The organism is Sphingobium fontiphilum, from assembly GCF_014196635.1.
In the GTDB taxonomy this organism is placed as follows: Bacteria; Pseudomonadota; Alphaproteobacteria; order Sphingomonadales; family Sphingomonadaceae; genus Sphingobium; species Sphingobium fontiphilum.
Map to the genome: position 1 here is coordinate 1 of NZ_JACIEB010000003.1, position 114008 is coordinate 114008.

Annotated in this window: 105 protein-coding genes, 2 tRNA genes and 1 pseudogene (1 of these 108 running past the window's edge); 55 read left to right on the forward strand and 53 right to left on the reverse strand. The window is 64.4% G+C overall.

Annotation, left to right across the window (positions count from 1 at the left end; translation table 11 throughout):
* Positions 1-199 precede the first annotated feature (199 nt).
* The 5 genes from GGR44_RS07020 to glmU form a co-directional block, all read right to left on the reverse strand.
* Positions 200-631 carry a hypothetical protein gene (locus tag GGR44_RS07020; RefSeq protein WP_183954885.1) on the reverse strand — a complete coding sequence of 144 codons (432 nt, stop codon included), beginning with the start codon at positions 629-631 and terminating at the stop codon, positions 200-202.
* Between the two features lie 17 nt (positions 632-648).
* Positions 649-990 (reverse strand): endonuclease toxin domain-containing protein, encoded by a 342-nt coding sequence (locus GGR44_RS07025; protein ID WP_343052317.1) that lies wholly within the window; start codon positions 988-990, stop codon positions 649-651.
* Positions 991-1047: 57 nt separating this feature from the next.
* Positions 1048-1362 (reverse strand): hypothetical protein, encoded by a 315-nt coding sequence (locus GGR44_RS07030; RefSeq protein WP_183954887.1) that lies wholly within the window; start codon positions 1360-1362, stop codon positions 1048-1050.
* 291 nt (positions 1363-1653) lie between these two features.
* On the reverse strand, positions 1654-3477 hold the full coding sequence (gene glmS, locus GGR44_RS07035) for a glutamine--fructose-6-phosphate transaminase (isomerizing) (protein ID WP_183954888.1): 1824 nt from the start codon (positions 3475-3477) through the stop codon (positions 1654-1656).
* 247 nt (positions 3478-3724) lie between these two features.
* Positions 3725-5020 (reverse strand): bifunctional UDP-N-acetylglucosamine diphosphorylase/glucosamine-1-phosphate N-acetyltransferase GlmU, encoded by a 1296-nt coding sequence (gene glmU, locus GGR44_RS07040; protein ID WP_246344441.1) that lies wholly within the window; start codon positions 5018-5020, stop codon positions 3725-3727.
* A 164-nt stretch (positions 5021-5184) separates the two neighbouring features.
* On the opposite strand from glmU, the gene GGR44_RS07045 reads away from it, so the two are divergent.
* Entirely contained in the window at positions 5185-5853 is a 669-nt protein-coding gene (locus GGR44_RS07045; RefSeq protein ID WP_183954890.1) for an HAD family hydrolase, read from the forward strand.
* Positions 5850-6611, forward strand: a complete 762-nt coding sequence (locus tag GGR44_RS07050; RefSeq protein ID WP_183954891.1) for an enoyl-CoA hydratase/isomerase family protein — start codon at positions 5850-5852, stop codon at positions 6609-6611. The genes GGR44_RS07045 and GGR44_RS07050 overlap by 4 nt, the downstream gene beginning before the upstream one ends.
* Here GGR44_RS07050 and GGR44_RS07055 read toward each other — a convergent pair.
* The gene (locus GGR44_RS07055; protein ID WP_183954892.1) at positions 6608-8386 is read right to left on the reverse strand and encodes an ABC-F family ATP-binding cassette domain-containing protein; all 1779 of its coding nucleotides are present in this window, start codon (positions 8384-8386) and stop codon (positions 6608-6610) included. The two genes, GGR44_RS07050 and GGR44_RS07055, sit on opposite strands and share 4 nt — an antisense overlap.
* Before the next feature lie 130 nt (positions 8387-8516).
* Here GGR44_RS07055 and GGR44_RS07060 point away from each other — a divergent pair, with 130 nt between their 5' ends.
* Positions 8517-9254 carry an SIMPL domain-containing protein gene (locus GGR44_RS07060; protein ID WP_183954893.1) on the forward strand — a complete coding sequence of 246 codons (738 nt, stop codon included), beginning with the start codon at positions 8517-8519 and terminating at the stop codon, positions 9252-9254.
* Between the two features lie 195 nt (positions 9255-9449).
* On the opposite strand, the gene GGR44_RS07065 is transcribed toward GGR44_RS07060, so the two are convergent.
* A tRNA-Gln gene (locus tag GGR44_RS07065) sits at positions 9450-9524 on the reverse strand.
* Between the two features lie 142 nt (positions 9525-9666).
* Here GGR44_RS07065 and GGR44_RS07070 point away from each other — a divergent pair.
* Together GGR44_RS07070 and GGR44_RS07075 are read left to right on the forward strand one after the other, a co-directional pair.
* Positions 9667-10188, forward strand: a complete 522-nt coding sequence (locus GGR44_RS07070; protein WP_183954894.1) for a MarR family winged helix-turn-helix transcriptional regulator — start codon at positions 9667-9669, stop codon at positions 10186-10188.
* A 76-nt stretch (positions 10189-10264) separates the two neighbouring features.
* On the forward strand, positions 10265-10567 hold the full coding sequence (locus GGR44_RS07075; protein ID WP_183954895.1) for a hypothetical protein: 303 nt from the start codon (positions 10265-10267) through the stop codon (positions 10565-10567).
* Between the two features lie 7 nt (positions 10568-10574).
* Here GGR44_RS07075 and GGR44_RS07080 read toward each other — a convergent pair whose 3' ends face one another.
* The 8 genes from GGR44_RS07080 to GGR44_RS07115 all read right to left on the reverse strand — a co-directional run bounded on the left by GGR44_RS07080 (position 10575) and on the right by GGR44_RS07115 (position 19956).
* Positions 10575-11396: a pyrroline-5-carboxylate reductase family protein gene (locus GGR44_RS07080; protein ID WP_183954896.1), complete on the reverse strand. Its 822-nt coding sequence runs from the start codon at positions 11394-11396 to the stop codon at positions 10575-10577.
* 4 nt (positions 11397-11400) lie between these two features.
* Positions 11401-11907: a type III secretion system chaperone family protein gene (locus tag GGR44_RS07085; RefSeq protein WP_183954897.1), complete on the reverse strand. Its 507-nt coding sequence runs from the start codon at positions 11905-11907 to the stop codon at positions 11401-11403.
* Positions 11908-11998: 91 nt separating this feature from the next.
* Entirely contained in the window at positions 11999-12301 is a 303-nt protein-coding gene (locus GGR44_RS07090; protein ID WP_183954898.1) for an accessory factor UbiK family protein, read from the reverse strand.
* Between the two features lie 48 nt (positions 12302-12349).
* Complete coding sequence (locus GGR44_RS07095; protein WP_183954899.1) at positions 12350-12898, reverse strand: TspO/MBR family protein; 549 nt, start codon at positions 12896-12898, stop codon at positions 12350-12352.
* A 25-nt stretch (positions 12899-12923) separates the two neighbouring features.
* Positions 12924-16028 carry an efflux RND transporter permease subunit gene (locus tag GGR44_RS07100; RefSeq protein WP_183954900.1) on the reverse strand — a complete coding sequence of 1035 codons (3105 nt, stop codon included), beginning with the start codon at positions 16026-16028 and terminating at the stop codon, positions 12924-12926.
* Between the two features lie 12 nt (positions 16029-16040).
* On the reverse strand, positions 16041-17090 hold the full coding sequence (locus GGR44_RS07105; protein WP_183954901.1) for an efflux RND transporter periplasmic adaptor subunit: 1050 nt from the start codon (positions 17088-17090) through the stop codon (positions 16041-16043).
* An 86-nt stretch (positions 17091-17176) separates the two neighbouring features.
* Entirely contained in the window at positions 17177-17917 is a 741-nt protein-coding gene (locus tag GGR44_RS07110) for a TlyA family RNA methyltransferase (protein ID WP_183954902.1), read from the reverse strand.
* Complete coding sequence (locus GGR44_RS07115; protein ID WP_183954903.1) at positions 17917-19956, reverse strand: protein-disulfide reductase DsbD family protein; 2040 nt, start codon at positions 19954-19956, stop codon at positions 17917-17919. Before GGR44_RS07115 ends, GGR44_RS07110 begins: the two co-directional genes overlap by 1 nt.
* Before the next feature lie 91 nt (positions 19957-20047).
* Here GGR44_RS07115 and GGR44_RS07120 point away from each other — a divergent pair, with 91 nt between their 5' ends.
* Positions 20048-21694, forward strand: a complete 1647-nt coding sequence (locus GGR44_RS07120; RefSeq protein ID WP_183954904.1) for an alkaline phosphatase family protein — start codon at positions 20048-20050, stop codon at positions 21692-21694.
* Positions 21695-21697: 3 nt separating this feature from the next.
* Here the strand turns inward: GGR44_RS07120 and GGR44_RS07125 are convergent, their stop codons facing one another.
* Together GGR44_RS07125 and GGR44_RS07130 are read right to left on the reverse strand one after the other, a co-directional pair.
* Positions 21698-23014, reverse strand: coding sequence for an ATP-binding protein (locus tag GGR44_RS07125; protein WP_183954905.1), 1317 nt, complete (start codon positions 23012-23014; stop codon positions 21698-21700).
* Positions 23014-23724 carry a response regulator gene (locus tag GGR44_RS07130; protein WP_183954906.1) on the reverse strand — a complete coding sequence of 237 codons (711 nt, stop codon included), beginning with the start codon at positions 23722-23724 and terminating at the stop codon, positions 23014-23016. The genes GGR44_RS07125 and GGR44_RS07130 overlap by 1 nt, the downstream gene beginning before the upstream one ends.
* Before the next feature lie 184 nt (positions 23725-23908).
* On the opposite strand from GGR44_RS07130, the gene GGR44_RS07135 reads away from it, so the two are divergent.
* Positions 23909-25312 carry an OprO/OprP family phosphate-selective porin gene (locus GGR44_RS07135; RefSeq protein ID WP_246344364.1) on the forward strand — a complete coding sequence of 468 codons (1404 nt, stop codon included), beginning with the start codon at positions 23909-23911 and terminating at the stop codon, positions 25310-25312.
* Positions 25313-25366: 54 nt separating this feature from the next.
* Here the strand turns inward: GGR44_RS07135 and GGR44_RS07140 are convergent, their stop codons facing one another.
* The 10 genes from GGR44_RS07140 to GGR44_RS07185 form a co-directional block, all read right to left on the reverse strand.
* Complete coding sequence (locus tag GGR44_RS07140) at positions 25367-26212, reverse strand: TorF family putative porin (protein ID WP_183954907.1); 846 nt, start codon at positions 26210-26212, stop codon at positions 25367-25369.
* A gap of 323 nt (positions 26213-26535) precedes the next feature.
* Entirely contained in the window at positions 26536-28032 is a 1497-nt protein-coding gene (locus tag GGR44_RS07145; protein ID WP_183954908.1) for a SulP family inorganic anion transporter, read from the reverse strand.
* 3 nt (positions 28033-28035) lie between these two features.
* Positions 28036-28734, reverse strand: a complete 699-nt coding sequence (locus tag GGR44_RS07150; protein WP_183954909.1) for a carbonic anhydrase — start codon at positions 28732-28734, stop codon at positions 28036-28038.
* 130 nt (positions 28735-28864) lie between these two features.
* Positions 28865-29575, reverse strand: coding sequence for a response regulator transcription factor (locus GGR44_RS07155; protein WP_183954910.1), 711 nt, complete (start codon positions 29573-29575; stop codon positions 28865-28867).
* Positions 29572-30012 carry a hypothetical protein gene (locus GGR44_RS07160; protein ID WP_183954911.1) on the reverse strand — a complete coding sequence of 147 codons (441 nt, stop codon included), beginning with the start codon at positions 30010-30012 and terminating at the stop codon, positions 29572-29574. The genes GGR44_RS07155 and GGR44_RS07160 overlap by 4 nt, the downstream gene beginning before the upstream one ends.
* A 166-nt stretch (positions 30013-30178) precedes the next feature.
* A complete protein-coding gene (locus GGR44_RS07165) occupies positions 30179-30706 on the reverse strand; it encodes a hypothetical protein (protein WP_221214309.1) in 528 nt (175 codons plus the stop codon).
* A gap of 142 nt (positions 30707-30848) precedes the next feature.
* Positions 30849-31568: a CHAP domain-containing protein gene (locus tag GGR44_RS07170; RefSeq protein ID WP_183954912.1), complete on the reverse strand. Its 720-nt coding sequence runs from the start codon at positions 31566-31568 to the stop codon at positions 30849-30851.
* Between the two features lie 102 nt (positions 31569-31670).
* Positions 31671-32189, reverse strand: coding sequence for a CHAP domain-containing protein (locus GGR44_RS07175; protein WP_183955249.1), 519 nt, complete (start codon positions 32187-32189; stop codon positions 31671-31673).
* Positions 32190-32290: 101 nt separating this feature from the next.
* Positions 32291-33355: a DNA replication/repair protein RecF gene (gene recF, locus GGR44_RS07180; protein WP_183954913.1), complete on the reverse strand. Its 1065-nt coding sequence runs from the start codon at positions 33353-33355 to the stop codon at positions 32291-32293.
* 64 nt (positions 33356-33419) lie between these two features.
* Positions 33420-33926, reverse strand: coding sequence for a hypothetical protein (locus tag GGR44_RS07185; protein ID WP_183954914.1), 507 nt, complete (start codon positions 33924-33926; stop codon positions 33420-33422).
* A gap of 29 nt (positions 33927-33955) precedes the next feature.
* On the opposite strand from GGR44_RS07185, the gene GGR44_RS07190 reads away from it, so the two are divergent.
* On the forward strand, positions 33956-34354 hold the full coding sequence (locus GGR44_RS07190; protein WP_183954915.1) for a VOC family protein: 399 nt from the start codon (positions 33956-33958) through the stop codon (positions 34352-34354).
* 62 nt (positions 34355-34416) lie between these two features.
* Positions 34417-34893, forward strand: a complete 477-nt coding sequence (locus GGR44_RS07195) for a peroxiredoxin (RefSeq protein WP_183955250.1) — start codon at positions 34417-34419, stop codon at positions 34891-34893.
* 3 nt (positions 34894-34896) lie between these two features.
* Here the strand turns inward: GGR44_RS07195 and GGR44_RS07200 are convergent, their stop codons facing one another.
* Positions 34897-35808 carry a dienelactone hydrolase family protein gene (locus tag GGR44_RS07200; RefSeq protein WP_183954916.1) on the reverse strand — a complete coding sequence of 304 codons (912 nt, stop codon included), beginning with the start codon at positions 35806-35808 and terminating at the stop codon, positions 34897-34899.
* Positions 35809-35876: 68 nt separating this feature from the next.
* The gene (locus tag GGR44_RS07205; protein WP_183954917.1) at positions 35877-36266 is read right to left on the reverse strand and encodes a gamma-glutamylcyclotransferase family protein; all 390 of its coding nucleotides are present in this window, start codon (positions 36264-36266) and stop codon (positions 35877-35879) included.
* 336 nt (positions 36267-36602) lie between these two features.
* On the opposite strand from GGR44_RS07205, the gene GGR44_RS07210 reads away from it, so the two are divergent.
* Positions 36603-36788: a PspC domain-containing protein gene (locus tag GGR44_RS07210; RefSeq protein WP_183955251.1), complete on the forward strand. Its 186-nt coding sequence runs from the start codon at positions 36603-36605 to the stop codon at positions 36786-36788.
* A gap of 355 nt (positions 36789-37143) precedes the next feature.
* Here the strand turns inward: GGR44_RS07210 and GGR44_RS07215 are convergent, their stop codons facing one another.
* A complete protein-coding gene (locus GGR44_RS07215) occupies positions 37144-37881 on the reverse strand; it encodes a DUF72 domain-containing protein (protein ID WP_183954918.1) in 738 nt (245 codons plus the stop codon).
* Positions 37882-38023: 142 nt separating this feature from the next.
* On the opposite strand from GGR44_RS07215, the gene GGR44_RS07220 reads away from it, so the two are divergent.
* A complete protein-coding gene (locus GGR44_RS07220) occupies positions 38024-38257 on the forward strand; it encodes a DUF2061 domain-containing protein (RefSeq protein WP_183954919.1) in 234 nt (77 codons plus the stop codon).
* A gap of 7 nt (positions 38258-38264) precedes the next feature.
* On the opposite strand, the gene GGR44_RS07225 is transcribed toward GGR44_RS07220, so the two are convergent.
* Positions 38265-38936, reverse strand: coding sequence for a peptidylprolyl isomerase (locus GGR44_RS07225; RefSeq protein WP_183954920.1), 672 nt, complete (start codon positions 38934-38936; stop codon positions 38265-38267).
* 142 nt (positions 38937-39078) lie between these two features.
* Between GGR44_RS07225 and GGR44_RS07230 the strand changes: the two genes are divergently transcribed.
* From GGR44_RS07230 to GGR44_RS07255, 6 genes are all read left to right on the forward strand, one after another.
* Complete coding sequence (locus tag GGR44_RS07230) at positions 39079-39537, forward strand: 3'-5' exoribonuclease (RefSeq protein WP_183954921.1); 459 nt, start codon at positions 39079-39081, stop codon at positions 39535-39537.
* Between the two features lie 80 nt (positions 39538-39617).
* Complete coding sequence (locus GGR44_RS07235; RefSeq protein ID WP_183954922.1) at positions 39618-41138, forward strand: fumarate hydratase; 1521 nt, start codon at positions 39618-39620, stop codon at positions 41136-41138.
* The gene (locus GGR44_RS07240) at positions 41135-41665 is read left to right on the forward strand and encodes a hypothetical protein (protein WP_183954923.1); all 531 of its coding nucleotides are present in this window, start codon (positions 41135-41137) and stop codon (positions 41663-41665) included. The genes GGR44_RS07235 and GGR44_RS07240 overlap by 4 nt, the downstream gene beginning before the upstream one ends.
* Positions 41666-41726: 61 nt before the next feature.
* Positions 41727-42785, forward strand: coding sequence for a DUF3667 domain-containing protein (locus tag GGR44_RS07245; protein ID WP_183954924.1), 1059 nt, complete (start codon positions 41727-41729; stop codon positions 42783-42785).
* 91 nt (positions 42786-42876) lie between these two features.
* The gene (locus GGR44_RS07250) at positions 42877-44238 is read left to right on the forward strand and encodes a methyl-accepting chemotaxis protein (RefSeq protein WP_183955252.1); all 1362 of its coding nucleotides are present in this window, start codon (positions 42877-42879) and stop codon (positions 44236-44238) included.
* Between the two features lie 100 nt (positions 44239-44338).
* Entirely contained in the window at positions 44339-45556 is a 1218-nt protein-coding gene (locus GGR44_RS07255) for an MBL fold metallo-hydrolase (protein WP_183954925.1), read from the forward strand.
* Here the strand turns inward: GGR44_RS07255 and GGR44_RS07260 are convergent, their stop codons facing one another.
* Complete coding sequence (locus GGR44_RS07260; protein WP_343052307.1) at positions 45557-47329, reverse strand: sensor domain-containing diguanylate cyclase; 1773 nt, start codon at positions 47327-47329, stop codon at positions 45557-45559.
* A 167-nt stretch (positions 47330-47496) separates the two neighbouring features.
* Positions 47497-48063 (reverse strand): DUF3617 domain-containing protein, encoded by a 567-nt coding sequence (locus GGR44_RS07265; RefSeq protein WP_246344368.1) that lies wholly within the window; start codon positions 48061-48063, stop codon positions 47497-47499.
* A 141-nt stretch (positions 48064-48204) separates the two neighbouring features.
* Here GGR44_RS07265 and GGR44_RS07270 point away from each other — a divergent pair, with 141 nt between their 5' ends.
* The 5 genes from GGR44_RS07270 to GGR44_RS07290 all read left to right on the forward strand — a co-directional run bounded on the left by GGR44_RS07270 (position 48205) and on the right by GGR44_RS07290 (position 52533).
* A complete protein-coding gene (locus GGR44_RS07270; protein WP_183954927.1) occupies positions 48205-49191 on the forward strand; it encodes a DNA/RNA non-specific endonuclease in 987 nt (328 codons plus the stop codon).
* A complete protein-coding gene (locus GGR44_RS07275) occupies positions 49178-49606 on the forward strand; it encodes a hypothetical protein (protein WP_183954928.1) in 429 nt (142 codons plus the stop codon). Before GGR44_RS07270 ends, GGR44_RS07275 begins: the two co-directional genes overlap by 14 nt.
* Positions 49607-49656: 50 nt before the next feature.
* Positions 49657-51840: an excinuclease ABC subunit UvrB gene (gene uvrB / locus GGR44_RS07280; protein WP_183954929.1), complete on the forward strand. Its 2184-nt coding sequence runs from the start codon at positions 49657-49659 to the stop codon at positions 51838-51840.
* 116 nt (positions 51841-51956) lie between these two features.
* Positions 51957-52241 carry a type II toxin-antitoxin system RelE/ParE family toxin gene (locus GGR44_RS07285; RefSeq protein ID WP_183954930.1) on the forward strand — a complete coding sequence of 95 codons (285 nt, stop codon included), beginning with the start codon at positions 51957-51959 and terminating at the stop codon, positions 52239-52241.
* Entirely contained in the window at positions 52213-52533 is a 321-nt protein-coding gene (locus GGR44_RS07290) for a HigA family addiction module antitoxin (protein WP_183954931.1), read from the forward strand. The genes GGR44_RS07285 and GGR44_RS07290 overlap by 29 nt, the downstream gene beginning before the upstream one ends.
* A gap of 7 nt (positions 52534-52540) precedes the next feature.
* On the opposite strand, the gene GGR44_RS07295 is transcribed toward GGR44_RS07290, so the two are convergent.
* Together GGR44_RS07295 and GGR44_RS07300 are read right to left on the reverse strand one after the other, a co-directional pair.
* Positions 52541-52864, reverse strand: coding sequence for a hypothetical protein (locus tag GGR44_RS07295; protein WP_183954932.1), 324 nt, complete (start codon positions 52862-52864; stop codon positions 52541-52543).
* Positions 52865-52877: 13 nt separating this feature from the next.
* On the reverse strand, positions 52878-53018 hold the full coding sequence (locus GGR44_RS07300) for a hypothetical protein (protein WP_183954933.1): 141 nt from the start codon (positions 53016-53018) through the stop codon (positions 52878-52880).
* A 32-nt stretch (positions 53019-53050) separates the two neighbouring features.
* On the opposite strand from GGR44_RS07300, the gene GGR44_RS07305 reads away from it, so the two are divergent.
* Complete coding sequence (locus GGR44_RS07305; RefSeq protein WP_183954934.1) at positions 53051-53815, forward strand: class I SAM-dependent methyltransferase; 765 nt, start codon at positions 53051-53053, stop codon at positions 53813-53815.
* 3 nt (positions 53816-53818) lie between these two features.
* Here the strand turns inward: GGR44_RS07305 and GGR44_RS07310 are convergent, their stop codons facing one another.
* Together GGR44_RS07310 and pip are read right to left on the reverse strand one after the other, a co-directional pair.
* Positions 53819-54229 carry an SPFH domain-containing protein gene (locus GGR44_RS07310; protein ID WP_183954935.1) on the reverse strand — a complete coding sequence of 137 codons (411 nt, stop codon included), beginning with the start codon at positions 54227-54229 and terminating at the stop codon, positions 53819-53821.
* A gap of 14 nt (positions 54230-54243) precedes the next feature.
* A pseudogene (pip, locus tag GGR44_RS07315) lies at positions 54244-55203 on the reverse strand (prolyl aminopeptidase).
* A gap of 137 nt (positions 55204-55340) precedes the next feature.
* Between pip and GGR44_RS07320 the strand changes: the two are divergent.
* Positions 55341-55757, forward strand: coding sequence for a response regulator (locus GGR44_RS07320; protein WP_183954936.1), 417 nt, complete (start codon positions 55341-55343; stop codon positions 55755-55757).
* Positions 55758-55893: 136 nt separating this feature from the next.
* On the opposite strand, the gene GGR44_RS07325 is transcribed toward GGR44_RS07320, so the two are convergent.
* Positions 55894-58461 carry an EAL domain-containing protein gene (locus GGR44_RS07325; protein ID WP_246344370.1) on the reverse strand — a complete coding sequence of 856 codons (2568 nt, stop codon included), beginning with the start codon at positions 58459-58461 and terminating at the stop codon, positions 55894-55896.
* Positions 58462-58659: 198 nt separating this feature from the next.
* Here GGR44_RS07325 and GGR44_RS07330 point away from each other — a divergent pair, with 198 nt between their 5' ends.
* Positions 58660-59964 (forward strand): FAD-dependent oxidoreductase, encoded by a 1305-nt coding sequence (locus GGR44_RS07330; protein WP_183954938.1) that lies wholly within the window; start codon positions 58660-58662, stop codon positions 59962-59964.
* 94 nt (positions 59965-60058) lie between these two features.
* On the opposite strand, the gene rpoC is transcribed toward GGR44_RS07330, so the two are convergent.
* Positions 60059-64312 (reverse strand): DNA-directed RNA polymerase subunit beta', encoded by a 4254-nt coding sequence (rpoC, locus tag GGR44_RS07335; protein ID WP_183954939.1) that lies wholly within the window; start codon positions 64310-64312, stop codon positions 60059-60061.
* Positions 64313-64472: 160 nt separating this feature from the next.
* Positions 64473-68639: a DNA-directed RNA polymerase subunit beta gene (rpoB, locus tag GGR44_RS07340; RefSeq protein ID WP_183954940.1), complete on the reverse strand. Its 4167-nt coding sequence runs from the start codon at positions 68637-68639 to the stop codon at positions 64473-64475.
* A 367-nt stretch (positions 68640-69006) separates the two neighbouring features.
* Between rpoB and GGR44_RS07345 the strand changes: the two genes are divergently transcribed.
* The 8 genes from GGR44_RS07345 (at position 69007) to GGR44_RS07380 (ending at position 77722) form a co-directional block, all read left to right on the forward strand.
* Entirely contained in the window at positions 69007-70620 is a 1614-nt protein-coding gene (locus GGR44_RS07345) for an alpha-glucosidase (protein WP_183954941.1), read from the forward strand.
* The gene (locus tag GGR44_RS07350; protein ID WP_183954942.1) at positions 70617-71531 is read left to right on the forward strand and encodes an oxidoreductase; all 915 of its coding nucleotides are present in this window, start codon (positions 70617-70619) and stop codon (positions 71529-71531) included. The genes GGR44_RS07345 and GGR44_RS07350 overlap by 4 nt, the downstream gene beginning before the upstream one ends.
* A gap of 83 nt (positions 71532-71614) precedes the next feature.
* On the forward strand, positions 71615-72025 hold the full coding sequence (locus GGR44_RS07355) for a MerR family transcriptional regulator (RefSeq protein WP_183954943.1): 411 nt from the start codon (positions 71615-71617) through the stop codon (positions 72023-72025).
* Positions 72026-72071: 46 nt separating this feature from the next.
* The gene (locus GGR44_RS07360) at positions 72072-73874 is read left to right on the forward strand and encodes an acyl-CoA dehydrogenase C-terminal domain-containing protein (RefSeq protein WP_183954944.1); all 1803 of its coding nucleotides are present in this window, start codon (positions 72072-72074) and stop codon (positions 73872-73874) included.
* A gap of 128 nt (positions 73875-74002) precedes the next feature.
* A complete protein-coding gene (locus GGR44_RS07365; RefSeq protein ID WP_183954945.1) occupies positions 74003-75301 on the forward strand; it encodes an MFS transporter in 1299 nt (432 codons plus the stop codon).
* Positions 75298-76215 carry a cysteine synthase A gene (gene cysK / locus GGR44_RS07370; protein WP_183954946.1) on the forward strand — a complete coding sequence of 306 codons (918 nt, stop codon included), beginning with the start codon at positions 75298-75300 and terminating at the stop codon, positions 76213-76215. Before GGR44_RS07365 ends, cysK begins: the two co-directional genes overlap by 4 nt.
* A gap of 9 nt (positions 76216-76224) precedes the next feature.
* Positions 76225-77529 (forward strand): cell wall hydrolase, encoded by a 1305-nt coding sequence (locus GGR44_RS07375; RefSeq protein WP_183954947.1) that lies wholly within the window; start codon positions 76225-76227, stop codon positions 77527-77529.
* A gap of 119 nt (positions 77530-77648) precedes the next feature.
* A tRNA-Gln gene (locus tag GGR44_RS07380) sits at positions 77649-77722 on the forward strand.
* A 111-nt stretch (positions 77723-77833) separates the two neighbouring features.
* Here GGR44_RS07380 and GGR44_RS16840 read toward each other — a convergent pair.
* Positions 77834-82837 carry a beta strand repeat-containing protein gene (locus GGR44_RS16840; protein WP_183954948.1) on the reverse strand — a complete coding sequence of 1668 codons (5004 nt, stop codon included), beginning with the start codon at positions 82835-82837 and terminating at the stop codon, positions 77834-77836.
* A gap of 141 nt (positions 82838-82978) precedes the next feature.
* Between GGR44_RS16840 and GGR44_RS07390 the strand changes: the two genes are divergently transcribed.
* The 3 genes from GGR44_RS07390 to GGR44_RS07400 all read left to right on the forward strand — a co-directional run bounded on the left by GGR44_RS07390 (position 82979) and on the right by GGR44_RS07400 (position 85229).
* Positions 82979-83401, forward strand: a complete 423-nt coding sequence (locus GGR44_RS07390) for a lysozyme inhibitor LprI family protein (RefSeq protein ID WP_183954949.1) — start codon at positions 82979-82981, stop codon at positions 83399-83401.
* Positions 83402-83446: 45 nt separating this feature from the next.
* Positions 83447-84487, forward strand: coding sequence for a S66 peptidase family protein (locus GGR44_RS07395; RefSeq protein ID WP_183954950.1), 1041 nt, complete (start codon positions 83447-83449; stop codon positions 84485-84487).
* Positions 84488-84560: 73 nt separating this feature from the next.
* Positions 84561-85229: a glutathione S-transferase family protein gene (locus GGR44_RS07400; RefSeq protein WP_183954951.1), complete on the forward strand. Its 669-nt coding sequence runs from the start codon at positions 84561-84563 to the stop codon at positions 85227-85229.
* Between the two features lie 4 nt (positions 85230-85233).
* Here GGR44_RS07400 and GGR44_RS07405 read toward each other — a convergent pair whose 3' ends face one another.
* From GGR44_RS07405 to GGR44_RS07420, 4 genes are all read right to left on the reverse strand, one after another.
* Positions 85234-85587, reverse strand: a complete 354-nt coding sequence (locus GGR44_RS07405; RefSeq protein WP_183954952.1) for a YciI family protein — start codon at positions 85585-85587, stop codon at positions 85234-85236.
* 137 nt (positions 85588-85724) lie between these two features.
* Positions 85725-86147: a nucleoside-diphosphate kinase gene (gene ndk / locus GGR44_RS07410; protein ID WP_183954953.1), complete on the reverse strand. Its 423-nt coding sequence runs from the start codon at positions 86145-86147 to the stop codon at positions 85725-85727.
* 86 nt (positions 86148-86233) lie between these two features.
* Positions 86234-86671, reverse strand: a complete 438-nt coding sequence (locus tag GGR44_RS07415; RefSeq protein ID WP_183954954.1) for a DNA polymerase III subunit chi — start codon at positions 86669-86671, stop codon at positions 86234-86236.
* Positions 86671-88119 carry a leucyl aminopeptidase gene (locus tag GGR44_RS07420; protein ID WP_183954955.1) on the reverse strand — a complete coding sequence of 483 codons (1449 nt, stop codon included), beginning with the start codon at positions 88117-88119 and terminating at the stop codon, positions 86671-86673. Before GGR44_RS07420 ends, GGR44_RS07415 begins: the two co-directional genes overlap by 1 nt.
* A gap of 230 nt (positions 88120-88349) precedes the next feature.
* Here GGR44_RS07420 and GGR44_RS07425 point away from each other — a divergent pair, with 230 nt between their 5' ends.
* From GGR44_RS07425 to rsmA, 4 genes are all read left to right on the forward strand, one after another.
* Entirely contained in the window at positions 88350-90545 is a 2196-nt protein-coding gene (locus tag GGR44_RS07425; protein ID WP_183954956.1) for an LPS-assembly protein LptD, read from the forward strand.
* 134 nt (positions 90546-90679) lie between these two features.
* Positions 90680-91996 carry a peptidylprolyl isomerase gene (locus GGR44_RS07430; RefSeq protein ID WP_246344373.1) on the forward strand — a complete coding sequence of 439 codons (1317 nt, stop codon included), beginning with the start codon at positions 90680-90682 and terminating at the stop codon, positions 91994-91996.
* Positions 91974-92993: a 4-hydroxythreonine-4-phosphate dehydrogenase PdxA gene (gene pdxA, locus GGR44_RS07435; protein WP_183954958.1), complete on the forward strand. Its 1020-nt coding sequence runs from the start codon at positions 91974-91976 to the stop codon at positions 92991-92993. The genes GGR44_RS07430 and pdxA overlap by 23 nt, the downstream gene beginning before the upstream one ends.
* A complete protein-coding gene (gene rsmA, locus GGR44_RS07440; protein ID WP_183954959.1) occupies positions 92983-93849 on the forward strand; it encodes a 16S rRNA (adenine(1518)-N(6)/adenine(1519)-N(6))-dimethyltransferase RsmA in 867 nt (288 codons plus the stop codon). The genes pdxA and rsmA overlap by 11 nt, the downstream gene beginning before the upstream one ends.
* Here the strand turns inward: rsmA and GGR44_RS07445 are convergent.
* The 3 genes from GGR44_RS07445 to dnaN all read right to left on the reverse strand — a co-directional run bounded on the left by GGR44_RS07445 (position 93840) and on the right by dnaN (position 97332).
* A complete protein-coding gene (locus tag GGR44_RS07445; protein ID WP_425511309.1) occupies positions 93840-95486 on the reverse strand; it encodes a flotillin family protein in 1647 nt (548 codons plus the stop codon). The two genes, rsmA and GGR44_RS07445, sit on opposite strands and share 10 nt — an antisense overlap.
* A gap of 44 nt (positions 95487-95530) precedes the next feature.
* The gene (locus GGR44_RS07450; protein ID WP_183955254.1) at positions 95531-96130 is read right to left on the reverse strand and encodes a YqiJ family protein; all 600 of its coding nucleotides are present in this window, start codon (positions 96128-96130) and stop codon (positions 95531-95533) included.
* An 89-nt stretch (positions 96131-96219) separates the two neighbouring features.
* Positions 96220-97332 carry a DNA polymerase III subunit beta gene (dnaN, locus tag GGR44_RS07455; protein ID WP_183954961.1) on the reverse strand — a complete coding sequence of 371 codons (1113 nt, stop codon included), beginning with the start codon at positions 97330-97332 and terminating at the stop codon, positions 96220-96222.
* Between the two features lie 164 nt (positions 97333-97496).
* On the opposite strand from dnaN, the gene GGR44_RS07460 reads away from it, so the two are divergent.
* The 3 genes from GGR44_RS07460 to GGR44_RS07470 all read left to right on the forward strand — a co-directional run bounded on the left by GGR44_RS07460 (position 97497) and on the right by GGR44_RS07470 (position 99941).
* On the forward strand, positions 97497-97979 hold the full coding sequence (locus GGR44_RS07460) for a hypothetical protein (RefSeq protein ID WP_183954962.1): 483 nt from the start codon (positions 97497-97499) through the stop codon (positions 97977-97979).
* Positions 97980-98022: 43 nt separating this feature from the next.
* Positions 98023-99282, forward strand: coding sequence for a dual-specificity RNA methyltransferase RlmN (gene rlmN / locus GGR44_RS07465; protein WP_183954963.1), 1260 nt, complete (start codon positions 98023-98025; stop codon positions 99280-99282).
* Positions 99283-99506: 224 nt separating this feature from the next.
* On the forward strand, positions 99507-99941 hold the full coding sequence (locus tag GGR44_RS07470; protein WP_183954964.1) for a hypothetical protein: 435 nt from the start codon (positions 99507-99509) through the stop codon (positions 99939-99941).
* Positions 99942-100005: 64 nt separating this feature from the next.
* On the opposite strand, the gene GGR44_RS07475 is transcribed toward GGR44_RS07470, so the two are convergent.
* Together GGR44_RS07475 and GGR44_RS07480 are read right to left on the reverse strand one after the other, a co-directional pair.
* The gene (locus GGR44_RS07475; RefSeq protein ID WP_183954965.1) at positions 100006-100548 is read right to left on the reverse strand and encodes an outer membrane protein; all 543 of its coding nucleotides are present in this window, start codon (positions 100546-100548) and stop codon (positions 100006-100008) included.
* A 298-nt stretch (positions 100549-100846) separates the two neighbouring features.
* A complete protein-coding gene (locus tag GGR44_RS07480) occupies positions 100847-101413 on the reverse strand; it encodes an outer membrane protein (protein ID WP_183954966.1) in 567 nt (188 codons plus the stop codon).
* 253 nt (positions 101414-101666) lie between these two features.
* Between GGR44_RS07480 and GGR44_RS07485 the strand changes: the two genes are divergently transcribed.
* The 7 genes from GGR44_RS07485 (at position 101667) to GGR44_RS07515 (ending at position 106473) form a co-directional block, all read left to right on the forward strand.
* Entirely contained in the window at positions 101667-102386 is a 720-nt protein-coding gene (locus tag GGR44_RS07485; protein WP_183955255.1) for a cytochrome b/b6 domain-containing protein, read from the forward strand.
* Positions 102383-103135: a molybdopterin-binding protein gene (locus GGR44_RS07490; RefSeq protein ID WP_183954967.1), complete on the forward strand. Its 753-nt coding sequence runs from the start codon at positions 102383-102385 to the stop codon at positions 103133-103135. Before GGR44_RS07485 ends, GGR44_RS07490 begins: the two co-directional genes overlap by 4 nt.
* A 31-nt stretch (positions 103136-103166) precedes the next feature.
* On the forward strand, positions 103167-104417 hold the full coding sequence (locus GGR44_RS07495; protein ID WP_183954968.1) for an SAM-dependent methyltransferase: 1251 nt from the start codon (positions 103167-103169) through the stop codon (positions 104415-104417).
* Positions 104418-104518: 101 nt separating this feature from the next.
* Complete coding sequence (locus GGR44_RS07500) at positions 104519-104821, forward strand: hypothetical protein (RefSeq protein WP_183954969.1); 303 nt, start codon at positions 104519-104521, stop codon at positions 104819-104821.
* A 75-nt stretch (positions 104822-104896) separates the two neighbouring features.
* Positions 104897-105319, forward strand: coding sequence for a DUF350 domain-containing protein (locus tag GGR44_RS07505; RefSeq protein ID WP_183954970.1), 423 nt, complete (start codon positions 104897-104899; stop codon positions 105317-105319).
* Between the two features lie 4 nt (positions 105320-105323).
* Complete coding sequence (locus GGR44_RS07510) at positions 105324-106148, forward strand: S1 family peptidase (RefSeq protein WP_183954971.1); 825 nt, start codon at positions 105324-105326, stop codon at positions 106146-106148.
* 55 nt (positions 106149-106203) lie between these two features.
* A complete protein-coding gene (locus tag GGR44_RS07515) occupies positions 106204-106473 on the forward strand; it encodes a DUF3297 family protein (RefSeq protein WP_183954972.1) in 270 nt (89 codons plus the stop codon).
* 18 nt (positions 106474-106491) lie between these two features.
* Here GGR44_RS07515 and GGR44_RS07520 read toward each other — a convergent pair whose 3' ends face one another.
* From GGR44_RS07520 to ypfJ, 3 genes are all read right to left on the reverse strand, one after another.
* Positions 106492-106812 (reverse strand): phosphoribosyl-ATP diphosphatase, encoded by a 321-nt coding sequence (locus tag GGR44_RS07520; protein WP_183954973.1) that lies wholly within the window; start codon positions 106810-106812, stop codon positions 106492-106494.
* Between the two features lie 60 nt (positions 106813-106872).
* Positions 106873-107637 (reverse strand): imidazole glycerol phosphate synthase subunit HisF, encoded by a 765-nt coding sequence (gene hisF / locus GGR44_RS07525; protein ID WP_183954974.1) that lies wholly within the window; start codon positions 107635-107637, stop codon positions 106873-106875.
* A gap of 82 nt (positions 107638-107719) precedes the next feature.
* Positions 107720-108604: a KPN_02809 family neutral zinc metallopeptidase gene (gene ypfJ / locus GGR44_RS07530; protein WP_183954975.1), complete on the reverse strand. Its 885-nt coding sequence runs from the start codon at positions 108602-108604 to the stop codon at positions 107720-107722.
* Positions 108605-108734: 130 nt separating this feature from the next.
* On the opposite strand from ypfJ, the gene GGR44_RS07535 reads away from it, so the two are divergent.
* The 5 genes from GGR44_RS07535 to GGR44_RS07555 form a co-directional block, all read left to right on the forward strand.
* Complete coding sequence (locus GGR44_RS07535; protein WP_183954976.1) at positions 108735-109916, forward strand: DUF3734 domain-containing protein; 1182 nt, start codon at positions 108735-108737, stop codon at positions 109914-109916.
* Positions 109913-110707 carry a 3-hydroxybutyrate dehydrogenase gene (locus GGR44_RS07540; RefSeq protein ID WP_183954977.1) on the forward strand — a complete coding sequence of 265 codons (795 nt, stop codon included), beginning with the start codon at positions 109913-109915 and terminating at the stop codon, positions 110705-110707. Before GGR44_RS07535 ends, GGR44_RS07540 begins: the two co-directional genes overlap by 4 nt.
* 69 nt (positions 110708-110776) lie before the next feature.
* Positions 110777-112189 carry a sensor domain-containing diguanylate cyclase gene (locus GGR44_RS07545; RefSeq protein WP_246344447.1) on the forward strand — a complete coding sequence of 471 codons (1413 nt, stop codon included), beginning with the start codon at positions 110777-110779 and terminating at the stop codon, positions 112187-112189.
* Between the two features lie 78 nt (positions 112190-112267).
* Positions 112268-113602, forward strand: coding sequence for an amidohydrolase (locus GGR44_RS07550; RefSeq protein ID WP_183954979.1), 1335 nt, complete (start codon positions 112268-112270; stop codon positions 113600-113602).
* 268 nt (positions 113603-113870) lie between these two features.
* Positions 113871-114008: the start of an eCIS core domain-containing protein gene (locus GGR44_RS07555; RefSeq protein ID WP_183954980.1), read on the forward strand. It continues 804 nt past the right edge of the window; only the first 138 of its 942 coding nucleotides appear in the window; the start codon lies at positions 113871-113873; the stop codon falls past the right edge of the window.

A 114008-nucleotide genomic window follows, 5' to 3' on the forward strand; every position in this document is an offset into this window, starting at 1 on the left:
ATGGTGCTCCCTTGGTGGATCGTGACAATCACACCGTGGAGGATCGGGCCAATCCGAATCAAACCCTCAACAGAGCGCCGTCCACACCATCACCGTAATTCCTCGTAATTCCAGACAACAACTTAGCAGTGGGTAGGAGCCACTGCTTTTATCTTGCTTTTCACCTTTTCCCTTCCTCGTCCGCAAAATCCGCGCTCCATCACTCTGCCATCGCAAGCGCCGCAACCGCCGCAGAGCCCAAAGCCTCATCAGAGCCAAGGGCGGCTTCCATCTTGTTGGGCAGCGGAGCGAACCCGTCATCGACACCCTCATTTCGCGTCGGGATCAGCGTCACGGCCGCATCATCGGTCGTCTCGACCTCTACGCATTTGGCCGAGTTCACGAACGTGCCGAACGATTTGACACCCGCAAGATCAAGCACCGGATCGAACAGATTGGTGAACGACCTCGGGTGTGGAACGCCCTCGCGTGACGCTGCCAGACATTCCCTAACCGCGCGACCAACTTCGCCCTTGTCTTCCTTTTCGACCGCCAGAACCGGGGGATTAATTACCCAGACTCCAGCGGTCGTTTTTGACGAGCTGTGCACGTACAGCTTGCCCTTACGCTCGTAGATCGTCGCAGCTTTCATTGGTCAGGCTCGCCTCATTATGGGAAGGGTATGACATTCACGGTGACGCCGCGCGAGGCTCCATACTTCACCGTCTGACTGATGATAGCCTGCTGCGCCGCCGATCCGCTATGGGGGATCGCAAGATCGAGCGCGCGCCCCGTTATGTCTTGCCCGCGAATACGAACACCAGCCCAAGTCCTTCCCTGGAAGCCAGCGACCTTGTCCACATAGCCATTGAGAGTTCGCGTCAGCGTGGACCCGCTTTGGTATGTCGCGGCATCAAGATCGATGCTTTTGATGCTGGTCGCCAGCCCATTTTCGAATCGATCGATCACGGGGAAATTGCCGGGCAGATTATGCCCGAGCCTCTGTTCGATCTGCTGGCCGCGCTGGAAGGGGTTGAGTTTCCAGACGCCACTCTCTGCGGCAAAGTCTTAACCGCTGGGCTCACCATAGCAGGCGCGCACGACGAGATCGGCCAGCGCCTGTTCGTCGGGTGCGACGCGAACACAGCATCCCGTGTCGTCGTGAAACATAGCTGTAATCTCACCTCCCGGAAGGTCGATCACAGCAGCCTGTGAGTAAGGAAATTGAACTGATTCAGGGGAATCCACGTCTAATTTTGACACTACGAAATTGATAAAATCTTGAAAATCATCGTCTTTCTCATAATCATTAAAGACGATGAAAATACCGTTCGGCTTTTTTATTTCAGACGTTTTTGGATAATTCAGATTGATCGCCATCATCTATTCCCCACGAAGCCAAACTTGGCGTCTACCGCTGCCCTCGACTTCTGTGACGAGGTTATGATGCTGTTCCAGAGATCGTCGCCAGAATACTTCACCGACTTGGTCGCGACAAGGATTACGGTGCCGGATTACGGTGCCAGTTTACTAAATACACGAAATATTTCAGTCAAACCGCATGGCTCGCCCCCTCGCCTCGTCACCCCCGGTTTGCCTTGTCATGTGACCCAGCGGGGCAATCGGATTGCGGTGACAGGGCGTAATTGCTGTAACCGACACTCCCGTCGCCCCTCACTCCACCGTCACGCTCTTCGCCAGGTTCCTCGGCTGGTCCACGTCCGTGCCCTTGGCCACCGCGACATGATAGGCCAGCAACTGCACCGGCACCGCATAGACGAGCGGCGCGATCAGGGGGTGGACCTCGGGCATCTCGATGGTCGCCATGCAGCCTTCCCCGGCCAGCGCAATCCCCTCGTCATCGGAAATCAGCACCACCTTGCCGCCGCGCGCCTGCACTTCCTGCATATTGCTGACGGTCTTGTCGAACAGCGGGCCGGACGGCGCAATCACGATCACCGGCACATTGTCGTCGATCAGCGCGATGGGGCCATGCTTCATCTCGCCCGCGGCATAGCCTTCGGCATGGATGTAGCTGATTTCCTTGAGCTTCAGCGCCCCTTCCAGCGCCATCGGATAATCCGGCCCCCGGCCCAGATACAGCACGTCGCGCGCCGGCGCGATCAGGTGGGCCATCGCCTCGATCTCGCCATCATGGCTCAGCGCCTCGTTCATCGCGGCGGGCGCTTCGGACAGGTGCCAGACGATTTCGGACTCCTCCTCCGCCGTCAACCGCCCCTTGGCCCGCGCCAGATTGGCGGCCAGCGCGGCCAGCACGGCGAGCTGACAGGTGAACGCCTTGGTCGACGCGACGCCGATTTCCGGGCCTGCATGGGTGGGCAGCAACAGGTCCGCCTCGCGCGCCATGCTGCTGGTCGGCACATTCACCACCACGGCGATGATCTGTCCCGCCGCCCTCGCGTGGCGCAGCGCGGCCAGCGTATCGGCCGTCTCGCCCGACTGGCTGATGAACAGGGCGAGGCCGCCCGGTTCCAGCACCGGATCGCGATAACGAAACTCGCTCGCCACATCGATGTCGACGGGCACGCGCGCGAATTTCTCGAACCAGTATTTCGCCACCAGCCCGGCATAATAGCTGGTGCCGCAGGCGACGATGGTGATGCGGTTGACGGCGCTGAGGTCGAAATCCATGTCGGGCATGGCGACCTGATTTTCCATCCGGCGCAGATAGGAACGCAGCGTCTGGGCGACGACCACCGGCTGCTCGTAAATTTCCTTCTGCATGAAATGACGGTGATTGCCCTTGTCGATCATCGCGCCCGAAACGCCGCTGATCGTCACCGGGCGCTCTACCGGCATGTTGTCCTTGTCGAAAATCTCAGCGCCGTCATGGGTGATGACGACCCAGTCGCCCTCCTCCAGATAGGCGATGCGCTGCGTCAGCGGGGCGAGCGCCAGCGCGTCGGACCCCAGAAACGTCTCGCCATCGCCATAGCCCACGACCAGCGGCGAGCCGAGCCGCGCGCCGATCAGCATGTCGGGATGCTGGCGGAACAATATGGCGAGCGCGAAGGCCCCGTGCAGGCGCGGCAGCACCTGCCGCACCGCGTCGCGCGGGGACGCGCCCTGCTCCACCAGTTCGCTGACCAGATGGGCGACGACTTCGGTATCGGTCTGGCTGTCGAATGTGCGCCCGCGCGCGATCAACTCCTCGCGCAGCGGCTTGAAATTCTCGATAATGCCATTGTGGACCAGCGCCACTTCGCCGGTCGCATGGGGATGGGCGTTGCTGGTGGTCGGCGCGCCATGGGTGGCCCAGCGCGTGTGGGCGATGCCGGTGGCGCCGGGCAGCGGGCTGTCGCGCAGCACCTCGACCAGATTGGCGAGCTTGCCCTCGGCCCGGCGGCGCTCGATCGCGCCCTGATGCACGGCGGCGACGCCCGCGCTGTCGTAACCGCGATATTCCAGACGCTTCAGGCCATCGACCAGCCGTTCCGCCACGTCATCCTTGCCGACAATTCCGATGATACCGCACATGCAGGACAAGCCCCGTCAGATGGAAGTTCACGCCCTTATGGGACGCAGAAATGGCCATGCCATTAATGCGGCGCGCGCGACAGGGGGCTTTCAGAGTTTGTTGGGATATGCGCCTTTGGCGCATCCGCACAGGGCCACACCCCCACCCGACCGCCCAGACATGGTATCCTGATGGGCGGCCGGGTGGGGGTGTGGGCCGGTGCCGCATCGAAAATGCGCTCTTCCGCGCATTTTCCAAACAGGACTCTCAGCCCTTGCTGGCCTTGCGCGCCTTCATTTTCTCGCGGAACCGCTTGGCCCAGCCCGACAGGCCGCGCTGTTCGGGCCGGACAAGGCACAGCGCGTCCGCCTCCACATCGCGCGTCACCACGCTGCCCGCGCCGACGATCGCGCCCGCGCCGATGCTGACCGGGGCGACCAGCGCGCTGTTGGAGCCGATGAACGCCCCCTCGCCGATCTGCGTCTGATATTTCAGGAAGCCGTCATAGTTGCAGGTGATGGTCCCCGCGCCGATATTGGCCCCCGCCCCGACGACCGCATCGCCGATATAGGACAGGTGGTTGGCCTTCGCCCCCTCACCCAACTGCGCCTTCTTCACCTCCACAAAATTGCCGACCTTCGCCTTCGGGCCGATGACCGCGCCGGGGCGTAGCCGGGCATAGGGGCCGATTTCCGCCCCGCTCGCCACGCTCGCCCCCTCCAGATGGGAAAAGGCGTGGATGACGACATTGTCCGCCACGCTGACGCCGGGGCCGAACACGACATTGGGCTCCACCACCACATCGCGGCCCAGCACCGTGTCGTGACAGAAGTGGACGGTGTCGGGCGCGATCAGAGTCACGCCATCGCGCATCGCCTCGGCCCGGCGGCGCGCCTGCCACATGGCCTCCACCCCCGCCAGCTCGGCGCGGCTGTTGACGCCCGCCACTTCCCATGCCTCCGCCTCGATCACCGCGCTCGGCGCGCCGGGCAGCATGACGATGTCGGGCAGATAATATTCCCCGGCCGCATTGTCGTTGCCGATCCGGTCGAGCAGCACGAACAGGTCGGTGGATCGCACCGCCATCAACCCGCTGTTGCACAGGGTCACCGCGCGCTCGGTCTCGCTCGCGTCCTTATATTCGACCATCTTGCCGATCACGCCCTGCCCGTCGGCGATGATCCGGCCATAAGCGGCGGCATCGTCGGGCCGAAAGCCCAGCACCACGGCGCGCGGCTCGTCGCCCCGGCTCAGCCGGTCCAGCATCGCCCGCATGGTTGCCGCCCGCACCAGCGGCACGTCGCCATAGAGGATCAGCACATCGCCCGCAAAGCCCGCCAGCGCATCATGCGCCTGCGCCACGGCATGGCCGGTGCCCAGTTGCCGGTCCTGCACCGCGATGGCGACATCCATGCCCGCAACGGCGGTCTCCACTTGGTCGCGGCCCGCGCCGACCACCACCACCTGCCGCTGCGGCGCCAGCTCGGCGACGCTCGCCAGCAGGTGCAACAGCATCGGCCGCCCGGCGACGGGGTGCAGCACCTTGTGCCGGGCCGACTTCATCCGCGTGCCCTGTCCTGCGGCCAGGATGATGACGGCGAGCGGGCGAGTGGTCACGGGCGCATATCCTTTGTCTGTTCGGGCCGGAATGGGAGTGCTCAAAATCTGTTGGCTCTCTGGCATGTTTGGCTTGCCTTTGCCACCGCCCCGGCGGCATGGAACCGGCCATGGCGCACATTCCTTTCGATATTGTTGGCTTCGACCTCGACGGCACCCTGCTCGACACCAGCGGCGATCTCGCGGCCGCGGTCAATTACGCCATCGCCACGATCGACCGCCCGCACTTCCCCGTCGACGCCATCCGCCCCTTTGTGGGCAAAGGCGCGCGAGTGATGCTGGAGAGGGCGCTCACCGCTTCTGGCGGCTGCGACGACGCCCTGCTGGGCCAAACGCTGCCGATCCTGCTGGACTATTATCAGCAGAACCTCGCCATCCACTCATTACCCTATCCCGGCCTGATCGCCGCCCTGGACCAGTTGGCGGACGCGGGCGTGCGGCTCGCCATCTGCACCAACAAGGCGGAACGCTTCGCCGTGCCGCTGATGCATCAGATCGGCCTGTCCGACCGCTTCGCCAGCATCATCGGCGGCGACACGGTCGGCGTGACAAAGCCCGACCCCGCCCCCATCCACGCCATGATCGAACGGGCGGGCGGCGGTCGCACGGTCTTTCTGGGCGACACGATCAACGATATCGCAGGCGCGCGCAACGCCGGCATCGCCAATATCGCGGTCAGCTTCGGCTTTCTCGACGGCCCGGTCGAAAATCTGGAGGCGGACGCGGTGATAGACCATTTCGACGAGCTTTTGCCCCTGCTGGAACGCTGGCCCGCATGACGCTGCGGCTGGAGCGGGAGGGCGCGGTCGCCCGGCTGCTGATCGACCGGGCGGACAAGCGCAACGCCATGAACCAGTCGATGTGGGGGGCGCTGCCAATGCTCGTCGAACAGGTGATGGCCGATGATGCCGTGCGCGTCCTCATCCTCGCCTCCGCCACGCCCGGCCTGTTCTGCGCGGGCGCGGACATTGGCGAATTTGCGGCGCACAGCGGCGATCCTGACTGGCGCATCGCCAATCAGGCGGCGATCCGCGCCAGCCAATATGCGCTCGCCCATGCGCCAAAGCCGGTGATCGCCGCCATCGAAGGCGATTGCGTGGGCGGCGGCTGCGGCCTCGCCATGGCTTGCGACATCCGCGTCGCCGCGCCCGCCGCCCGGCTGGGCATCACGCCCGCTAAACTGGGCATCGTCTATTCGCTGTTCGACACGAAATTGCTGGTCGATCTGGTCGGGCCGGGTCAGGCAAAGCGCGTGCTGATGACCGGCACGCTGTTCCCGGCGGACGAGGCGCTGGCGATGGGCCTGATCGATCAGGTCGCGCCCGATCCGCTGGCCGCAGCGCTCGCCATGGCCACCACCATCGCGGGCAACGCGCAACATAGCGTGCGCAGCGCCAAGGCGATCATCACCCGCATCCTGAATGGTCAGGCCGACGATGACGAGGCGACTCTCGCGCTGTTCCGCGACGCCTTCACTCTCCCCGATTTCGCTGAGGGGGTCAGCGCCTTCCGCGCCAAACGCCGACCGGAATTTTAGCCCAGCCCTTCGGCCTTCTCCGCCAGTTCCAGCCAGCGTTCCTCGGCCGCGTCCTTTTCCGCGCGGGCCACCTCTATCGCCTTGGTCAGCGCCGCGAATTTCTGGGGATTGCCGCTGTAGAGATTGGGATCGGACAGGGCCTCCTCATCCCGCGCAATGGCCGCCTCCAGTTCCTCGATCCGCCCTGGCAGCAAGTCGAGGTCGCGCTGGTCCTTGTAACTGAGCTTGGCGGATACCGGTCTGGGCGGCGGCGGCGCGGCGGGGGCCTTCTTCTCGACCTTGGGCGCCTTGCGCGGGTCGCGCTTGGCGATCCAATCGGCATAGCCGCCGACGATCACATCGACCTGGCCCGACCCGTCCAGCCCCAAAGTCACCGTCACCGTCCGGTCGAGGAAATCGCGGTCATGGCTCACGATCAGCACCGTGCCGTCATAATCGGAAATCACTTCCTGCAACAGGTCGAGCGTTTCGAGGTCAAGGTCGTTGGTCGGCTCGTCCAGCACCAGCAGGTTGGATTCGCGCGCAAATTCCCGCGCGAACAGCAGCCGCGATCGCTCCCCGCCCGACAATGTGCCGACCTTCGCCTCGGCCAGCGAGGGATCGAACAGAAAGTCCTTGAGGTAGCCATGGACATGCTTGCGCACGCCGCGCACGTCGATCCAGTCGCCCCCTTCGGCGAGCACCTCGCGCACGCTCTTGTCCCCCTGCATCAGGCTGCGCTGCTGGTCGATGAAGATCATGTCGAGCGTTTTCGCTTGGCTCACCGATCCGCTATCGGGCGCCATCTCGCCGGTCAGCAGCTTCAGCAGCGTGGTCTTGCCCGCGCCATTGCCGCCGACGATGCCGATGCGGTCGCCGCGCTGCACCCGCAGCGAAAAGTCGCGGATGACCGTGCGGTCGCCAAATTGCTTGGTGACATGCTCGGCCTTGATGACGCTCTTCGTCTTGCTGTCGTCGCTCGCCACCGCGAGTCTGGCGGTGCCCTGCGGCCCCTGCATCGCCGCGCGCGCGGCCCGCATTTCCCACAGTTTCGCCAGCCGCCCCTGGTTGCGCTTGCGCCGGGCGGTGACGCCGCGCTCCAGCCAATGGGCCTCGATCTTCAGTTTCGCGTCCAGCTTGTCCGCCGCCCGCGCCTCCTCGGCATAGACGGCCTCCATCCATTCCTCGAACCCGCCAAAGCCGATTTCGTTGCGGCGCATCCGCCCCCGGTCCAGCCACAATGTCTGGCGGGTCAGCCGCGTCAGGAAGGCGCGGTCGTGGCTGATGACGATGAACGCGCCAGTATAGCGCGCCAGCCAGTTTTCCAGCCAGTCGATGGCGGCGATGTCCAGATGGTTGGTCGGCTCGTCCAGCAGCAGCAGGTCCGGCTCGCTCGCCAGCGCGCGGGCGATGGCGGCGCGGCGGCGCTCGCCCCCGCTCGCCGTCGCCGCTTCGCGCGACAGGTCGATGCCCAACTGGCTGGCGATCGCCTCCACCTCATGCGCGGGCGGCGCGAACTGTCCGGCCAGAGCAAAATCGTGCAGCGTCTTGAAGGCGCTGACGTCCGGGTCCTGCTCCAGCGTCACGACGCGCGCGCCCGGCCGCACCGACCGCACGCCCTCATCCGGCTCGATCTGCCCGCCGATCAGCTTCAGCAGCGTCGTCTTGCCCGCGCCATTGCGCCCGATCAGCGCCAGCCGGTCGCGTTCGCCGACATGAATGTCGATGTCGCGAAACAGCCAGTGAGTGCCCTGCGACAGGCCAAGTTTTTCGAAAGAGAGAATGGGAGCCGCCATGGCCGGGCTGCTAGAGCATTTTGCCGGCCCACGGAACCGCAATCTGTCTGACGGCTTTCAACGTCCGTCACCGTCCGTTCATCGCAACCGTTCCAAAAGCCGTTCATCCGCTCAAGGAGAAAGACAAGACATGAAATCCGCCCTGCCCCTGATGGCGCTCGCCGCTGCCGCCCTGCCGACCTTGGCTGCCGCGCAGACCAGCGTCACCATCGCCGAAACCGCGCCGGTCTTGACGCTGAACGTCACCGAAAGCGTGGAGGCCGCGCCCGACATGGCGACCGTGGGCACCGGGGTCCAGACCCGCGCGCCCACCGCGACAGAGGCGATGCGCGACAATGCGGCCAAGATGGACGCGCTGATCGCCACGCTGGCCAAGGCGGGCATCGCGAAAAAGGATATTCAGACCAGCGGCATCAACCTGTCCGCCCAATATGATTATTCCGACCGCCCCGGCCAACCCGCCGGGCCGCGCTTCATCGGCTATGAAGCCTCCAACCAGATCAGCATCATCGTGCGCGACATCAGGAAGGTCGGCGTCCTGCTCGACACGCTGGTGGAGGCGGGCGCCACCAATGTGAGCGGCCCCAGTTTCTCGATCAGCGATACCGCCCCGATGCTGCAGCAGGCGCGTGGCGCGGCGTTGAAGAGCGCCAGGGCGCAGGCCGATTTCTATGCGCAGGCGGCCGGCTATAAAAGCGCACGGCTGGTCTCGATCAGCGAAAGCAACAGCGGTGGCATGCCCCCCATGCCGATGATGACCGCCCGCTTCAAAGCCGAAGCCGCCGCCGCGCCGACGCCGGTAGAACCGGGTCAGGTTGCGTCGTCGGTCAACTTGACCGTCCAATATGCGCTGGAGCAGGGATCTTGAACCCGCGCAGACAGGGACTGCGCTTTTTTTGGAGGGGCCGGATCGGATGGCGGGCAGGTCGCCCTCGCTAAGCGCCGCCTTCAAACCCCGCAGGCCACAAAGGGCAGCCGGGCTTCACCGCCTCGCGGGTTGTAATGGCCGGAGTGAAACCTCTCCATCATAACCTGAGAGATGAATTTCAACCGCGGGTTGTGCTGGCTGGGGCGGCAGGATTCGAACCTGCGCATGGCGGCATCAAAAGCCGCTGCCTTACCGCTTGGCGACGCCCCAGCAGGCCCGAAGCGATCGGGCGATAGGCGCATATAGCGGCTGGCGCGGGAAAGGGAAGCCCTGTCCTGCCTATGGCGTTTGCTCGCGTGCGGCGGCATGGTGGCCGCCCCGTTTCACAGCAATAACCGGCCGTTCGAATCATATGACCGCATCGTCCCAGCATGGCGCCAGCGCCCAGCCCCATGTCGCCTCCGCCTCGCCCCTGTTCCTGCGCGAGGACGAGGTTCGCCGCGGGATAGAGATGCTCTATTTCGGCCATGGCGCGCTGCTGCGCGCTATCGACGAGGAGCTGGAGGCGCGGGGCCTTGGCCGCGCGCACCATCGCGCGCTCTATTTCATTTCGCGCCAGCCTGACCTGAGCGTGGGCATGTTGCTGCGCCTGCTGGGCATTACCAAACAATCGCTCGGCCGGGTGCTGAGCGATCTTGCAGAGCGCGACTTTGTCGAAACCCGCCCGGGACCGAGCGATCGCCGCCAGAAATTGCTGCGCTTGACGGCGGCGGGCAAGGCGCTGGAAAACGACCTGTTCCGGGCCTTGCGCGAAAAAATGGCCACCGCTTATGCCCAGGCCGGCCAGGGTTCCGTCACCGGCTTCTGGCGCGTGCTGGAAGGGCTGATCCCCGAAGAGGATCGGTCGATGGTCTTTGGCCTGCACAGCGGATAATCGCATCCCCCCTCGCAACCATATCGCTTCTGCTGCGCTTATGGGTCCAGTGCCGCAACAACCAAAAGGATGCACAATGCGCAAGATCTGGACCGCCCTGCCCGTCGCCCTGATGATCGTGGCCCTGCCGGCCTGCTCGGAAAAGACCGAAAACAGCCTCGCCAACAGTGCGGACAATATTGGCCAGGATTTCGAAAATCATATGGACAACGCCGGGGCCGCCATCGACAACGGCCTCGACGATGCCGGTCAGGCGATCGAAAACGGCACGGCCCGCATGGGCGCCGCCGCCGACCGGGCGGCCAACGATGCGCGTGAGAATGTCGGCGGCGCGCTTGAAAATGCTGGCGAGGACTTAAAGAAGCCCGACAAGGAATAAGCCGCGTTCAGCCGCCGCGCGCCATGGCATCGCCACGGTCGCGCGCGGCGCGCAGCGTATCTGCCATCAACCGCGCCATGCGGTCGTCGGCATCCATGACGTTCAATCCCTCACGCGTCATGCCGCCCGGACTGGCGACCTGATCGGCCAGTCGGGCCGGGCTGTCGCCGGACCGCGCGGCCATGCTGGCGGCGCCGCGCACGGTCGCAATCGCCATGCGCGCCGCCTGATCAACCGGCAGGCCCAGCGCCTCGCCTGCGCGCGCCAGCGTGTCGATAAACCGGAACAGGAAGGCCGGGCCACAACCCGACAGCGCGGTCAGCGCGTTGAACAGGCTTTCGTCGGCGATCCATTCGGCAAGGCCAAGCGGGGCCATCAAAGCCTCCGCAGCGGCGCGCGCGGTAGCCTCTGTCCGACCGTCGGTGTATAGGCCGACAACGCCTTCGCCAATGCCGACCGGCAGGTTGGGCATGGCTTCAATCACCGCATCGACCTGTGGAAATTGCGCGCGCAACGCGGCCAGCGGCGTCCCCGCCAATATCGACAGGATGCGCGTGTCGGCATCGCACAAGGGCGCAAGGCGGGGGGCGACATCGCCCAGTTGATAGGGCTTCATCCCCAGCAAGATGGTCGCGCCGTGCGTCAGCGCGGCCGGCATGTCGGCCAGCACCGTGACGCCCGGCGCGACCGCCCGACCGCTTGGCCGAACCACCGTCACATTTTCCGGCGGCAGCCCGCAGGCCAGCCAGCGCGCGAGCATCTGGCCCGCCATATTGCCGCATCCCACCATCAACAGCCGTTCAGGCCACGCGGTCACCGTCTGCGTCATCGGATCAGGCTTCGCCGCGCGTTTCGATCAGGCTGGCGGCGATCGCCTCGGACGGGGTCTTGCCGCCCCACAGGACGAACTGGAACACGGGATAGAAACGCTCGCACTCGTCGATGGCGGCTTCCACCAATATCTGCGCCTGATCGAGGGTCAGCGTACCCCCCTGGCCCAACAGCGCGCCATGGCGGAACAGCACGATCCCGCTCGACGACCAAAGCTCGAAATGGCCGAGCCAGAGTTGCTCGTTGATCAGCGCCAGCGTTTCATGGATCGCCGGGCGTTGCTCGTCAGACACGCGAATGTCGGGCAGGGCCAGCAGTTGCAGCACCTGATCCTCGTCGCGCCAGATGGCGCGCAATTCATACTGCGCCCAGCTGCCCTGGCTCTGGCCGACGATTTCGTCCTCGCCCACATGCTCATAGGTCCAGCCATGCGCGTCGAAATAGGCGGCCAGCATGTCGATGGGGGCGGCTTCCTGCCCGCCATGCTCAAATTCGTCGCGATCTATCATCTGTTCCCGGTCGGCCTTTCATTGCGCCGAGCCTTTAGCACCGCTCCACCCGAAAGGACAGCCGTGCCGGGAGAAACCCGGTCGGACGACTTTATTCGGCGGCGGCGTCCTTCGCCGCCTTGCCGCCGCGCACCGACTTGGTCACCACCGGCTCACCAGCGCCCTCCAGCGCATCCAGCCGCGCCTTGAGCAATTCCACCTCTTCGCGCGCGGCGGCGGCCATGGCCTTCACCGCGTCAAATTCCTCACGGCTAACGAAATCCATGCCGCCGACCCATTCCCGGGCCTTTTCCCGCGCATTGGATTCAAATTCGCGCGTCATCCCGGCAACAGTCCCCGCCGCGCCGTTCACCAGCTTGGCGAGATCGTCGAAAAAGCGGTTTTCACTCTGCATGGCGGTCAGTCTTTCCTGCGGGAACGCCGGGGATCGGCGATGGCTTCCCTATATCTGGGTGCGCAGCGCGGGTGCAACAAGGGTTTGCGCCCCGGGATTGAGACGCCCGACTTCATAATTGAGCAGCCCGGCGAACAGCAGCCAGCCGATATAAGGCAGCATCAACATGCCGGCCACCGCGCGAATCCGCCAGAAAATCAGGGTGGTGACGATCACCAGCGCAAGCAGGGCGAGCAGCAGGTAAAGGGCGGCTTCCACCTGATGCGCGCGGAAAAACAGCGGCGACCACAGCAGGTTGACCGCGAGCTGGACTAGAAAGAACAATATGCCCAGCCCTCGCAACCGCGCGCCGCGCGCATGGATGACGATGGCGAGCGCAATCGCCATCAACACGTACAGCACTGTCCATGCAGCGCCAAAGGCCCAGCCCGGCGGCATGAAGGATGGCTTGTCCAGCGCAGCGAACCAGCGATTTTCATAGCCGCTGTTGGAAAAGCTGGCCGACAGGAAACCCAGGAACAGCGTGGCCGGAACGGTAACCAGCGCCCAGCGGAGGAATGCAAGGCGCAACTGCCCTTTGGACGCGATTTCATTCATCGACTGCGCAAGCTCCTGTCCGGTCTCACTCTGCGGCGTCCGGGCTTTCCTGCAAGGCCGAATCCAGACGTCGGCCCACGGTTTGCGGGGAAAGCGTCCGTCCTGCAACCCGTGAATAGATGATGGGGATAAGGAACAGCGTGATGAGCGTGGCGAAGGACACGCCCGACACAATGACGACGCCTATGCTCTGTCGCGCGGCCGCGCCCGCCCCGCCACGGATGATAAGCGGCGCTGCCCCAATGACCGTGGCGATGGACGTCATCAGGATGGGCCGCAGACGCCGCGTCGCCGCCTGACGTATCGCAGCGCCCAGTTCCAGCCCTTCGTCGCGCAACTGGTTGGCGAATTCGACGATCAGGATGCCGTTCTTCGCCGCCAGACCGACCAGCATGACGATGCCGATCTGGCTGTAGAGGTTGACCGAACCCGCGCTGACAGCCAGACCGATCACGCCGCCCGCGACCGCCAGCGGCACCGTGACAATGATGACGCCGGGGTGGATGAAGCTTTCGAACTGCGCGGCCAGCAGCAGATAGACGATGATGATGGTCAGGGCGAAAACGATCCAGATCGACCCGCCGGTCTCACGCAACGACTGGCTTTCGCCGCGATAGCCGATGGCCAGCACTTCGGGCGACTCGCGCGCCTGCGTTTCCAGGAAGTTCAATGCTTCGCCCAGCGAATAGCCCGGCGCCAGCGCCGCCGTCAGCGTGATCGCGCGCAATTTGTTATAGCGGTTAAGCTGGCGCGGCCCGGCGACCTCGCGCACGGTGACAACAGCGGAAAGCGGCACGGTAACACCCGCGGCGGTGCGCACCTGTATGCGCTCCAGATCGGCCAGCACACGGCGGTCCTCCGCCCCCGCCTGCACCAGAACCCGATATTCCTCGCCCCGGTCGACATAGGTGGTCACGCGACGCGAACCGAGCAAAGTCTGCAACGCCTGGCTGACGGCGTTGACCGAAATGCCCAGGTCGCCGGCGCGCTGCTGATTCACCTCGACCCGCATCTGCGGCTTGGTTTCCTTGTAATCGCTGTCCAGGTTGATGAGGCCGGGATTGGCGGCGGCGGCGGCCATGATGCGATCCCGCGCGGCGGACAGTCCTTCATAGGTCGCCCCCGCGATGACGAGGTTGACCGGCAAGCCGCGGCCACGGCTCAGCCCAGAACGCGGCGACGCATTGCCGCGCACCCCGGCCTGATCGGCGATCACCCGGTTGATCGTCGCCGCGACCTCCGCCGTGGTGATGGTGCGGTCTTCCCATGGCCGCAGGAACGCTATGATGTTGCCGCTGTTGAAATCGTCGCTGGCGCCGAAGCCTGCCGGTGTGCGCACCACCAGATTTTGCAGGGTGCCATTGTCCCGCAAGGGGCGCAAATCGCTCTCGATCTTAGCCATATAGGCCATCATCTTGTCATAGCCCGCGCCTTCCGGCGCGCTGACCTGGCCGTCGACAACGCCGGTGTCCTCGGCCGGGGCCAGTTCATTGGGGATGACCATGAACAATCCACCGGCGGCGCCCAGAAAGACAAGCACACCGATGATCGGGACCAGCGGCCGCCGCAACATCCGGTCGAGCAGCCTGCCATAGCCGGTTTCGATCTTCTGGAAACGGGCGTCGACCCAGGCAGCCAGCCGTCCGCGCTCCGAATGCTTCAGCAGCTTGGAGCAGAGCATCGGCGCTAGGCTGAGCGACACAAAGCCCGAAAAGGCGATGGCGGCGATCATCGCAATGGCCAATTCGCGGAACAGCAACCCCGTCTGCCCCGCCAGGAACATGACCGGCACAAACACGGCGCACACGACCAGCGTCGTCGAAATGATCGCGAACCCGACCTGACGGGTGCCCAGAAAGGCTGCGACCAGCGGGTCTTCGCCCTGTTCGACGCGATGATAGACATTTTCGAGCACCACGATGGCGTCGTCGACCACCAGGCCGATGGCGAGAACGAACGCCAGCAGCGTCAACAGGTTGAGCGACAGCCCCAGCAGCCACATCACAGCGCAGGTCGCGAGCAGGCAGATCGGCACCGTGACCGCCGGAACCAGAGTCGCCCGCACGGACCCCAGGAAGAGGAAGATGACCAGAATGACCAGGATCGCCGCTTCGATCAGCGTGTCATAAACATTGTCGATGGCGCGGCTGATGAACAGCGATTCGTCGGACCCGATTGCGATATTCATGCCCGCGGGCAGGTTGGGGCGCAGTTCCTCGACCAGCGCCTTCGCCCTGTTGGCGACGTCCAGCGTGTTCGCGCCGGACTGGCGCACAATGCCCAGGCCGATGGCGTTGCCGCCATTGGAGCGGAAGGAGTTATAGGGGTTTTCCGGTCCCTCCTCGATCCGGGCAACGTCGCCCAGCTTGACCTGATAGCCGTTGACCCCGCGCCCGACGACGAGCTGGCTGAAATCGGCCGGGTTGGCGAACGGCCGTTCCACGCGCAAAGTCTGGTTCTGATCCTTTGATTCGAAGCGGCCTGCGGGCAATTCGACATTTTGCGCGCGCAACGCCGCCTCGACATCGGCGGGGGTCAGCGAAAAGGCCGCCAGCCGTTCGGCGTTCAGCCAGACGCGGGTCGCCGGCCGCGCTTCGCCGCCCAGGAACACGCGGGCCACGCCGTCAATCGCCGAAAAACGGTCGGCGACATTGCGGTCGACATAGTCGCTGATCTGAATCGAACTCCAGCCCGGACTGGAAAATGCCAGAAACAGGATCGGACGGGCATCGGCGTCGACCTTGCGGATCTCCGGCGCGAGCGCCTCTTCGGGAAGATCCTCCACCGCCGAACCCACACGATCGCGCACGTCGTTGGCGGCGGAATCGATGTCGCGCGATGGATCGAACTCGATATTGATGTCGGACCGTCCATCCTGCGAATTGGAGGTGATGGTGCGTATGCCCTGCACACCCGCTATCGCGTCCTCCAAAATCTGGGTGATGCGGGTTTCAACCACCGACGCCGCCGCGCCGGTATAGGTGGTCTGCACCGACACCACGGGCGGATCGGTGTCGGGATATTCGCGCACGGACAGGCTGAAAAAGCCGACAAAGCCGGCGATGCAAAGCAGCACTGCGACAACGGCGGCAAAAACCGGGCGACGGACCGAAAGATCGGAAAGCTGCATCGGCCCCTTGCCCTACTTGCCCTTGGCGCCGCCGGGCGCGGCGGGCTTTTCACCGGGCAGGCGCACGGTCATGCCATCGGCCAGCTTCACCACGCCTTCGACGACGACAGGCTGCCCAACCTTCAGGCCAGAGAGAATTTCCACCACGCCATCCTGACGGACGCCGGTCTTGACTGGCAGTTTCTTCGCCTTGTGATCCTCAACCACGTAGACGAAGCGGTCCTCGCCATCGCCGACCACCGCCAATTCCGGGACGGCGACCGACTGGCGCTGGCGCGCCTCGATCCGGACCGTCATCAACATGCCCGGCTTTATGGCGCGATCCGGGTTGGGCAGGATGGCACGCACCCTCACGGCGCGGGTGGCGGGGTCGATCACCGGGTCGATGGTGGCGATTGTCCCGGTAAAGGGCCGGTCTGGCCAGGCCGCACTGATCGCCTTGATCGGCAATCCCTCGCCGATCAGCGAGAGCCGGGTCTCGGGAACGGTGAAGTCCAGCTTGATCCGCGAAATATCGCTGACCGTCGCGATCTCCGTGCCCGCAGTCACGATCGCGCCGGGCGATATGGTGCGCAGGCTGACCCAGCCGGCAAAGGGCGCGCGAACGACGCGATCGCCTATGGAGGCGCGGGCCTGGGCGGCGCTGGCGCGGGCGGCGTTGGCGGCGGCGACCTGCGCCTCCAGACTGGCGCTGGTGGCAAAGCCGCGATCCTTGAGCGCCTGGATGCGGGCCAGTTGCTGCTTCGCCTGAAGCGCCTGCGCCTCGGCGGCGGCGAGTTCGGCATTTTCCTGGCCCGCAGCCAGCGTGGCGACGACCTGTCCCTTGGCCACATAGCCGCCATCGTCGAAATGGATGGCGGTGATGCGCTCCGTCACCGGCGCCGAGAGCACCGCCTGTTCATTGGCCATCGCCGTGCCGACCGCATCGACCGCGTCGGCAAAGGTCGCCATCGCGGCCGGGCCGGTTTCGACCAGCGGCGTCGGACGGGGCTTCTTGTCCGCGCCCTTGCCACATCCGGCAAGGGTCAGGGCAAGCATCAATGCAAGGAAGGAGGACCGCATGGGAACGCGCTATCGAGCCTTTCGAGGCGACGCAATTGACTGTTTGTCGCAAATTGTAAGTGTCACGATGCCAGACGAACCGGGCCTCAATTTCCACCAAGCCGCGCGGCGATGAGAAATTCGACATTGCCCTGCGGACCGGTGATCGGGCTGGGAACGATGCCCTGCACCATCCAGCCGCCTGCTTCAACCCAATGGCTGACGGATGCGCATACCCTTTGGTGCACCGCCGGATCGCGCACCACCCCACCCTTGCCCACTTCCTCGCGCCCCGCCTCGAACTGCGGCTTGATGAGCGCGACGAGCAGAGCGCCCGGCCGGGCGAAGGCGAAGGGGCGTTCCAGCACCTTTTCCAGCGCGATGAAGCTGGCGTCGCACACGATGATGTCGACGGGTTCGGGAATATGGTCCGCCGTCAATATTCGCGCGCTGGTCTGTTCATGGACGATGACGCGAGGGTCGGACCGCAATTTCCAGGCGAGCTGGTTGGTGCCGCTGTCCACCGCATAGACGCGCGCCGCGCCATGGGTCAGCAGCACGTCGGTAAAGCCGCCGGTGGAACTGCCCACGTCCATCGCCACCATGCCGGTCACGTCGATGCCGAAATGGTCGATGGCGTGGGCCAGCTTGATGCCGCCGCGCGACACCCAGGGATGGTCGCGCCCGCGCACCTCCAGCGGCGCGTCGGGCGCGACCTGCTGCCCGGCCTTGTCGACCTTCCTGTCGCCCAGCCAGACAAGCCCGGCCAGGATCAGCGCCTGCGCGCGGGCGCGGCTTTCGGCAAGGCCCCGATCGACCAGCAACTGGTCGGCGCGCATCTTCGCCATCAGCGCGCCAGTTCCGTCAGCGTCGCCGGGGTCAGCAGTTGCGGCAGGACCTGCGCATCCTTGCCCGGCGCGTAATAAATATAGAGTGGCACGCCCGACCGGCCCTGCGCCTCCAGGAAACGGCCGATGGTCGGGTCGGCATTGGTCCAGTCGCCGACCATGACCGTCACCCCGCCCTTCTCGAAAGCAGCGCGCGTTTCCGCCCGGTCGATGGCGGCGGCTTCATTCGCCTTGCAGGTGATGCACCAGTCGGCGGTGAAATAGAGGAAAACGGGCTTGCCCGCCGAACGCAGGCTGGCCAGCCGCGCTTCGTCGAAGGGGACCGCGCCATCGCTGCGGGAGGCGCTCAGCGGCGCGCGCTCGGGCAGCAGGACGACGCCCGCCGCCAGCAGCGCCAGCGCGCCCGGCGCGACGATCCAGCCGCCGCCCCGCCCCTGGCGCTGACGCTGGCCTAGCCACCAGAGCAAGAGGCCAAGGCCAAGCGCGAGGCCAAGGCCGATCAACAACCCGTTGAGACCTCGTTGCTGCCCCAGCAGCCAGCCAAGACCGATGGCGGTGAGGACCATCGGCACGGACAGAATTTTCTGAAGCCGGCCCATCCACGGCCCCGGCTTGGGCAATCCGGTCCGCACCGCCGGGACATAGGCGAGCAGCAGGAAGGGCAGCGCCAGCCCAAGCCCAAGCCCAGCGAACACCGCCAGCGCCGCCGCCACCGGCAGCACCAGCGCCGCGCCCATGGCCGCCCCCATGAACGGCCCGGTGCAGGGCGTCGCGACAAAGGCGACCAGCGCGCCTGTCCAGAAGGCGCCCGCCATGCCGCCCCTGCCCGCCAGCGCCTCGCCCCCGCCAAAGGCGCGCAGGTCGAACAGCCCTGCCAGATTGAGCGCGATGGCGGTCACCAGCAGCAACAGCGCAAGGATGATGCGCGGATCTTGTAGCTGGAAGGCCCAGCCGACCGCGGTTCCCGCAGCGCGCAGGCCCAGCAGCGCCGCGCCGAGCAGCAGGCAGGTTGCGACCACACCCGCGGAATAGGCGATGGCCTCGCGACGCACGACGGCCTCATTACCGCCCGCGCGCGCCAGTTTAAGCGCCTTCAACCCCAATATCGGAAAGACGCACGGCATGATATTGAGCAGCAGCCCACCCAGTATCGCACCGCCCAGCGCCAGCAGCACCGCGCCAGGCAGCCCCCCGCTCTCGCCCGGACCAGCCGACACCGCACCCGGCTGCGCCGTCAGCAGGAACCCGACATGATCGCCCGTGCGCAGCACCGCCTGCACCGGCCCGGCCTTAAAATCCTCGCCCGCGTCCGTCTCGATCAACAGCCTGTCGCCCTCGCGACGCACCTTCTGCTCGGCGGCGTGGCGCAGCCATCCGTCGGCCAGCGCGAACAGGTGCGCTTCCTCCGCCCGCGCCGCCGCCGGAAAAGGAATCGCCACGCGCAGCTTGCCATCGGCGATGGCGTAGCTTGCCTCACTGCCCAGCGGCCGGGGCAGATGGGTGCGCCAGCCGTCGAACATCGCCCGGTCGGCCGCCGACACGACGCCATCCCCAGCGATCAGGTCGATGGACAGGTCCGCCCCTTCGGGCACGCACACCTTGTCGGTGCAGGCCAGCCAGTCGCCGCGCACGCGGATCGGCAGGCGCGTTCCCGCCGCCACATCCGGCGCGACCTTCAGGTCCGCCAGCACCGCATAGGGGCCTTCATAGACATGGTTCATCAGCCCCGAAATCACCAGCGTTTCGGGCACCGGATAACGCAGCGGGCCGACCGCGACGCCGGGCGGCAGGGTCCATTTGACGGTCATGCCCAGCCCGGCGTCGCCGGGATTTTCCCAATAGCCGTGCCAGCCCGCCTCCGGCGCCATGGCAAAAGCGATGCTGGTCGTCTTGCCGGGCGCGGGCGCGGCGCTTTCGGCCGTCAGACGCGCGGCGATATGCGGCGCGCCGCCGCTCATGCCGAACGCCCCCTGCGCCTGCGCGGTGAAGGGAACCAGCAAAGCTGCGATTGTCATCAGAAGGACATGAAAAATCCGCATCGGGCCTCTGGTCGCGTGGATGCAAGGGGGCTAGGTCGCTCCCTGTCGCTCGTCAAGGCAAGAGAAGGTCACCCCCAGGATGTTGCGCCCGATGTTCCGCAAAACCGCCGCCATGCTCCTCGCCGCCTGCGCCATGCCCGCGCTGGCCCAGACGCCAGCGCCCGCCTCGACGCCCCCGAAGCTGATCGTCGCCATTGCGGTCGACCAGTTTTCGGCCGACCTGTTCGCGGAATATCGGCAATATTATTCCGGCGGCCTCAAGCGGCTGGCGCAGCAAGGCGCGGTTTTCCCCAAGGGCTTTCAAAGCCACGCAGCGACCGAAACCTGCCCCGGCCACAGCACCATCCTGACCGGCGGCCGCCCGTCGCGCACCGGCATCATCGCCAACACCTGGTTCGACCTGAAAGCCGGGCGCGACGACAAGGCGGTCTATTGCGCCGAGGATGAAACCCAGCCGGGCAGCAGCAGCGGCGATTATGTCGCATCGCCGGCACACCTCAAAGTCCCGACGCTGGGCGGGCGGATGAAGGCCGCCAACCCCGCCACCCGCGTCGTTTCCGTCGCGGGCAAGGATCGCGCCGCCATCATGATGGGCGGGCCGACCGCCGATCAGGTCTGGTGGGTCGGCGGGGCGCAGGGCTTTGTCAGCTACAAGGGCGTCGCGATTCCGCCGCTGGTCGCCCGGATCAACGACGCATTCACCCAAAGGCTGGCTACGCCCAACCCCGGCTTCGAACTGCCGCCCCAGTGCGCCGCCAGGGATTTCGCCGTGAACATCGGCGACGGCAAGACGGTGGGCACCGGTCGTTTTGCCCGCGCGGCGGGGGATTTCAAGGCGTTTCGCGCTTCGCCTGAGCAGGATGCGATGACGCTGGTGCTCGCCGCCGCCGCGATTGAAAGCATGAGCCTTGGCAAACAGGCGCAGACCGACATCATCTCCATCGGCCTGTCCGCGACCGACCATATCGGCCACACTTACGGCACCGAGGGGACGGAAAGCTGCATCCAGATCGACCGGCTGGACCGCGAACTGGGCGCCTTCTTCGACCGGCTCGACGCCGACGGCATCGACTATGCCGTGGTGCTGACCGCCGATCATGGCGGCCATGACTTGCCCGAGCGGCATCAGGAAAACGCCATGCCGATGGCCAGCCGCGTGGATGAAGCACTGACGCCCAAGGCGCTGTCGGCGGCGGTCGGCGCAAAGACCGGTCTTGCAGGGCGCAAGCTGATCTGGGGCGACGGCCCGGCCGGCGACCTTTATATCGACATCGGCCTGACTGCACCGCAACGCGCGGCGGTGGAGGCGGAAACGCTGAAAATCCTGCGCGGCCACCCCCAGGTGCAAGCCGCCTATACCAAGGCGGAAATCGCCGCCACCCCCGCCCCTACCGGCGCGCCGGAAAGCTGGAGCCTGTTGCAGGAAGCGCGCGCCAGTTTCGATCCGCAGCGGTCGGGCGACATCCTGCTGCTGCTCAAGCCCCGCGTCACCCCGATTGTCGATCCGACGAAGGGCTATGTCGCCACCCATGGCAGCCCGTGGGATTATGACCGTCGCGTGCCGATCCTCTTCTGGCGCAAGGGGATGCGGCCTTTCGAACAGCCGCTAGGCGTCGAAACGGTCGACATCATGCCGACGCTTGCGGCGCTGATCCATCTGCCGTTACCGGCTGGAGAGATTGACGGTCGTTGCCTCGACATCATCGCCGGCGATGGCGACAGTTGCGCGGGGAAATAGAGATCAGGCCGCCGGGCGCGGCAACCTGATTTCCGCGCGCAGGCCGCCTTCCGCCCGGTTGGCGAGAGTGAGTTCGCCACCTTCCAGCGCCACCGCCCGGTCGACAATGGCCAAGCCCAGGCCGAGGCCGCGCGTATTGCGCCGCCGCGCCTGATCGAGCCGGGCAAAGGGCTTGCGGACTTCGATCAGCCGCTCAGCGGGGATGCCCGGTCCGTCATCCTCCACGCCGATGATGACGGATTGGTCATCCCGACCAAGCGTCACTCGGGCGCGATCCCCGTAATGGAGCGCGTTTTCAACCAGATTGACTATCGCCCGGCGCAGGTTGAGCGGCCGCAGGCCCATTTCCAGATGATCCGGGCCGACATAGAGAATGTCCCGCCCCTGATCCTGAAAATCGTCGACAATGGTCGCAAGGGTGACGGCAAGATCGGACTGAATGATGGGTTCCGGGTCTTTCTCTCCACCCAGAAAGGCGAGCAGCGAATCGATCATCGCCGTCATCTCGCTGATGTCCTCACCCATCGCCTCGCGCGCTTCGCCGTCCTCGATCTGCTCCAACCGCAGGCGCAGGCGTGACAGAGGCGTGCGCAGGTCATGGCCGACATGGGCCAGCGTTTCGGTGCGTTCCTCGATCAGGCGATGGATACGTTCCTGCATGGTGTTGAAAGACTGGATCAGGCGGCGGACATCGGCGGTGCCCGATTCCTCCACGTCCGCCCAATCCTTTATCCCCACCTGCTGCGTCGCGCGGGTCAGGTCGCGCAGCGGCGCCAGCGTTCGCCGGATCAACAGGCCGCCCGCAAACAGCAGCGCCAGCACCGGAATCAGCGCCAGCCCGATGCGCCCGATGGTAAACTCCCACCGGGCCTGGTCCAGATGCATCCCGAAATAGAGCCAGCTTCCGTCCGACAGTTGCAAGCCGCCGCTGATATGCGATGCGCGGCCGGGCGACGCCAGCCGTAAACGCAGGTCGCTGTGGTCGAGCGAGGGTTCCCACGCCAGGATCTGGCTACGCATCCGGTTGAGTTCCGGCGCGAGCGGCGGCGCCGTCAGCAATGGCGTCCATTGCACATCATAACGGTCCGTGGTCAGTTGAACGGCCAGCGCCCGGCGCCGCGCCACCGGCGCTTCGGTCAGCAATTTGCGGGCGATGACCAGATGCTCGGCCAACCGCCTCGCTTCGTCCTCCTGCAAGGACAGACGGCTCGCCCGTTCATAAATGAGGGTGCCGACCGCGAATTCGAGCAGCAGCGTCAGCAGTAATATGCCGAACAGGTGGCCGACAAGGCCCAGCGAGCCCCTGACCCGCCGCCGCATCAAGCGCGGCTGACCTCTGCGTTGAACATATAGCCGATGCCGCGCACCGTGGTGATCGGGGCCATATTGTCCTGTGTCGACAATTTGCGGCGCAGGCGGCTGACCAGCACGTCGATGCTGCGGTCGGAACTGTCGCCCATGCGGGTGCGCGACAATTCGATCAGCCGTTCACGCGCGATGACGCGCTGGGGATGGCTGATGAAACTGCTGAGCAGGTCGAACTCCGCGCCGGTCAGGTCAACGACAGCGCCGCTGGGCGAGCGCAATTCGCGGCGCGGGAAATTGACGACCCAGCCATCGAACCGCGCCTCGCTCTCGCGCACCTCATCCGACCCTCGCTCCATGCCGGACCGGCGCAGGATGGCGCGAATGCGGGCGATGAGTTCGCGCGTGCCAAAAGGTTTGGGCAGATAGTCGTCTGCCCCCAGTTCAAGGCCGACGATCCGGTCGGGTTCACTGCCGCGCGCGCTGATGAAGATAATCGGGATGTCGCTTTTGCGCCGCACCTGACGACACAGGTCGATGCCGTTGGTGCCCGGCAGCATGATATCGAGAACGATCAGGTCAGCCGGCCCCGCATCCATCGCGACCCACATTTCAGGCCCGGACGACGCCGGTCGCACCTGATAGCCATGCTCCTGCAGGGCGCGGGCGGTCAGCGTTCTGAGTGGCGGGTCATCCTCCACCAGGATGATTGTCGGGGCGGTCACGGCGCGCGTCTCTCGATTTTCCTTGGTGCGTGCGGAGATAGGCAGCCGCATTACCCCGGTCAACCGCGACAGGGGTCAATCGACCAATGTCATAAAAATGGCATATTCATGTCTCTAAACGGAAACATATCCGCAATATTTGCCGCCCGCGATGAACAGGATCGATATGAAGGCGGGAATGGCAATGCGGAAATTCGGACAATTGGGCAGCATGCTGCTGGCGGGAACAGCCTTGTGCCTGCCCGTTCAGGCGATGGCGGCGATATCGGATGCAGAGGCGCAGGCGCTGCGCGATCAGGTCGCCGCGCTGACCGCCCGGCTGGAGGCGCTGGAACAGAGGCTGGCGACGCGCGAGGCGGCGCCGGTCGCGGCGGGCGGCGCGACGATTCCGGCCGCCGCGCAACTGGCCAGCGGCGGCGCCAAGCCCAAGGGAACGATCACCAGCATCGGCTGGAAGGGGTCGCCCCAGTTCAAGTCCGACGACAAGCTGTTCAAGGTGAAGGGACGCATTCAATATGATGCGGGCTATGTCTCCGCCCCGCCCGGTTCCGCCGACCAGGGTTTTGGCAGCGGGAGTGAGACCCGCCGCATCCGGCTGGGCGGCGAAGGCAAGCTGGGCGCCGGGTTCGGCTACAAGCTGGAGCTGGAGCTTTCGGACAACAGCGTCGATCTGGTCGACACCTTCGTCACTTATGAAAAGGGCGGATGGCTGCTGACGGTCGGCAACCATAACCAGTTCCAGTCGCTCGACGAACTGATCGGCGACACCACCGGGTCGACGATGGAACGCGCGGCCTTTACCGACGCCTTCAACTTCGAACGACGGCTGGGCGTTTCCGCCCAATATGCGCGCGGGCCCTGGCTGGCGCAGTTTGGCTTGTTCTCCGACGACATCACGGCCCTGTCCAACAGCTCTGATGGCGTGAATGGCGGCGACGAGAACAACAGCATCGGCGTCGACGGCCGCATCGTCCTGGCCCCGAAGATCGGCAAGACCCAGCTGCATCTGGGCCTGTCAGGCCACTGGCGCGATCTGGGCCGCACGGCGGACGCAGGCACACGCTATCGCCAGCGCCCCTATCTGCACTTCAGCAACAGTCGGGTGATGACCACGCCGTCCATGGATGTGCAGCAGGAAACCCATTACGGGCTTGAGCTGGCGGCGGTGCGCGGCCCCTGGCATTTTGCGGGCGAAGGCCACTGGCTGACGGCGTCGCGGCCCGGCCTGCCCGACCCGACCTTCTTCGGCGGCTATGCCGAGTTCGGCTATTTCCTCACCGACGGCGACAGCCGGTCCTATGGCAAGGGGATATTGGGCGGGGTCGACCCCAGATCGCCGGTCGGTTCGGGCGGCATCGGCGCGGTGCAGCTTAACCTGCGCTACGACTATCTGTCGCTGAACGACGGGCCCATTCAGGGCGGGGTGCAAAACGGCCTGATCGGGGCGATCGTGTGGACGCCGATCAACTATCTGCGCTTCAACCTAAACTACGGCTATCTGCGCTATAGCGACATTCCCGCTTCGGTCAGCGCCGACAGCAGCTTTGCGCTGCACACCGGCGGCATGCGCGTGGAACTGGACTTCTGACGAAAATGGCCGGGGCAGCCCACGCCACCCCGGCCCTTTTTCTGGATCAGGCCTTTAGAAGGCGGCGGTCAGCGAGAACACGACCTGACCGCGGGCGATCGACTTGCCAACATCCTTGCTGTCGCCGGAAACGGCGAAGTTCGGGCGAATATAGTTTTCCTCGACGCGGGCAATGTCGGTGTCGACATAGGCGACGCCCAGAGTCAGCGGCGTGCCGGGAATGGCGACGTCAGCGCCGACCAGCCAGTCGATATATTTGCCGGTGGGCGCAATCGACGTGCCGTTCGGGCCAAGGCCGGAATTGCCATCCGAATAGCCCAGATGGGCCTTCAGCGTGACCGGGGTGTCGGGAATGGAGCCGCTGATGTCGGTCCAGATGTAGATATTGTCTTCCTTGTCGCCCGGATCGGCGATGGTGCACGCCGCGTCGCTGCATGCCTTGCCCAGCGCTTCCTGCTTGGGCGCATAGGCGACGCCGAGCAGACCCTTTACGGGGCCGACCGTGCCGGACAGTTTCGCATAGGTTTCAGCAAAATCAGTCGTGTCGGCGCCGGTCGGATACATATACCAGGTCAGACCGACGTCGAGCGTCGCGCCGCCCAGCGGAATGGCGTAACCGGCGAACAGATCGAGTTCCATGTTGGAACCACCGAAACGACCCCAGCCGCCCAGGTTCGACGCCCAGGTGCCGGCGTAAAAGCCGCTTTCATGGGTCGCGGTGATGCCGCCCTGAACAGCCATGCCCTTGTCGGACTGCGACACGCCACGGAAGCGATAGTCCGACACCAGCGCAACGCTGCCCGAAACGGTGATGGGGGCGGTGGCTTCTTCCTGTGCAAAGGCCGGAGCACTAGACATCAGCGCAATTGCGGCACAGGCGATTTTATACTTCATGAACATTCCCCTTAACGAAAGAATGTTCCTTCCTGCGCCCGCCAAGGTTTCATGGTCTTTTCCCGTCGCCATGAATACCAGCGGGTTGGCTCTAGCTATGAATGGATTTGCTTGGTTGCAACGCAATATATTGGAACTGGTCCAATCAATCAGAATGCAGTTGCATGAATGGCACGGTTATTTTCTATATTATTTCTATTATTTCTATATTGTTTCTGGATTACAGCGTTTAGTTTCCTCTGAAAGATAAGGATCCCCGTCTCGTTCCAAAAAAAGTCCGCCGCGCCCGGGGGGAAGGGGCGCGACGGACCTGCCTGGAACCGGATTTGTCAGGCGACCAGATGACGCAGTCGACCGGTGGCTCCAAACAATTCGACCTGGGCGCCAGCGCCGCGGCGGCGATCAACCCATTCGCGCAGCATTTCAGCGCAGGTATGATCAATGTGGCTGAGACGTTCGACGTTCAGGATCACAAGACGCCCAACGGGAAGCGATTCGAGCTTGGCCGACAATTTGGGCAAAGTCAGGAACGTCGCCGAACCGCGCAGGGCGACTTCATGCGCGTCGCCGTTGGAGCCGTCCTCCATGCCCAACCGCAAACGGCGGGCGTGGGGCAGCAGTTCCAGCACCGACAGGCCGATACCGACCAGAACACCGGTCAGAAGGTCGGTGGCCACCACCATGATGAGCGTCGCGGCCCACACCACCACCGGCAACGGGCCATAACGATGAAGCAGATGGCGGGCATGATCGATGCTGATCAGGCGGATGCCGGTGACGACCAGGATGCCCGCAAGCGCGGCCATGGGAATTTCGCGCAGCAACCAGGGCAGAAGCGCGACAAAGCCCAAAATCCAAATGCCATGGAGGATCGTGGACAGTCGCGTCTTGGCGCCCGCCTGCACATTGGCCGAACTGCGCACGATGACGCCAGTCATCGGCAACGCGCCCGCGAAGCCGCAGAGCAGATTGCCCACGCCCTGCGCGCTCAGTTCCCGGTTATAGTTGGTGCGAACCCCATCATGCATCCGGTCGACCGCAGCAGCCGACAGCAGCGTTTCGGCGCTGGCGATGAAGGCGATGGCGATGGCCGTGGTGATGACCGTGGGGCTCATCAGCGACGCGAGCAGGCCCTGATCGGGAAGGCTGACCGCCGCGACGATCGATTCGGGAACCACGACGCGCGCGACCGGCAGATCGAGGGCAAAGGCGACCAGCGTCGCCAGCACCACGCCGACCAAAGCGCCTGGCAGCAGCTTCAGGGATGCAGGACGGATCTTTTCCCAGCCCAACATGCCGGCGATGGTCACCAGACCAATGGCGAAGGCCGTCGCTGCGTCCTGATTGGACAGGCCGAAAATCTGCCCCGGCATGGCGATCAGATTGGCAAGGCCGCTCGACAGCGGCTTGTCGTCGAACAACACGTGGAACTGGCCGACCACGATGAGCATCCCGATCCCCGCCAGCATCCCGTGAACCACTGCGGGTGAAATGGCGCGAAACCATCCGCCCAGGCGCAACAGCCCGGCAACCACCTGAATAGCGCCGGCCAGGATCAGGATCGGTCCCAGCGCCGACAGCCCCTGTTCCTGCACGATCTCGAACACGATGACGGCAAGGCCGGCCGCAGGCCCGCTGACCTGTAGCGGCGAACCGGCGAGCAGGCCGACGATAATGCCACCGATGATGCCGGTGATCAGCCCCTTTTCCGGCGGCACGCCGGACGCGACGGCAATGCCCATGCAAAGCGGCATCGCCACCAGAAAGACGACGATGGACGCCGTGAAGTCGCGGCTGAAATTGCCGCCGGAAAAGGCTTTCAGCATGATTTACTCCGCGGCCATGGCGTAGGAGACGTCCGCCGCCAGACGACGGGCATGGGGCAGCGCGATCGGCATCGGCTGGTCTTCGCGCAGCGGCAGGAACCGGCCGGTGTCGCCATCGAGGCCCAGCACCATCCCGGCATGAATATCAACGAACCAGCCGTGCAACGCGATTTCGCCGCGCGCGATGCCCGAAGCGACCGACGGATGGGTGCGCAGATGGGACAGCTGAACCACGATATTTTCCAGCGTCACGTTGCGGATCTTGTCCGTCATGTCGAGGTCGGCGGGATAGCTTTCGCTGCACAGCTTCTGCGCTGCGTGGGAATGACGCAGCCAGGCGGCGACATTGGGCATTGTCGTCAGGTCGGCTTCGGTCGCCAGCGCCTTCATCGCGCCGCAATCGCTGTGCCCGCACACGATGATGTCGCGCACGCCCAGCACCATGACGGCATATTCGACCGTGGCGGTGACGCCGCCCAACTGGCTGCTGTGTGGCGGCACGATGTTGCCCGCATTGCGGCAAACGAACAGGTCGCCGGGCGCGGCCTGCATGATATGTTCGGGAACGATGCGCGAATCAGCGCAGGAGATCATCAGCGCCTTGGGGCTCTGGCCATCGCTGGCCAGCCGGTTGTAAAGGGCGCTTTCGTTCGGAAATACGTGCTTTTCGAAGCTGAAGACACGGCCAATCACTTCATTCATGGCGTCGATCCTTGTGGTTTTGTCCGGTCAAGGGGGCGGACCGGTGACAACGCTAAGCTAGGCAGGCGGTTTTGCTGCGACGCAGCGGCTTTGTTAAAAATCATGTCTGGTTTTTTGGGTGACCGGATCGTCAGTCGTAGGTCACGCCCGCGCCGAACATGTATCCGACGCCCCGCACCGTCACGATCGGGGCCGCTCGGCCATCGACCGAAAGTTTCCGGCGCAGCCGGCTCACCAGCACGTCGATGCTGCGGTCGGAGGAATCGGATGATCGCGTGCCCGCCAATTCGATCAGCCGCTCGCGCGCGATGACCCGTTGCGCCTGTTCCAACATGACCGCGAGCAGCGAGAATTCGGCTCCGGTCAGGACGACGGGCAGCCCGTTGGGATCAACGACTTCACGGCGGGTGAAATTGACCGTCCAGCCATCGAAGCGGGCAAGCTGCCGCGGAGCCACGCCCGCCCGGCGCTCGGCCACGCGCCGTCGCAGCACGGCGCGCAACCTGGCGATCAGTTCGCGGGGCGAATAGGGCGCGGGCATATAATCGTCGGCGCCCAGTTCCAGACCGATGACCCGATCCACCTCCGTGCTGCGCGCGCCCACCAAAATGATGGGAATATCGCTGCGATCCCGGACGTCCCGGCACAGGTCCAACCCGAGCGGCGCGCGCAAGGCGGTGTCGAGCACGAGCGCGCCGGGCGACAAGTCGTCCAGCGCGCTCCACAATGCAGGCTCAGTATCGATGGGCTGGGCGCGGAAGCCGCTTTCCTCAAGGGCTTCGCAAATGGACTGACGAAAATCAGACCTGGTTTCCGCAACCAGTATCAGCGTGTCGCTCATCCGCCCTTCGACAAGGTGGCGTGCAGGCCTTCCAGTTCCGTGCGCAGCCCGGCATGGTCTTCCTGCGCCATCTGCATCGCATGGGCCTGCGATGCCTTCGTGCGGCGGGCAATGTCGGCTTCGATCCGGTCGCGCACATCCTGGCAATGGCCCACTTCCGTGCCGGAAATCGGCGCGAAGCGGTGAACCGCCTTGCCCATGGCGGCGACGGCCTGGCCATTGGCGCTTTCGACCGAGCGATTGAGCACGATGTCGGCATGCCAGCGGCACAGGGCATTCGCCTGACGGGTGACCGGACGGGCCGCAATCTGCTTCACCGTCAGGTTCGACTGGGTGGTGTAGACCGCTTCGAGGGCGGCTCCATTATGCTGGACCTGCGCCTGATGCACGGGAGCGGCGGCCAGCGCGACAGCGCCGGAAACAAGGGTCATGAACATGGCGGCAACTCCTGGATGAAGTCGTGAAAGGGGGCACCGACCGGGGCCGGTGATCTTCATCTAGGATTGCTGAATGTCTCTCGGATGCGCCTATGGTAACAAAATGTTGCTCGTGCGAAAGAAACGGAATTATTCATTAACTCAGTCGTTTACCGCAGCGGCATGGTTACTCCGCCAATTCCCTTTCCATCGCCATCCCGCTCGGGGCGGGTCGCAAACCGCCAATGACGGCGGCCAGCCAACGAGCATCGGCGGCCGCGCGATGACGAAAGGGATATGCGCGGTCGGCCGTCGCCACCGCCTGGGCGATCATGCTTTCATCGACCCGCCATTCGTCCATCAACGTGGCGACATGATCGATGGTCAGGCTGGTTTGCGCGCCCGCAGCCTGCGCCAGCAGGTCCATCCAATATTGGTCGATCCGGCTGTCGGCAACCGGCCGCATCGGTCCGATGGCCGCCACCAGTTCGCTCCATACCTGTGCTGCGGGCAGCCCTTCGCGCGCGACCTTCGCCCGCGAAATGCCGTGCAGCGCCTCGGCCTGCGCCGTCCAGTCCCAACCGTCCCACAAGGGGTGCGGCGCGATGATCCAGTTGCGCGTGCCATGAATACTGCTGACGCCGACTTCGATGGGATAGGAACGGCCATGGCGCGGCAGGCAGGACGCCTCAAAATCAATGGCGATGATCGACAAGGACCAATCCTCTCACGATGCGCTGACTCTTCCGGCTGGTCTGTTATGCGCCCCTTGTGACAACATGATTATGCCGGGACGATGCGAATGACCATCATCTTATCGCCCTTCCCGGCGCGGCGGTTGCCCGGCCCGGCCCGTTTCAGTTCAACCTTGCCTCACGTTTGACGTCGGCAATGATCTCGCCCAGCCTGCGTGCGGCGCCGCTCGCGTCGGCATATTCGACGATGAAGGGATCGTCCCGAGCAATCGCCTCAGTCGCGGGCTGGATCCGACGCGCAGGTTGGGGCGCTGAACGGGGCGAAACAGATCGCGCGAACATCGGCGCCCTGGGGGCAGGCGCTGCGACCATTGCAGAAGGAGAGACCGGACTGCTCGCCAGCCTTGTGCTCAGGCCCAGCGAGTCGTCGGGCGTAAACGGATGGAGCTTCGCCTTGCGGCCATAGATGAAGCCGAAAGTCGGATTGGTCCGCGCGCCCATCTGGCCATTGGGGCTGAACCACACGCGCACCTGGCTCCAGTCGCCTTCTTCCGACACATCAACCACGCGCACGTCCTCTTCGATCGCGCCGGGCGAGGACCAGTTGGCGTGACGGACCAGTATTTCGCGGTCATCCAATATCTTGCTGACCACCGCGACATGGCCCAGCGTCATCGGCCCATTGGCGCGAAACGCGAGGACAGCGCCCTTTTTCGGCTTGTTGCCGCGCTTGTAGCGATCCTGCGCCTGATCCCACCAGGTCACGGCATCGCCATAAATCTCTATGCCCGATACCTGCCGGGCATAAGGCACGCATTGCAGAAAATCCTGCGCCACCGCCGGAGCCGACAGCAGCCAGAAACCGGGCAGCAGAAAAGCCATGGCCCGGCGCGAAACATATCCCATTAATGCGACCCCGACAGTCTGGAATCGCCCCACCGGGACCGACCCTAGGGCCGCAATATTTAGAGGGAGGTTAACGCGTCAGAAGGCGGCGGCAGCGGTGTCGAGCGACGCCATGCGGACCGGCTGCTCGGTTGTCGAGCCTTCGGGATAGATGAAGCCGCGCGCCGGGTTGGAGCGCAGGCCCAGGCCGCCGATCGGGCCATACCAGACGCGAACGTCGGTCCAGTCGTTATTGGGCGAAACGTCGATGGCGCGGACATTGCGTTCGATGCCGCCACGATAGGACCAGTTGGCGTGCGTCAGCAGCACCTCGCGATCATTGACGACCTTGCTGACCATGGCGACATGGCCGACCGGCATCGAACGGCTGGCGGCAAAGGCGAGGACGGCGCCGACCCGCGGATTGTGGCCGCGATCATAACGGCCTTCGGCCTGCCCCCACCAGGTGTTGGCGTTGCCGAAAAGCTGGATGCCCGAAACCTGACGGGCGAAGGGCGCGCATTGCAGAACGCCGGCGGTGGCGGGAGAAGCGGTCAGCCCCAATGCAGCAAGCGCAAGAACAACCATCGCACAAGCTGCGCGAAAACGACCGATAATCAAGGTGCGACCCCCAGTTAAGCTTCTTTTGCCCTGCGGCGAAATCAGCCGATCCCGGATGAAATGAAAAGCGGCGAGCGGTGAACCGTTGCAGCAATGCGTCATCCTGCGGAACGAAATGCGTAACCCTCTGCGACCTGCCAATGATCGAAGCCAGAAAATCCAGAAAAAAGAGAGACTTCTGTTCCCGTCATCCACAATTGGCAGCCGGTTTCGATCAATCGCTCGAACAGCACGGTTCGCCGCAGCGGGTCGATATGCGCGGCGATTTCGTCGAGCAGCAGCACTGGCGCCCGCCCCCTGTCCGCCTTCACCAGCGCGGCGTGGGCGAGCAGAATCGACAGCAGCAACGCCTTTTGCTCGCCCGTCGAACAGAGCGCCGCCGCCTGCCGCTTGGCGGCGTGAACAACCGACAGGTCATCGCGATGGGGGCCGGACAACGTCCGTCCCGCCGCCGCATCCCGCCGCCGCTCGCTGGCCAGCCGCGTGGCGAGATCGGATGCGCCCGCCCCCTCCATGGTCAGCAGCGGCCGAGCGAAAGGCTCGTCAGGCTGATCCTTCAAAAGCATGGCCATGCGCGTGACCAGATCGGCGCGGGCGCTGGCGATGGCGCGGCCATGCTCGGCCATCTGCGCCTCCAGCGCCGCGAGCCAGGCCGGGTCGGCCCGCGCCGTTCCGGCCAGCAACCGGTTGCGCTGGCGCATCGCCGCTTCATAGCGGGCGCTGTGGGTGGCGTGGGCCGGGTGGAGCGCAACCGTCAGCCGGTCGAGGAAGCGGCGGCGACCGCCCGGACTATCCATGAACAACCGGTCCATCGCCGGGGTCAGCCACATGATCGCCAGATGCTCGGCCAGCCCCTGCGCCGACCCGGCGACGCCGCCCACGCGCACGATGCGCCGGGTCGGCGCGTCGCGCGAAACGCCCGTGCCCAGCATCACCCCGTCGACATCGGCCGCGATGCCGAAGCCGCCCGGACCACCCTGTCGCGCCATATCCGCCAGCGCCGCGCCACGCAGCCCCCGCCCCGGCGCGAGCAGCGAAATCGCCTCCAATATATTGGTCTTGCCCGCGCCATTTTCGCCCGTGAGCACGATAGCGGGCGCACGCGGCAGGATCAGCGCATCGTCATGGTTGCGAAAGTCGCTGAGCGTCAGGCGGCGGATCATCGCCCACCCTGTAGAGGCTTTTTTCGCCGTGTGGAAACACCCGCGACCGGGAAATCGCCGGGCGTCAGGCCGGGCAGCGTTTGCGGGTCACGCCATCGCCGCCGCCCTCGATCCGCAGCCTCCGGCCGCCGTCCTGCAGGATCAGGGTCAATCGGCGGGTCCAGCTTTGCCCCTCGCCCGTGAAGGCGGCGTCGACCAGCGTCGATCCGTCGGCGCGCGACGTGATCGCCGTCACCCGCCCCTCGCTCTCGTGGAACAACAGGCGATCGTTTTCCACTCGCAGTTCCATGGGTGCGGCGGCGTCGGCGCAATCGTCGGCGAGGCCCGTCCATCGGCCCAGCATCGCGGCCGGAATGGTCGCTTCGGGCTTTGCCGCAGGCCGCGCATCGGCGGCGACAGCCTCCACCGAGCTGGCGGCGGCTGCATTCGCTGCGGTTCCCGCATTGAGCGACGCCATTGCCCCGTCATCCTGATTCAGGTCGCCATCGCAGGCGACCAGCAGGGACAGGGCGATGAACGAAAATGCGCGCACGGCGATCCAACGGATGACGCTGCCCTGCGGTTCCGGCATGATGCCGGGCGAACGATGGGAGAGTCGCAATGCCGGTTCTTGGAATGGGAGGGTTGTTTTTCCGGTCGCGCGATCCCGACGCGCTGGCGCACTGGTATCGCACCTATCTGGGCGTCGGCGCGGGCTGCGTGGCCGATCCTTCGGCCCAGCCCAATGAATGGGTCTGGGCGACCATCGGCGGGCCGATGGTGTTTCAGCCGTTCAAGGCGGACAGCGACTATTTCGCCGCCGACAAGGCGTTCATGCTCAATTTTCGCGTCTCCGACCTCGACGGCCTTCTGGACGGGTTGCGCGCGACGGGCATAGAGATCATCACCAAGGCGGAATGGGATCATCCCGATGTCGGCCGCTTCGCCCGCATCCATGATCCCGAAGGCAACGCCATTGAATTGTGGGAGCCGCCCGCACCCCCGGCCCAAGGAGAATAACCGTGAAAGCCAAGTTGATCGCCCTGACCCTGGCCGCGGCCCTGCTGCCCGCAGGCAGCGCCATGGCCGCGCTCGCCGTCGGGGCCAAGGCCCCCGATTTCACTACGCGCGGCGCGATTGCCGGCAAGACCTTCACGCTGACGCTGGCGCACCAGTTGAAGCGCGGACCGGTCGTGCTCTATTTCTTTCCCAAGGCGTTCACCCCCGGCTGTTCCGCCGAAGCGCGCGAATTTGCCGAGAATATCGACAAGTTCAAGGCGGCGGGCGCGACCGTGGTGGGCATGTCGGCCGACCCGGTTAAGGATCTCGTCGCCTTTTCGACCAAGGAATGCGCGGGCAAGTTCGCCGTTGCCTCCGCCGGGCCGAACATCGTTTCGGGTTATGACGTTGCGCTGAAAATGCAGCCGGGGATGACGGATCGCACCTCCTATGTCATCGCGCCGTCAGGCCGCATCGCCTTCGTCCATTCGGAAATGAACTATGCCGAACATGTGAAGACGACGCTGGCCGCCGTCCAGTCGATGAAGGCCGCGCAATAAGGGCTATCCGCCCTTCACATATTGACCGAACCAGCCGAGCGTCGCGGTCCACGCGGCCTTGGCGGCGGCTTCGTTATAGCTTGGCCGGTAATCCGCCATGAAGCCGTGATCGGCGCCCTCATAAACGGTGATGGCGTCCGGCGGCGATTTGCCTGCGCCGGCCAGCGCGGCGCGCATGGCCTCGACATCAGCCACCGGTATCCCCTTGTCCAGCGCGCCATATTGACCGAGCACGGGGGCCTGAAGCTTCGCCGCCATTTCGATGACGCTGTTGGGCTGAAGCGCGGTCTTCGCGCTCACCAGCCGCCCGTAAAAGGCGACCCCGGCGTCAAGCTGGTCGCTGTGCGTGGCATAGAGCCACACGACCCGCCCGCCCCAGCAAAAGCCGGTGATGCCGCGCCGCGTCGCATCACCGCCATTACCGCCCGCCCAGCCATAGGCGACGTCGATGTCGCTCATCACCTGCGCGTCGGGCGCTCTCGACACGATGGTTTCGATCAGCAGCTTGTAGTCGCTGACCCCGGTCGCGTTGCCATGGCGGGCGAACAGGTCTGGCGCGATCGCATAATAACCCGCTTTGGCAAAACGGCGGCACATGTCGCGCACCCATTCATGCACGCCGAAAATCTCGTGCACCACCATGAGGACGGGGGCCGGGCCGCCCTGCGCCGGACGCGCGACATAGGCGGGCATGGCATAGCCATCCGCGACCGGGATGGAGGCGTTTTCGATGATGAGCCCGTCGGACGATGTCGCCACCGTGCTGGCCGCGACCGGCTGGCAAGCTGCGGCGAAACCGGCGGCAAAGGCGCCGCCGATCATCAGGCCGCGCCGGTCGACCCCGGTCGACCCCACCCAATTGCGATCGTCGGGCAGTCGCTCGATCCCGTCGCCCTCATCCTGCTCTTTGGTCATGCGCCTGCTCCTTCCGCGATCCTGTCTCGCGCCGCAGCTTAGTCTCGCGACGGCGGCAGGCAAGGGCATCAGGCCTTGAAGTCGCCATTGTCGATCAAGGCCAGGCCTGAGGCCGGCAGCGCATAGATGTAGGTCCAGGCCGTGACTGCGCCATCCGGCCCGTCCACCATGATCCTTTCCCGCCGATATTCATGCGGGGCGGGGAAAAGGTCCGAACATTCCTCATAATCGTCCAGCGCCGCCAGCGTCGCCGCCACATCGGCCAGCGCGAGCAGGTCGCCGACGACCTGCCCGCCGTCACCGGGCACGAAGCCGGGATAGTCGGCCACCCGATAAAGCCGCCCCGCAGCAAGCGCGAGGCCGATGAGGCGGGACCGTTCGGCCAGCCATCGCGCCATCCGCCCATCATGGCCACGCCGCAATGTGCCATAGACAAAGAGGAAATTTTCGTCACTCATGCGCAAAAAAATGCCAATTTGACGGAATAATTCCGAACCATTGGCAAAATATTTCAGCAAAACCTGGCGGGCAACGCCGCTGACGCCCCGATTTGCGTGACAAATCGAAATTGGCACGGCTCCTGCACTTATCCGGGCATGACGCCGGAATGGTCCGGCACCACAGATCAGGGAGTTAAATATCATGTCCTTCGCCAAGATCCAAAACGTCGCTTTCGCCTTTGTCGGCGCCGTCCTTTTCGCCTCCGTCTTCGTCAGTGCGGCGGTCCCGGTGATCCCGATCGCCTGATCGGTCATCACCCGTTCAACAACATAACCATATTGAAGGCCAGAACCATGAACAACAGCTTCACCCTCGACCGTCGCAATGCCAAGATCATGGGCGTGTGCGCGGGTCTTTCCAACCGCACCGGTGTGGACGTGACCCTGATCCGGGTCGGACTGGTGCTGCTGACGCTCTGCGCCCTCGGCCCGGTCGGCGTCGTCGCCTATCTGTTGGCCGGCTGGCTGGCGGCTGGCTGAATGCCCCGCCCGGGAAGGCGAATTGATATAATGAGGATGCTTTCCCATCCATCCCCATAATGAAAAGGCCGCCCTGGCATGACCAAGGGCGGCCTTTTCTTATCTTCCTGAAGCAAATTATGCCTGAAAGGCGGTAAAGCTTCAGGCAAAGAGCACCGAATAGAAGGTCAGCATCTGAACGCTGACGGCAACCATCAGCACGCCGGCCTGTGCCGCGTGACGCATATCATTCTCCATCATGAAACCATGTCCTCGCGCATCGCGAGAGCAACTGCTCAATAGGAGCATCTTGATTTTGCAACAAACGCAAAGCCTAACTTTGCGATTGCAACAAATGCAACCGTTGAATCCGAAGCTATAGCCGCTCGATCAGGGCCATGGCCGCCGCCGGGTTGCGAACCTTGGCGCCGCTGATGAAGAAGGCGAAGACATCGCCCTGCGCCGCCCAGTTGCGCGCCTGTTGCGCCCATTCATCCAGTTCGGCCGGGCTGTAACCCGTCGGCTCCTCCTCGCGCCCCTGCATCAGGCGGAGATAGCGGAAACCAACATCATGCCCCTCGATCCGGAGATAGGCTGGATGATCCGCCAGCACCACCGCCGCGCCCGCATCGCGCGCCATCGCCAGAAAGACGGGATCGTCGAAACTGGCGTGGCGCACCTCCAGCGCATGACGCAGCGGCACGCCGCCGACGCTGGCGGGCAGCAATTTCAGGAAAGCGCCGAAGTCATCCGGATCGAACGCCTTGGTCGGCATGAACTGCCACAAGATCGGCCCCAGCCTGTCGCCCAGTTCGACAATCCCCTGCTCCACGAACCTGCGCACCGACTCGCCCCCTTCCGCGAGCACGCGGCGATTGGTGCAATAGCGCGACGCCTTGACCGCAAACTGGAACCCGTCGGGAACCGCCGCCGCCCATCCGGCAAAGGTCGCAGGCTTTTGCGAGCTGTAATAGGTGGCGTTGATCTCCGTTGCGGTCAGATGCTGGCCGACATAGGAAAGCTCGTCCTTCTGCCGCAGTCCGGCCGGATAGAAGGCGCCGCGCCAGGGTTCGAACACCCAGCCGCCGATTCCCGCCCTGATCCGTCCGCCCATCTTCGCCCTCCACTCTCCCGCCCATCATAGCCGGCGCGCGGCCCGCGTCCATCATCGCCTGGCTCGATCAGAGTCGGCAGGAAAAGCCATTGGCCATTATTGCGATCCATTCTTAATAATGCCGGACAACAGGAGCCATCCCATGTCCATCGACCTTATCAAGACCGCGACCTATCTGAGCATTCACCTGGCTGTCGGTTTCAGCGTCGCCTATATGCTGACCGGATCGGTGGCGCTGGCGGGCGGCATCGCGCTGATCGAACCGATGATCAACGCCGTCGCCTTCTTCTTCCATGAACAGGCATGGAAAGGCATTTTGGCGCGGCGCGCGCAATCCCCGGCGCCCTATTGGGCGGGCGAACCGGCGCTGGCCTGAACGCGCCCTATTTCTTGCGATTGAGGCCGAGCAGCCAGGGTTTCAGGCCCGGCGTCGGCTTTGCCTTTCCATCAAGCCGCACTGCGCGGCGAATGGTGACCGGCTTTATGATCATCTGCCCCCGCATCGCGCCCTGTCCGCCGGCGGTGGGAACCGCCAAAATCCTTTTCACCACGTCCATGCCCGCCACCACATGGCCAAAGGCGGCATAGCCGATATGGCCGCCCCGCGCGTCCATGTTGGGCGTGGGCCCAATGGTGATGAAGAAATTGCCCATCGCCGAATTGGGCCGGTCGGGCCGCGCCATGGAGATGGTCGCGTCCAGATGGCGCAAGCCGGTGATGCTGGTCGGCTCATGCCTGACAGGCGGCAAGGCCCGCCGCGCGTTCATGTCGATCCCGCCCTGGATCAGCCCCATGGTCGGCATCGCCTTGCGCCGGGCCGCGCGATAGAATGTCGTGCCGTCAAACCGTCCATCGTCGACATAGGTCATGAAATTGGCCGATGTCAGCGGCGCCCGCTTCAGGTCCACAGCGACGGTGATCGCCCCCATGTCCGTTTCGATCCGCACCCGCGCATAGCCAGGCGTCGGCCGGTTGGCGGGCAGCGCATGGGCCGCAAGCGGAAAAAGGCAGAGCAGGCAGGCGATCAACAGGCGGCGAAGGAGCAAAGCGATCATCACTCAATGGCTGGAACGGCGGATTCGGCTTTACGCTAACCGCAGGCGGGGGGCCGTTCCAAGCCTTTTGCGGCAGGCGGGGCCGCCAAACGGAGCCAAACAGGGGTGGCGTCGCGCGCGGTCATCGCCTAGCAGCCTGCCCATGCGTTATTTTCTCGACACGGAATTCAACGGTTTTGGCGGTCAGTTGATCAGCCTGGCCCTGGTGCCCGAAGACAGCGATCAGGAATTCTACACTTCCCTGCCCCTGCCCGACGAACTGCATCCCTGGGTCGCGCAGCATGTCGTCCCCTATCTGCGCCATGTGCCGCCCGCGATGGACCATGAACTGAGCCGCGAACAGGCGGCGGACCATGTCGCGGCCTATCTGTCGGGCGATCCTGAACCCCTCATCGTCGCCGACTGGCCCGACGACATCGCCCATTTCTGCCAGTTGCTGTTGACCGGGCCGGGCCAGATGGTGACGGTGCCGCGCCTGACCTTCGAACTCATCAACGCGGCCGGATTTTCCTCCGCCGCCTCCAGCCGGGTGCCGCACAACGCCCTGCACGACGCGCGGGCGCTGCGGGATTTCCACTTCGCCTATGGGCAGATGATGTGAGGATGCGCGCCATCTGGACTTGAAGAAACTAAGGCGTATAGCCAGCCGCAAAAATACCGGACGAAGGGACATAGGGTAAGATGACGCTCATCAAGACCGCCGACCTGATCGAAAGCGTCGCCGACGCGCTTCAGTTCATCAGCTATTACCACCCGATGGATTATATCCGCGCATTGGGCACGGCCTATGAAGCCGAAGCCAATCCGGCGGCCAAGGACGCCATCGCCCAGATCCTGACCAACAGCCGCATGTGCGCCGAAGGCCACCGTCCGATCTGTCAGGATACCGGCATCGTCAACGTGTTCGTCAAATGGGGCATGGACTGCCGCCTGGACGACAATAGCCGCTCCATGCAGGAGATCATCGACGAAGGCGTGCGCCGCGCCTATCTCAACCCCGAAAACCGCCTGCGCGCCTCGATCCTGCGCGACCCGGCGTTCAGTCGCCAGAATACGAAGGACAACACGCCCTGCGTGCTGAACGTGGAAATGGTGCCGGGCGACAAGGTCGTCATCGACGTCGCCGCCAAGGGTGGCGGCAGCGAGAACAAGACCAAGTTCAAGATGATGAACCCCAGCGATTCGATCGTCGACTGGGTGCTGGAAATGGTGCCGCAAATGGGCGCCGGCTGGTGCCCGCCGGGCATGCTGGGCATCGGCATCGGCGGCACGGCGGAAAAGGCAGTGGCGCTGGCCAAGGAGTCGCTGATGGACCCCATAGACATGGGCGAGCTCAAGGCGCGTGGCCCCCAGAACAAGATCGAGGAACTGCGCATCGAGCTGTATGACAAGGTCAATGCGCTGGGCATCGGCGCACAGGGCCTGGGCGGCCTTTCCACCGTGCTCGACATCAAGATCCACGATTATCCCTGCCATGCGGCGGGCAAGCCGGTGGCGATGATCCCCAATTGCGCCGCCACGCGCCACGCGCATTTCACCCTCGACGGGTCCGGTCCGGCCTATCTGGAAGCGCCCAAACTGTCGGAATGGCCGCAGGTCGACTGGAAGCCCAGTAAGGAAGCGATCCGCGTCGATCTCGACACGCTGACGCCCGAAGTCGTGCAGAGCTGGAAGCATGGCGACCGGCTGCTCTTGAATGGCAAGATGCTGACGGGCCGCGACGCCGCACACAAGCGGATCAAGGACATGCTGGCCAGGGGCGAGAGCCTGCCGGTCGATTTCAAGGGTCGCGTCATTTACTATGTCGGCCCGGTCGATCCGGTGCGCGACGAGGTGGTCGGCCCGGCCGGCCCCACCACCGCGACCCGCATGGACAGCTTCATGGACATGATGCTGGAACAGGGTCTGGCCGCCTGCGTCGGCAAGGCCGAACGCGGCCCGGCGGCGACCGAAAGCATCAAGACTCACAAGAGCGCCTATCTGATGGCGGTCGGCGGCGCGGCCTACCTCGTCGCCCGCGCGATCAAGGAAGCGAAGGTCGTGGGCTTTGAGGATCTGGGCATGGAGGCGATCTACGAATTCACCGTCGAGGACATGCCCGTCACCGTCGCGGTCGACAGCGAAGGCCAGAATGTCCACCGCCTCGCCCCGCTGGTGTGGCAGGAAAAGATCAGGAAGGAAGGCCTGCTGGAGAAGGCATGACCTTCCGGCCTTTCGGCTTTCCTATCTCTCTCTACAGCCCGCTGCCGCCGGACGAGTGCCGGCGGCGGCTCAGGACCAAGCTGCTGACCGGCTTCGAGCGTCCCGCAGCATTGCGACCCAGAGGAAAGCTGATCGGACAATCTTTTCTGGTGATATGGCTGGGCGCCTATGACTGGATCAATAAAGAGTCCGAACCCAAGCTCATTCTACGCCTGAGGAAAGATGGCACGGGCACTTCCATAAAGGGCCGAGCCATTCCCGGCATCCAGTTCCTGTTATTCCTCATTCCGGCCGCGTTATTTGCAATTTGGGGCAGCACGAAAATCATGGCCTATCGCCCCGATCATGCGCCTGCCGATCCGATGACCTACCTCATCGTCAAGTTCATCATCTGCGCGCTACCGCTCGCCTTCGTGGCCAGCCTATGGCTGGTGGCTCATTGGCAGAGCAAGACAGGGCGGCCGATGATCTCATTCCTGAAGCGGACATTGGCCGCGCGGGATGTGACGCCGCCTTCCCTCGCATGAACCGCACCTCGCCCGACACAACTGTCTGGCAAGCGTCATACAGCTTCGTTATCCTGCCCCCATGACAGGGGACATCGAAGCGGCGGGGGACGCCATCACCGGGGCCATGATCGCGCGGGCGGTGGAGCCGGACCAAGGCGAGAGCCAGGAAGCGGGGCATGGCGCCTGCCTCAATTGCGGGGCGGCGCTGACCGGCCCCTATTGCGCGCAATGCGGTCAGGCGGCGCATCTGCATCGCAGCTTTGCCGCCATCGGCCATGATCTGGCCCATGGCGTTCTGCATTTCGAGGGCAAATTGTTCGCCACCCTGCCCGAACTGGCGCTGCGCCCCGGCAGGCTGACCTATCGCTATATTCATGGCGAGCGGGCCCGGTTCATCTCGCCCTTCGCCCTGTTCCTCTTCTCCGCCTTGTTGCTCTACGCCGTTTTTTCGCTGACCAGCCATCATGGCGCGATCGACGCGGGCGACGCTGTCCAGTTCGACGAGGGCGAGCGCAAGGCATTGCAGGCGGAGCAGGCAAAGGCCGACGCCCATATCCGCGATCTGCAGCAGCGACTGGCCGCGCCGGGCGTCAGCGCCGCAAAGCGCGAGGCGCTGGGCGAGGAACTGGACGAGGCCCGGACCGAAAGATCAGCCCTCACGCTGGCGACCGGGTTGAGCGATTCCCTGAAGGCCGATGGCGTCAACGGCAATATCGCAAAGTCCGTGGGCGGCGCGGTCGACGCGATCGCGAAAAACCCGGAGTTCGCCTATTACAAGATGAAGGCCAACGCCTATAAATTCTCCTGGGCGCTGATCCTCATCTCCCTCCCCTTCATGTGGCTGCTCTTTCCCTTCAGCCGCCGGTTCAAGATGTATGATCATGCGATCTACGTCACCTATTCCATCGCCTTCATGTCGCTGCTCTTCTCCCTCTCCATGATTCTGGGGGCGGCGCACCTGTCGGGCGGCCTGATTTCCTTCGTGCTGCTGCTGTTCGCCGCATGGCACATGTATCGCCAGCTCAAGGAGGCCTATGCGCTTGGCCGCACCAGCGCCCTGCTGCGCCTGCCGCTGCTCTATCTGTTCGCCAGCACGGCCTTATTGCTGTTCTTCATCATGCTGGTGCTGATGGGCTGAGGCCGAAGCGATAACGGGTTTTTTACCATGTCCGGTTACGTCCGGACATGTGACACAGGCATCGCGACCAGATAAAATCGCCCAGGCGGTGATGCGGGTAGCCCGGCTATCGGGCGATCTTGGCATTCGCACGCTCGACCTTCAGGCCGACATCAGCGCGCTGGCCGAACGGGTGACCCATCAGGCGCAGACGATCGAAACGATCAACGGCGAGGCGATCCGTCTGGCCCATGACAGCGACAATGTGTCGCGCGCGGGCATGGACGCACGCGAAAAGGCGCTGGCCGCGCGCGGGATCGTCGACGATTCCGGCCGCCAATTGAGTCAGGCCAACGCCAATTTCGTCGATCTTATCGAACAGGTCAGCCTCATCCATTCGCGGCTCGACGGCTTTACCGACGCGCTCAAGACCGTCGCCCATGTCACCAACATGATCAGCGGCATCGCCAGCCAGACCAATTTGCTGGCGCTCAATGCCACGATCGAGGCGGCGCGCGCGGGCGATGCGGGCCGCGGCTTTGCCGTGGTCGCGTCGGAAGTGAAGAAGCTGGCGCAGGAAACCGCCGCCGCGACGCAGACGATCGAGGCGTCGATCAGCGTGCTGACCGGCGAGGCCGGGGCCATGCTGCAACGGATCACTTATGGCGCACAAACGGCCCGCACCGCGCTGGACGACACCAAACAGATCGAACTGCTGGTCGACCGGCTAAGCAACCTCATCCATGGGCTGGGCGAAAATAGCGAGGCGGTCGCCGGGCGACTGCAATCCATGGTCAATTCGGTGGGCGAAATCCGCTCCGGCCTGACCGCGCTCTCCTCCACCTCGACCGACAATGCGGACGGCCTGCAACGCCTGTCGGGCCGCGTGGCGTCGGCCAGCGAAGACGCCAACCGTCTGCTGCAATATATGGCTGAAAGCGGCGTCGACATCCCCGACGCCCCCTATATCCGCTTCTGCCTGGATGCCGCGCGATCAGTGGGAACGGCGATCGAACAGGCGGTGGCCAAGGGCGAGATCAGCCAGTCTGCGGCCCTGTCGGAAGATTATATTGCCATTCCCGGCACATGCCCGGCCCAATATCGCCACCCGATCCAGCCGGTCATCATTCCCGCCGCCCGCATTTGGCAGGAAAAGGCGCGATCCTTCGACGGCTTGTTCGGCATGACCTTCACTGATCGCAACGCCTTTGGCGCGGTCGCCATGCCCGAACGCGCCCAACTTCAGCGGCCGGGCGATGACAAGTGGAACATGGAATATTCGCGCCAGGGCGTGATCTTCGATTTCCCCGACACGCGCGAACAGTGCAAGACCACGCAACCCTTCGCGATCAAAGCCTATCGCCGCCCGACCGCCGACGGCGAAGTCGTGCTGCTGAAGCAGGTGATCGCCTCCATCCATGTCAACGGCCAGCATTGGGGCATATTGCAGATGGCCTACAAGGATCAGGGCTGATCCGCATTAGCCCGGCATAAAGACGGGCGCAGGACGCCCCGGCCTCTTGCAGCCCCCTCTATAAACGCTATCTCCTGCGCATCGCCCTGCGGGAGACGTCATGTCCTTTCTTGTTTCCGCCGCCCGCTGGCTGGGCGCGACTGTCCTGTTCCTGATCGTCGCCTTGTGCCTCGCGATCACTATTATCCCGCCTTTCCTTGATCGCATCTATTATCAGGGGCCGGAAAGCCGCCATTTTGACGGCGCCCATTTCTTCAATCCCGATGGCGAAATCACCTTTTCGGCGCCGCCCGGCAGCAACCGGCGCGGCTTCATCGCCCGCTGGATATTGGGGCAGGACGACCGGCCCGAATGGCCCGACGCTGTCGCAGTTCACCCCAGCCGCCCCGATCCCTTCGCCGCGCCGCGGGGGATGCGCGCGACCTGGGTGGGCCACGCCACCGTGCTGGTGCAAGCGGCGGGCATCAACATCCTGACCGATCCCATCTGGTCCGACTATGCCAGTCCGCTGCCGCCCATCGGCCCAAAGAGAGTTGCGCAGCCCGGCATCAAATTCGAGGATCTGCCCAAGATCGACCTGATCGTCGTCAGCCATAATCATTATGACCATATGGACATTCCCACGCTCAGGAAATTATGGGCGCGCGACCGGCCGAAAATCGTCACCAGCCTGGGCAATGACAGCATATTGAAGGCCAACGGCATCCCGGCGACCGCGCTCGACTGGGGCCAGTCGGTCAGCGGCGCGGAACTGGCCGGGCTGGGCCGCGAGCCGGTGATTGAGTGCGAGGATTATCGCCATTGCCCGGACTATCGCGTCCACGTGACCCGCAACCATCATTGGGGCAGCCGCTGGGGCACGGACCGCAACCGGGCGCTGTGGTCCAGCTTCGTCATCGAAACCCGTGCGGGCGCCATCTTCTTCGCGGGCGACACCGGCGCGGGCGACCTGCAATGGGCCAATGACGCCGCGCGGATCGGCCCCATCAGGCTGGCGATCATTCCCATCGGCGCCTTCCGCTTCTGGCCGGGGCAGATGCAATCGGATTCGCATATCGGTCCGCATCAGGCGGTGGAGGTGTTTCGTCGCCTTCGCGCATCGACCGCCATCCCCATCCATTGGGGCACGTTCCGCCTGTCCTACGAGAAATGGGACACGCCGCCCCGGATGCTCGACCTGATCCTGCAATGCCAGGGCATAGCCCGCACGCATTTCGCACCGTTGCGCTTTGGCCAGCAGATCATGGTGCCTGCCTATGCGCCCGTTATTGCCGGCGCGAAGCGATGCGACGAAAAGGCGATCGCGGCGCTGGAATGATCAGGCGGCGGTCTGAACGCCGTTGCGCCCGGCGCGTTTGACTTCGTAAAGGGCCATGTCGGCGGTGTCGAAAAACTGGTCACGCGTCATGCCCGGATGGAACTCGGCCAAGCCGCAACTGATCGACGAAAACACCGACAATGATCCCTTCTGCCAGACGGCGTCGCGCGCGATAGACTGGGCGATGCGCTCGCACGCCGCCCTGGCCGTGGCGATGTCGCACCGGAACAGGATCGCGAATTCGTCGCCGCCCAGTCGGCCGACCACATCCGCTTCGCGCGTACCCGCACGCAATCGGCGGGCAATTTCCGTCAACACGACGTCGCCGACCTGATGGCCATAGCTGTCGTTGACCGACTTGAAATGGTCGACATCGACCAGCGCTAGAGAGGTCGCACGATGCCGGTCGTCCAGCGCCAACTTCAGCAATCTGCGGAATCCCGCCCGGTTCAGCACGCCCGTCAGGTCGTCGGTTTCAGCCAGCTTCGACATGGCGATCTCATTGGCCTTGCGCGAAGAAACGTCGCGTATGGTCATTACCGTGCCCATCGGCAAACCATCCTGCTCCAGGATGCGGAGCGACGCCTCCAGCGTGATCGCTGGTTGCAGCAAAGGCGTGAACTCGGCCATGGGCTGCGCCGCCATATCGATTTTGGCCGCATCGTGCATGTCGACCAGCGCGTCATTGGTGCAGGCGGCGATGTCCGGCAGCGACCGACCGACAATATCGGCCGCGCCCACACCCAGACATTCGCGCAACGGACCATCGGCCCAGCGGCAAAAACCTTCGCTGTCAAAGCTCAGGATCACGTCGGGCGAATGCGCCATGATGATGCGCAGCGTTTCTTCGCGCTCCGCCAGGCTGGCGAGCGCGTCCGAACGCGACGAAACGATCGCCGCCACGGGCAAGGTCGTCGCCAGCATCACGGCCAGGTAGCCCTGAAAGAAGACGGCCTGAAAAACCACGTCCTCGTGGATGAGATTCATCGCTCCTGCATCGTGGAGCCCTGCAACCGCGCCAATGACCGCCACCAACATCACACCGATCTGTGTGCCCAGACGCCCCAGCCGGAAAGAGAGCAGCAGCAGGGAGGAGAAAGGCAGGAACAGGATCGGCAGACGGCTCTGCCAGAACACCAGCCCGGCCATTGCCGCATGGACCAGCAACAGCGCCGCCGCCTCAGCCCTCTGAGCCTTCGTCTTGCCCGCGAAACAGCGGCCATAGCTGCCGTCGAACAAAGCCTTCAGAAACGGCGTGAAGATCAGCAGGCCCAGCGCGTTGCTGGCGAACCAGCGCACGAAGGAGGGACCGAAAGGCTCGCCATAATTGAGGAGCGAGGCCAGCGAACCGACCGTTGCGCCAACCACCGGCGCAATCAATCCCGCCCACAATATGAACCGGCCAACCATGCGCATATCGGCCAGCAGATTGGCGACGCTGCCGCCGCGCCGGATGCAATGCGCCGCCAGCAGCACCTGCCCCATGTTGATCGCGCCATAAAGGACAAGGCCGATCATCCAGCCGCGCGTGACGCCATTGGCGACCAGATTGCCCAGCCACCCGGCCATCAATATGGCGGGCCAGTGTCGGCGCGGCGCATTGAGCAGCAGCGCCAGAACCACCGCGTCGGCCGGCCAGACAGTGGCGTGATTGCGGCCGTCGCTGGTCAGGCTGATGGTCGTGGCGGCAAGGACGAAATAGCCGACTGCGGCCGCCACAACAGCAGCGATCAGTCGACAGTTCCTCTCGATATAGTCAAACGCTGCATCCACGACCATGCCGTCGACATGCGACACAAATGCTTAACATTTCTTATCCTTATGCCCGGAACCGGGGCGAACGGCGCGAAAAAACGGGACTGGATCAGGGTTGTGTGCGCCCCAATGTCGGAACCCGCACCGCGCAATTTCCATTCCGTCCGCGCGGGTCCGCGCTCAGGTCAGCCAGCGTCCTTGGCGCACTGCCCGCCGATCCATTTGCCCTCGGTCCGCGCCTTCATCGCCATGGTCATGCCGTCAGGGCCGCCGGCCATTTTCATGTCCATGGTCATGTCATAACTGTCGGCCGTGTGCGTGCCCGACATGATGGCGTTCATCACGCCTTCTTCCGACTTGCATTCGACCTGGCCCGCGATGCGGCCGCCGCTCATGTCGAAACCCTTGTAAGTGCAATCCTTGTTCTCCTGGCCGGAAAACATGTCGCCGCCCGGATTTTCCGCCTCCTCGGGCGTCACGCAATGTTTGATGTCGGTGCGGCTCATCATCCGCTTCATCTGGTCTTCCATCTGCGCCGACGCGCCCGGCATGCCGGAAAGGTCGATCTTTTCCAGCGTGAAGCTCGACTGCCATTCGCCCGGCTTGATCGAAGCCTTGCCGACCGCCTGCTTCACGTCCTCCTGGCTCATGGAATCGGTGGGTGCGATCGTCGCCGTTTCATTGGCGGGCTTTTCGCCACAGGCGGCCAGTCCAGCGGCCGCCGCCGCAAGCATCAGGATAGTCCGGCGCAAGATATTCCTCCCGTTGTTTGTCGTCCGCAACATTAGCGCGTGCGAACGCAGGTTCAACGACAACATCCAAAATGGATGCATGTTCTTGTTTTGTTCTATTTGATCTGGTAGCGGTGCGCCGAAACTTTGGGGGGAGTTTTGATGCAACGGACGATGTCGGGCGAACGGGCGGCGTTCAACCATTATCTGCGCACGGGGCGCAGGGTTGCTCCTGTCGCTATCGAGGTAAAGTTCAACCCCTGGCATGACGAGGAAAATGGACGCTTCACCTTTGCTGGACAGGGGCGGTATTTCCCGGCGGGCGGGGAGGGAAAGACGGGCAGCGCCGGAATGGCGCGACCCTCCCGGGCCGCCACTGTGCCCGGAGGCAGCGGCCGCAACCGCAATAGCGCGGACCATCCCGAAAATCATTCGCTTCATGTCGTGCAACCGGGGGATTCGCTCTCGCGGATCGCGGCGCGGCGAAAGGGGCTCACGGCCCGCGACCTGGCGTGGCTTAACGGGCAGTCGGTGGACCAGCCTCTTGCGGTCGGCCAGCGCATCAAGCTGCCGCATCAGGCCTATCTGGATGCGGGCCGGGCGGCTCGGAACAGGTTTCTAGCGCTCGCCCATTATATGGACACGCATGGCGGAAAATTTCCGCCAAACGTGGCTCATCCACCATCGCTGGGAAGCCAGATTCTGGATTCCAACTGGAAAAGGAAGGTGAAGAATGGCTATGCGTTCGACATCGACGTCATTGCGCGCAATCGGCGGACATTTGGCCACTTGTCTTTGGCGGTGTCACCGTCACGATCACGCCGCAATCAGGCGCAAGCAGGCAAGCCTGACCGGCTTGGCGACGATGATGGCGGTCATTTTATCGCTGCTCGCTTCAACGGTCCCCGCGACAGCTTCAACCATTTCGCCCAGAACGCGAACTTCAATCGAGGCAGCTATCGCACCATGGAAGATTCGTGGGCCGCGGAACTGCGAGCGGGACATAATGTGTTCGTCGATATCAAACCGCTATACCACGGAGCGTCGAAACGACCCTACCACCTCACAGTTACCTGGTATGTCGACGGCAGAAGATCCATCAAAGAGTTCCCGAACGAAGCGAAAGGCGCCAAAAATGGCAAAAGATAAGCTTGATATTCTTGGGCGGCTCTTCAACGAAATCGGCGTGGAACTGGTCCATATCGCCGGCGGCAATCCCGATCGCATTTTTCTCTATGTAGAAATCGGTGACAGATGGATCAGCCCCAATGTCTTCAGGGACGAAGGGCATCAGATCCGAAATCTCGACGGCAGCGAAGCCCTTTCCGATCTTCTTTGGGAGGCTTGGTATGCCGAGTCGGACGAGGGCGGGATCAAACGCTGGTCGATCATGGAATATGAGATCAAGGATGGAAAGCTCGATATCACCTTCCACTATCCCGAAGAGGTCGATGTCGAAATCATTGATGACGAACGCCGTCAAACCGCCCTGCGCGCCCGGTTCGGCGACAAGCCGGTCGTCTATCCGCCCATACCGGAAGGGGCGTTCGAACTGAAACCCTGACGGCAGGCGACATGGATTGCGCTGCGGTTCACAACCCCCATATTGCGCCCATGTCCATCCAGATTCGCACCACGCTCGACGAACCGGAAACCGGCGAAGGCTTCGTGCCGCATCGCCCGGCGCGGCCGGAAAAGACGGAAGGGGGACGACCCTTCACGCTGGTCAGCGAATATGAACCCTCAGGCGACCAGCCGACCGCAATCGCCGAACTGGTGGCTGCCGCGAACGAGGGCGAGAAGGATCAGGTGCTGCTCGGCGTCACCGGCTCGGGCAAGACCTTCACCATGGCCAAGGTGATCGAGGCGTTGCAGCGCCCCGCGTTGATCCTCGCCCCCAACAAGATTCTCGCGGCCCAGCTTTACGGGGAGTTCAAGAGCTTCTTCCCCGAAAACGCAGTCGAATATTTCGTCAGCTATTATGACTATTACCAGCCCGAGGCCTATGTGCCGCGGTCCGACACCTATATCGAAAAGGAAAGCTCGGTAAACGAGAGCATCGACCGGATGCGCCATTCGGCGACCCGCGCGCTGCTGGAGCGGGACGACGTCATCATCGTAGCGTCCGTCTCCTGCCTCTATGGCATCGGCTCGGTCGAGACCTATTCGGCCATGACCTTTTCCATGAAAAAAGGCGGGATCGAGGACCAGCGGGAGATCATCCGCAAGCTGGTGGCGCTCCAGTACAAGCGCAACGACGCAGGCTTCGCGCGCGGCAATTTCCGGGTGAAGGGCGACAATCTGGAAATCTTCCCGTCGCACTATGAAGACACGGCCTGGCGCGTCAGCTTTTTCGGCGACGAGATCGAGGATATTGTTGAATTCGATCCGCTGTCGGGCAGGAAGGTCGCTTCGCTCGATTATGTGAAGGTCTTTCCCAACAGCCACCATGTCACCCCCGGCCCGACGCTGAAACAGGCGATGGAGGCGATCCGCTTCGAATTGGCCGAGCGATTGAAGGAACTGGTGGCGGAGGGCAAGCTGCTGGAGGCGCAGCGGCTGGAACAGCGCACCCATTTCGACCTGGAGATGATCGCGGCGACGGGCAGTTGCGCGGGGATCGAGAATTATTCCCGCTTCCTGACCGGCCGCCTGCCCGGCGAACCACCGCCAACGCTGTTCGAATATCTGCCCGAAAATGCTGTGCTCTTCGTCGACGAAAGCCACCAGACCGTGCCGCAGATCGGCGCGATGGCGCGCGGCGACCACCGGCGCAAGATCACGCTCGCCGAATATGGCTTCCGCCTGCCCAGCTGCATCGACAACCGCCCGCTGCGCTTCAACGAATGGGACGCGATGCGGCCGCAGACGGTCAGCGTGTCGGCCACGCCCGGCCCCTGGGAGATGGAGCAGACTGGCGGCGTGTTTTCCGAACAGGTGATCCGCCCCACCGGCCTCATCGACCCGCCGGTCGAGATCAAGCCGGTGGAGGATCAGGTCGACGACCTCATCAACGAATGCCGCAAGGTCGCGGCGCAGGGTTATCGCACGCTCGTCACCACGCTGACCAAGCGGATGGCAGAAGACCTCACCGAATTCATGCATGAGGCAGGCATCAAGGTCCGTTACATGCACAGCGACGTCGAGACGCTGGAGCGCATCGAGCTGATCCGCGACTTGCGGCTCGGCGTCTATGACGTGCTGATCGGCATCAATCTGCTGCGCGAGGGGCTGGACATTCCCGAATGCGGGCTGGTGGCGATCCTCGACGCGGACAAGGAGGGCTTTTTGCGCTCCGAAACCTCGCTGATCCAGACCATCGGCCGCGCCGCGCGCAATGTCGACGGGCGGGTGATCCTCTATGCCGATCGCATCACCGGCAGCATGGAGCGGGCGCTCAATGAAACATCGCGCCGCCGCGAAAAGCAGCAGGCCTATAATCTGGAACATGGCATCACGCCGACCACGATCAAGCGCAACATCGGCGACATCATCGCCCATGTGGCGAGCAAGGATCAGGTCACGGTGGAAACCGGGCTGGAGGACAGACCCCATTTGGTGGGCCACAATCTGCGCGCCTATATCGAGGATCTGGAAAAGAAAATGCGCGCCGCCGCCGCCGACCTGGAATTCGAGGAAGCAGGACGGATCAGGGACGAAATCCGGAAACTGGAGGCGGAAGAACTGGGGTTGCCGGTGGAGCAGCAGGTGGCGGCTCCGAGGGGGCGAGCGACCGAGGGCAAGCCGGGGACCCGGAAAGGGCGCTTTGGGAAGGTGACTCGGAAAATGCGCGGGTAAGGGCCGATGCTACCCGAACGCGACGTTGTGGTGTCCATCGACGGACGGCAATGAAGAATTTAAATCTGACGCATGTCGCGACAGGTTAAATCATCGCCTTTCAGGAACTATCCACCATGATCCGCTCCTTCGCCGATCCCGAAACCGAGAAAATCTGGCTGGGCCAGCGGAGTCGGAAATATGCGCAGGATATGCAGGATCGTGCCCTCAACCGGTTGAAGATGCTCCATCGCGCGCGGACGCTGGATGATCTTCGCAATCCGCCCGGTAACCGGCTCCATGCCTTGAAGGATGACCGGGCGGGGCAACATTCAATTTCCATCAACATGCAATGGCGTATATGCTTCGTCTGGAAAGATGGACACGCGCACAATGTCGAAATCACCAATCACTACGACTGACCCCGATTGGCTGCACAACGCCCATGCCGGTGAAATGCTGTGGCTGGAGTTCATGGAACCGCTGGGCATGACGGCGCAGGAACTGGCGACGGCCATTGGCCTGCCGGTGGAGCGCATTCAAGCTGTGATCGACGGCGAACTGGCGATGGACGGCGACATGGATTTGCGGCTGGCGCGCTATTTTCAGATGTCGGAGGGTTTTTTCCTCGGGCTTCAGATCGATTATGAACTGCTGGAAGCAAAGCGGGCCTTGAACGGCGAACTGGAGCGGATCGTCCCGCGCGCCGCCTGACCGCGCCTCAATAGCGCCGGCTCGTCACCTTCGCCGTGCCGTCGGGCAATATCTCGATCAGGTGGGCGGTGTCGTTGTTGCACTGGGCTTTCCAGCCCTTCACGCCGTGGCGCACTTCGGCGCGGGTGGAGGCGGTGACGGCGGGGCAGGCCATGCCGGACGCGCGGATCGCCTTTTCGAATACGCCATTGCGGGTCGCATCGTCCAGCTTCGCCACGGCCAGCGCAGCGCCGGCTTCGGGCGCCTGGCTGTCGACTGCGGTGACATCGCCATTCGTCTCGCCACAGGCGGCAAGGCCCAGCAACGCCACCAGCATCCATCTATTCCGCATGTCCACCCCGCACTCATTCCGACTTCGCACCGCATATAGGGGTTCGGATGGCCATAAGAAACAGCGCGCAGACCACGATGTTCGACAAAGGCGCCATGACGGTCGACCGACGACGGCTCGCGTCCTTGCCGTCGCCGCGCACCAGGCGCAGCATCGCGGCGTCTTTCCGACCCGGAGAAAACGCTCATGCGCCCCATGCTGACCGGCCTGTTCCCTGCCCTTGCCCTCGCGGCCGCACTGCCCCTGGCGGCGCAGGCGCAGACCCCCGCCGACTTCGCCGCCGCCGTGGCCAGTCCGTCGCGCCCGGCGGATGCGCGCGCGCTGGACGAGAGCCGCAAGCCCGCCGAAGTCCTCGCCTTCCTGGGATTGAAAGCGGGGGACAAGGCCGGCGACATCATGACCGGATCGGGCTATTGGGCGGAAATCATGGCCCCGATCGTCGGGCCGGCCGGCAAGGTCACCGGCTATGAACCGCAACAATTTTATGCGACGCCGGACGAGCTGAAAATATGGGACGCGCTGGTCGCGCGCGTGCCATCGGTCGAATGGAAACGCTACCCGTTCGAAGCCTTCGCCGCCACGCCCGACAGCCTGGATTTCGCCATCATCAACCTGTCCTATCACGACCTCTACTGGCAGTCGGAAAAATATAAAATTCCCCGCACAGATCCCGACGCCTTCCTTACCGCGCTTTACAAGGCAACGAAGAAGGGCGGCGTGGTCGGCATCATCGACCATGTCGGCCTGCCCGGCGACACCCGCGCCACGGTCGACAGCGTCCACCGCATCGACCCTAAGGTGGTGAAGGCCGATTTCGAGCGCGCGGGGTTCACTCTGGTCGCGACCAGCGACATGCTCGCCAATCCGGCCGACGATCATGCGAAACTGGTGTTCGATCCCGCCATTCGCGGCAAGACCGACCGTTTCGTCTATAAATTCGTGAAGGAATAGGGATCATTCCCCACCCGACGGCCGGGGCGCCAGCCGCGAACTTTCGAGCAGCGGCAGCCCGCCCTCGGTCGGCACATAGATCAGCGACGCCTCCTTCTGGTCGACCGCTTGTATCTGAAGATAGCGCAGATAGCCTTCCGGCCCGCCAAGGCTGTCCTGCAATATCCGGTTGGCGCGCGCCGCCCCTTCGGCACGAACCACTTCCGCGTCGGCCAGCATCTTGGCGCTCTCCAGCTTGGCCCGCGCCTCCAGCACAGCGATCTGGCGCGACGACTGCGCCTCGGCCAGCGCCGCGCGCCCGGCCTGTTCCTGGCTATAGACATGATAGGATGGACAACCGAACAACACGCCCGACACAGTGACGAGCATCAGCAGCCCCACGCCCATCACACCCGTTCCGCTCAAACGCACCATGGTCCCCCCTGCCTTCAATCCTGCGCCGCAAAGCCATCGGTCGCGCGGATCAGCGCGTCCAATATGCCCGGTTCATTATAGGCATGGCCAGCGCCCTCCACCATCTCGAACCGCGCCTCCGGCCAGGCCCGGTGCAAATCCCAGGCGGTTTCGGCCGGACAGGCCATGTCGTAACGACCCTGAACGATGACCCCGGGAATATCGCGCAGCAACCCCGCGTCACGGATGAGCTGGCCATCCTCCATCCAGCCGCCATGGACGAAATAATGATTTTCGATCCGGGCGAAGGCGAGCGCAAAATCATCCGCGTCATGGGCCGCCGACAGCGCCGGGTCGGGCAGCAGGCGGATCGTTTCCCCCTCCCACAGGCTCCATGCCCGCGCCGCCGCAATTTGTTGCGCGCGGTCGTCCCCGGTCAGGATGCGGCGATAGGCGGCGACCATGTCGCCGCGCTCGCCCTGGGGAATGGGCGCGACAAAATGCTCCCATTTGTCGGGATAGATGCGGCTCGCGCCATGCTGATAATACCAGTCGATTTCCTGTTTGCGGACGGTGAAAATGCCGCGCAGCACCAGCGCGCTGACGCGGTCGCGATGCGCCTGGGCATAGGCCAGCGCCAGCGTCGATCCCCAGCTGCCGCCAAGGACCAGCCACTGGTCGACGCCCATCATCGTCCGCAATCTCTCCATGTCCGCCACCAGATGCTAGGTGGTGTTGGCGTCGAGGCTGGCATGCGGGGTCGAGCGCCCGCAACCGCGCTGGTCGAACAGCAGCACGTCGTAACGCGCCGGATCGAACAGGCGACGATGATCGGGCGAACAGCCCCCGCCCGGCCCGCCATGCAGGAATATCGCCGGTTTCGCACCCCGCGCGCGCGCCCGTTCCCAATAGACATGGTGCCCGTCGCCCACGTCCAGATGGCCGTGGGCAAAAGGTTCGGTGGGCGGATAGAGGGTGCGGAGCGTGTCGGTCATGCCGCTGGTCTGGACCCGTGCGGCCGCCGTTTCAAGCCGCTCCGGCATGCGTGGTTAAATCGCTGTTAGCCACGCCTAAAGCTTATCGTTTCGCGGCCGTTATCCATCTCAGTTACCTGTCCAGAAGGAGGCACAAGATGAAGCCCATCAGGATCGTGGTGGTGGACGATTCGCTCACCATTCGCGCGATGATCGAAACATTGCTGGAGCGCGACCGGCGCGTGGAAGTGGTGGGCATCGCCCGCAATGGCGAAGAGGCCATCGACCTCGTCAAACTGCACAAGCCCGATGTGGTGACGCTGGACATCGCCATGCCCGGCAAGGACGGCATGGCCATATTGGACGACATCATGGCCATCGATCCCTGCCCGGTCATCATGCTGTCCAGCCTGATGCGCGACGGCGCGCCAATCGTCGCCGAAGCGATGGATCGCGGCGCGGCGGCTTGTTTCAACAAGGCGATGATCGCGCGGGAGGCCGGCCGCTTTATCGCGCTGGTGAAGGAAGTCGGTCGCCGCCTGACCGCGGTCGAACCGGTCGCCATCGCCGCCTGATCCCATCGCTCCCGCAAGGGCAGGGCAAAACCCGGTTCCGACTGGCGGAACCGGGCTTTTGTCATTTCATCACAAATTTGTGCGACGGCCGGGCCTCGCCGCAGACGGCGGCGGATGTCTGCACTCCCGTTTTGGATCAGGAAGCGATGGCCCTGGGCGCCGCCGCATGGCCGCGCAGACGCGACAGGTCGATGGGGCTGATGAACTCCACGCCCATGCGATCGTCGCGCGACCAGCGCGCCCGCGCGTTCACGGTCAGGCCGTCGGTCAGTTCCATCGAGAACATCGTGTCGACGGGCACATTCCACAGCCCCTCGATCAGGGCGCCGGTGGCGGAAATGTTGCGAACCTTGCCATGATACACATGACCGTCGTGCAACACGGCGATGCTACGCAACATGGTCTTGCGTTCCGGTCGGCTGGACTTGAAACCTTCGGCCTGCGCCATGACACCGACCGAACGCTGCCTTGCCAGCACATCCGCCGCGACCATTGGACGGCCATAGATATAGCCCTGGATATGGCTGCATCCCAACTGCCGGATCAGGTCGAGTTCGTCGCGCGTCTCCGCGCCCTCGGCGGTCGTGTCCATGCCCAGCGCTTCGGCGAGGCTGACGATCGCCTTGATGATCGCGCTGTTGCGGCTGCCCTTGATCGCGGCGCCGCGCACGAAGCTCTGGTCGATCTTGATCTTGTCGAACGGCGCCTTCTTCAGATAGCCGAGCGAGGAATAGCCGGTGCCGAAATCATCAAGGGCCAGACGGACGCCCAGCGCCTTGAGTTTGGTGAACATGGCGTCGGTATCAGCGCCGTCGTTCAGGAACACGCTTTCGGTAATTTCCAGTTCCAGCCGCTCGGGCGCAAGCTGGGCGCCGGCAAGGGCGCTCATTACCATCGACGGGAATGCCTGATTGGCGAACTGGATCGGCGATACGTTCACCGCCACGCGAACATCCTCCACCCATTGGGCGGCGTCGCGGCAGGCGGTCCGCATCACCCACTCGCCGATCTGGGCGATCAGGCCGCCATCCTCCGCGATCGGGATGAACAACGCAGGCGAAATCGGGCCGCGCACGGGATGGGTCCAGCGCAACAGCACCTCATAACCCGTGACCTTTTCGGTGCGTGAGCTGACCACCGGCTGATAGACAAGGTGCAGGCCGCCCGCCGCCAGCGCGTGGCGCAGATCCTCTTCCAACTGACGCCGATCTTCGGCGTCTGCGTGCATTTCGGGCGAGTAAAAGCGATGGACGCCGCGCCCGTCACCCTTGGCAGCGTAGAGCGCAAGGTCGGCGTTGCGGATCAGGGCGTCCGACGTCACGCCATCGCGCGGGCAGCAGGAAATGCCGATCGACACGCCGATGACTACCGGGTTGCCCTCGATCGTGTAGGGCTGGGACACATTGGATATGATGGTCTGCGCCAACTCGCTCAAGAAGCCGTTTTCGTGGTGACCTGGCAAGATGATCTTGAACTCGTCGCCGCCCTGACGGCCCACCAGCCCCTTGTCGCCCACCACGCGCTGCAGACGCTGGCTGACCTGGCGCAACAGCGCGTCGCCCGCCGGATGGCCCAATGTGTCGTTCACCGTCTTGAATCGGTCAAGGTCGAGCATCATCAGGACGCATTCGCCCGGCTGACCGCGCGACCCCGCCACCGCCTGTTCCAGCGAACGCAGCATGTGGACGCGGTTGGCAAGGCCGGTCAGCGAGTCATATTGCGCGAGCCGCGTCACTTCCGCCTGGCTGCGGCGCATTTCGGTCAGGTCGGTGCCGTTGCCGCGAAAGCCGTAAAACTGGCCATAATCGTTGAACACCGGCTGGCCCGATATCGACCACCAGCGTTCCTCTTGCGACAGGGCCGCGCGCACGGCGATGTCGGCAAAGGCGGTGCGGGCCGACAGGTGAAAGCCCAATGTGCGTTCGCCATCACCTTGCCGCTTGTCGCCGGACAGAACGATCTCGGTAATCGGCCGCCCGATCACCTCATCCGCCCTGATGCCCAGCGAGGCGATCAACGTGTCGGACAGGTAAATCAGGCAGCCGTTGCGATCGGTTTCCCAGAACCAGCCCCGCCCCGACTTTTCATATTCGTGCAGCAACCGGTCGGACCGCATGCTGCGCAGTTCATGGCTATGCTGCTCCACGGCGCGCCTGCGATCCGTTCCGACCTGGCGGACGGTGGCGATGCCGATGACCAATGCGGTGCTGACCAGCAAGCTCAGTTGAGTCGCGGTCGGCGAATAATAGCTCGAAACCAACAGCGCGCCGACGCAATAGGCCAGCGTCAGAACCCGGCGATCCCCCAATATACAGGCGGCCAGCAACGCAACGGCCATTTCCGGCGCCAGCACATAGAGCGCATGGCGGCTGGTTTCGATCGGCAAACTGTTGATCCACAGGCCAAAGCTGGCGCCCGACAACAGCATCAGCGGCAGGATGGCGCGCATCTGCACATGGGGCAGCATATGGCGGAACAGAGCCAGGCGCGGCAACAGCATGATGGCCCCGTCGATCATCAGCAACGCGATGGCGATGGCGATGCCCGTCGTCTGGGTCAGCGCCGCGGACGCCCCGAGCATCAGACTGATGCACAATTTGACGATCAGGACCATCGGCCACACCATGGCGATCCCGCGCAGCGCGTCGGTGATCCAGCTCGTGGCGACCTCCACGCCCCCATCGGCAAGTCCCAAAAGAGCCATCAATCCCGTGGAACGGGGTGTATCTTCAACAATATGGGCGCGAAGCGGGGACATGTATTCCGACATGCCGCCAAAAATTTGAAATATCCTTACCGGCACAGGAACGACGAAGGTCTTGCATCCGTTCTGGATGAGCATAGCATGGCGCAACAAGGCAAAAGATTGCCATGATAGGCGCCCCGAAAGTGGAGGCAGAGGATGCGACATATCGCGATCGTGGGATCGGGTCCGGCCGGTTACTACACGGCTGAAGCCTGTTTGAGAATGTGGGACAAGGACGTCCGGATCGACATGATCGACCGTATGCCCGTGCCCTTCGGGCTGTTGCGATCCGGCGTCGCGCCCGACCATCAGGCGATCAAGCGCGTGGCGCGCGATTTTGAACAAGTGGCGATGACCGATCAGGTCCGCTTCGTCGGCCATGTGACGGTGGGACAGGACATCGACGTCGCTGAAATCCTGGAACTTTATGACGCCGTGGTTATCGCTACGGGCGCGCCGCAGGATCGGCCCCTGGGCATCCCCGGCGCGGACCTGCCCGGCGTGGTCGGCAGTGCGGCCTTTTTTGGCTGGTATAACGGCCATCCTGAACAGGCGGGTCTCAATCCCCCCCTGTCGGGCAGCGCCGTGCTGATCGGCAACGGCAATGTCGCTTCCGACGTGGCGCGGGTTCTGGCCAAGACTCCGGTCGAGCTGGCGGGCAGCGACATGGCCGCCCATGCGCGGGAGGCGCTGGGTCGCGAGCGGCCGTCCCATATCGTCATCGCCGGTCGTCGCGGTCCGCACCAGATGACGATGACAGCGCGCGAACTGGGCGAGATTGCGGACCTGAAGGGCGCGGTGGCGCATGTCGACCGTGCCGACCTGCCGCCCGTTTCGGCCGACAGCGGGCTGGCTGCCGGACCGCGCAAGGCGATGAACATGCTGCGCGCCATGGCCGCCCTGCCCCGTGGCGAAGCGCCGGTCGAAATCGACTTCCGCTTCTTTTCCCGCCCCATCGCGATCGAGGGCAATGGCCGTGTGGAGCGGGTGTTGTTCGAGCGGACAAAGGTCGACGCCCACGGACAGGCGGTAGGGGTGGGCGAAATCCACGCCGAACCGGCCAGCCTGGTGGTCAGTTGCATCGGTTATCGCACACCGCCAATCGCCGGGGTGCCCTATGACGCCGGGCTTGGCCGCTTCGCCAGTCAGGACGGGCGTATGGGCGATGGGCTTTACTGCGTCGGCTGGGCGCGGCGTGGGCCGACCGGCACCATCGGCGCCAACCGGCCCGATGGTTACCGCATCGCGGAATTGATCGGGCAGGATGTGCCGGGCGGTTCTGGCAAGGAAGGCCGGGCCGGGCTGGATCGGTTGCTGGCGGCGCGCGGCGTCGATCTGGTCACTTTCCGCGATTGGCAGAATATCGACCGGCTGGAGCGCGAACATGCGCGCGCGGGCGCTCCGCGCGAGAAAATCATTGCGGTGGACGAGATGATGGCGGCCGCCCATATGGTCGGCTGAACCGCAATCGCCAAACAAAAAGAGGCCCGCCGGGCGCATTCCGGCGGGCCTCTTTTGTGCGCGGTGCGGGCAGGGCTGGCCCTGCCCGTTCGGATCAATCCAGATCCTGCGTGGTGAAGTCCTCACCCTGCACGGCGCCCAGCGGATCGTCGCCGATCGCCGCTTCCGGCCCCTGTGCCAGTTCGGCCGCATGTTCTTCGGCAGCGGTCTTGGGCGCGATCAGATGCACGTCGTTGGAGGCGCGCAGCGCCGCCCGCAGCGCCGCGTCCCGCGACGAGGCGGCGACGCGCAGGCGGTTCATGCCCGCGCCCGTACCCGCCGGGATCAGGCGACCGACGATGACATTTTCCTTCAGGCCAACCAGCGTGTCCTTCTTGCCCTGAACAGCCGCTTCGGTGAGGACGCGGGTCGTTTCCTGGAAGGACGCGGCCGAGATGAACGAACGGGTCTGCAACGACGCCTTGGTGATGCCCAGCAGCACCGGCTTACCTTCGGCAGGCTGGAGGCCGGGTGCCAGGGCGGCGTTGATCTCGTCCATTTCCTCGCGGTCGACCTGTTCGCCGACCAGCAGCGTGGTGTCGCCGGACACGATGATCTCGACCTTCTGCAACATCTGACGAACGATCGTCTCGATGTGCTTGTCGTTGATCTTCACGCCCTGCAAGCGATAGACTTCCTGGATCTCGGCGACCAGATATTCGGCCAGCGGCTCGATGCCGAGCACTTCGAGAATATCGTGCGGGTCGGGCGAACCACCGATCAGGTTGTCGCCGCGCTTCACATAATCGCCTTCCTGAACGTCGATCACCTTGCTCTTGGGGATCAGATATTCGACCGGTTCGCCGCCATCTTCGGGATTGATGGCGATCTTGCGCTTCGCCTTGTAATCCTTGAGGAACTGGACGCGGCCCGACACCTTGGCAATGATCGCATTGTCCTTGGGCTTGCGGGCTTCGAACAGTTCGGCGACGCGCGGCAGACCGCCGGTGATGTCGCGGGTCTTGGCCGCTTCGCGGCTGACACGCGCCAGCACGTCACCGGCCTGGACCTGGGCCCCATCTTCCACCGACAGGGTCGCGCCGATCGCCAGCATGTAGCGGGCGGCCTCGCCGGACTGGTCGTCGAGCAGGGTCAGGCGCGGACGCAGATCCTCCTTCGACCGGGCCGAACCGCGATGTTCAATCACGACGCGCTGGGCGATGCCGGTCGCTTCGTCGGTCTGTTCGGTCAGCGTCTTGCCGTCGATCAGGTCCTGATACTTCACGATGCCCGGCTTTTCCGTGATCACCGGCATGGTGAACGGATCCCATTCGGCAATCCGGTCGCCCTGCTTGACCGCTTCGCCATGCGCGAACAGGATGGTGGCGCCATAGGGCAGACGATGGGTCGCGCGCTCGCGGCCCTCGGCGTCGATGATCGCGATTTCGCCGTTACGGGCGAGCGACAGGCGACGACCGTTCTTGTCGGTGATGGTCGGCATGTCACGCAATTCCATCGTCCCGTCGGCGACGGCTTCCAGGTTCGACGTTTCGTTGAAGTTCGCGGCGCCGCCGATGTGGAAGGTGCGCATGGTCAACTGCGTGCCCGGTTCACCGATGGACTGGGCGGCAATAACGCCAACCGCTTCACCGATGTTGACCGGCGTGCCGCGCGCAAGGTCACGGCCATAGCATTTGGCGCAAACGCCCATCTTGCTTTCGCAGATCAGGGGGCTGCGGATCTTCACGGCCTGGGTGCCGATCGCCTCGATCTTCGCCACCAGCGCTTCGTCCAGCAACGTGCCGATCGGCACGATGATGCTGCCATCCTTGCTGTCGACGATGTCTTGCGCCGTGGTGCGGCCCAGAATGCGTTCGCCCAGCGACGCGATGACCGAACCGCCCTGCACGATCGCCTTCATCTCCAGCGCCTTGTCGGTGCCGCAGTCTTCCTCAACGATGGTGCAGTCCTGGCTGACGTCGACCAGACGGCGGGTCAGGTAACCCGAGTTCGCCGTCTTGAGCGCGGTGTCGGCCAGACCCTTGCGGGCGCCGTGGGTGGAGTTGAAATATTCAAGGACGGTGAGGCCTTCCTTGAAGTTCGAGATGATCGGCGTTTCGATGATCTCGCCCGAGGGCTTGGCCATCAGGCCGCGCATACCGGCGAGCTGCTTCATCTGCGCCTGGCTGCCACGCGCGCCCGAATGCGCCATCATGTAGATGGAGTTGATCGGGGCCATGCGACCGGTTTCGTCCTTGGGCTGGGCGCGGATTTCGTCCATCATCGCGTTCGCAACCTGATCGCCGCAACGCGACCAGGCGTCGATGACCTTGTTGTACTTTTCCTGCTGGGTGATCAGGCCGTCCTGATATTGCTGTTCATAGTCGGCGACCAGCGCCTTGGTCTCGTCGACCATCGCCACCTTGCTGTCGGGGATGACCATGTCGTCCTTGCCGAAGGAAATGCCGGCCTGGAACGCATGGCGGAAGCCCAGCGCCATGATGGCGTCGGCGAACAGCACCGTGTCCTTCTGGCCGGTGTGGCGATAGACCTGATCGATTACGTCGCCGATTTCCTTCTTCGTCAACAGGCGGTTGACGACGTCGAACGGCACGCGGTGCGACTTGGGCAGGCATTCGCCGAGCAACATGCGACCCGGCGTGGTTTCGTACCGCTTCATATACTGTTTGCCGGCCTCGTCAGTCTGCGGCACGCGGCTGATGATCTTCGAATGCAGCGTCACCGCCTTGGCATAGAGCGCCTGATGCACTTCCTGCATGTCGGACAGCAACATGCCCTCGCCCGGCTCGCCTTCGCGCTCCATCGACAGATAATAGATGCCCAGCACCATGTCCTGCGACGGCACGATGATCGGCTTGCCGTTGGCGGGCGACAGAATGTTGTTGGTCGACATCATCAGAACGCGGGCTTCAAGCTGGGCCTCCAGGCTCAGCGGCACGTGCACGGCCATCTGGTCGCCGTCGAAGTCGGCGTTGAAGGCCGAGCAGACCAGCGGATGAAGCTGGATGGCCTTGCCTTCGATCAGGACGGGCTCGAACGCCTGGATGCCCAGACGGTGGAGCGTCGGCGCGCGGTTCAGCATCACCGGATGCTCGCGGATCACCTCGTCCAGGATGTCCCAGACTTCCTTGCGCTCCTTCTCGACCCACTTCTTCGCCTGCTTCAGGGTCATCGACAGACCCTTGGCGTCGAGGCGCGCGTAGATGAACGGCTTGAACAGTTCGAGCGCCATCTTCTTCGGGAGCCCGCACTGGTGCAGTTTCAGTTCCGGGCCGGTCACGATGACCGAACGGCCCGAATAGTCGACGCGCTTGCCGAGCAGGTTCTGGCGGAAACGGCCCTGCTTGCCCTTGAGCATGTCGGACAGCGACTTCAAGGGACGCTTGTTCGCGCCGGTGATGACGCGGCCGCGGCGGCCATTGTCGAACAGCGCGTCAACGGCCTCCTGCAACATGCGCTTTTCGTTGCGCACGATGATGTCGGGCGCGCGCAGTTCCATCAGGCGCTTCAAACGGTTGTTGCGGTTGATGACGCGGCGATAGAGGTCGTTGAGGTCCGACGTCGCGAAACGACCGCCGTCCAGCGGAACGAGCGGACGCAATTCCGGCGGGATGACCGGCACCACGTCCAGGATCATCCATTCAGGGCGGTTGCCCGATTCCAGGAAGCTCTCAACCACCTTCAGGCGCTTGATGATCTTCTTGGGCTTGAGTTCCGACTTGGTCGTCGCCAGCTCTTCGAGCAGCGCGACCTTCTCGCCTTCAAGGTCGAGGTCCATCAGCATCTGCTTGACCGCTTCCGCGCCGATCCCGGCGGAGAAGGCGTCCTCGCCATATTCGTCCTGCGCGTCGAGCAACTCGTCCTCGGTCAGAAGCTGGAACTTCTCCAGCGGGGTCAGACCCGGCTCGGTGACGATGTAGGATTCGAAATAGAGGACGCGCTCAAGCTGCTTCAACTGCATGTCGAGCAGCAGGCCGATGCGGCTGGGCAGCGACTTCAGGAACCAGATGTGCGCGACCGGCGCGGCCAGTTCGATATGGCCCATCCGCTCGCGACGGACCTTCGACACCGTGACTTCGACACCGCACTTCTCGCAGACGATGCCCTTGTACTTCATGCGCTTGTACTTGCCGCACAGGCACTCATAGTCCTTGATCGGACCGAAGATGCGCGCGCAGAACAGGCCGTCACGCTCGGGCTTGAACGTGCGATAGTTGATGGTTTCGGGCTTCTTGATCTCGCCGAAGGACCAGGAACGGATGCGCTCGGGCGAAGCCAGACCGATCTGGATCTGGTCGAAGGTTTCCGGCTTCTGGATCGGATTGGCGAAGTTGGTCAGTTCGTTCATTTTCAGCTCCTAAGCCAAAGGCTTGAGGTTCAAATCTTCTTCCGTTCGCCCTGAGTAGGGACTGAGCTTGCCGAAGGCCCGTATCGAAGGATCATTCGATACGCCATTTCGACTTCGCTCAATGGCTACTCAGGACGAACGGTGATGGCATCGTCCCCGGCTACTCCGCCGCCGCCGCGAAGCCGCCGTCTTCCTCGGGTATCTCGTCCAGCGAGGCGAGTTCGACGTTGAGGCCCAGCGAGCGCATTTCCTTGACGAGCACGTTGAAGCTTTCAGGGATGCCGGCCTCGAACGTGTCGTCGCCCTTGACGATCGCCTCATAGACCTTGGTGCGGCCGACCACGTCGTCGGACTTCACCGTCAGCATTTCCTGGAGCGTGTAGGCGGCGCCATAGGCCTGGAGCGCCCACACTTCCATTTCCCCGAAGCGCTGGCCACCGAACTGCGCCTTGCCGCCCAGCGGCTGCTGGGTGACGAGGCTGTAGGGCCCGATGGAACGCGCATGGATCTTGTCGTCGACCAGGTGGTGGAGCTTGAGCATGTAAATGATGCCCACGGTCACCTTGCGGTCAAACTTGTCGCCCGTGCGGCCGTCATACAGGTCGCTTTGACCCGACGAATGCAGCCCGGCCAGTTCCAGCATCGCCGACACGTCCGCTTCGCGGGCGCCGTCGAACACAGGCGTCGCCATCGGCACGCCGCGCTGCAGATGTTCGGCCAGGTCGACGATCTGGTCGGCGGTGCGGCCTTCGATCTGGTCGGCATATTGCGGGCCATAGGTTTCGAGCAGACGAGCCTTCACCGCGTCCGGCATCTCGCCGCCCTGCGCATCGGGATTGGCTTCACGCCATTCCTCCAGCGCATGTTTGAGCTGCTGACCCAGGCCGCGCGCGGCCCAGCCCAGATGCGTTTCGAAAATCTGGCCGACATTCATGCGCGACGGCACGCCCAGCGGATTGAGCACGATGTCGACATGGGTGCCATCCTCCAGGAACGGCATGTCCTCGATGGGCAGGATCCGCGAAATGACGCCCTTGTTCCCGTGGCGACCGGCCATCTTGTCGCCCGGTTGCAGCTTGCGCTTCACCGCGACGAACACCTTGACCATCTTGAGCACGCCCGGGGGCAGCTCGTCGCCGCGCTGCAACTTGTCGACGCGGTCCTCGAACTTCTCGACGATGGCCTTGACGGCTTCGTCATACTGGCCCTTGACCGCTTCCAGGTCGCTCTGAACCTTGTCGTCGGCAACGGCGAACTTCCACCAGTCATGGCGTTCGACTTCGGCGAGCAGCGCCTCGTCGATCTCCACGCCCTTCTTCACGCCCTTCGGCGCGGCCGTGGCGGTCTGGCCCAGCAGCATTTCCGACAGGCGGTTGAAGGTCGCGCGGTTGAGGATGGCGCGTTCGTCCTCGCGGTCTTTGGCCAGGCGGTCGATTTCCTCCCGCTCGATCGCCATGGCACGTTCGTCCTTGTCGATGCCGTGGCGGTTGAACACGCGCACTTCCACGACGGTCCCGGCAACGCCCGGCGGCAGACGCAGCGAGGTGTCGCGCACGTCGCTCGCCTTTTCACCGAAGATCGCGCGCAGCAGCTTTTCTTCCGGGGTCATCGGCGATTCGCCCTTGGGGGTGATCTTGCCGACCAGGATGTCGCCCGGCTCCACTTCGGCGCCGATGTAGACGATGCCCGCCTCGTCGAGGTTGCGCAGCGCCTCTTCACCGACGTTCGGAATGTCGCGGGTGATGTCTTCCGGCCCCAGCTTGGTGTCGCGGGCCATGACCTCGAACTCCTCGATATGGATCGAGGTGAAGACGTCATCCTTCACGATCCGCTCGGAGATCAGGATGGAGTCTTCATAGTTGTAGCCGTTCCAGGGCATGAACGCGACCAGCGTATTGCGGCCCAGCGCCAGCTCGCCGAATTCGGTCGACGGGCCGTCGGCGATCACGTCGCCAGCCTCGATCAGGTCGCCCACCTTCACCAGCGGACGCTGGTTGATGCAGGTGTCCTGGTTGGAACGCTGGAACTTCTGCAGCGTGTAGATGTCGACGCCCGACTGGCCGGCGAGGATGTCGCCGGTCACGCGGATGACGATACGCGCGGCATCGACCTGGTCGACGATACCCGCCCGCTTGGCGGCGATGGCGGCGCCGGAATCGCGGGCCACCGTGCCTTCCATGCCGGTGCCGACGAACGGCGCCTCGGCGCGAACGAGCGGCACCGCCTGACGCTGCATGTTCGATCCCATCAGCGCGCGGTTGGCGTCGTCATTTTCCAGGAAAGGAATGAGCGAAGCCGCGACCGACACCAGCTGCTTGGGGCTGACGTCCATCAGGGTGATGTGATCCTTGGGCGCCATCAGGAATTCGCCCGCTTCGCGCGCGGAGATCAGGTCTTCGGCCAGCGAACCGTCCTCGTTCAGCTCGGCGTTCGCCTGCGCGATGGTGTGCTTGGCCTCTTCCATCGCCGACAGATAGACGACCTCGTCGGTCACCTTGCCGTCGATCACCTTGCGATAAGGCGTTTCGATAAAGCCATATTTGTTGACGCGGCTGAAGGTCGCGAGGCTGTTGATCAAACCGATGTTCGGGCCTTCGGGCGTTTCGATCGGGCAGATGCGGCCATAATGCGTCGGGTGAACGTCGCGCACTTCAAAGCCTGCGCGCTCGCGGGTCAGACCGCCCGGCCCGAGCGCCGAGACGCGACGCTTGTGGGTGACTTCCGACAGCGGGTTGGTCTGATCCATGAACTGCGAGAGCTGCGAGGAGCCGAAGAACTCACGCACCGCGGCCACGGCGGGCTTGGCGTTGATGAGGTCGTTGGGCATGACCGTCGACACGTCGACGCTCGACATGCGCTCCTTGACGGCGCGTTCCATGCGCAGCAGGCCGACGCGATACTGGTTTTCCAGCAGTTCGCCGACCGAACGGACGCGACGGTTGCCAAGGTTGTCGATGTCGTCGATTTCGCCCTTGCCGTCCTTCAGGTTCACCAGTTCCTTGACCACGGCCAGAATGTCGTCGGTGCGCAGCGTCGTCACCGTGTCCTCGCAATCGAGGTCAAGGCGCATGTTGAGCTTCACGCGGCCCACGGCCGACAGGTCATAGCGTTCGGGGTCGAAGAACAGGCCCGCAAACAGCGCCTCGGCCGTTTCGCGCGTCGGCGGTTCGCCGGGGCGCATGACGCGATAAATGTCGGACAGCGCCTGATCGCGATCCTCGGCCTTGTCGGCCTTCAGCGTATTGCGGATCCAGGGGCCGGTGGTGACATGGTCGATGTCCAGCAGTTCCAGGCGGTCGATGCCCGCTTTGTCCAGCTTTTCCAAATTCTCCGGCGACACTTCGTCGCCCGCCTCGATATAGATTTCGCCGGTCGCCTCGTTGATGAGATCATAGGCGCTGTAGCGGCCATAGACTTCATCGGTCGGGATCAGCAACGTGGCCAGGCCGTCCTTTTCCGCCTTGTTGGCGGCGCGCGGCGAAATCTTGTGACCGGCGGCGAACACCACTTCGCCCGAAGCGGCGTCAACGATGTCGAAGGCGGGCTTCTGGCCGCGCCAGGCTTCGGCGGTATAAGGGATCTGCCAGCCGCCCGGACCGCGGACGAAGGTCACCTTGTTATAGAAATGACCAAGGATTTCTTCGCTGTTGAGGCCAAGCGCGAAGAGCAGCGCCGTCACCGGCAGCTTGCGCTTGCGGTCGATGCGGACGTTGACGATGTCCTTGGCGTCGAATTCAAAGTCCAGCCAGGACCCACGATAGGGGATGACGCGCGCGGCGAACAGATATTTGCCCGACGAATGGGTCTTGCCCCGGTCATGGTCGAACAGGACGCCGGGCGAACGGTGCATCTGCGACACGATGACGCGCTCGGTGCCGTTGACGATGAAGGTGCCGTTGCCCGTCATCAGGGGCATGTCGCCCATGTAGACGTCCTGCTCCTTGATATCCAGAACCGAACGGGTTTCGGTGTCCTGGTCGACTTCAAAGACGATCAGGCGCAGCGTGACGCGCATCGGCGCGGCATAGGTGATGCCGCGCTGGCGGCATTCCTCGACGTCGTACTTGGGGTCTTCCAGCTCGTAATGGACAAAGTCCATTTCGGCGGTGCCGGCGAAGTCGCGGATCGGGAAGACCGAGCGCAGGGTCTTTTCCAGGCCGGACACATAGCCGATCGACGGATCGGACCGCAGGAACTGTTCATAGCTTTCCCGCTGAACCTCGATCAGGTTCGGCATCTGCACCACTTCGTGGATGTCGCCAAACACCTTGCGGATGCGCTTTTTCGCGCCGGTGTTGCTGATGGGGGGAAGAGCCTTGGTCGCCATGCGTATCCTGCCTTGAGTAATTCGTCGCATATTTTCGCATCGCAGCGAAAATTCAGCCCGACGCGGACGAAATGGGGGTGATTCGCCCCACTTCATCCACGCAAAAAAGTGCGGGCCGGGACTGTCCGAACCGCACTGCCAGCGTCCTGTAACCCGCCGAAATCCGCCCTATACTGCCGGTCGTCGCGCGCTACACGACGCCGGACCCCGGACGGTCCGGGGGACGACCCGTGCCAAAGGCACCAGCCGAATTTCCAACAGCCATATAGGAAAAGCGGGCAGTCTTGTGAAGGGGGCATGATCGCTCTTCACCCGCGCCCGCGTCTGTGCCAGCGTGCGCACGCCACGATCAAGCAGGACCGCCGCCATGGTGACGCACAAGACCGCCGATACCCCATGGTGGAAAGGCGCCGCCATCTACCAGATTTATCCGCGCAGCTTTCAGGACAGCAATGGCGACGGGATCGGCGACCTGCCGGGCATCACCGCCCGGCTGGACCATGTCGCGCGGCTGGGTGTCGACGCCATCTGGATCTCGCCTTTCTTCACCTCCCCCATGCGCGATTTCGGCTATGACATCGCCGATTATTGCGACATCGACCCGATTTTCGGGACTCTGGCGGATTTCGACGCGCTGGTCGCCCGCGCCCACGAACTGGGCCTGAAGGTGACCATTGATCAGGTCTATGCCCATGTGTCGGACCTGCACCCCTGGTTCACGCAAAGCCGCCAGAGCCGCGACAATGAACGCGCTGACTGGTTCGTCTGGGCCGATCCGAAGGCGGACGGCACGCCGCCCAGCAACTGGCAGTCGGTGTTCGGCGGCCCGGCCTGGACATGGGACGCGCGGCGGCGGCAATATTATATGCACCAGTTCCTCAGCAGCCAGCCGCAGCTCAACGTGCACAATCCGGCGGTGCAGGACGCACTGCTGGACGTCATGCGCTTCTGGCTGGACCGGGGCGTCGATGGCTTCCGGCTCGACGCGCTCAACCATGCGATGCACGATCCCGCACTGCGCGACAATCCGCCCGCGCCCGATGACGGGTCGGTCCGCACCCGCCCGTTCGACTATCAGATCAAGCGATATAGCCAGTCGCACCCCGACGTCGTGCCCTTCATCGAGCGCATCCGCGCCCTGTGCGACGATTATGGCGCGATCTTCACCGTGGCGGAGGTCGGCGGCGCCTTCGCCGAGCAGGAGATGAAGGCCTATACGGCGGGCGAGACGCGGCTCAACAGCGCCTATGGCTTCACCTTCCTCTATGCCGACGCGCTGACGCCCGCGCTGGTCGCGGATACGGTGGAACGCTGGCCCGACGAACCGGGCGTCGGCTGGCCAAGCTGGGCGTTCGAAAATCATGACGCGCCCCGCGCCCTGTCGCGCTGGTGCCGCCCGGTCGATCGCGCGCCCTTTGCCCGGATGAAGATGATGCTGCTCGCCTGCTTGCGCGGCAACATCATCCTCTATCAGGGCGAAGAACTGGGCATTACCCAGGTCGATATTCCCTTCGACCGGTTGCAGGACCCCGAAGCCATCGCCAACTGGCCCCTCACCCTGTCGCGCGACGGCGCGCGCACGCCCATGCCTTGGGCCACGGATGCCGTGGAGGCTGGCTTCACCGACGCCCTTCCATGGCTGCCGCTGGGCGAGGACAATCTGGGCCGCGCGGTGGACCGGCAGGAGGCGGACGAAGGATCGCTGCTCAATTTCACCCGCATCCTGCTGGCGATCCGCAACGCCCATCCGGCCCTCCGCAGTGGCGCGCTCGACCTGCTGGTCGTCGACGACGCCTGCCTTGCCTTCCGCCGCCGGGCCGAGGGCGAAAGCCTGCTGTGCTGTTTCAACCTGTCGCGCGAGGCCATCGACTGGCCCGGCGCGATCGTCCCGGCGGGCGCGGTGGTGCTGGCGGTGAACGGGGCGGAGCCGGGCGCCCTGCCCCCCTATGGCGCGATCATCTTCAAGGAGCGGACCCCATGACTGGCTTCACCGCCGCCGACCTGGCTTCGCAACAGGGCAAATGCTTCATCGTCACCGGCGCCAATGCGGGCCTTGGTTTCGAAACCAGCCGCGCGCTGGCGGCGCGGGGCGCCCGTATACTGCTCGCCTGCCGCGACGAGGGCCGCGCCCGCGACGCCATGGCGCGGATCGCCGCCGAAACCCCCGGCGCGGACCTTGCCTTCATACCGCTCGATCAGGGCGATCTCGCCAGCATCCGCGACGCCGCCGCGCTCGCCATGGCGGAACCGCGCATCGACGCGCTGGTCAACAATGCCGGGGTGATGATCCCGCCGCTCGGCCACACGCGCGACGGATTTGAACTGCAATTCGGCGTCAACCATCTGGGCTGTTTTGCGCTGACCGCATTGCTGCTGCCCAAATTGGCGCAAACGGCGGGCAGCCGCGTCGTCATCACCGCCAGCCTCGCCCACAAATATGGCCGGATCGACTGGAACGACCTGAATGCGGACAAAAGCTATGGCGCGACCCAGCGCTATTGCGACAGCAAACTGGCCAACATCCTGTTCCTTTTCGAACTGGACCGCCGCCTGCGCGCCGCCGGATCGCCGGTGATCGCGCTGGGATGCCATCCGGGCGTCGCCGTCACGGACCTTGGGCGGCACCGGCTCATCACCCGCATCGGCCTTCCCCTGCTGCGCCCGATATTGAACAGCGCGGCGATGGGCGCATGGCCGACGCTTCAGGCCGCCGCCGCGACCGATGTCATCCCCGGCGAATATTACGGCCCGCAGCAACTGCGCGAGATGCGCGGTCCTTCGGCCATCGCCCGCCGCGCGAAAAGGGCGCGCAATGTCGAACAGGCAAGGCGATTGTGGGACATATCGGCGACGATGACCGGCATCGATCCCGGCCTGCTCCCTGTCGAATAAGCGCCCGGCCCCGGCCGCAAGGGCTGTTCAAATGGAAAACCTCGATCTTGACGCGCACGTAAACGTCAACTAAATTTCACCGCATGGATCAACGCACGAGCATTGCGGGCATCGAACTGCCCGATCACCGCGACCGCCAGCACTACAGCATTTCCGACCTGTCGGAAGAGTTCGGCGTCACCGCCCGCGCCCTGCGCTTTTACGAGGATGAAGGGCTGATCGCGCCGGAACGCCAAGGCCTCAGCCGCATCTATTCGCGCCGTGACCGCGCCCGGCTGGCGTGGATCTTGCGCGGCAAGCGGGTGGGATTCAGCCTGTCCGACATTCGCGAGATGATCGACCTTTATGATGCGGATGAGGAACATGAGGCGCAACGCCGCGTCACTGTGGAGAAATGCCGCGCGCGCATCGCCCTTTTGGAACAACAGAAGCAGGACATCGACGCCGCCATCGCCGAACTGTCCGAATTTGTGATGGCGATCGAGCAGCAATAGCGGCGGTGTTGCCCAAACGCCCAGAATATAAATATCGGAGAAGATCATGCCTGTTTACGCCGCCCCCGTGCGCGACACCCGTTTCATCCTTGACCATGTGCTGGGGCTGAAGCGCTATGCCAACCTGCCCGGTTTTTCCGCCGCCACGCCCGACATGGTCGAAGCGATCCTGACCGAAGGCGGCCGCGTCGCCGCCGAAGTGCTGTTCCCCCTTAACCTGCCCGCCGACCGCGAAGGCTGCACCCGCCATGCCGACGGGTCGGTGACGACGCCCGCTGGCTTCAAGGCCGCCTATAACCAATATGTCGAGGGCGGCTGGACGACGCTGCACGCACCCGAACAATTTGGCGGACAGGGCCTGCCCATGCTGCTGGCGACGGCGCTGGGCGAATATATGTCGTCGGCCAACCAGGCGTTCGAAATGTATTTCGGGCTGACGTCGGGCGCCATCTCCGCCCTGCTGGCCAAGGGCAGCCCGGAACAGCAGGCGACCTATGTCCCCAACATGGTGTCGGGCAAATGGACCGGCACGATGAACCTGACCGAGCCCCACTGCGGCACCGACCTCGGCCTTATCAAGACGAAGGCCGTGCCCCAGGGCGATGGCAGTTACCAGATCACCGGCACGAAGATTTTCATTTCGGCGGGCGAGCATGACCTGGCGGAAAACATCATCCATCTGGTGCTGGCCAAGACGCCCGACGCACCGGAGGGCAGCAAGGGCATTTCGCTGTTCGTCGTGCCCAAATTCATGGTCAACGCCGACGGGTCGCTGGGCGACCGCAACGCCGTGTCCTGCGGCTCCATCGAACACAAGATGGGCATTCACGCCAACGCGACCTGCGTGATGAATTATGACGGCGCCACCGGCTGGCTGGTGGGCGAGGAAAACAAGGGCCTGGCCGCCATGTTCATCATGATGAACGCGGCGCGGCTGGGCGTCGGCCTGCAAGGCCTGTCGCAGGGCGAGGTCGCTTTCCAGAACGCCGTGCACTACGCCCGCGAGCGCAGGCAGGGCCGCGCCCTGACCGGGCCGAAGGAGCCGGAGGAAAAGGCCGACACGCTGTTCGTCCACGCCGATGTGCGCCGGATGCTGATGGACGCCAAGGCGCTGACCGAAGGGCTGCGCGCGCTCATCCTGTGGGGCGCGCTTCAGGTCGACCTGTCCCACGCTGCCGAGACCGAGGAAGAACGCCAGTTGGCCGACGACCTGATCGGCCTGCTGACCCCGGTCATCAAGGGCTATGGCACAGACAAAGGCTTCGACGTCGCCGTCGCCGCCCAACAGGTGTTCGGCGGCCATGGCTACATCTGGGAAAATGGCGTCGAACAATATGTGCGCGACGTCCGCATCGCGCAGATTTACGAAGGCACCAACGGCGTGCAGGCGATGGACCTGATCGGCCGCAAGCTGCCTGCCCATGGCGGCCGCGCGCTCCAGGCGCTGCTGAAGATCGTCGCCGCCGAAATCGCCGAAGCCAGGGGCGTCGAACAGGTCGCCGCCTTTGCCGAGGCGCTGGAAAAGGCGACCGGGCAATTGCAGGCCGCGACCATGTGGCTGATGCAGAACGCCATGACGAACCCCGACAACGCCGGGGCGGGCGCGCATCATTACATGCACATATTGGGCATCGTCGCCACCGGCCTGATGTGGCTGCGCATGGCGCGCGCCGCCGCCGCGCTGATCGACGCGGGGGAAGGCGACACGGCCTGGCTGGAAGCAAAACTAGCGACCGCCCGCTATTTCGCCGAGCGCATCATGCCCGACGCAGGCGCGCTACGCCGCAAGATCGAGGGCGGCGCAGAGGCGCTGATGGCGATCGACCCCGACCTGTTCGCCGCAGCCTGATGCCGTTCCTCCGTCCGGCGCAAAGCCGGACCTGACAATCTGCACAAGGGTGGCGGCAAGAAAGCCTGCGCGCGCGCCGCCGCCCATGCCATTGCCGCCGCCCGGATGCCGGGTCTAAAGGGGTGGCGATGACATCCCCTGCCCCCCACCCGCTGCGCGTCGGCCGCTTCCGTTCCTATCTGATCGGCCGCTTTTCAGCCGTGCTGGCGCAATATGCGATGATGATCGTGCTGGGGTGGCAGGCCTATAATATCGCGCGCGAAACCATGGACCAGTCGGCCGCCGCCGCGCAACTGGGGCTGATCGGTCTGGCGCAGTTCGTGCCGCTCTTCTTCCTGACGCCCGTCACCGGCTGGGTCGCGGACCATTTCGACCGCCGCCATATTGTCCGACTGACGTTGACCATGCTGACCGCCGCCTCAGGGCTGCTGGCCTTCGCAACCTATGACGGCTGGGTCAGCCTGCCGCTGCTGTTCGGCATTGCGGCGGTCATGGGCATCGCCCGCGCCTTCAACGGCCCCGCCTATAGCGCGCTCGCCCCCAATCTGGTCCCGCGCGAGGCGCTGCCCAAGGCCATCGCCATATCCAGCGTCGCCTGGCAGCTGGGCATGATTTCCGGCCCGGCGCTGGGCGGATACGCCTATGCGGCGCAGCCCTGGGGCGCCTACGCGCTGGGATCCTGCCTGTTCGCCGCCGCGCTGGTCGCGATGCTGACCATCGGGCCGGTGCCGCAGCCGCCCCGCGACACCAGCCGCCACCCGATCCGCCAGATGATCGACGGCTTCGCCTATGTCCGTTCCAATCGGCTGGTGCTGGCGACGATCACGCTGGACCTGTTCGCCGTGCTGCTGGCCGGGGCGACGGCGCTGTTGCCCATTTATGCCCGCGACATCCTGCTGGTCGGATCGCGCGGCCTTGGCCATCTGGCCGCCGCGCCGGGCGTCGGCGCGGGCGTGACCGCGCTTTGGTTCTCTTTCCGCCCGCTGCGCCGCGAGGTCGGATTGAAGATGCTGGGCGCGGTCATCGTCTTTGGCGTCGCCACCATCGTCTTCGGCCTCACCGCCTTCGCGCCGCGCGGCATCGCCATGGAAATGGCGCTGGGCGCGCTGGTCGTGCTGGGCTGCGCCGACATGTTTTCCGTCTATGTCCGCCAGTCGCTGATCCAGCTCCACACGCCCGACGCCATGCGCGGCCGGGTGTCAAGCGTGTCGCAACTCACCATCTCCGCCTCCAATGAACTGGGCGAGGCGGAAAGCGGCTTTCTGGCCGCGCTGGTCGGCCCCATCGCGGCCGTGATCGGCGGCGGCGTCGGTGCTATCGTCATCACCCTCATCTGGGCGCGACTCTTTCCCGAATTGCGCCTTGCACGCAGCTTCGACCCACCCGACATAAGGGCGGCGGACGTTCCCAAGGAGAATGTACAATGAAGGCCAACAGCATCCTGGAAACCATCGGCAACACGCCGCATATCCGCGTCAACACATTGTTCGGCGACGCCGAGGTGTGGATCAAGTCGGAACGCGCCAATCCCGGCGGATCGATCAAGGACCGCATCGCCCTCGCCATGATCGAGGCGGCCGAGGCGTCAGGCGATCTGCAACCGGGCGGCACCATCATCGAGCCGACATCGGGCAATACCGGCGTCGGCCTCGCCATGGTCGCGGCGGTCAAGGGGTATAAGCTGGTTCTGGTCATGCCCGAAAGCATGTCGATCGAACGGCGGCGGCTGATGCTGGCCTATGGCGCCAGTTTCGACCTCACCCCGCGCGAAAAGGGCATGAAGGGCGCCATCGAGCGCGCGCTGGAACTGGTGGCGCAGACGCCGGGCGCATGGATGCCGCAACAGTTCGAAAACCCCGCCAACATCGACGTCCACACCCGCACGACCGCGCAGGAAATCCTGGCCGACTTCGCCGCCACCCCCATCGACGTGCTGGTGACGGGCGTCGGCACCGGCGGCCATATCACCGGCACGGCGCAGACGCTGAAATCCGCCTGGCCGCACCTCAAGGTCTTTGCCGTGGAACCGACCCTGTCCCCGGTCATCAGCGGCGGCCAGCCCGGCCCGCACCCCATTCAGGGCATCGGCGCGGGCTTCATCCCCGCAAACCTCCACACGCAACTGCTCGATGGCGTCATTCAGGTCGATCCCGCCGATGCGAAGGATTATGCCCGCCGCGCGGCCAGCAGCGAAGGGATGCTGGTGGGCATTTCCTCCGGCGCGACGCTGGCGGCCATCGCGCAGAAACTGCCTGAACTGCCTGCGGGCAGCCGGGTGCTGGGCTTCAACTATGACACGGGCGAGCGTTATCTGTCGGTGCCCGATTTCCTGCCGGAATAAGCAAGCCGCATGACGGCGACGCGGGATGAACGGCCGGGCTGGACCGGCTGGCTTTTCGCGCTGGCGATGTTCGTCGGCCTGCCCGCGCTCGTCGCCGGGGTGGAGGGCGGCCGCCATGCCCCCGCCACCCTCGCGAAGGCCGGGCCGGACGCCCCCTCCCGCGCGGCCCCGCCCCCGGTAGAGCCGGTCCGTATTCTGCCGCTGGCGACCGACCGGGCGCGCAGCGTCAACGCCGCCGTGCCCTTTTCGACCGCGCCCAATCCCCCCGCCCGCCCCTTCCTCTTTTCAGGGAACGAAAGCGACCTTGCCCGCGCGATCGATTGTCTGGCGGCGGCGCAGCTTTACGAGGCGGGCGACGACCCTGTGGGCCAGCGGGCGGTGGCGCAGGTGGTGCTGAACCGCGTTCGTCATCCCGCCTTCCCCAAGACGGTGTGCGGCGTCGTGTTCCAGGGGCAGGAACGCGCCACCGGGTGCCAGTTCACCTTCACCTGCGACGGCGCGCTCGCCCGCTTGCCCGCGCCCTCCGTCTGGGACCGCGCCCGGCTGATCGCTCGCGAAATGCTGGGCGGGCGAGTGTTCGATCCGGTCGGCACCGCCACCCATTATCATACCGACTGGGTCGTCCCCTATTGGAGCGGCCATCTCGACAAGATCACGGCGGTCGGCACCCACCTCTTCTTCCGCTGGCGCGGCTGGTGGGGCACGCCCGCCGCCTTTCGCGGGCGGGAAGCGGGCAATGAGCCGCTGATCGCGCGCATCGCCAAATTCGCGCTGGCGCACAGGGGCGAAGCGACGCCGTCGGTCGGCCTGCCCGCCGCCAGTCCCGTGCCGACCGGCGCGGCGCAACTGGCCGCCCGGCCGCAACAGGCCATCGGCGCGGATTCGCTGGGCAAGAATTTTGGCGCAGGGCGGCTGATCGCCATCGCGCCGCAGGGGCGCGGCTTCCTGCTGGAACTGTCGCGCGGCGCGACGCCCGATGAATGGCCGACGCTGGCCCAGACATTCTGCGCGGGGCGGGGCGAATGCCGGATCATGGCCTGGCGGGCGGGAACGGCTGCGCCGACGGGCTTCCCATTGAGCGACGCGGCGCTGGACGCCATGGCCTTCGCCTATATCCACGATGCCCGGACGGGTCTGCAACGCGCCCTGTGGAATTGCGCCCAGACGCCGCGCGCCGTTCAGGGCCAATGTATGCGGGCGCGCAATCCGGTGGCGCGGGCGGCGGTCCAGCCGCGCCCGCAGCGATACGAAACGGTGCGGCTGGCTCCCACGCCGACGGCGCCTGCGACGAACGCGACCCCGGCCGCCGACTGACTGTCCGGCCCCTTTTACCGGCCCGTCGATCCAGCCCCGGCCAAGCGCCAGAATCCCCTTGACCGCTTGGACCAGCCCGCTTATTGGCGGCCACCCGTGCGGGCCAAGGTTCGCACCGATGCCCGATCGTCTAAAGGTAAGACTACGGACTCTGACTCCGTCAATCGAGGTTCGAATCCTCGTCGGGCATCCAACTCTCACATAGCCAGACGATATTTTCGGGATCGGGCGATTTACGCCGGACGGCGCTTCATCGCCGTCGCCTGTCGAGGGACGGATCAATCGACCCGCCCCCCTCTTCCCGTCAGATGACCAGAAAATCCGCCTGCGTCAGCGCAAGTCCGGCTGTCAGTCGGGCGAACAGCACCGGGTCCGCCGCCCCCACGCCATCGGCATCGTAGAACAGGAAGCCGCTGGCGCTGTTGTAGATGATGCGATCATCGGCATCCACCGCGCCTGTGCCGATACGCAAGGCCCCCGCCGCAAGTGCGCCCGGCGCGCCCAGTGCGCCATAAACCGCATTGTCCAGCAGGATCAGGTCATCAATGACCGAAAAATCGGTGATGCGGTCGACATTGCCAGCGCCCGCGACGGTATCGAAGACGAACCGGTCCTGCCCGCCGCCGCCGGTCAGCACGTCATTGCCGCCCAGGCCGCGCAATATGTTATGGCCGCTGTTGCCGGCCAGTGTATTCGCCCCGCCATTGCCGGTCGCGTCGATATTGCCTGCGCCCGTCAGATTCAGCTGTTCGACAAAGCGTCCGAGCAGGCTGTAGCTGACCGAAGCATTGATCGTGTCGCTGCCCTCGCCGCTCAGTTCGATGACGTTGTCGCCGACATTGTCGACATAATAAATGTCGTCGCCCAGGCCCCCGGCCATGGTGTCGGCGCCCCGTCCGCCGTCGATGCTGTTGTTACCCGCATTGCCGCGAATCCCGTTGACCAGGCTGTTGCCGGTCGCGTTGATCGCCGCCGTGCCCGTCAGCACCAGATTTTCGATATGCTGCGGGCCGAGCGAAAAGCTGACCGAGCTGTAAACAATATCCGTGCCCTCGCCCGAGGCCTCGATCACGCCATCGCCGGCATTGTCGACATAGTAGACGTCATTGCCCAGCCCCCCGGCCATACGGTCCGCGCCCTTGCCGCCGTCGATCCGGTTGGCAAGCTCGTTGCCCGTGATCGAGTTGGCCAGGCTGTTGCCGGTTGCGTTCGTGGCGAACGCGCCGATCAGGATCAGATTTTCGACATGCTGCGGGCCGAGCACGAAATTCACGGCGCTGTAAACCGTGTCATTGCCCTCACCGGCGAGTTCGACCACGGAGTCGCTTAGATTGTCGACATAATAAATGTCGTCTCCAGCGCCGCCGATCATCACATCGGCGTCGCCGCCGCCGTCCAGCGTGTCGTTGCCGTCCCTGCCTTCCAGCCGGTCATTGCCGGCAAAGCCGGACAAGAGGTTGTTGCCGATATTGCCGATGATCGTCTGCGCCAGATCATTGCCGGCGCCGCTCCAGTCGCCGATCCCGGTCAGGGTCAGCCGCTCCACATGCCGACCGGCCAGCGTGTAGCTGACGGAGGCGAAAATCTGGTCGTCGCCCTCTGCCGCCAGTTCGGTGACAATATCGTCGATGCTGTCGACATAATAGATGTCGTTGCCAAGACCGCCGACCATCGCGTCGTTGCCAGCGCCGCCATTCAATATGTCGTCGCCTTCGCCACCATTGAGGGTGTCGTTGCCGCCATTGCCCAGCAGGCGGTTATTGCCGCTGTTGCCGTTGATCGTTTCGGCCGTGTCGCCGCCAATGCCGTTGATATTGGACCCTCCGACAAGGGTCAGCGTTTCGACGTTGGACCCGGCCAGATTGTAGCTGATCGAGGAGTAAATGGCGTCAATGCCGCCAAAGGCTTCCTCGATCACCCCATCATAGGCGTTATCGACGCTATAGCTGTCATTGCCGTTGCCGCCGGTCATGCTGTCGCGACCGGCGCCGCCATCCAGGAAATCGGCGCCCTCGCCGCCGATCAGCGTGTCGTCGCCATAGCTGGCAGCCGGTGGCGGCGCGATGGCGACGTTGCTGAGCGACACCTGCAGGGTGAAGCTGGCGCCGGCGGCAATCGCTGATCGGGAATATTGCGCAACTTCCAGATAATAGGTTCCGGCAGCCGAAAATGTGACGTTGAGGAAGGAATCGCGGCTCGAAGAACTGCCGCCGCCGCCCAGGCCGGTCGACGCGTCATCGTTGCTGGCCAGGATGTTGCCCGCGCCGTCCATCAGGCGGATGTAGCTGTCGAAACTGGCGCCATCGATGTCGAAGGTCGCCTGATCGCCCGCCGCCAGGATGGTGACGCTGTAATATTTGAACGTGCCGTCGCCGCTGCCCGCAATCGACACATGGCCCTGCGTCGTCGCGTTGGCGATATTGGGGTCGAAGGCGTCCGAAAAGCCGCCCAGCGCCAGAGCCGTCGCAATGGAACTGTTGCCGCTGCCCGCCGGATTGAGGATGGCGCCGGGCGCCGAATCGCCGCGCAGCACATCATTGCCGGCGCCGCCCTCAATAGTGTCGCCACCGCCGCCGCCGATCAGCACATTGGCCTGCGCATTGCCGACCATGTGGTTGCCAAGGGCGTTGCCGATGCCCGAGATCGCCGTCCCCGACAATGTCAGATTTTCAACATTGTCGGTCAGGCGATAATCGACCGATGCACGCACCAGATCGACGCCCTCGCCCACCAGTTCGATGACGACGTCGCCAGTGGAATCGACGATATAGAGGTCGTCGCCCACGCCGCCGAACATCCGGTCGTTGCCCGTTCCGCCTTCCAGCCGGTCATTGCCAGCGCCACCGTCCAGATCATCATCGCCAGCACCGCCCAGCAAGGCGTCGTCGCTGCCATAGCCGCGCAATATGTCGACGCCATCAAGGCCCAGCAGGCGGTCGCCCGCGATGGAGCCGTCCAGCACATCCGCGTCGATGGTGCCTTCCACGGTGATGAGATAGGGCGAGGCGACAGCCTCGCGCAGGGCGTCGACCACATTGTCGGCGCCGGCGGCCATGATGTTGAGCCCGCCATTATTGTCGGAAATCGTCTGGAAGCTGCTCAGCGCGCTCGCGTCGGCCCCTACCAGCACAGTGTAGATTTCTACGGCATGGTTGACGATCGGGCCTGTGCCCGACTGGGTTTCGAAATCGAAGGTCATCACATCGCCATCGGTTCTGACGGTGCTGCCCAGCATGGCGGTGCCGCTGCCGGTCAGGATGTCGCGGGCCAGCGCCTCGACCTGCGCCTGCAACTCGAAATCCCTGGGCGGCGCGTCGCCGAACAACACGATGCGACGGATATTGGCGTCCATGTTCCAACTGCCGATGGCGCCGGACAGCGCGCTGTAAAGGCCGGAATATACCCCCTCCGGTATGTCGCCGCCGCCGCCGACCGAAATGCCGTTGATCGCGGCCAGTGCGGCCGCCTTGCGCTGGGCGGTAGTCGCCTGTTCCGTGAAATTCAGGATCGCCGTCGTTTCGCCCGGATCCTTGTAGCCAACAATTCCGACGCGCGAATCGGCGCCGGAGAGCGGATCGTCGAAAATATCGGCGATCAGGCTGGCCGCCGCCGCCTTGACCGCGGCGATATCGTCGCTCATGCTGCCGGTCGTGTCGATCACGAGCGCCAGGTCGACGCCACCCGTCGGGCAGATGGAGCGACCGACCTCCAGCCGGGACACCTTGTCGCCGAATTGCACAAATTCAACGCCCGTCAGCGTGTCCGTGCCGTCTGCCTGCGTGCCGCGCAAATGCGCGACCGTCCATGTGCCAGTGGTTTCATCATAGCTGATGTCATAATCCGGGCACTGGCCGGAAAAGACCGCGACATCGTCACCCGCACCGCCGTTCAGCGTATCGTTGGCCGCGCCGCCGATCAGCGTGTCGGCGCCATCGCCGCCGCTCAGCGCGTCAATGCCGCCGCCACCGAACAGGATATTGGCCTCGCCATTGCCGGCGATCCGGTCGGCAAGCGCGGTGCCGATGACATTTTCGATGTTGCTCAGCCTGTCGCCCGCCGCATCGCCGCCGGTCGCATTGCCGCTGAGCAACGACACGACGATCCCCGCCGGAGAGTCGTGGTAGGAAACGGTATCCTCGCCAGCCCCGCCGTCCATCACATCCGCGCCGCCGCCGCCCACGAACATGTCGGCCCCGCCGCCGCCCTTCAGCGTGTCGGCCCGGCCGCTGTCGCTTCCATCGACATTGCGGCCGCCGAAGATCAGGTCGGAATCACTCTTGGCCGACCGGTCGACCGTGTTCGCGGCGACCTCCGTCGAGGCTGCCGACGTCAGCGCCGCGACCCAGACCTTGGCGGGGCTGAAATCGGCGAGCGCGCTGCCACGCACCGTCGCGGCGGCGGCAATTTCGGGAAACAGCCGGTCAAAATCGGCAAAGTCGTATACCAGACGCTGGTTTGCCGGGGTCAGCAGGTTCATGGTCGACACAACCGTGCCGAAATCCTGCGACCGCGCTTCAATGGCGGTCAGTTCGGCATTGGCGAGGTTGAAGCCGCCCTGATAGGTCAGGTCATATTGCGCGACCTTGTTTTCGCGCCGCGTCGCCATCTGCAAAGCCTGAAAGGCTTCGGCCTGGCTGACATCATCCCCGTCATCGGGATTGAGATCCTCATAGAGGCCGAAAATATGGGATTCGACATAGCGGCGCTTGGCGATGCCGTTGCTGGCGCTCGCGCCGCCATTGCTGCCATACCGAATCTCGAAAAAGGCTTCGGCCCGGTTGCCGTCCGATATGGCGGTGCGCAGGCCGTTGCCCAGCAACACGCCGGCATTGTTGTAGGCAAGGTCGAACAACACCGCCCGCTCGCGCGAATTGGCGTCGACGCCCGAAAGCCAGTTATCCACCTGCGCCTCATAGCGCGGCGCAATGACGTTGAAGACCGTCCGCACTTCCGCTTCGTCGGCGAAGGAGAAGGTTGCGCGCGCGCCCGGGATGGTTTCGGCGCGCTCGGCCATCACGGCATTGAGCTGGTTGACGAGCGAGGCCGTGGTCGCGGCGTTTTGGATGATGCTGGTCAGGCTGGCGCGAACCGCCGTCTCCCCAGCGCCGATGCCGAGCGCGTTGAACACGGCGTTGCGATTGGCGGTGGAGGTTTCGATATTGAACCCTGCGCCCATGGTGGCATAGGTATCGAACGGATCGATATAGGGCGTCAGTCGGGCCGTGCCGCTGGATTCGAACTGGATGACCATGCCATAAATGGCGTTGGTATAGTCTGCGGCCGATCCCAAGGAATTGAAGCTGATCATAAAGCCCCCCACTCTATCGACCCACATCGGGTCTAGGGGCAAGGGCGAAACATCTCAATAGTAAAATTGAGCAATTGTTAACCATCTATTGTTTCGAACAGGGAATAAATATTGCCACAGACTGCAATAATTCTTCTGACGTTGGCCACACCGGCCCAGGCGCCGAACGAAACGGCCGCCGCCGACCGGGCGGTCGAACAGTGTATCGCGAATGTCGGGCCGGACAGGCTGGCGTGCATCCGGCGGCCCTTCGCCGAATGCGAAGCGGCGACGCCGATGAGCCAGCTTGACAGCAACCATTGTTCGGCGCTGGCGCTGGCCGCGTGGCGGCGAGGGCTGGAGCGACAAACCGAAAATCTGCTGCGCCGGATCGATGCGGCACAGCGAATCCGCATCGGCCAGCTTCAGCAGGGCTGGCGGCGCTGGATGGAGCGCGACTGCCAGTTGCGCGCGCCGCCGGTCGATGCCTCGATCCGCCCCTTCAGCCTGGCCATGTGCCGGGCCGAGCATGTCGCCATCAGAGCGATCCAGCTATCCGGGTGGGAGAATGCGCCGCCCGGGTAATTCCCGCCATTCGCTTGTCCCTGCGTTGATGCTATGCCCGCGCCCATGTTCAATCGCCGCATGATGATGAAAGGCGCATTCGCCGCGCTCGGCGCCAGCGTCCTGCCCGCCGCGCCCGCCCTTGCGGCCATACCCGCGCCGGTGCGCCCGCCCCGGCTGCGCCCCGGCGATACAGTCGGCCTGATCGAGCCGGCGGGCTTTACCGACGACCGGTTCGACCTTGACACCGTGATGGCGGCGATCCGCGCCATGGGGCTGGTTCCCAAACCGGCGGCGCATCTGGCGGGGCGCTATGGCTATTTGGCCGCGTCCGATGAGGACCGCGCCGCCGACGTCAACGCCATGTATGCCGACCCACAGGTGCGCGCCGTGTTCGCCGTGCGCGGCGGATGGGGCTGCGCGCGCATCCTGCCCCGGCTGGATTTCGACATGATCCGCCGCCATCCCAAGCTGCTGATCGGCTTTTCAGACATCACCGCGCTACACCTCGCCTTCGCGGCGAAGGCGGGGTTCACCACCATCCACGGCCCCAATGCGGCGAGCAGTTGGGGCGCCTTCTCCTGGCAGGCTTTCCGCGCGCTCGCCTTTGACGCGGCGATGCCGACCTTCAGCAATCCGACCGAGAAAGAGGATCGCCTCGTGCCCCGCATCGGCTCCATCCGCACATTCACGCCGGGCCAGGCGACCGGGCGGCTGATCGGCGGCAACCTGACAGTGCTGAGCGCGCTGGTCGGCACCCCCTATCTGCCCGACTTCACTGGCGCGATCCTGTTTATCGAGGATGTGGACGAGGCCGAATATCGCATCGACCGGATGCTGACGCAGCTTTCGCTGGCGGGGATATTGGGCAAGGTGGCGGGCGTCGTTTTCGGCCAGTGCGCCAGTTGCCGGTCGACCAGTCCCTCCTATGGCGGCTTCACGCTCAGCCAGGTGCTCGACCAGCATCTGACCCCGCTGGGCGTGCCCGCATGGCAGGGCGCGCAATTCGGTCATGTCGCCGACCAGTTCAGCCTGCCCGTGGGCGTGCGCGCCGAAATAGACTCGGGAACGGGAACGATCCGCCTGCTGGAACCGGCCGTCGCCTGACAAGCCCCCTCGACGCGGCGGCGCATCACCGGCTAAGGAGCGGCGGTCCTTAACATGCAGGGAGCCGCCCCCCATGAAGCTCATCATCGGCAACAAGGCCTATTCAAGCTGGTCGCTGCGCGGCTGGCTCGCCTGCAAATTGTCGGGCCTGCCGTTCGAGGAGGTGACCGTCCCCCTCTATGACGAGGCATGGGAAAAGCGGCGCGAGGGCGACGAGTTCGCGCCATCGTCGGGCAAGGTGCCGATCCTGTGGGACGGCGACATCGTGGTGTGGGACAGCCTGGCCATCGTCGAATATCTCAACGAAAAATCGGGCGGCGACAAATTCTGGCCGGCCGACATGGCCGCTCGCGCCATGGCCCGTTCTATGGCGGCGGAAATGCATTCCAGCTTCGCCGCGCTGCGCCGCGAGCACAGCATGAACATCCGCCAGATATATCCGCCCGCGCCTCCCTCTGAAGCAGTGGCGCAGGACATCGCCCGGATCATGCAGCTATGGGCGGAGGCGCGGGCGCGTTTCGGCGGCGAAGGCGATTTCCTGTTCGGGGAATTCGGCGCGGTCGACGCGATGTTCGCGCCTGTCGTCACCCGCTTCATCACCTATCAACTGCCGGTCGCCCGCTTTGCCGAATCCTATATGCGCGCGATCATCGCCCATCCATGGATGCAGGAATGGATCGGCGGCGCGCAGGCCGAAGACTGGGTGATCGACAAGTTCGAAGCGCCGCCGCAGGCGACGTGAAGCGTTAGCCGTAAAGGGGCCGGACCTCGATCTCGCTCGGCCCCGGCATGGGATTGGGGCAGCGCATGGCCCATTCCATGGCTTCATCCATATCCTTCACGTCCCACAGCCAGAAACCCGCGACCTGATCGCCGCTGGGGGTGAAGGGGCCGTCGATCACGGTGCGTTTCGTCCCGTCAATGGCGATGCGCCTGGCATGAGCGGTGGGCATCAGGCCATCGGCCATCGCCAGAACGCCAGCCGCGCGCAGTTCGTCGTTGAAGCGGCCCATCGCCGCCATCATTTCGCTGGTCCAGGGTTCGGGGGCATGGCCAGCCTCGCTGTCGTCGGTCGCCTTCACGAACACCATCACGCGCATGTCTCGCCTCCCTGAACCGGGGCAGCCTATCCATGGCGCGCGCGCCGGGCGAGCGAAAATTTCCCAGCCCCATGACCAACAAAAAGGGCCGGGATGGCTAATGCCCCCGGCCCCTTTTGCTGCTGTTGTCGCGGCGGTCAGCCGACAATTTCGTCCGGCTTGAAGAAATAGGCGATTTCGATCGCGGCATTTTCTTCGCTGTCCGAACCATGGACCGAATTGGCTTCGATCGATTCGGCCAGTTCCTTGCGGATCGTGCCGTCGTCGGCATTGGCGGGATTGGTCGCGCCCATGATGTCGCGGTTGCGCTTCACGGCGTCTTCGCCTTCCAGCACCTGCACGACGACCGGGCCGGAAATCATGAAGGCGACCAGATCAGCAAAGAAGGGGCGTTCCTTGTGCACGGCGTAGAAGCCTTCCGCCTGTTCGCGGCTCATGCGGATACGCTTGGACGCAACGACGCGCAGGCCGGCTTCCTCCAGCATCTTGGTGACGGCGCCGGTCAGGTTGCGACGGGTCGCGTCCGGCTTGATGATCGAGAAAGTGCGGGTGACGGCCATGAGGGTCGCAAACTCCAGGATGTTGGAAGGATTGCGCGCGCCTTTAGACGGGTCGGCCGCCCCCTGCAAGGGGCGTTAACCGCGCATCATGGCCCCTGCACCCAGCGGCGGCCGTCCTGCCGCCAGAAACGGGGGGTCAGGCCATCGGCCTTGCTGACCATGCGCCAGGCGGCGCGGGCGCCCTCTATCGTTTCGGCATCGAAAAAATAAAAGGCCCTCTCAAACGCCAGAGCCTCGTCGCGCCAGACGCCATCGGCCAGCGCCACGAACCGGGCGCCATTGGCCGCTTCGCAATCATGGGACAGCAGGATCGGCTGGATCGCCTCCCGCCCCTCGCCCGCGCGGCCATGGGCAAGGAAACTCTCCGGCCCCGCCGACCACAGCCCTTGCGACACGGCCGCCAGCCGATCATCATTCCCGGCCACCACCAGCAGCCGCCCGCCGCCGTCGAGCACGCGCGCCGCAATGGCGGGCAGCACCTTGTCGACGGGGTCGCGGCTGAGCTGATAGAAATCGACCTGCATCAGCCCTCATACTGGTCCGCGACGAACCGGTCGAGCAGGCGCACGCCATAGCCGGTCGCGCCCTTGTCCCATGTCGCGCCCGGCTTGTCCGCCCACACCATGCCGGCAATGTCGAGATGCGCCCATTTGACGCCATCGTCGACGAACCGCTTGATGAACTGGGCGGCGGTTATCGAGCCGCCATAGCGCGGGCCAATATTCTTCATGTCGGCGATCGGGCTGTCGATCAGCTTGTTGTAGGCGTCGGACAGCGGGAAGCGCCACAGCGGCTCGCCGCTCGCCTTGCCTGCCGCGGTCAACTGATCGGCCAGGCCATCGTCATTGGCGAACAGGCCGGCATATTCATGGCCCAGCGAGACGATGATCGCGCCGGTCAGCGTGGCGAGGTCGATGATCGTGTCGGGCGCATAGGTCTTCTGCGCCCAGGTGACGGCGTCGCACAGCACCAGCCGCCCTTCGGCGTCGGTGTTCAGCACCTCGATCGTCTGGCCGGACATGGATGTGACGATGTCGCCGGGGCGCTGGGCATTGCCGTCGGGCATGTTCTCAACCAGTCCGCAAATGCCCACCACCCGCGCCTTCGCCTTGCGCCCGGCCAGCGCCATCATCGCGCCCGCGACGGCGCCCGCGCCGCCCATGTCCCACTTCATGTCCTCCATGCCGGGGCCGGGCTTCAACGAAATGCCGCCGGTGTCGAAGGTCACGCCCTTGCCCACGAAGACCAGCGGCCTGGTCTGCGCGCCGCCCGTGCCGTCCCATTCCATGGCGATCAGGCGCGGTTCGCGCACCGAACCCTGCGCCACGCCCAGCAGCGCCCCCATGCCCAGGTCCGTCATCGTCGCCTTGTCGAGCACGGTGATCTTGACGCCCAGAGATTCGAGCGCGCGGCACCGTTCCACGAAACTTTCGGGATAGAGGATGTTCGCCGGTTCCGACACCAGTTCGCGGGTGAAGGCGACGCCCTTCGCCACGGCGGACAGGCGTTCCCACGGCGCGGCGGCGCTGTCCGACACCAGCGTTACCGCGGCCAGCGTGGGCTTCGCCTTTTCGGGCTGACGGGTGCGATAGGTGTCGATCCGCCAGGAGCGCAGCAGCGCGCCCAGCGCCAGATGCGCCGCGCTCTCACCGCTTGTTCCGGCGGGAAGGGTGACGGCGGCATGGGTCGCGCCGCTCACCAGCAGCTTCGCCACCAGCGCGGCCCCTGCCCGTTCCATATCGGCCTGCGCGCCAGCGCCGATCCCGACAAGCAAAACGCGCACCACCCGGCCGCCTTCCTCAACAAAGCTTTCAAAGCTCGCGCCCGCATCGCCCGAAAAGCGCGCCGCGCTTGCCCCGGCCGCCAGCGTCGCCGCCGCCGCCAGCGGCAGTGCATCGAACGCATCCTTCCCCACGGCGAAGACCAGCGTATCGGCATTATCGGGAAGGGACGGGCTGAACGCGATGTCCATGGGATGGCGGCTCCTACAAAATCAGCAAGGAAACAAAACTATGCCTGCCCAGATAGTGCGCCTCGTTCCATCTGGCAAAGCCGTTCGGTCGGATTTCATCGACGCGCCCGCCGCACGGCGATTGCGGCGAAGGCAAAGCGGTGTAATAGGCAGGGAAACCAGTGCCCCGTGCATCAAAGGCCCGTGACTTGCCCCTGCGTCCCTTTCCATCCCCTCTCTTCCCCCTGGCGATGGTCGGCATCGCCATGCCGGGCGTCGCGGTCGCACAGGATTTCAACGAACCGGTCGTTCCCATCGCCGCACCCGACGCGCCCGTGCCGGAAAGCGAGGACCAGATCGGTTTTGCCGCCGACACGCTGACCTATGACGACAATAGCGGCGTGGTCACCGCCAGCGGCAATGTGCAATTGCTGCGCGATGGCAACCGGCTGCGCGCCGACACGGTGGTGTGGGACCGCAACAGCGGCAAGGTGGAGGCGATCGGCAATGTCTCCATCACCGACCCTGACGGCAATATCGCCTATGGCGACAAAGTCGATGTGACCGACACGCTGAAGGATGGCGTGGTCGACAATATGCTCGTCGTGCTCGATTCGGGCGGGCGGCTGGCGGCGGCCAAGGGCAATCGCACCAATGGCGTCTATGTTCTGGATCATGCGGCCTATACCGGCTGTGCGGTGGAGGACCATGACGGCTGCCCCAAGGAACCGACCTGGCAGATCAAGGCGGTCAAGGTCGTCTACAATCCACAGCGCGCGCGCGTCCAATACACCAACGCCACCATCGAACTGTTCGGCCTGCCGCTGATCCCGCTGCCCGGCCTGTCGCATCCGGCGGGGGAAGGGGGCGGCAGCGGCCTTCTGGTCCCCAATTTGCGCTATGACCGCAATAACGGGCTGGAAGTCGCCCTGCCCTATTATTTCAAGCTGGCGCCCAACCGCGACGTGACGGTCACGCCGCACCTCTACAGCGACGTGTTGCCGATGCTGGAGGGCAATTACCGCCATCTGTGGGATCGCGGCGCATATCAGATCACCGGATACGCCACCTATGGCAGCCGCCGCTCCAGCGCCAATCCGACCGCTTCGGCGGAAAAGGATTTTCGCGGCTATATCGACGCCAGCGGCGGCATGCAGCTCAGCCCCGAATGGAGCCTGGCCGGGTCGATCCGCGCGGCGAGCGACCGCACCTTCCTGCGCCGTTACGACATCAACCGGGACGACCGCCTGCGCTCCACCCTGTCGGCGCAGCGCATCAGCCAGAACAGCTATTTTTCGGTCGCCGGATGGGCGGTGCAGACGATGCGTATCGGCGATTCGCAGGGGCAGACGCCGATCGCCCTGCCGCTGATCGACTATCGCCTGCGCCTGGCGGACCCGTTGCTGGGCGGGCAGGTTCAGGTGCAGGCCAACAGCCTGGCGATCACCCGCACCCATGGACAGGATACGCAGCGCGCCTTTAGCTCTTTCGAATGGAATTTGCGGACGCTGACCGGCATGGGTCAGGAACTGACCTTCACCACCTTCCTGCGCGGCGATCTCTATCACAGCGGCGACAATGACCTGACCAGCACGGCCAGCTATCGGGGCGAGCCGGGCTGGCAGGCGCGCGGGATCGCTGCGGCGGCGGTGGATATGCGCTGGCCGTTCATGGGGCAGTTTCTGGGCGGCATCCAGCGCATCACCCCTCGCGTCCAGATGGTCGCGGCGCCGCATCTGGCCAATCTGCGCCTGCCCAATGAAGACGCCCGGGCTGTCGACCTGGAAGACAGCAACCTGTTCTCGCTCAACCGCTTTTCCGGCTATGACCGGTTCGAGGATTCAAGCCGCATCACTTATGGCCTGGATTACAGCTTCACCCGCCCCGGCTGGTCGGTGGAGGCCAATATCGGCCAGAGCTACCGGCTCGACCGGCGCCCCGCCATCCTGCCCGACGGCACCGGCCTGTCCGATCGCATGTCCGACATTGTCGGCCGCACGACCGTGCGGTTCAGGGATTTCGTCGCCTTCACCCACCGTTTCCGTCTGGACAAGGACAGCCTGTCGGTCCGCCGCAACGAGATTGACGCCACTGTCGGCAGCCGCAGCACCTATGCCAAGGTCAGCTATCTGCGGCTCAACCGCAATGCCCTCGCCAGCCTTGAGGATCTGGGCGACCGCGAAGAATTGCGGCTGGGCGGGCGGGTGCAGTTCGCCCGTTTCTGGTCGGTGTTCGGATCGACCGTAGTCGACCTGACCGATGCAAAGGAAGACCCGACCAGCATCGCCGATGGCTATGAACCCGTGCGGCACCGGCTGGGCGTCGCTTATGAGGATGACTGCCTGACGCTGGGCGTGACCTGGCGGCGCGACTATATCGCCAATGGCGACGCCAGGCGCGGGAACAGTTTCCAACTACGGCTGGCTTTTCGCAATCTGGGCATATAGGAACGCAGGCGTTTACGTTCGCTCAGGACTGGTTAAGGCGAACCGGGGCAGTTGGGCGCCGGACCTTTTGGAGAATGACGTCACCGATGAAGCCTGTCTCATCCTTCGCTCGCCGTTCCGCTTCCGTCTTGACGATGGCGTCGCTTTTCCTTGGCATTCTGAGCACCCCGGCGACCGCGCAGACCGTGGGCGACGATGGCGGGGTCGCGTCGCAGGCGCTGAAACTGCCCAGCGACATGACCGTTTTCGGCAAGAGCGATCCCAATGTGCGCAAGGCCACGGCGATCGTGAACGGCTATATCATCACCGGCACCGACGTCGACCAGCGGCTTGCGCTCATCATCACCGCCAATGGCGGCAAGGTCGCGGACGAGGAGAGGGAAAGGCTGCGCGTGCAGGTTTTGCGCAACCTGATCGACGAAACGCTCCAGATCCAGGAAGCGGCCGCCAACGACATCAGGATCAGCAAGGCGGAAGTGGACGACAGCTATAACCGCGTCGCCTCCAATTTCCGCCGCACGCCCGCCCAGTTCGATGACTATCTGCGCAGCCAGGGCAGCGCCGCCGCCAGCATCAAGCGCCAGATCGAGGGTGAAATGGCGTGGAGCCGCCTGCTGCGCCGCAATGTTCAGCCCTTCGTCAATGTCGGCGAGGAGGAAGTGAAGCAGGTTGTCGAGCGGCTGAACGCCGCCAAGGGCACGGAGGAATATCGGATCGGCGAAATCTATCTGTCCGCCGCGCCCGAAAATATGGAGCAGATCGTCTCCAACGCGCGCAACATCGTCGATCAGATCAAGCAGGGCGGCAGTTTTGCCGCCTATGCCCGGCAGTTTTCCGAAGCATCGACGGCGTCGGTGGGCGGCGATCTGGGCTGGGTGCGCCCGGCGCAATTGCCCGATGAGCTGGCGCGCACGGCGGCGGAACTGGACGTTGGCCAGCTGGCCGGTCCCATACCCGTTCCCGGCGGCGTCTCGCTCATCTATCTGATGGACAAGCGCAAGGTGCTGACGAGCGATCCGCGCGACGCCATCCTCAGTCTCAAGCAATTGTCGATCGCCTTCCCGGGCGGGACAACGCAGGAACAGGCGACCGCCCGCGCGGGCGCATTCGCCGCCGCCGCGCGCGAGATCAAGGGTTGCGGCGACGCCAATGAAATGGGCCGAAAACTGGGCGCGGACGTGGTCGATAACGACAATGTCAAACTGCGCGACCTGCCCCCGCAGTTGCAGGACATTCTCGTCAACCTTCAGGTTGGCCAGTCCACGCCGCCCTTCGGTTCGATCACCGATGGCGTTCGCGTGCTGATCGTGTGCGGCCGCGATGAACCGCAATCGGCCGGCGCCCCCAATTACGAACAGATCATGGCCCAGATGGAGGAGGAGCGCGTGAACAAGCGCGCCCGCATCTACCTGCGCGATCTGCGACGCGATGCCATCATCGACTATAACTGACCCGGCGGCCCCCTTTGCCGTATCGCTGGGCGACCCCGCCGGGGTTGGGCCGGAGATCGTCGCCAAAAGCTGGGTGATGCGCGACATGCGCGGCCTGCCGCCCTTTTTCGCGGTGGGGGATCCGGCATCGCTGCGCGCCGTCTGGGGCGGGCCGATCCGCGTCATCGACAGCCCGGAACAGGCGGTCGGCGCTTTTGTGGCCGCCCTGCCCTGCCTTCAGGTCACCCATGCCGGACCGATCACGCCGGGCCAACCGACCGCGGAGGGCGCCCGCGCCGCTTTCGAGGCGCTGGAGGCGGCCGTCGGCCTTGCCCGATCAGGTTCCGCCGCGGGCATCGTCACCGCGCCGGTGGCGAAGGAACAACTCTATGGCGTCGGCTTCGTCCATCCGGGCCAGACCGAATTCGTCGCCGAGCGCTGCGGCGTGGCGGCCCATAACGCCGTGATGATGCTGGCCGGGCCGTCGCTGCGCGTCGTGCCCATCACCATCCACGTGGCGCTGGCCGATGTGCCGCGCACGCTGACCATCGACCTGATCCGCGCCCGCGCGCTCACCACAGCCAAGGGGTTGCAGCGTAATTTCGGCATCGCCCGTCCCCGTCTCGCCGTGGCGGCGCTCAATCCGCATGCGGGCGAAGGCGGCGCCATCGGTCGCGAGGAGATCGAGCTCATCCGTCCGGCGGTCGAATCGCTCGCGGCCGAGGGTCTCGACATTCGCGGGCCATTGTCCGCCGACGGCATGTTCCATGCCCGCGCGCGCGAAACCTATGACGCGGCTTTGTGCATGTATCACGATCAGGCGCTGATCCCTATCAAGACGCTGCATTTCGACGATGGCGTCAACATGACGCTGGGCCTGCCCATCATCCGCACTTCGCCCGATCATGGCACGGCGTTTGGCATTGCGGGCAGCAACAGCGCCAATCCCGGCGCGATGATCGCCGCCATCCGCATGGCCGCCGAAGCCGCGCGCTGCCGCAAGCTGCATGGCGGCTGATCCGCCGCGCCAGGCGCTGCCGCCGCTGCGCGATGTTATCGCCGCGCATGGCCTGCAAGCGAGCAAGGCGCTGGGCCAGAATTTCCTGCTCGATGAAAAGCTGCTCGACCGTATCGCCGCCATTCCCGGCCCGCTACGCGGCGCTCACGCTTTCGAGGTCGGGCCGGGTCCGGGCGGCCTGACCCGCGCGATCCTGCGCGCGGGCGCGCATCTGGTCGCGGTGGAGCGGGACGAACGCTGCCTGCCCGCGCTGGCGGAACTGGATCGGGCCTTTCCCGGCCAGTTGCGGGTCATTTCCGGCGACGCGATGAAGGTCGACGCCCGCGCGGAGGCAGGCGATGGCGCGCATATCATCGCCAACCTGCCCTATAATGTCGGCACGGCGCTGCTGGTCGGCTGGCTCTCCGCGCCGTGGGAGCCGCTGCCCTGGTGGTCGTCGCTGACCCTGATGTTTCAGCACGAGGTCGCCGAACGCATCGTCGCGGCGCCGGGCACCGACCATTATGGCCGGCTGGCGGTGCTGGCCCAATGGCGGGGCGAGGCGCGGATCGCGATGAAGGTGCATCGCAGCGCCTTCACCCCGCCGCCCAAGGTGATGTCGGCCGTCGTCCACATCACGCCCAGGCCCGCGCCCGATGACGTTGCGCTCATCCATCTCGAGCGCCTGACCGCCGCCGCCTTCGGCCAGCGGCGCAAGATGTTGCGACAGAGCCTGAAAGGCCTGCCCGGCGCCCTGCCCGCGCTGGATCAGGCGGGGATAGACCCGACCCGGCGCGCGGAGACCCTGACCGTGGCGGAATTCGTCACGCTCGCAAGGATCATGGGCGCGCGGATCATGGGACAGGCTCAGTCCTGATCGGACGGCGCAGCGGGCCGATCCGGCTTTGCCGCCGCCGCCACCAGCCCGTCCAGCGTCGCGCCGTCAAAGCCCAGTTCCTTCATCAGCCCGTCGATCACCGGCGCCTGCGCGCGATAGCGCAGCGCGGCGGCCACCGCGCTTTCCGCCAGATTGCCCTCGCCGCCCGTCGCGACGGAGGCCGCGCCAGACCCCTCGCCCCGGCCGGTAATGCCGTCGACCTGCACGATGCGGATGCTGTCGATCGCCTCCATGGGCTTGGCCGCCTCGCGGATGACGTCGGGCAGCACCTTGAGCAGCGCCATCTTGGTCTGGAGCGAAACCTGATCCATCGACAGGATATTGGCCGCTTCGTTGACCGCGCGTTGCCCCGCCGCCTCCACCTCGAACCGCACGCGCGCGGCTTCCGCCCGCAGCTTTTCCGCCTCGGCCTCGCCGCGCGCCGCCTCCAGCATCGCTTCGGCGCGGTCGGCGGCAGCCTTCTTCTCGGCGTCGGCCTGAACCGTGATGGCGATGGCGGCGCGTTCGGCCTCCTTGGCCGCCTCGATCAGTTCGATCATCTTGGCGCGGTTGGCGATCTCCGTCTCGCGTGATGTCGCCACCTGTTCCTCGGCGGCGACGGCGGCGGCGCGGGCCTTGTCCGCCTCGGCGCGGGCCTGGCTTTCCTCGCGGCTCTTGTTCTGCACCGCGATCTGCTGTTCCTGACGGGCGAGTTCCAGCGCCTGCGCCTGGGCGATCTTCGCCTCCTGAACGGCGCGGTCGGCCTCGATCTGGCTGGCGTCGGTCATCTGCTTGGCGCTGATTCGCGCCTGATCGGCCTCGCGCTGGCGCTCGGCCTGCTGGCGGGCGATTTCCGATGTCTGCTCGGCGCGGCGCATCTCGATCTCGCGCTCCTGCTCCAGCCGGGCGAATTCATTGTCGCGACCGATCAGCAGCGACTGGCGTTCCGCCTCCAGATTCTTCGTCTCCATCTGGACGCGGGTGTCCTGCTCGATGTCGTTGCGCGCCTTCTTGCGCAATTCGATCTGCTCGGTCAGCTTGGTCAGACCCTCGGCGTCGAAGGCGTTATTGGCGTTGAAATGTTCGATGGAGGTCTGGTCGAGGCCGGTCAGCGACACCGATTCCAGCTCCAGACCGTTCATCGCCAGATCGGCGGAGGACACCTGCTGCACCTTCTGCACGAATTCGCTGCGCTGTTCGTGAAGCTGGTTCATCGTCATGCCCGCCGCAACGGAGCGCAGCGCGTCGACAAACTTGCCCTCGACCAGTTCCTTCAACGCTTCGGGCCGCATGGTGCGCAGGCCCAAAGTCTGCGCCGCGACGGCGATCGACCCCGAATCGGGCCGCACGCGGACATAGAATTCCGCCTTCACGTCGATCCGCAGCCGGTCGAGCGTGATGAGCGCATCGGCATTCTTGCGCTCCACCGCCAGCCGCACCGTGTTCATATTGACGGGCATGGTTTCGTGAAACACCGGCAGCACCAGCGCGCCGCCGTTCATCACCACCTTTTCCCCGCCAAAACCGGTCCGCACAAAGGCGATTTCCTTCGACGCGCGCTTGTAAAGGCGCGCGATGATGATGCCGACAATCAGGAACGCGACCAGCGCCGTGCCGGAATAGAGCAGCACCGGCATCAACGATCCGGCATCGGAAGCGGGAATGATCGCGTTCATGGGGGTCAGTCGTCCAGTTGGGGAAGGAAGGTCTTTCCTTCGGTGATCGCCTTGAAGACATGGCCGTCGCGCCGGACGAGGATGATTTCCTCGCCCTCCACGAAAGCCTGTCCGCTATTGTCGGGTTCAGCCATGACATAATGATTAAGGCCGAAGCGATCGGTGACGCGCGCCCGCGCCGGGGAGCCGGGGGTCGCCCGGCCGGTGACGATGACGGCGCGACGGCCCGCCAGTTCGTCGACGTCGATGGCGCTCGTCTCGTCACGGGGCAATATCGCGGCGAGCGGCCGGGCGAGCAGGCCCGTGCCCGGCAGCGCCGCAAAGGTCGCGGCGAGAGACGCCAGCCATCCGGGCAGCATTTCGCCGGTCAAGGCCGCCAGCGCCTGCTGGATCGCCATGCCGGTGATGCCGAACAGCGCCAGAAACAGCACCACCAGCATCAGGAAGGGCAGCCTGCCGAAACCCAGCCAGCCGAGCAGCGGAATGTCGCCAAAGTCGGCGTCCCAATCCAGATCGAAACCGCCCAGCCCGACCGCCTCGACCAGACCGATGAGCAGCATCAGCGCCAGCGCGACAGTGAAGGGCAGAAACGGCCCAGCGAGCATCCAGTCCACGTCGAATCGGTCCCCACAAGAGCTGTGGAAAGACTAGCCGTCGGTCCTGTGTTGCGCCAAGCCGAAACGGCCCGGCGGCGTCAGACGCGCATCGGCATCAGCACATAAAGCGCCGGGCTGTTGTCATTTTCGCGAATCAGCGTCGGCGCGGCGGCGTCGGCCAGGTGCAGTTCGACCAGATCGCCGTCGACCTGCCCCAATATGTCGAGCAGATAGCGGGCGTTGAAGCCGATGTCGAAGCCGTCGCCGCTATAGTCGCCCGGCACTTCTTCCGCCGCCGTGCCGTTCTCCGGGCTGGTGACGGACAGGGTGATGCGGTCGCGGTCCAGACCCATCTTGACCGCGCGGGTCTTGTCGGTGGCGATGGTGGCGACGCGGTCGACGCCTTCCTCGAAACTGCGCGGGTCGATCTTGAGCAGCTTGTCGTTGCCGGTCGGGATGACGCGGCTGTAATCGGGGAAGGTGCCGTCGATCAGCTTGCTGGTCAGGATCGCACTGCCCAGGCCAAAGCGGATCTTGGTCGCCGACAGCGAGATCGCCACCGATCCTTCGACCTCGTCCAGCAGCTTGCGCAGTTCGCCGATGCATTTGCGCGGAATGATGATGCCCGGCATCCCTTCGGCGCCGTCCGGGCGCGACACGGTGACGCGGGCGAGGCGATGGCCATCGGTCGCCGCCGCCTTCAGCACCGGCTGGCCTTCATCCGACACATGGAAATAGATGCCGTTCAGATAATAGCGCGTTTCCTCGGTCGAAATGGCGAAGCGCGTCTTGTCGATGATCTGCTTCAGCGTTTCGGCGGGCAGCTCGAACTGCGTGGGCAGGTCGCCTTCCGCGATCATCGGGAAATCGTCACGCGGCAGGGTGGACAGGTTGAAGCGCGCGCGCCCCGCTTGCACCAGCATCTTGCCGTCGGCCGCCTGCAACAGCACCTGACTGCCTTCGGGCAGCTTGCGGGCGATGTCGAACAATGTGTGGGCGGAAATGGTCGTCGCGCCGGGCTGGTCCACCTGCGCCGACACGCTTTCGACGATCTGCAAGTCAAGGTCGGTCGCCATCAGCCTGATGGAGCCGTCCGCCGACGCCTCGATCAGCACATTGGACAAAATGGGGATGGTGTTGCGCCGCTCGACCACCGACTGCACATGGCTCAGGCTCTTGAGAAGCGTCGCGCGTTCGATGGTGGCCTTCATATGTCCCTGTCAATCCGTTCTGTTCTGTCCATGGCCCCGCTCATGCATCCGGCCGAATCCAGCGGATAATGACGGCCTTTCTACATAACCTTAATGACGCGCTGGGCAAGCGCTGGACGCCCTCTCGCTTGCAAATGCCGGGCATATGCGCTTTGCCAACGGCGATGCGACGCCTTATTGCGCCCCTGATCATCGCCATGAGCATAGCCACGCCAGCCATCGCGCGGGATTCGCTGGGCGTTTTCGAACGCTGGGGCGCCTTTCGCGACCCGGCCGGCCCCCGCTGCTTCGCGATTGCGCAGCCGGTGAAGCCCGACCGCTCCGCCGCTTTCGCCGCCATCGGATATTGGCCCGCCCGGCATGTGCGCGGACAGGTCAACCTGCGCCTCAGCCGTCAACGGCGGCCTGACACGCCGGTGCGGCTGGCGGTCGGCGACCGGCGCTTCACGCTGGTTGCGGGCGCGGCCGACGCCTGGGCCGCCGACGCCCGCGCCGACGCGGCGATCATCGCCGCCATCCGTTCGGGCACATCCATGGCGGTGGAGGCTACAGACCGTTCGGGCCGCATCTTCGCCGACGCCTATGCCCTGCGCGGCGCGGCGACGGCCATCGACGCCGCGGCTTTGGGTTGCGCGCGGCGGCGCTGAGCGCCTGCTTCCACAATCGCGGAAAATGCATTATGGGCGGCGGATGCAGACAGCCGCCAATCCCTTGATGCCGATCCCCGGCCTTATCGACCCTGTGCCCGTGCCGCGCGCGGTGACGCCGCGGGAGGATGGGCGCGTCGACCTGATGGGGCTGGCGCGCGACCAGATTCGGGCCGTGCTGGAAAGCGCGGGGCTGGACGCGAAGCAGGCCAAGCTGCGTTCGAAACAGCTTTTCCACTGGCTCTATCATCGCGGCGAAACCGATTTCGAGGCGATGACCGACCTTGCCAAGCCGATGCGTGGATGGATGGCGGCGCGCTTCGTCGTCGGCCGCCCGACCGTGGTGGAAGCCCAGGTGTCGAGCGACGGCACCCGCAAATGGCTGCTCCGTTCCGACGACGGGCAGGATTATGAAATGGTCTTCATCCCCGACGCGGACCGGGGCACATTGTGCGTGTCGAGCCAGGTCGGCTGCACGCTCAACTGCCGTTTCTGCCACACCGGCACGATGCGGCTGGTCCGCAACCTGACGCCGGGCGAGATCGTGGGACAGGTGATGCTGGCCCGCGACACGCTGGGCGAATGGCCGCGCGGCAATATGGGCGGCGCGGCCGAGGATGAGGATGAGGACGCCCCCCAATACTCCACCGACGGGCGGATGCTGACCAACATCGTGATGATGGGCATGGGCGAGCCGCTCTATAATTTCGATCATGTGCGCGATGCGCTCAAAGTGGTGATGGACGGCGATGGCCTGGCCCTCTCGCGCCGCCGCATCACCCTGTCGACCAGCGGCGTGGTGCCGATGATGGCGCGGGCGAGCCAGGAAATCGGCGTGAACCTCGCCGTCTCGCTCCATGCCGTGACCAAGGAAGTGCGCGACGAACTCGTCCCCCTCAACCGCAAATATGGGATCGAGGAACTGCTCCAGGCCTGCGCCGATTATCCCAGAGCCAGCAACGCCCGCCGCATCACATTCGAATATGTGATGATCAGGGACAAGAATGACAGCGATGCCGATGCGCGCGAACTGGTCCGCCTGATCCGCAAATATAAGCTCCCGGCGAAGGTCAACCTGATCCCCTTCAACCCCTGGCCGGGCACGGATTATGAATGTTCGACGCCCGAACGCATCCGCGCGTTCAGCAGCATCGTGTTCGAAGGCGGCATCAGCGCCCCGGTGCGCACGCCGCGCGGGCGCGACATCATGGCCGCCTGTGGCCAGCTTAAATCGGCGAGCGAGAAGAAAAGCCGGGCCGAGCTGGACCGACTGGCCGCCGAAAAACAGGCCGCGCTTGGTTGACGCCACCTTGCCGCCGCGATAGCGCCAATCGCATGGACCGCCAGAACGCCCCTGCCATTCAACAAACCCTGCCTTGTGCGGGGCCGCTGGCGTGGGCGTGGGAAAGAGTGGGCGGCTGAAGAGCCTTCCCGCCGATCCTGCCAAACCATGATCCAGCAAACCCCGCCCGAACGGCGGGGTTTTTCTTTGCCCGTCGTCCGGGCATGATGAAAGGACGCACTGATATGACGACGACGACGAACGAAGCGGAAATAGAGCGAATCGCGACCGGCTTTTGCGATCACAGCCTGCCCAAAGAGGAATGGACCCATGCCGCCCATTTTTCGACGGCGCTATGGCTGATGATGAAGCGGCCGGATGTGAACCCGGAACGGGACATGCCGGACATGATCCGACGCTATAATGAAAGCGTGGGCGGCGTGAACAGCGACACGTCCGGTTACCATGAAACCATCACGCAAGCGTCGCTGCGCGCGGCCCGTGCGCTGATCGCCACACTGCCCGCCGGTGCGGGCGTGGCCGAAGCCTTCGCCGCGCTGATGGGCTCGCCATTGGGCGACAAGGACTGGCCCCTCGCGCACTGGACACGCGAGCGGCTGATGTCGGTGGAGGCGCGGCGGGCATGGATGGAGCCGGATCTCAGGCCGCTGGCCGAATGACCGGCAATAGAAAAGGGCGACCCGCAAGGGCCGCCCTTTCCCGTTCACACCGTTCCGAGAGGGATCAGAAACGGATGCCGAGGCCGGCGACGACCTGGTTGCGCTCCACATCGCCTTCGTAGTTCGAATAGCGATATTCGCCCTTCACGAACATGTTGCCGCCCAGCTTATATTCCAGGCCCAGGCCGGCGCGGATGCCGTCGCCATTGTCGCCGCCGAAACCGTCGGTTTCGATGCGGGCGTTGGTGTAGCCGACCTTGGCATAGGCAAGCGCCTTGTCGCCGATCACGAAGCCGACGCGACCGCCGACATAGATGTCGCGAGCAGCGTCTACGTCAACGCCGGCAACGGTGCGCTTCGCGGTCGAATCGGCGATTTCGGCTTCGACACCGAACACGGCCCCGCCAGCCTGGAAGTCATAGCCGAGGCCCAGACCATAGAGGACGCCGTCGGGCGTGCCCAGGCCGTTGCTGTTGGTGTCCAGCGAGTCATAACCGGCCAGAACTTCGGCGCGGGGGCCCGAGAAGGACGCGGCGTCCTGCGCCATGGCGGGAGCGGACACGGCAACGGCGGCAGCAGCAACGGCTGCGAAAATCACAGTCTTCATAGAAACCTCAATGTTCAAATATAAAGATGAAGAAACTCATCTTTTTTTCAATGATGATGCAAGGACTTCGCAATATTTGTTCAAAATCCTCCTGCACCTTCTGTATCTTATATGATCAGAAAGCTGTGACCTGCATCACGATCACGCAGGGCGCATTTAGGATCGACAGATTATTTTGCAAAGAGGCCTGTGCATTATTTTCAAGCAATTTCAGCCATGTGTTGCAAAACAGTGACATGCGCCGGAACAGGAAAGGCCGGAAGGACAGTAAAAAGCGCGCCCTTCCGGCCCATTTCGATCAGAAGCGAATGCCGAGGCCGGTCACCAACTGGTGGCGCGAGAGGCCCGCTTCATAGTTGGAATAGCGATATTCCCCCTTCAGGAAGATATTGCGGGCGAGGCGATATTCGAGCCCGGCGCCCAGACGCAGGCCATCGGCATTGCCGCCACCGCTGATCGTGCCGCCGCCTTCGCCACCGGCCGCCTCTTCATATTTGAACCGGGCGTTGGTGTAGCCAGCCTTGGCATAGGCCAGCGCCTTCTCGCTGATGGGAACGCCGATGCGCGCGCCGATATAGAGGTCGCGGTCGGTCACGGTGCGGCCAATGGCGTCGCTCTGTTTGGTGGTCGAATCGGACACTTCGCCTTCCAGACCCAGGATGACGCCGCCCATGGCGAAGTCGTAACCGGCGTTAAGGCCATAAAGCAGGCCGTCAGCCGACTTCGCGCCATCGGCATCGACATTGTCATAGCCGGTAATGATCTCGACGCGCGGGCCAGTGAAGGCGGATGTTTCCTGAGCGAATGCCGGAGCCGAAATGAAGCATAGAGCGAACGAAGCAACAAAAATCGTGATCTTTTTCATATTACCCATCTCTAATATTAGTCGAACGACCAAAATGATTGACAGGCGACCTGAGTTTACATCCCTGGATGGAGGATATTATTATTCTAAATTAATCCATCATTACAAATCGACTATTTGGTTCCCTTGCGGAGCGGCCACTGCCTCAACGAAGGAGTTCATGGCTATGGCGATTCGACAAACAACATCAACGATGACGCGAACGACATGATCGCGGGTGACGTCCCGCCGCTTTCGGGATAATCTCGCCATCATGGAGCCTGCGCCCGCCTCTCCCCCCGACTATGCCAAGCGCCATCGCCTCTCGACGCGCCTGTGGCACTGGCTGAACGCCCTGCTGCTCTATGTGCTGTTCACCAGCGGCCTGGGCATCTTCAACGCTCATCCCCGACTCTATTGGGGGCAATTTGGCGCCAATTTCGACACGCCCTGGCTGGTGCTGGACCGTTTCCCCGGCTGGATCACCCTGCCCGCGCTTTATAATCTGGCGATGTCGCGCCACTGGCATCTGACCGCCGCCCCCATTTTCGCCTTCGCCCTGCTCGCCTATATGCTCTGGAGTCTGGGCAACCGGCATGTCGCGCGCGACCTGGCGTTCAACCGCGCCGAACTCGCCCCGCGCCAAATATGGCGGGACATCATCGACCATGCCCGGTTGCGATTCCCGACCGGAACGGCGGCGCTGCGCTACAATGTCCTGCAAAAGGGCAGCTATGTGGCGGTCATTTTCATCCTGTTGCCGCTCATCATCCTGACCGGCCTCACCATGTCGCCGGGCATGAACGCGGCCTGGCCCTGGCTCGTCGACCTGTTCGGCGGGCGGCAATCGGCGCGGACCATCCATTTCCTGACCGCCTTCGCGCTCGCCGCCTTCTTCGTCGTGCATATCGCAATGGTGCTGCTGGCGGGGCCGTTCAACGAAGTGCGCTCCATGGTAACCGGATGGTATCGCGTGCCGAAGGAACGGGCATGAGCATCATCATCACCCGCCGCGCACTGGTGCTGGGCGCCGCCGCGACGCTGGCCGGATGCGACCGGCTGGCCAGCAACGCCACCATCCGCCGCGCGCTGTTTTCGGCCGAGAATTTCCATCAATGGGCGCAACGCAGCCTGATGGCGCGCAACGCCATGGCCCGCGAGTTTCACCCCGACCAGATTTCGCCCATCTTCCGCGCCAACGGCACCGCCAACCCCAACACCCCGGAATATAAGGCGCTGTGGCGCGGCGGCTTTGCCGACTGGCGGCTGCGCGTCACGGGCCTTGTCGACCGGCCGCTGTCCCTGTCGCTGGCGCAATTCCACGCCATGCCCCATCGCGAACAGATCACCCGCCATGATTGCGTGGAAGGGTGGAGCGCCATCGGCAAATGGCGCGGCGTGCCCCTGTCGCTGATCCTGAACGCGGCGCGGATGCGCGACACGGCCCGCTATATCGTGCTGCGCTGCGCCGACGACATGGGCGGGGGCAAGGCCTATTATGAAAGCATCGACATGGTCGACGCCTTCCACCCGCAAACCATCCTGGCCTTCGCGCTGAACGACCGGCCGCTGAGCGTCGCCAACGGCGCGCCGCTGCGCCTGCGGGTCGAGCGACAATTGGGTTACAAGCAGGCGAAATATCTGATGGCCATCGAAGCGGTGAACAGCCTGTCGCAAATCGGCCGGGGCAAGGGCGGATTCTGGGAAGACCATGCGGGCTATGACTGGTATGCCGGCATTTGACCATCTCCCTCCCAACTGACAGTCTGGACCCATGAAGCTATTGGACCGCGTTCTTGGTCGACTGGTGCGCAAGGGCCAGTTGAGCATCCTCTATGCCGACGGCCGCCGCGCCACTTTGGGGCAGCCCGACCCCGATTTTCCCACCATGGCGATGCGCTTTGCCGACCGGCGCGTACCCATGGACATCATCCGCGATCCCCGTCTCGGCCTGGCCGAAGCATGGATCGACGGGCGGATTGTGCTGGAGGGCGGGTCGATCATGGATCTTGTCTCCATGGTGCGCGCCAACAATGCGTGGGAGGATGGCCGCGCCATCAGCGACAAGGGGCCGTTCGCCCGCAGCTTCAAATCCTTCCGCCAGCGCGTCTGGCGGGCCAATCACCGTTCGCGGTCAAAGGCAAATGTCGCCCATCACTACGATCTTTCGGGCGCTCTCTACGCGCTGTTCCTTGACCGCGACCGCCAATATAGCTGCGCCTACTGGCCCGACGCCGACAATGAAGCGGGCATCGGCCTTGACCAGGCGCAGGAGGACAAGAAGGCGCATATCGCCGCCAAGCTGCACCTTAAACCGGGCATGAAGGTGCTGGACATTGGCTGCGGATGGGGCGGCATGGCGCTCTATCTCCACCGCATGTGCGGCGTCGACGTGACCGGCATCACTTTGTCGGAGGAACAGTTGAAGGTTGCGCGCCAGCGGGCGCAGGATGCGGGCGTCGCCGATCATGTCCGGTTCGAACTGATCGACTATCGCGACATGCAGGGCCAGTTCGACCGGATCGTGTCGGTGGGCATGTTCGAACATGTCGGCACCGCCCATTATCGGGCATTCTATACCAAATGCCGCGACCTGCTGACCCGTGACGGGGTGATGCTGATCCACACCATCGGCCGGGTCGACGGGCCGGGCATCACCGACGCCTTCACCCAGAAATATATCTTCCCCGGCGGCTATATTCCGGCGCTATCCGAAATGATCCAGGGCAGCGAAGGCACGCGCCTGATGGTCACGGACGTGGAGGTGCTGCGCATCCATTATGGCCTGACCATCCGGGAATGGTACAAGCGGACGGAAGCCCACAAGGCGGAGATCATCGCCCTGTATGACGAGCGCTTCTATCGCCTGTGGACCTTCTACCTCGCGGGCGCGGCGACGGTGTTCGAACATGGCGGCATGGTGAACTACCAGGTCCAATATGTGCGCGACCGCCGCACATTGCCCATCACCCGCGACTATATGGCCGAGGCGGAAGCGGACCTGCGACGGGCGAGCGTCGGGTGAACGGCCGCTGACAATCCCGTTCCCGGTCAATTCAGCCCGAATCGGGCAATTTCCCTCCTGCTCCACCGGACGCCCGGCGGACGCAGACAGGAGAGTTGGATATGACCATGTTCTGGAAAGGCGCGGCGGCGCTGTCATTGGCGATCACCGGGATGACCATGGCGGCGCCCGCCGCGCAGGCGCATGACCGCGATCATCGCGCGGGCTGGCGCGACGGCCATCGCGACAACTGGCGCGGCTATCGCGAATACCGGTCGCACCGCGACTGGCGGCGGGACCGGCGCGACTGGCGACGCCATTACGCCTATCGCAACCAGTGGCGCGATTATCGTCGCCATTGCTGGACCGAATGGCGTTATAGCCCCTATTCCTATCGTAACATCCGCGTGCGCATCTGCCGCTGATCCGGCGGGCGGCGTGACCGTGCAGGGCGCGCCGTCCCCGTTGAAGACGCACGGCCGATAGGGCATGGTCGCGCCATGACCGATCCCATGCCTGTCATTTACAGCCTGCTTGCGGGCCTGCCCATCCTGCTCATCCATCTGGCCAGCGCCACCATCGTCTGGCTGGCGGCGCTGGCGCTATACATGTGGATCACGCCGCATGACGAATTTGCTCTGATCCGCGCGAGCAACCAGTCGGCGGCGATCTCGCTGGGCGGCGCGGCCATCGGTCTGGCGATCCCGCTGGGCTTCTGCCTCGCCGCCTCCGTCAATGTGTGGGACATTGTGATCTGGGGCAGCGTCACGCTGGTCCTACAACTCATCGCCTTTCGCGCAGTGGATTTCCTGCTGGGCTCGCTGTCCCGCCGGATCGAGGAGGATGAACGGTCCGCCGCCATCTTCCTGGCGATGATGAAGGCGGCCATCGCCTGCCTGACCGCCGCCGCCGTCGCCGGATAAGCCCATGGCCCAGCGCCGTTCGGGCTGCCTTCCGCTGATATTGGGGCTGATCCTGATCGCGGTCTGGGTCGGCGGCGAGGAAAGCGACCTGCCGCCGCTCCAGACAGAGGCGTTCGATCCCCGCTCGCCGCGCCGCCCGCTGCCGCAATTCGAACGCGAAACCTATGTCATTCAGGATCGCGACGGGCCGGCGCGCGACAGCATGGGCACCGCCTTTGTCGTCGACAGCGACGGCGTATGGCTGACCGCCGAGCATGTCACCCATGGCTGCGCCCGTTTCGGGCTCGAGGAGGACGGCATGCCCATCGCCGTTTCGCGCGTGTTGGAAAGCCGCGAGGCGGACGTCGCTCTGATCCGGGACGGACAGCAAAGCGTCGCCATTTTGCCGCTGACCGCACGAGCGCCCGAGCCGGGCGGTCTCGGTTATCATATGGGTTTCCCGGCGGGGGAACCCATGGTCGTGCAATCCGAGCTGATCGGCGCGGCCGACGCGCGCCGGGGCATGGCCGACAGCGCGGAACCCGTGCTGGTATGGGCCGAACGCAGCCGCCAGCCCGAACGCGACGGCACGCTCAGCGGCATCAGCGGCGGCCCCACGCTCGGCGAGGACGGGCATGTCGTGGGCGTCAACAGCGCGTCGACCGACCGGCGCGGCCGGGTGCTGACGACTGATCCGGCCGCGGTTATACGGCTGGTCGAGGCCGCCCGCGCCGTTGACGAGCGCGCGCAACCCCGGCCGATTGCGGGACTGTCAGACGCCGACCGGCAATTCCGGCAATGGCTGGCCAGCGGCATCATCCGCCGCGCCTTTTGCGATGTCGACGATTGACGCAGGCGATGACGAGGGGGTAGGCAGCGCGCCGGAAAATACAGGATTTGCCAGCATGACCGATACACCGCCCGACCGCCTTTCCACCAATCCGCGCAGCCCCCATTTCGACATGGATGTTCTGAAGCGCGGCATCGGCATCCGGTTCAAGGACCGCGTTCGCAACGATGTCGAGGAATATAGCATTTCCGAAGGCTGGATCCGCGTCGCCGCCGGCAAGACCCGCGACCGCCACGGCAACCCGCTGACCATCAAGCTCAACGGCCCGGTCGAAGCCTGGTTCGAAACCCCGGCCGAAGGCGAAGCGGAAACCGCCGAGGACTGATCGCCGGTCCCGGCCTTTTCAGTCCTTGGGCCGGGACGCCTTTTCCACCAGCCCAGACACGCCCTCGCGCCGGTCCAGCTCATTGAGCACGGCGTCGAGCGGCAGGTCGATGTCAGCCAGCAGCACCAGCAGATGGAACAGCAGGTCGGCGGCCTCGCCGGTCAGCCCCTCGCGGTCGTCCTGCATCGCGGCGATCACCGACTCGACCGCCTCCTCGCCCAGTTTCTGGGCGATCTTGGCGCGGCCCCGCGCCGTCAGCTTGGCGACATAGGATGTCGACGGGTCTGCCGTCCGGCGGGCCTTGATCGTCTGTTCAAGCTGGTGAAGGGTCGCGCGCATGGGGCGCAGATGCCGCCCGATGGCCGCCAGCGTCAACAGCAAAATAGGGTCGGACGGCGATCAGGCCGCGCGCACGGCCACCCCCGCCGCCGCCAGCGCCCGGTGGGCGTCGGCGATCGTGTGCTGGCCGAAGTGGAAGATCGACGCCGCCAGCACCGCGCTGGCATGGCCGATGGTGACGCCTGCGACCAGATGGTCGAGCGTGCCGACGCCGCCGCTGGCGATCACCGGCACCGACACCGCGTCGGCAATGGTGCGGGTGAGTTCGAGATCATAGCCCGCGCGCGTGCCGTCGCCGTCCATCGACGTGACCAGCAATTCGCCCGCGCCCAGTTCGGCGAGGCGCAACGCATGTTCAACCGCATCGACGCCGGTCGCCTTGCGCCCGCCATGGGTGAAGATTTCCCAGCGCCCCTCGCCCACGCGGCGGGCATCGACCGACCCCACCACGCATTGCGCGCCGAAACGGTCGGCGATGTCGGCCACCAGTTCGGGCCGGGCGACCGCCGCGCTGTTCACCGCCACCTTGTCCGCGCCTGCGAGCAGCAGTTCGCGCGCATCCTCCGGGCTGCGGACGCCGCCGCCGACCGTCACCGGCATGAAACAGACCTCCGCCGTGCGCCGCACCACATCCAATATGGTGCCGCGCGCCTCATGCGTGGCGGTGATGTCGAGGAAGCAAAGCTCGTCCGCACCCGCGGCGTCATAGAGCCGGGCCTGCTCCACCGGATCGCCCGCATCGGCAAGGTCGACGAAATTGACGCCCTTCACCACCCGGCCATTGGCCACATCGAGACAGGGGATGACGCGGGTGCGGACAGTCATGGATCGGACTTTCGTGTCGGGCAGGGAATCAGTGTGCGCCCACTAAGCGACGAGGCGTCCCGGTTTCAACGACTCTGACGCTTCACAGCACGCCCTTGAACGTGTCGCACTGCGCCAGATCGCCGGTCGACAGTCCCTTGCGCAGCCATTCCATACGCTGGGCGCTGCTGCCATGGGTGAAGCTGTCGGGCATGGGCCGTTGCCCGGCTGAGCGTTGCAGCGTGTCGTCGCCGATCGCCTCGGCCGCGCGCATCCCTTCCTCCAGGTCGCCCGGCTCCATCAGATTCTGGTCGCGCGCCGCCCACACGCCGGCATAGCAATCGGCCTGCAATTCCATGCGGACCTGAAGGGCGTTGCCCTCCGTCTCACTGGCATTGCGCTGGGCCGCGCGCACCTTGTCGGACAGGCCGGTGATCGTCTGGATATGGTGGCCCACCTCATGCGCGATGATGTAGCCGATGGGGAAATCGCCCGGCGCGTTGAAGCGGGTCTCCATTTCCCTGAAGAAATCGGTGTCTAGATAGATTTTGCGGTCGGCCGGGCAATAGAATGGCCCCATGGCCGATTGCGCCGCGCCACAGCCCGACATGCCCGACTGGCTATAGAAGACAAGGGTCGGCGGCGGGTAGCTTTCGCCCTCGCTCCTGAAAATTTCCTCCCAGCGCCGCTCGGTCGACCCCAGGACGCGCAGCGAAACGCGCTGGACATCGGTCAGTTGCGACGGCGAAGGCTTGCTGCTCTCCACCTGGGGGGAAGGGCCGACTCCGCCGCCGCCCAGCAAGGACAGCGGATTGACCCCCATCACCACCATGATGACCAGCACGACGGCTATGCCGCCACAGCCGAACCTGCTGCCGATTAACGGCAACAGCATGCCCAGGCCGCCGCCCATTCCGCCGCCAAAGCCGCCGCCACGGCCGTCCTGCACCTCGAAATGGGTGCTTTCCTGTTCGTCGTCGAGCCGCATCGCATCATCACTCCCGCCGGGGTCGCCCTGCCTATGCCACCGCGAAGGATCACCGCACAAGCCATGCGACGTCCCAAAGGACATGACAATGCGTTGGCATGGACCGGATAATCGCTATATTGCTCCGCACATGCTCGACAGATCCTCATCGCAACGCCACCGGCGCGCGCCCAACCCACTGCCGCTCCCCAAGCAGGTCGCCCTCCTCCTTCAGGGCGGCGGCGCGCTCGGCTCCTTTCAGGCCGGGGTTTATGAACGGCTCGACGAACTGGGCGTCGATGTTACCTGGGTCGCGGGCATATCGATCGGCGCGGTCAACGCCGCGATCATCGCCGGCAATCCGCCGCACAAGCGGCGCAGCCGGTTGCGCAAATTCTGGAACACGGTGTCGGGGGGGATGCCCAACATCATCCTGCCCGAAATCGACCATATCCGCGAAGCCGTGCATCTGATGGCGGCGGGCACGGTCGCCACCTTCGGCGTGCCGGGCATGTTCCGCCCGCGCCTGTGGCCCGCGCCGCTGATGCCGGAGGGGACAGCGGGCGCGATCAGCTTTTATGACAGCGCACCGCTCAAGCAGACGCTGGACTCCTGCGTCGACTGGGATTTGCTGAACGATGGCCCGGTCCGCCTTGCGGTCGGCGCGGTCGACGTGGAAAGCGGCAATTTCGCTTATTGGGACACGCGCGGGCCGGGCGGCAACACCCGCATCGACGCGCGGCACATCATGGCGTCGGGCGCCCTGCCGCCCGGATTGCCGCCGGTCGAAATCGACGGGCGCTGGTATTGGGACGGCGGCATCGTGTCCAACACCCCGCTCGCCCATGTACTGGACCATCAAACCGACGACATGCTGGTGTTTCAGGTCGACCTGTTCCCCGCCGAAGGGCCGATGCCGCGCCAGATGACCGACGTCTATTCGCGCACGAAGGATATTCAATATTCCAGCCGCACCCGGCAGGTAACCGACCAGTATCTGCGCCTGCGACGCGAACATGGCGCGATGCAGGCTCTGCTGGACAAGCTGCCGCCGGAATTGCGCGACGATCCCGATGCGCAGCGCCTGCGCGCCATGCTCGATCGCGGCGCGGTCAACATCGTCCACCTCATCTATCGCAGCCGCAACTGGGAAAGCGGCGCGCGCGACTTCGAATTTTCGCGCACGACCATGCTCGACCATTGGGCGCAGGGCCGCGACGCGGTGGAGGAAGTGATGCACAAGGGCGATTTGATCGCCCGCAACATCCTGGACGGGAAAAGCGCCACCTTCGATCTCGACGCGCCCGACCATCTGAAGGAGAAAACGGCATGAGCACAGGATTTCTAGCCGGCAAGACCGCCCTCATCACCGGGTCGACATCGGGCATCGGCCTTGCTTATGCCAAGGCGCTGTCGGCGGAAGGCGCCAATATCGTCATCAATGGTTTCGGCGATGCGGAGGCGATCGAGCGGGAACGGCTGGCGCTCGAAGCGCTGAGCGGCGCAAAGGCGGTCTATTCGGGCCACGACCTGACCAAGGTTGATGAAATCGAGGCGATGATGAAGGAAGCCGCCGGCGCCTTTGGCGGCGTCGACATCCTCATCAACAATGCGGGCATGCAGCATGTCGCGCCGGTCGAGGAATTTCCGATCGACAAGTGGAACCTCATCATTGCGCTCAACCTCAACAGCGCGTTCCACACCACGCGGCTCGCCGTGCCCTATATGAAGGCGAAGAAATGGGGCCGGGTCATCCAGACCGCGTCCGCCCATTCGATGACCGCCTCGCCCTTCAAAAGCGCCTATGTCACCGCCAAGCACGGCCTGTTCGGCTTTACCAAGACGATCGCGCTGGAACTTGCGACGTTCGGCGTCACCGCCAACTGCATTTCGCCCGGCTATGTCTGGACACCCCTGGTCGAAAACCAGATCCCCGACACGATGAAGGCGCGGAACATGACCCGCGAGCAGGTGATGAACGACGTGCTGCTGGCCGGGCAACCGACCAAGCAGTTCGTCACCGTGGATCAGGTGGCGGCGATGGCGCTGTTCCTTTGCCGTGACGAGGCGGCCAACATCACCGGCTCCAACATGATGGTCGACGGCGGCTGGACCGCCCAGTAAAATATCCATGTGAATCAATATCCGTCCGGATCGCCGCGAAGAGCGAACGGATGGGGAGGGGAGGCGAGAATGAGGGCTGCAAGAGCGCGAATCGTCGCGCGGCGGTCTTTCCACTGGCGTTCATTAACCCCGCCGCCATGGCTCGTCGTTGCTCTTCTGGTGTTCGCGGCCTGCCTATTCGGCATATTGACGCGCCCTTTCGGCCTTTTGGCGACGTTCTGGCCCGCCAACGCGATTATGCTGGGCTATATGCTGCGCCATCCCGACGCCGCGCGTCCCTTCGGTTGGATCGCGTCGGCCGGAGCGTTCATGGCCGCTGATCTGCTGACCGGCTCATCGCTGCAAGTCGCCGCCTTGCTCAACTGTGGAAACATGGTCAGCATCGGTATCGCCTATCTGGTGTTGAGGCGATTGCCACAGGATGTGATCCGGCTCAGGCAACCCATGTCGGTGCCCTGGCTGTTCGCGGGCTGCGCGGCTGGTGGAGCGGTGGCCGGTCTCGTTGGTATGGCGGCGAATCCGATCCTCTTTGGCGGCGGCATGTGGCGCGGTTGGCAGTTCTGGTTCACCACAGAATTGGTCAATTATGTCACGGTGCTGCCGATGGTGCTGGCCTTCCCATCCCGGCCGCGCCCGCCCGTCCGCAAACCGGCCATGTCGCTGCGCCAGTTGGCTCCCCTGATCGCGCTCATCTATTCCTGCCTCGCTGCGAAGCTAGTCGGCGGGCCGGGCGCGATAGCCTTCCCCGTGCCGGCGCTACTATGGTGCGGTCTTTCCTACCCGGTTTTCCGAACCTGCATATTGACGGCGTTCTGCGGTTACTGGGCCATGGAAACCCTGGCGAATCAATATATCCTCCCGGCCGAGCAGACGTCCGATGCGTTCAATCTGGTGTCGTTCCGGCTCGGTTTGTCCATGTTGTTCATTGCACCCATCATGCTGACGTCGATCACCGCCAATCGTAACGCGGCCTATGACATGCTGATGCACGCCGCCAACCATGACGGCCTGACCGGCATCGCCAACCGCAATGCATTCATGCACAGTGCGCAGACTATATGCCGTTCCGGCGATCCTGCGGGCGCCCTGCTGATGCTGGACCTGGATTTCTTCAAATCGATCAACGACCGATATGGTCATGCGGGTGGCGACGCTGTACTGATCGGCTTTGCCCAACGGGTGCGCGAATGCCTGCGCGGTTGTGATCTGTTCGGCCGTGTAGGCGGCGAGGAATTCGCCGTGCTCATTCCGAATTGTTCGCGACCAGGGGCGATATTGGTTGCAGAGCGCATCCGGCAGGCCCTGAACGACCATCCGATTATCCTGAGCGATAGCCGGAAAATCCATATTACCGCGAGTATCGGCGTCGCGATGGCGGAGGCCGACATGTCCGCCGACATAGGGCAACTGATGGCGCAAGCCGATGATGCGCTGTATCGCGCCAAAAGCGCAGGGCGAAATCGGATTGAAATGGCCGACTAAATCCGGTTCAACGGATAAAGGGCCGTCATCACGCTATCCCGATATCGTGCATTGCGGCCAGCAAGGGAGATCATCAAGATGCGCCATGCGCTCGCGGCCGTTCTGGCCGCTTTTTCCATTTCGTCCGTCGCCCAGACCGCGCCCGCCAGCCCGGCGCCCGGCCCCATTGCACAGGCCGTCGCCGCCGACATGGGCGACCTGATGACGCTGTATCGCGACCTTCACGCCAATCCGGAACTGTCCGAGCATGAGGTGAACACGGCCGCGAAGCTGGCGAAGCGCCTGAAGGCCATGAAATTCGATGTGACAGAGAAAGTCGGCGGCACCGGCGTCGTCGCGGTGATGAGGAACGGCTCCGGCCCGGTGCTGCTGATCCGCGCCGACATGGACGGATTGCCCGTGGTCGAACAGACCGGCCTGCCCTTTGCCTCGAAAGTCCGCACAAAGACCCCCGAAGGCGTGGAGACCGGCGTCATGCACGCCTGCGGCCACGACACCCACATGACCGCCTTCATCGAAACCGCCAAATTGCTCTCGTCGATGAAGGACCAGTGGCAGGGCACGCTGGTGATGATCCTGCAACCCGCCGAGGAAGTGGGCAAGGGCGCCCGGATGATGCTGGAGGACGGGCTTTATACCCGCTTTCCCCGCCCCACCCATGCCATCGCCTTTCACGACGCCGCCAATCTGTCGGCGGGAGTCATCGGCTATACGCCCGGCTATGCCCTGGCCAATGTCGACAGCGTCGACATCGTGGTGAAGGGCGTGGGCGGCCATGGCGCCTATCCGCAAACGACCAAGGATCCTATCGTGCTCGCAGCGCGGATCGTCACCTCGCTCCAGACGCTGGTCAGCCGCGAACAGGAGCCGCAGGATCCCGCCGTGGTCACCGTCGGCAGCTTCCAGGCGGGCGCCAAGCACAATATCATTCCCGACGAGGCCCGGTTGCTCCTCACCGTCCGCAGCTATTCCGATGAAACGCGCGAGCGGCTCATCAAAGGCATCGAACGCATTGCGCGCGGCGAGGCGATCGCCGCCGGAATGCCCGAAGACCATATGCCAAAGGTGACCGTGAAGGATGAATTCACGCCATCCACCTACAACCCGCCAGCCTTTGCCGAGACGATGGCGGGCAAGTTGCGGGCGCATTTCCCGGCAGAGCGCGTGGTGCAGACCCCGGCCGTGATGGGCGGCGAGGATTTCGGGCGTTTCTATCGCGCCGACAAGAGCATCAACAGCTTCATCTTCTGGGTGGGCGGCGTGCCCGCCGACCAGATGGCGAAGGCCAGGGCGGGACAGATCAGCCTGCCGTCGATCCACAGCCCCTTCTGGGCGCCGCAAGCCGACAAGGTGATCGGCACCGCCAGCGAGGCGATGACCGTGCTGGCGCTGGACATTCTAAAGAAGGATTGAAGGGTGGCGCGCGAGCATCTCAGCATGAATTTTACAAATGGATCACGGCAGGCCATTCGAATCGAATCAATATAGCGCCATAAATTTTAATTCGATCCTGTCAAAGTTTGATAAATAACGTCTGATTTTGTCCCATAAAGCCATTTTTGACATATTTTTGTCTATTTTTCAACTAAATAGAAAAAATCTCATTTCCCCAATAAAATGTTTATATATCATCAGTATGATGTATATTCTATTTCGTATCGGTTTGCATTGGAGGTAATCCATGCGGAGGCGAATTCATACTCTCGTTGCAACAACTTCCATATTGTGCGCGCTGTCAATTCCGGAAATCGCGAACGCCAGTTGGCTCAGCGAAATTACCGGTATTGATATCGACCTCAACAGAGGAACAGTCCGCGTC

Excerpts from the sequence above, each read along its gene's own strand:
- GGR44_RS07345 (WP_183954941.1), top strand. The coding sequence starts at position 69,007 with ATGGTGACGCACAAGACCGCCGATACCCCATGGTGGAAAGGCGCCGCC.
- glmU (WP_246344441.1), bottom strand. The coding sequence starts at position 5,020 with ATGAAGTCGGCCCGGCACAAGGTGCTGCACCCCGTCGCCGGGCGGCCG.
- GGR44_RS07080 (WP_183954896.1), bottom strand. The coding sequence starts at position 11,396 with ATGACGCAGACGGTGACCGCGTGGCCTGAACGGCTGTTGATGGTGGGA.
- GGR44_RS07115 (WP_183954903.1), bottom strand. The coding sequence starts at position 19,956 with ATGCGGATTTTTCATGTCCTTCTGATGACAATCGCAGCTTTGCTGGTT.
- dnaN (WP_183954961.1), bottom strand. The coding sequence starts at position 97,332 with ATGAAGGCCACCATCGAACGCGCGACGCTTCTCAAGAGCCTGAGCCAT.
- GGR44_RS07225 (WP_183954920.1), bottom strand. The coding sequence starts at position 38,936 with ATGATCGCTTTGCTCCTTCGCCGCCTGTTGATCGCCTGCCTGCTCTGC.
- GGR44_RS07535 (WP_183954976.1), top strand. The coding sequence starts at position 108,735 with ATGCTCGACAGATCCTCATCGCAACGCCACCGGCGCGCGCCCAACCCA.
- GGR44_RS07210 (WP_183955251.1), top strand. The coding sequence starts at position 36,603 with ATGAACAACAGCTTCACCCTCGACCGTCGCAATGCCAAGATCATGGGC.
- ypfJ (WP_183954975.1), bottom strand. The coding sequence starts at position 108,604 with ATGCGGCTCGACGACGAACAGGAAAGCACCCATTTCGAGGTGCAGGAC.
- GGR44_RS07055 (WP_183954892.1), bottom strand. The coding sequence starts at position 8,386 with ATGGCGGCTCCCATTCTCTCTTTCGAAAAACTTGGCCTGTCGCAGGGC.
- GGR44_RS07095 (WP_183954899.1), bottom strand. The coding sequence starts at position 12,898 with ATGAATGAAATCGCGTCCAAAGGGCAGTTGCGCCTTGCATTCCTCCGC.
- GGR44_RS07120 (WP_183954904.1), top strand. The coding sequence starts at position 20,048 with ATGTTCCGCAAAACCGCCGCCATGCTCCTCGCCGCCTGCGCCATGCCC.
- GGR44_RS07245 (WP_183954924.1), top strand. The coding sequence starts at position 41,727 with ATGACAGGGGACATCGAAGCGGCGGGGGACGCCATCACCGGGGCCATG.
- GGR44_RS07050 (WP_183954891.1), top strand. The coding sequence starts at position 5,850 with ATGACGCTGCGGCTGGAGCGGGAGGGCGCGGTCGCCCGGCTGCTGATC.
- GGR44_RS07240 (WP_183954923.1), top strand. The coding sequence starts at position 41,135 with ATGACCTTCCGGCCTTTCGGCTTTCCTATCTCTCTCTACAGCCCGCTG.
- GGR44_RS07325 (WP_246344370.1), bottom strand. The coding sequence starts at position 58,461 with ATGGCTCTTTTGGGACTTGCCGATGGGGGCGTGGAGGTCGCCACGAGC.
- GGR44_RS07045 (WP_183954890.1), top strand. The coding sequence starts at position 5,185 with ATGGCGCACATTCCTTTCGATATTGTTGGCTTCGACCTCGACGGCACC.
- GGR44_RS07110 (WP_183954902.1), bottom strand. The coding sequence starts at position 17,917 with ATGGCGAAGATGCGCGCCGACCAGTTGCTGGTCGATCGGGGCCTTGCC.
- GGR44_RS07425 (WP_183954956.1), top strand. The coding sequence starts at position 88,350 with ATGGTCGGCATCGCCATGCCGGGCGTCGCGGTCGCACAGGATTTCAAC.
- GGR44_RS07125 (WP_183954905.1), bottom strand. The coding sequence starts at position 23,014 with ATGCGGCGGCGGGTCAGGGGCTCGCTGGGCCTTGTCGGCCACCTGTTC.
- GGR44_RS07495 (WP_183954968.1), top strand. The coding sequence starts at position 103,167 with ATGAAGCTATTGGACCGCGTTCTTGGTCGACTGGTGCGCAAGGGCCAG.
- uvrB (WP_183954929.1), top strand. The coding sequence starts at position 49,657 with ATGTCCATCCAGATTCGCACCACGCTCGACGAACCGGAAACCGGCGAA.
- GGR44_RS07200 (WP_183954916.1), bottom strand. The coding sequence starts at position 35,808 with ATGACCAAAGAGCAGGATGAGGGCGACGGGATCGAGCGACTGCCCGAC.
- pdxA (WP_183954958.1), top strand. The coding sequence starts at position 91,974 with ATGCCATCATCGACTATAACTGACCCGGCGGCCCCCTTTGCCGTATCG.
- GGR44_RS07550 (WP_183954979.1), top strand. The coding sequence starts at position 112,268 with ATGCGCCATGCGCTCGCGGCCGTTCTGGCCGCTTTTTCCATTTCGTCC.
- GGR44_RS07360 (WP_183954944.1), top strand. The coding sequence starts at position 72,072 with ATGCCTGTTTACGCCGCCCCCGTGCGCGACACCCGTTTCATCCTTGAC.
- GGR44_RS07470 (WP_183954964.1), top strand. The coding sequence starts at position 99,507 with ATGACGACGACGACGAACGAAGCGGAAATAGAGCGAATCGCGACCGGC.
- glmS (WP_183954888.1), bottom strand. The coding sequence starts at position 3,477 with ATGTGCGGTATCATCGGAATTGTCGGCAAGGATGACGTGGCGGAACGG.
- GGR44_RS07060 (WP_183954893.1), top strand. The coding sequence starts at position 8,517 with ATGAAATCCGCCCTGCCCCTGATGGCGCTCGCCGCTGCCGCCCTGCCG.
- GGR44_RS07090 (WP_183954898.1), bottom strand. The coding sequence starts at position 12,301 with ATGCAGAGTGAAAACCGCTTTTTCGACGATCTCGCCAAGCTGGTGAAC.
- GGR44_RS07375 (WP_183954947.1), top strand. The coding sequence starts at position 76,225 with ATGACGGCGACGCGGGATGAACGGCCGGGCTGGACCGGCTGGCTTTTC.
- GGR44_RS07445 (WP_425511309.1), bottom strand. The coding sequence starts at position 95,486 with ATGCCGGTGCTGCTCTATTCCGGCACGGCGCTGGTCGCGTTCCTGATT.
- GGR44_RS07230 (WP_183954921.1), top strand. The coding sequence starts at position 39,079 with ATGCGTTATTTTCTCGACACGGAATTCAACGGTTTTGGCGGTCAGTTG.
- GGR44_RS07285 (WP_183954930.1), top strand. The coding sequence starts at position 51,957 with ATGATCCGCTCCTTCGCCGATCCCGAAACCGAGAAAATCTGGCTGGGC.
- GGR44_RS07420 (WP_183954955.1), bottom strand. The coding sequence starts at position 88,119 with ATGGACATCGCGTTCAGCCCGTCCCTTCCCGATAATGCCGATACGCTG.
- GGR44_RS07545 (WP_246344447.1), top strand. The coding sequence starts at position 110,777 with ATGAGGGCTGCAAGAGCGCGAATCGTCGCGCGGCGGTCTTTCCACTGG.
- GGR44_RS07330 (WP_183954938.1), top strand. The coding sequence starts at position 58,660 with ATGCGACATATCGCGATCGTGGGATCGGGTCCGGCCGGTTACTACACG.
- GGR44_RS07430 (WP_246344373.1), top strand. The coding sequence starts at position 90,680 with ATGGCGTCGCTTTTCCTTGGCATTCTGAGCACCCCGGCGACCGCGCAG.
- GGR44_RS07170 (WP_183954912.1), bottom strand. The coding sequence starts at position 31,568 with ATGGCTTTTCTGCTGCCCGGTTTCTGGCTGCTGTCGGCTCCGGCGGTG.
- GGR44_RS07105 (WP_183954901.1), bottom strand. The coding sequence starts at position 17,090 with ATGCGGTCCTCCTTCCTTGCATTGATGCTTGCCCTGACCCTTGCCGGA.
- GGR44_RS07450 (WP_183955254.1), bottom strand. The coding sequence starts at position 96,130 with ATGCTCGCTGGGCCGTTTCTGCCCTTCACTGTCGCGCTGGCGCTGATG.
- GGR44_RS07020 (WP_183954885.1), bottom strand. The coding sequence starts at position 631 with ATGAAAGCTGCGACGATCTACGAGCGTAAGGGCAAGCTGTACGTGCAC.
- GGR44_RS16840 (WP_183954948.1), bottom strand. The coding sequence starts at position 82,837 with ATGATCAGCTTCAATTCCTTGGGATCGGCCGCAGACTATACCAACGCC.
- GGR44_RS07290 (WP_183954931.1), top strand. The coding sequence starts at position 52,213 with ATGTCGAAATCACCAATCACTACGACTGACCCCGATTGGCTGCACAAC.
- GGR44_RS07295 (WP_183954932.1), bottom strand. The coding sequence starts at position 52,864 with ATGCGGAATAGATGGATGCTGGTGGCGTTGCTGGGCCTTGCCGCCTGT.
- GGR44_RS07070 (WP_183954894.1), top strand. The coding sequence starts at position 9,667 with ATGACCGCATCGTCCCAGCATGGCGCCAGCGCCCAGCCCCATGTCGCC.
- GGR44_RS07515 (WP_183954972.1), top strand. The coding sequence starts at position 106,204 with ATGACCGATACACCGCCCGACCGCCTTTCCACCAATCCGCGCAGCCCC.
- ndk (WP_183954953.1), bottom strand. The coding sequence starts at position 86,147 with ATGGCCGTCACCCGCACTTTCTCGATCATCAAGCCGGACGCGACCCGT.
- GGR44_RS07355 (WP_183954943.1), top strand. The coding sequence starts at position 71,615 with ATGGATCAACGCACGAGCATTGCGGGCATCGAACTGCCCGATCACCGC.
- GGR44_RS07415 (WP_183954954.1), bottom strand. The coding sequence starts at position 86,671 with ATGCAGGTCGATTTCTATCAGCTCAGCCGCGACCCCGTCGACAAGGTG.
- GGR44_RS07300 (WP_183954933.1), bottom strand. The coding sequence starts at position 53,018 with ATGCTGCGCCTGGTGCGCGGCGACGGCAAGGACGCGAGCCGTCGTCGG.
- hisF (WP_183954974.1), bottom strand. The coding sequence starts at position 107,637 with ATGACTGTCCGCACCCGCGTCATCCCCTGTCTCGATGTGGCCAATGGC.
- GGR44_RS07030 (WP_183954887.1), bottom strand. The coding sequence starts at position 1,362 with ATGATGGCGATCAATCTGAATTATCCAAAAACGTCTGAAATAAAAAAG.
- GGR44_RS07085 (WP_183954897.1), bottom strand. The coding sequence starts at position 11,907 with ATGATAGATCGCGACGAATTTGAGCATGGCGGGCAGGAAGCCGCCCCC.
- GGR44_RS07255 (WP_183954925.1), top strand. The coding sequence starts at position 44,339 with ATGTCCTTTCTTGTTTCCGCCGCCCGCTGGCTGGGCGCGACTGTCCTG.
- recF (WP_183954913.1), bottom strand. The coding sequence starts at position 33,355 with ATGATCCGCCGCCTGACGCTCAGCGACTTTCGCAACCATGACGATGCG.
- GGR44_RS07145 (WP_183954908.1), bottom strand. The coding sequence starts at position 28,032 with ATGCTGAAAGCCTTTTCCGGCGGCAATTTCAGCCGCGACTTCACGGCG.
- GGR44_RS07505 (WP_183954970.1), top strand. The coding sequence starts at position 104,897 with ATGACCGATCCCATGCCTGTCATTTACAGCCTGCTTGCGGGCCTGCCC.
- GGR44_RS07160 (WP_183954911.1), bottom strand. The coding sequence starts at position 30,012 with ATGTTCATGACCCTTGTTTCCGGCGCTGTCGCGCTGGCCGCCGCTCCC.
- GGR44_RS07475 (WP_183954965.1), bottom strand. The coding sequence starts at position 100,548 with ATGAAGACTGTGATTTTCGCAGCCGTTGCTGCTGCCGCCGTTGCCGTG.
- GGR44_RS07140 (WP_183954907.1), bottom strand. The coding sequence starts at position 26,212 with ATGTTCATGAAGTATAAAATCGCCTGTGCCGCAATTGCGCTGATGTCT.
- GGR44_RS07485 (WP_183955255.1), top strand. The coding sequence starts at position 101,667 with ATGGAGCCTGCGCCCGCCTCTCCCCCCGACTATGCCAAGCGCCATCGC.
- GGR44_RS07395 (WP_183954950.1), top strand. The coding sequence starts at position 83,447 with ATGTTCAATCGCCGCATGATGATGAAAGGCGCATTCGCCGCGCTCGGC.
- GGR44_RS07405 (WP_183954952.1), bottom strand. The coding sequence starts at position 85,587 with ATGCGCGTGATGGTGTTCGTGAAGGCGACCGACGACAGCGAGGCTGGC.
- GGR44_RS07190 (WP_183954915.1), top strand. The coding sequence starts at position 33,956 with ATGCCGGTTCTTGGAATGGGAGGGTTGTTTTTCCGGTCGCGCGATCCC.
- GGR44_RS07520 (WP_183954973.1), bottom strand. The coding sequence starts at position 106,812 with ATGCGCGCGACCCTTCACCAGCTTGAACAGACGATCAAGGCCCGCCGG.
- GGR44_RS07270 (WP_183954927.1), top strand. The coding sequence starts at position 48,205 with ATGCAACGGACGATGTCGGGCGAACGGGCGGCGTTCAACCATTATCTG.
- GGR44_RS07500 (WP_183954969.1), top strand. The coding sequence starts at position 104,519 with ATGACCATGTTCTGGAAAGGCGCGGCGGCGCTGTCATTGGCGATCACC.
- GGR44_RS07365 (WP_183954945.1), top strand. The coding sequence starts at position 74,003 with ATGACATCCCCTGCCCCCCACCCGCTGCGCGTCGGCCGCTTCCGTTCC.
- GGR44_RS07195 (WP_183955250.1), top strand. The coding sequence starts at position 34,417 with ATGGCCGCGCTCGCCGTCGGGGCCAAGGCCCCCGATTTCACTACGCGC.
- GGR44_RS07235 (WP_183954922.1), top strand. The coding sequence starts at position 39,618 with ATGACGCTCATCAAGACCGCCGACCTGATCGAAAGCGTCGCCGACGCG.
- GGR44_RS07250 (WP_183955252.1), top strand. The coding sequence starts at position 42,877 with ATGCGGGTAGCCCGGCTATCGGGCGATCTTGGCATTCGCACGCTCGAC.
- GGR44_RS07075 (WP_183954895.1), top strand. The coding sequence starts at position 10,265 with ATGCGCAAGATCTGGACCGCCCTGCCCGTCGCCCTGATGATCGTGGCC.
- rpoC (WP_183954939.1), bottom strand. The coding sequence starts at position 64,312 with ATGAACGAACTGACCAACTTCGCCAATCCGATCCAGAAGCCGGAAACC.
- GGR44_RS07150 (WP_183954909.1), bottom strand. The coding sequence starts at position 28,734 with ATGAATGAAGTGATTGGCCGTGTCTTCAGCTTCGAAAAGCACGTATTT.
- GGR44_RS07185 (WP_183954914.1), bottom strand. The coding sequence starts at position 33,926 with ATGCCGGAACCGCAGGGCAGCGTCATCCGTTGGATCGCCGTGCGCGCA.
- GGR44_RS07275 (WP_183954928.1), top strand. The coding sequence starts at position 49,178 with ATGGCAAAAGATAAGCTTGATATTCTTGGGCGGCTCTTCAACGAAATC.
- GGR44_RS07320 (WP_183954936.1), top strand. The coding sequence starts at position 55,341 with ATGAAGCCCATCAGGATCGTGGTGGTGGACGATTCGCTCACCATTCGC.
- cysK (WP_183954946.1), top strand. The coding sequence starts at position 75,298 with ATGAAGGCCAACAGCATCCTGGAAACCATCGGCAACACGCCGCATATC.
- rsmA (WP_183954959.1), top strand. The coding sequence starts at position 92,983 with ATGGCGGCTGATCCGCCGCGCCAGGCGCTGCCGCCGCTGCGCGATGTT.
- GGR44_RS07310 (WP_183954935.1), bottom strand. The coding sequence starts at position 54,229 with ATGGTGCGTTTGAGCGGAACGGGTGTGATGGGCGTGGGGCTGCTGATG.
- GGR44_RS07540 (WP_183954977.1), top strand. The coding sequence starts at position 109,913 with ATGAGCACAGGATTTCTAGCCGGCAAGACCGCCCTCATCACCGGGTCG.
- GGR44_RS07205 (WP_183954917.1), bottom strand. The coding sequence starts at position 36,266 with ATGAGTGACGAAAATTTCCTCTTTGTCTATGGCACATTGCGGCGTGGC.
- GGR44_RS07215 (WP_183954918.1), bottom strand. The coding sequence starts at position 37,881 with ATGGGCGGACGGATCAGGGCGGGAATCGGCGGCTGGGTGTTCGAACCC.
- GGR44_RS07350 (WP_183954942.1), top strand. The coding sequence starts at position 70,617 with ATGACTGGCTTCACCGCCGCCGACCTGGCTTCGCAACAGGGCAAATGC.
- GGR44_RS07460 (WP_183954962.1), top strand. The coding sequence starts at position 97,497 with ATGCGACGCCTTATTGCGCCCCTGATCATCGCCATGAGCATAGCCACG.
- rpoB (WP_183954940.1), bottom strand. The coding sequence starts at position 68,639 with ATGGCGACCAAGGCTCTTCCCCCCATCAGCAACACCGGCGCGAAAAAG.
- GGR44_RS07305 (WP_183954934.1), top strand. The coding sequence starts at position 53,051 with ATGCGCCCCATGCTGACCGGCCTGTTCCCTGCCCTTGCCCTCGCGGCC.
- GGR44_RS07155 (WP_183954910.1), bottom strand. The coding sequence starts at position 29,575 with ATGAGCGACACGCTGATACTGGTTGCGGAAACCAGGTCTGATTTTCGT.
- GGR44_RS07135 (WP_246344364.1), top strand. The coding sequence starts at position 23,909 with ATGCGGAAATTCGGACAATTGGGCAGCATGCTGCTGGCGGGAACAGCC.
- GGR44_RS07220 (WP_183954919.1), top strand. The coding sequence starts at position 38,024 with ATGTCCATCGACCTTATCAAGACCGCGACCTATCTGAGCATTCACCTG.
- GGR44_RS07400 (WP_183954951.1), top strand. The coding sequence starts at position 84,561 with ATGAAGCTCATCATCGGCAACAAGGCCTATTCAAGCTGGTCGCTGCGC.
- rlmN (WP_183954963.1), top strand. The coding sequence starts at position 98,023 with ATGCAGACAGCCGCCAATCCCTTGATGCCGATCCCCGGCCTTATCGAC.
- GGR44_RS07510 (WP_183954971.1), top strand. The coding sequence starts at position 105,324 with ATGGCCCAGCGCCGTTCGGGCTGCCTTCCGCTGATATTGGGGCTGATC.
- GGR44_RS07100 (WP_183954900.1), bottom strand. The coding sequence starts at position 16,028 with ATGCAGCTTTCCGATCTTTCGGTCCGTCGCCCGGTTTTTGCCGCCGTT.
- GGR44_RS07490 (WP_183954967.1), top strand. The coding sequence starts at position 102,383 with ATGAGCATCATCATCACCCGCCGCGCACTGGTGCTGGGCGCCGCCGCG.
- GGR44_RS07480 (WP_183954966.1), bottom strand. The coding sequence starts at position 101,413 with ATGAAAAAGATCACGATTTTTGTTGCTTCGTTCGCTCTATGCTTCATT.